This window comes from Dactylosporangium sp. NPDC049742, from assembly GCF_040674675.1.
Lineage (GTDB): Bacteria > Actinomycetota > Actinomycetes > Mycobacteriales > Micromonosporaceae > Dactylosporangium > Dactylosporangium maewongense.
Genome location: NZ_JBFANF010000005.1, coordinates 252,264 through 346,262, shown reverse-complemented (window position 1 = coordinate 346,262; position 93,999 = coordinate 252,264). Strand labels below are relative to the sequence as shown.

88 protein-coding genes and 1 pseudogene (1 of these 89 cut by a window edge) are annotated in these 93,999 nt (G+C 71.6%); 36 read left to right on the top strand and 53 right to left on the bottom strand.

The window, feature by feature from the left end; translation table 11 throughout:
* Both AB0J72_RS10215 and AB0J72_RS10210 read left to right on the top strand, forming a co-directional pair.
* Positions 1–1,436: pseudogene (locus AB0J72_RS10215) on the top strand (hypothetical protein); the annotation flags it as partial.
* Positions 1,437–1,446: 10 nt separating this feature from the next.
* Complete coding sequence (locus tag AB0J72_RS10210) at positions 1,447–1,737, top strand: hypothetical protein (RefSeq protein WP_363397098.1); 291 nt, start codon at positions 1,447–1,449, stop codon at positions 1,735–1,737.
* Positions 1,738–1,769: 32 nt separating this feature from the next.
* On the opposite strand, the gene AB0J72_RS10205 is transcribed toward AB0J72_RS10210, so the two are convergent.
* The 22 genes from AB0J72_RS10205 to AB0J72_RS10100 all read right to left on the bottom strand — a co-directional run bounded on the left by AB0J72_RS10205 (position 1,770) and on the right by AB0J72_RS10100 (position 20,276).
* Positions 1,770–2,543: a flagellar biosynthetic protein FliR gene (locus AB0J72_RS10205; RefSeq protein WP_344515744.1), complete on the bottom strand. Its 774-nt coding sequence runs from the start codon at positions 2,541–2,543 to the stop codon at positions 1,770–1,772.
* The gene (fliQ, locus tag AB0J72_RS10200) at positions 2,536–2,811 is read right to left on the bottom strand and encodes a flagellar biosynthesis protein FliQ (protein ID WP_344515742.1); all 276 of its coding nucleotides are present in this window, start codon (positions 2,809–2,811) and stop codon (positions 2,536–2,538) included. Before fliQ ends, AB0J72_RS10205 begins: the two co-directional genes overlap by 8 nt.
* 15 nt (positions 2,812–2,826) lie before the next feature.
* The gene (gene fliP / locus AB0J72_RS10195; RefSeq protein WP_344515741.1) at positions 2,827–3,591 is read right to left on the bottom strand and encodes a flagellar type III secretion system pore protein FliP; all 765 of its coding nucleotides are present in this window, start codon (positions 3,589–3,591) and stop codon (positions 2,827–2,829) included.
* Positions 3,588–3,929, bottom strand: coding sequence for a flagellar biosynthetic protein FliO (locus tag AB0J72_RS10190; RefSeq protein ID WP_363397094.1), 342 nt, complete (start codon positions 3,927–3,929; stop codon positions 3,588–3,590). The genes fliP and AB0J72_RS10190 overlap by 4 nt, the downstream gene beginning before the upstream one ends.
* Before the next feature lie 6 nt (positions 3,930–3,935).
* Positions 3,936–4,676: a flagellar motor switch protein FliN gene (gene fliN, locus AB0J72_RS10185; protein ID WP_363397091.1), complete on the bottom strand. Its 741-nt coding sequence runs from the start codon at positions 4,674–4,676 to the stop codon at positions 3,936–3,938.
* Positions 4,673–5,650, bottom strand: coding sequence for a flagellar motor switch protein FliM (locus AB0J72_RS10180; protein ID WP_363397088.1), 978 nt, complete (start codon positions 5,648–5,650; stop codon positions 4,673–4,675). Before AB0J72_RS10180 ends, fliN begins: the two co-directional genes overlap by 4 nt.
* 144 nt (positions 5,651–5,794) lie before the next feature.
* Complete coding sequence (locus tag AB0J72_RS10175; protein ID WP_363397085.1) at positions 5,795–6,256, bottom strand: flagellar basal body-associated FliL family protein; 462 nt, start codon at positions 6,254–6,256, stop codon at positions 5,795–5,797.
* A gap of 12 nt (positions 6,257–6,268) precedes the next feature.
* Positions 6,269–7,189, bottom strand: a complete 921-nt coding sequence (locus AB0J72_RS10170) for a flagellar motor protein MotB (protein WP_363397082.1) — start codon at positions 7,187–7,189, stop codon at positions 6,269–6,271.
* A gap of 85 nt (positions 7,190–7,274) precedes the next feature.
* A complete protein-coding gene (locus AB0J72_RS10165; protein WP_363397079.1) occupies positions 7,275–8,048 on the bottom strand; it encodes a flagellar motor protein in 774 nt (257 codons plus the stop codon).
* Between the two features lie 3 nt (positions 8,049–8,051).
* Positions 8,052–8,336, bottom strand: a complete 285-nt coding sequence (locus AB0J72_RS10160; RefSeq protein ID WP_363397076.1) for a flagellar FlbD family protein — start codon at positions 8,334–8,336, stop codon at positions 8,052–8,054.
* A 164-nt stretch (positions 8,337–8,500) separates the two neighbouring features.
* Entirely contained in the window at positions 8,501–9,724 is a 1,224-nt protein-coding gene (locus tag AB0J72_RS10155) for a flagellar hook protein FlgE (RefSeq protein ID WP_363397073.1), read from the bottom strand.
* A gap of 15 nt (positions 9,725–9,739) precedes the next feature.
* Positions 9,740–10,165, bottom strand: coding sequence for a flagellar hook capping FlgD N-terminal domain-containing protein (locus AB0J72_RS10150; RefSeq protein WP_363397070.1), 426 nt, complete (start codon positions 10,163–10,165; stop codon positions 9,740–9,742).
* A gap of 204 nt (positions 10,166–10,369) precedes the next feature.
* Entirely contained in the window at positions 10,370–13,051 is a 2,682-nt protein-coding gene (locus tag AB0J72_RS10145) for a flagellar hook-length control protein FliK (protein ID WP_363397067.1), read from the bottom strand.
* A complete protein-coding gene (locus tag AB0J72_RS10140; RefSeq protein ID WP_363397064.1) occupies positions 13,048–14,046 on the bottom strand; it encodes a transglycosylase SLT domain-containing protein in 999 nt (332 codons plus the stop codon). The genes AB0J72_RS10145 and AB0J72_RS10140 overlap by 4 nt, the downstream gene beginning before the upstream one ends.
* The gene (locus tag AB0J72_RS10135; protein ID WP_344515718.1) at positions 14,043–14,477 is read right to left on the bottom strand and encodes a cell envelope biogenesis protein TolA; all 435 of its coding nucleotides are present in this window, start codon (positions 14,475–14,477) and stop codon (positions 14,043–14,045) included. Before AB0J72_RS10135 ends, AB0J72_RS10140 begins: the two co-directional genes overlap by 4 nt.
* Entirely contained in the window at positions 14,477–15,793 is a 1,317-nt protein-coding gene (locus AB0J72_RS10130; RefSeq protein WP_363397059.1) for a FliI/YscN family ATPase, read from the bottom strand. The genes AB0J72_RS10135 and AB0J72_RS10130 overlap by 1 nt, the downstream gene beginning before the upstream one ends.
* Positions 15,790–16,590, bottom strand: a complete 801-nt coding sequence (locus AB0J72_RS10125; RefSeq protein WP_363397056.1) for a FliH/SctL family protein — start codon at positions 16,588–16,590, stop codon at positions 15,790–15,792. The genes AB0J72_RS10130 and AB0J72_RS10125 overlap by 4 nt, the downstream gene beginning before the upstream one ends.
* Positions 16,574–17,584: a flagellar motor switch protein FliG gene (gene fliG, locus AB0J72_RS10120; protein ID WP_344515712.1), complete on the bottom strand. Its 1,011-nt coding sequence runs from the start codon at positions 17,582–17,584 to the stop codon at positions 16,574–16,576. The genes AB0J72_RS10125 and fliG overlap by 17 nt, the downstream gene beginning before the upstream one ends.
* 16 nt (positions 17,585–17,600) lie before the next feature.
* A complete protein-coding gene (gene fliF / locus AB0J72_RS10115) occupies positions 17,601–19,217 on the bottom strand; it encodes a flagellar basal-body MS-ring/collar protein FliF (protein WP_363397053.1) in 1,617 nt (538 codons plus the stop codon).
* Complete coding sequence (gene fliE, locus AB0J72_RS10110; protein WP_360571445.1) at positions 19,217–19,525, bottom strand: flagellar hook-basal body complex protein FliE; 309 nt, start codon at positions 19,523–19,525, stop codon at positions 19,217–19,219. Before fliE ends, fliF begins: the two co-directional genes overlap by 1 nt.
* A gap of 2 nt (positions 19,526–19,527) precedes the next feature.
* Positions 19,528–19,935, bottom strand: a complete 408-nt coding sequence (locus tag AB0J72_RS10105; protein WP_363397048.1) for a flagellar basal body rod C-terminal domain-containing protein — start codon at positions 19,933–19,935, stop codon at positions 19,528–19,530.
* Positions 19,935–20,276, bottom strand: coding sequence for a flagellar basal body protein (locus tag AB0J72_RS10100; RefSeq protein ID WP_363397045.1), 342 nt, complete (start codon positions 20,274–20,276; stop codon positions 19,935–19,937). Before AB0J72_RS10100 ends, AB0J72_RS10105 begins: the two co-directional genes overlap by 1 nt.
* A 295-nt stretch (positions 20,277–20,571) precedes the next feature.
* Between AB0J72_RS10100 and AB0J72_RS10095 the strand changes: the two genes are divergently transcribed.
* The gene (locus AB0J72_RS10095; RefSeq protein ID WP_363397042.1) at positions 20,572–22,713 is read left to right on the top strand and encodes an MMPL family transporter; all 2,142 of its coding nucleotides are present in this window, start codon (positions 20,572–20,574) and stop codon (positions 22,711–22,713) included.
* Positions 22,714–23,041: 328 nt separating this feature from the next.
* On the opposite strand, the gene AB0J72_RS10090 is transcribed toward AB0J72_RS10095, so the two are convergent.
* The 9 genes from AB0J72_RS10090 to AB0J72_RS10050 form a co-directional block, all read right to left on the bottom strand.
* Positions 23,042–25,228 (bottom strand): glycosyltransferase, encoded by a 2,187-nt coding sequence (locus AB0J72_RS10090; RefSeq protein ID WP_363397039.1) that lies wholly within the window; start codon positions 25,226–25,228, stop codon positions 23,042–23,044.
* Positions 25,229–25,301: 73 nt separating this feature from the next.
* Entirely contained in the window at positions 25,302–25,646 is a 345-nt protein-coding gene (locus AB0J72_RS10085) for a hypothetical protein (protein WP_363397036.1), read from the bottom strand.
* Complete coding sequence (gene fliS, locus AB0J72_RS10080; protein WP_363397033.1) at positions 25,643–26,029, bottom strand: flagellar export chaperone FliS; 387 nt, start codon at positions 26,027–26,029, stop codon at positions 25,643–25,645. The genes AB0J72_RS10085 and fliS overlap by 4 nt, the downstream gene beginning before the upstream one ends.
* A 32-nt stretch (positions 26,030–26,061) precedes the next feature.
* Positions 26,062–27,420: a flagellar filament capping protein FliD gene (gene fliD, locus AB0J72_RS10075; protein ID WP_363397030.1), complete on the bottom strand. Its 1,359-nt coding sequence runs from the start codon at positions 27,418–27,420 to the stop codon at positions 26,062–26,064.
* An 89-nt stretch (positions 27,421–27,509) separates the two neighbouring features.
* Positions 27,510–28,364: a flagellin gene (locus tag AB0J72_RS10070; RefSeq protein ID WP_363397027.1), complete on the bottom strand. Its 855-nt coding sequence runs from the start codon at positions 28,362–28,364 to the stop codon at positions 27,510–27,512.
* A gap of 249 nt (positions 28,365–28,613) precedes the next feature.
* On the bottom strand, positions 28,614–29,468 hold the full coding sequence (locus AB0J72_RS10065; protein WP_363397024.1) for a flagellin: 855 nt from the start codon (positions 29,466–29,468) through the stop codon (positions 28,614–28,616).
* A 210-nt stretch (positions 29,469–29,678) separates the two neighbouring features.
* Positions 29,679–30,536: a flagellin gene (locus AB0J72_RS10060; protein ID WP_363397021.1), complete on the bottom strand. Its 858-nt coding sequence runs from the start codon at positions 30,534–30,536 to the stop codon at positions 29,679–29,681.
* 166 nt (positions 30,537–30,702) lie between these two features.
* A complete protein-coding gene (locus AB0J72_RS10055; RefSeq protein WP_363397018.1) occupies positions 30,703–31,572 on the bottom strand; it encodes a FliA/WhiG family RNA polymerase sigma factor in 870 nt (289 codons plus the stop codon).
* Between the two features lie 118 nt (positions 31,573–31,690).
* Positions 31,691–32,581, bottom strand: a complete 891-nt coding sequence (locus tag AB0J72_RS10050; protein ID WP_363397015.1) for a FliA/WhiG family RNA polymerase sigma factor — start codon at positions 32,579–32,581, stop codon at positions 31,691–31,693.
* A gap of 163 nt (positions 32,582–32,744) precedes the next feature.
* Between AB0J72_RS10050 and flgN the strand changes: the two genes are divergently transcribed.
* From flgN to AB0J72_RS10015, 7 genes are all read left to right on the top strand, one after another.
* Positions 32,745–33,227: a flagellar export chaperone FlgN gene (gene flgN / locus AB0J72_RS10045; protein WP_363397012.1), complete on the top strand. Its 483-nt coding sequence runs from the start codon at positions 32,745–32,747 to the stop codon at positions 33,225–33,227.
* The gene (flgK, locus tag AB0J72_RS10040) at positions 33,228–34,625 is read left to right on the top strand and encodes a flagellar hook-associated protein FlgK (RefSeq protein WP_363397009.1); all 1,398 of its coding nucleotides are present in this window, start codon (positions 33,228–33,230) and stop codon (positions 34,623–34,625) included.
* Between the two features lie 8 nt (positions 34,626–34,633).
* On the top strand, positions 34,634–35,530 hold the full coding sequence (gene flgL / locus AB0J72_RS10035; protein ID WP_363397006.1) for a flagellar hook-associated protein FlgL: 897 nt from the start codon (positions 34,634–34,636) through the stop codon (positions 35,528–35,530).
* Between the two features lie 45 nt (positions 35,531–35,575).
* Positions 35,576–35,983 (top strand): flagellar assembly protein FliW, encoded by a 408-nt coding sequence (locus AB0J72_RS10030; protein ID WP_360565960.1) that lies wholly within the window; start codon positions 35,576–35,578, stop codon positions 35,981–35,983.
* A 70-nt stretch (positions 35,984–36,053) separates the two neighbouring features.
* On the top strand, positions 36,054–36,296 hold the full coding sequence (gene csrA, locus AB0J72_RS10025) for a carbon storage regulator CsrA (RefSeq protein WP_203847552.1): 243 nt from the start codon (positions 36,054–36,056) through the stop codon (positions 36,294–36,296).
* A 78-nt stretch (positions 36,297–36,374) separates the two neighbouring features.
* Positions 36,375–37,976 carry a methyl-accepting chemotaxis protein gene (locus tag AB0J72_RS10020; protein WP_363397001.1) on the top strand — a complete coding sequence of 534 codons (1,602 nt, stop codon included), beginning with the start codon at positions 36,375–36,377 and terminating at the stop codon, positions 37,974–37,976.
* Between the two features lie 137 nt (positions 37,977–38,113).
* On the top strand, positions 38,114–40,165 hold the full coding sequence (locus AB0J72_RS10015) for an ATP-binding protein (protein WP_363396998.1): 2,052 nt from the start codon (positions 38,114–38,116) through the stop codon (positions 40,163–40,165).
* A gap of 163 nt (positions 40,166–40,328) precedes the next feature.
* On the opposite strand, the gene gsmA is transcribed toward AB0J72_RS10015, so the two are convergent.
* Entirely contained in the window at positions 40,329–41,213 is an 885-nt protein-coding gene (gene gsmA / locus AB0J72_RS10010; protein ID WP_363396995.1) for a sporangiospore maturation cell wall hydrolase GsmA, read from the bottom strand.
* 112 nt (positions 41,214–41,325) lie between these two features.
* The gene (locus tag AB0J72_RS10005; protein WP_363396992.1) at positions 41,326–42,111 is read right to left on the bottom strand and encodes a hypothetical protein; all 786 of its coding nucleotides are present in this window, start codon (positions 42,109–42,111) and stop codon (positions 41,326–41,328) included.
* A gap of 218 nt (positions 42,112–42,329) precedes the next feature.
* Between AB0J72_RS10005 and AB0J72_RS10000 the strand changes: the two genes are divergently transcribed.
* The gene (locus tag AB0J72_RS10000; protein WP_363396989.1) at positions 42,330–42,479 is read left to right on the top strand and encodes a hypothetical protein; all 150 of its coding nucleotides are present in this window, start codon (positions 42,330–42,332) and stop codon (positions 42,477–42,479) included.
* 11 nt (positions 42,480–42,490) lie between these two features.
* Here AB0J72_RS10000 and AB0J72_RS09995 read toward each other — a convergent pair whose 3' ends face one another.
* The 5 genes from AB0J72_RS09995 to AB0J72_RS09975 form a co-directional block, all read right to left on the bottom strand.
* Positions 42,491–42,796 (bottom strand): hypothetical protein, encoded by a 306-nt coding sequence (locus AB0J72_RS09995; protein WP_363396986.1) that lies wholly within the window; start codon positions 42,794–42,796, stop codon positions 42,491–42,493.
* 80 nt (positions 42,797–42,876) lie between these two features.
* On the bottom strand, positions 42,877–43,512 hold the full coding sequence (locus tag AB0J72_RS09990) for a response regulator transcription factor (RefSeq protein WP_354891182.1): 636 nt from the start codon (positions 43,510–43,512) through the stop codon (positions 42,877–42,879).
* A 208-nt stretch (positions 43,513–43,720) separates the two neighbouring features.
* Entirely contained in the window at positions 43,721–44,995 is a 1,275-nt protein-coding gene (locus AB0J72_RS09985) for an ATP-binding protein (RefSeq protein ID WP_363396983.1), read from the bottom strand.
* Between the two features lie 30 nt (positions 44,996–45,025).
* A complete protein-coding gene (locus AB0J72_RS09980; protein ID WP_363396980.1) occupies positions 45,026–45,412 on the bottom strand; it encodes a DUF3224 domain-containing protein in 387 nt (128 codons plus the stop codon).
* A 36-nt stretch (positions 45,413–45,448) separates the two neighbouring features.
* Entirely contained in the window at positions 45,449–46,168 is a 720-nt protein-coding gene (locus AB0J72_RS09975; RefSeq protein WP_363396977.1) for a histidine kinase dimerization/phospho-acceptor domain-containing protein, read from the bottom strand.
* Positions 46,169–46,328: 160 nt separating this feature from the next.
* Here AB0J72_RS09975 and AB0J72_RS09970 point away from each other — a divergent pair, with 160 nt between their 5' ends.
* From AB0J72_RS09970 to AB0J72_RS09955, 4 genes are all read left to right on the top strand, one after another.
* Entirely contained in the window at positions 46,329–48,212 is a 1,884-nt protein-coding gene (locus AB0J72_RS09970; RefSeq protein ID WP_363396974.1) for an ATP-binding protein, read from the top strand.
* Positions 48,209–48,919, top strand: coding sequence for a response regulator transcription factor (locus AB0J72_RS09965; protein ID WP_344512041.1), 711 nt, complete (start codon positions 48,209–48,211; stop codon positions 48,917–48,919). Before AB0J72_RS09970 ends, AB0J72_RS09965 begins: the two co-directional genes overlap by 4 nt.
* A 105-nt stretch (positions 48,920–49,024) precedes the next feature.
* Positions 49,025–49,753, top strand: a complete 729-nt coding sequence (locus AB0J72_RS09960; protein WP_363396971.1) for a hydrolase — start codon at positions 49,025–49,027, stop codon at positions 49,751–49,753.
* Positions 49,754–49,862: 109 nt separating this feature from the next.
* Entirely contained in the window at positions 49,863–51,548 is a 1,686-nt protein-coding gene (locus AB0J72_RS09955; RefSeq protein WP_363396968.1) for an ATP-binding protein, read from the top strand.
* On the opposite strand, the gene AB0J72_RS09950 is transcribed toward AB0J72_RS09955, so the two are convergent.
* The 6 genes from AB0J72_RS09950 to AB0J72_RS09925 all read right to left on the bottom strand — a co-directional run bounded on the left by AB0J72_RS09950 (position 51,514) and on the right by AB0J72_RS09925 (position 58,918).
* Entirely contained in the window at positions 51,514–53,037 is a 1,524-nt protein-coding gene (locus AB0J72_RS09950; RefSeq protein WP_363396965.1) for a glycosyltransferase, read from the bottom strand. The genes AB0J72_RS09955 and AB0J72_RS09950 overlap by 35 nt on opposite strands.
* An 85-nt stretch (positions 53,038–53,122) precedes the next feature.
* Positions 53,123–54,226: a HEAT repeat domain-containing protein gene (locus tag AB0J72_RS09945; RefSeq protein ID WP_363396962.1), complete on the bottom strand. Its 1,104-nt coding sequence runs from the start codon at positions 54,224–54,226 to the stop codon at positions 53,123–53,125.
* Positions 54,223–54,597 (bottom strand): response regulator, encoded by a 375-nt coding sequence (locus AB0J72_RS09940; protein ID WP_203847576.1) that lies wholly within the window; start codon positions 54,595–54,597, stop codon positions 54,223–54,225. The genes AB0J72_RS09945 and AB0J72_RS09940 overlap by 4 nt, the downstream gene beginning before the upstream one ends.
* Positions 54,598–54,725: 128 nt before the next feature.
* On the bottom strand, positions 54,726–55,343 hold the full coding sequence (locus AB0J72_RS09935) for an SRPBCC family protein (RefSeq protein WP_363396957.1): 618 nt from the start codon (positions 55,341–55,343) through the stop codon (positions 54,726–54,728).
* A 147-nt stretch (positions 55,344–55,490) separates the two neighbouring features.
* Positions 55,491–57,056, bottom strand: a complete 1,566-nt coding sequence (locus tag AB0J72_RS09930) for a S8 family serine peptidase (protein WP_363396954.1) — start codon at positions 57,054–57,056, stop codon at positions 55,491–55,493.
* A gap of 230 nt (positions 57,057–57,286) precedes the next feature.
* Positions 57,287–58,918 carry a DNRLRE domain-containing protein gene (locus AB0J72_RS09925; protein ID WP_363396951.1) on the bottom strand — a complete coding sequence of 544 codons (1,632 nt, stop codon included), beginning with the start codon at positions 58,916–58,918 and terminating at the stop codon, positions 57,287–57,289.
* A gap of 406 nt (positions 58,919–59,324) precedes the next feature.
* Between AB0J72_RS09925 and AB0J72_RS09920 the strand changes: the two genes are divergently transcribed.
* The 4 genes from AB0J72_RS09920 to AB0J72_RS09905 all read left to right on the top strand — a co-directional run bounded on the left by AB0J72_RS09920 (position 59,325) and on the right by AB0J72_RS09905 (position 63,022).
* Positions 59,325–59,543, top strand: coding sequence for a hypothetical protein (locus tag AB0J72_RS09920; protein WP_033364102.1), 219 nt, complete (start codon positions 59,325–59,327; stop codon positions 59,541–59,543).
* Between the two features lie 112 nt (positions 59,544–59,655).
* On the top strand, positions 59,656–61,137 hold the full coding sequence (locus AB0J72_RS09915) for a bifunctional diguanylate cyclase/phosphodiesterase (RefSeq protein WP_363396947.1): 1,482 nt from the start codon (positions 59,656–59,658) through the stop codon (positions 61,135–61,137).
* Between the two features lie 84 nt (positions 61,138–61,221).
* Positions 61,222–61,458 carry a hypothetical protein gene (locus AB0J72_RS09910; RefSeq protein ID WP_363396944.1) on the top strand — a complete coding sequence of 79 codons (237 nt, stop codon included), beginning with the start codon at positions 61,222–61,224 and terminating at the stop codon, positions 61,456–61,458.
* Positions 61,459–61,495: 37 nt separating this feature from the next.
* A complete protein-coding gene (locus tag AB0J72_RS09905) occupies positions 61,496–63,022 on the top strand; it encodes an ATP-dependent DNA ligase (protein WP_363396942.1) in 1,527 nt (508 codons plus the stop codon).
* Positions 63,023–64,591: 1,569 nt separating this feature from the next.
* Here AB0J72_RS09905 and AB0J72_RS09900 read toward each other — a convergent pair.
* Entirely contained in the window at positions 64,592–65,377 is a 786-nt protein-coding gene (locus tag AB0J72_RS09900; RefSeq protein ID WP_363396939.1) for an SURF1 family protein, read from the bottom strand.
* A 96-nt stretch (positions 65,378–65,473) separates the two neighbouring features.
* On the opposite strand from AB0J72_RS09900, the gene AB0J72_RS09895 reads away from it, so the two are divergent.
* Positions 65,474–68,245: a cobyrinate a,c-diamide synthase gene (locus tag AB0J72_RS09895; protein ID WP_363396936.1), complete on the top strand. Its 2,772-nt coding sequence runs from the start codon at positions 65,474–65,476 to the stop codon at positions 68,243–68,245.
* Complete coding sequence (locus AB0J72_RS09890; RefSeq protein WP_363396933.1) at positions 68,245–68,829, top strand: GNAT family N-acetyltransferase; 585 nt, start codon at positions 68,245–68,247, stop codon at positions 68,827–68,829. Before AB0J72_RS09895 ends, AB0J72_RS09890 begins: the two co-directional genes overlap by 1 nt.
* A gap of 14 nt (positions 68,830–68,843) precedes the next feature.
* Here AB0J72_RS09890 and AB0J72_RS09885 read toward each other — a convergent pair whose 3' ends face one another.
* Positions 68,844–70,931 carry a transglycosylase domain-containing protein gene (locus AB0J72_RS09885; protein WP_363397131.1) on the bottom strand — a complete coding sequence of 696 codons (2,088 nt, stop codon included), beginning with the start codon at positions 70,929–70,931 and terminating at the stop codon, positions 68,844–68,846.
* A 113-nt stretch (positions 70,932–71,044) separates the two neighbouring features.
* Between AB0J72_RS09885 and cobC the strand changes: the two genes are divergently transcribed.
* Genes cobC through cobA form a run of 3 tightly spaced genes read left to right on the top strand, consistent with a single transcriptional unit; the run spans position 71,045 to position 74,324 of the window.
* Positions 71,045–72,076, top strand: a complete 1,032-nt coding sequence (gene cobC / locus AB0J72_RS09880; RefSeq protein ID WP_363397128.1) for an Rv2231c family pyridoxal phosphate-dependent protein CobC — start codon at positions 71,045–71,047, stop codon at positions 72,074–72,076.
* 2 nt (positions 72,077–72,078) lie between these two features.
* A complete protein-coding gene (gene cobT, locus AB0J72_RS09875) occupies positions 72,079–73,122 on the top strand; it encodes a nicotinate-nucleotide--dimethylbenzimidazole phosphoribosyltransferase (RefSeq protein ID WP_363396930.1) in 1,044 nt (347 codons plus the stop codon).
* Positions 73,119–74,324 carry a uroporphyrinogen-III C-methyltransferase gene (cobA, locus tag AB0J72_RS09870; protein ID WP_363396927.1) on the top strand — a complete coding sequence of 402 codons (1,206 nt, stop codon included), beginning with the start codon at positions 73,119–73,121 and terminating at the stop codon, positions 74,322–74,324. The genes cobT and cobA overlap by 4 nt, the downstream gene beginning before the upstream one ends.
* A gap of 75 nt (positions 74,325–74,399) precedes the next feature.
* Here cobA and otsB read toward each other — a convergent pair whose 3' ends face one another.
* Entirely contained in the window at positions 74,400–76,964 is a 2,565-nt protein-coding gene (gene otsB / locus AB0J72_RS09865) for a trehalose-phosphatase (protein WP_363396924.1), read from the bottom strand.
* Positions 76,965–77,045: 81 nt separating this feature from the next.
* Positions 77,046–78,446, bottom strand: a complete 1,401-nt coding sequence (locus AB0J72_RS09860; protein ID WP_344512003.1) for a trehalose-6-phosphate synthase — start codon at positions 78,444–78,446, stop codon at positions 77,046–77,048.
* Between the two features lie 334 nt (positions 78,447–78,780).
* Here AB0J72_RS09860 and AB0J72_RS09855 point away from each other — a divergent pair, with 334 nt between their 5' ends.
* From AB0J72_RS09855 to AB0J72_RS09820, 8 genes are all read left to right on the top strand, one after another.
* Complete coding sequence (locus tag AB0J72_RS09855; protein ID WP_363396921.1) at positions 78,781–79,140, top strand: hypothetical protein; 360 nt, start codon at positions 78,781–78,783, stop codon at positions 79,138–79,140.
* Between the two features lie 81 nt (positions 79,141–79,221).
* A complete protein-coding gene (ettA, locus tag AB0J72_RS09850; protein WP_363396918.1) occupies positions 79,222–80,901 on the top strand; it encodes an energy-dependent translational throttle protein EttA in 1,680 nt (559 codons plus the stop codon).
* A gap of 1 nt (position 80,902) precedes the next feature.
* Positions 80,903–81,304: a thioesterase family protein gene (locus AB0J72_RS09845; protein WP_363396915.1), complete on the top strand. Its 402-nt coding sequence runs from the start codon at positions 80,903–80,905 to the stop codon at positions 81,302–81,304.
* Positions 81,305–81,314: 10 nt separating this feature from the next.
* Positions 81,315–81,947, top strand: a complete 633-nt coding sequence (locus AB0J72_RS09840) for a hypothetical protein (RefSeq protein ID WP_363396912.1) — start codon at positions 81,315–81,317, stop codon at positions 81,945–81,947.
* Between the two features lie 170 nt (positions 81,948–82,117).
* On the top strand, positions 82,118–82,672 hold the full coding sequence (locus AB0J72_RS09835; RefSeq protein WP_354891200.1) for a YbjN domain-containing protein: 555 nt from the start codon (positions 82,118–82,120) through the stop codon (positions 82,670–82,672).
* A 132-nt stretch (positions 82,673–82,804) separates the two neighbouring features.
* Positions 82,805–84,685, top strand: coding sequence for a translation elongation factor 4 (gene lepA / locus AB0J72_RS09830; protein ID WP_363396909.1), 1,881 nt, complete (start codon positions 82,805–82,807; stop codon positions 84,683–84,685).
* A 41-nt stretch (positions 84,686–84,726) separates the two neighbouring features.
* Positions 84,727–85,182 (top strand): NUDIX hydrolase, encoded by a 456-nt coding sequence (locus AB0J72_RS09825; protein ID WP_363396906.1) that lies wholly within the window; start codon positions 84,727–84,729, stop codon positions 85,180–85,182.
* Positions 85,183–85,249: 67 nt separating this feature from the next.
* Complete coding sequence (locus AB0J72_RS09820; RefSeq protein ID WP_344511989.1) at positions 85,250–85,531, top strand: GlsB/YeaQ/YmgE family stress response membrane protein; 282 nt, start codon at positions 85,250–85,252, stop codon at positions 85,529–85,531.
* 126 nt (positions 85,532–85,657) lie between these two features.
* On the opposite strand, the gene AB0J72_RS09815 is transcribed toward AB0J72_RS09820, so the two are convergent.
* The 3 genes from AB0J72_RS09815 to AB0J72_RS09805 all read right to left on the bottom strand — a co-directional run bounded on the left by AB0J72_RS09815 (position 85,658) and on the right by AB0J72_RS09805 (position 88,462).
* A complete protein-coding gene (locus AB0J72_RS09815; RefSeq protein ID WP_360566017.1) occupies positions 85,658–86,578 on the bottom strand; it encodes a phytanoyl-CoA dioxygenase family protein in 921 nt (306 codons plus the stop codon).
* Positions 86,579–86,702: 124 nt separating this feature from the next.
* On the bottom strand, positions 86,703–87,599 hold the full coding sequence (locus tag AB0J72_RS09810) for a hypothetical protein (protein ID WP_363397125.1): 897 nt from the start codon (positions 87,597–87,599) through the stop codon (positions 86,703–86,705).
* Positions 87,600–87,685: 86 nt separating this feature from the next.
* Positions 87,686–88,462, bottom strand: a complete 777-nt coding sequence (locus AB0J72_RS09805) for an enoyl-CoA hydratase-related protein (protein WP_363396902.1) — start codon at positions 88,460–88,462, stop codon at positions 87,686–87,688.
* A 17-nt stretch (positions 88,463–88,479) separates the two neighbouring features.
* On the opposite strand from AB0J72_RS09805, the gene hemW reads away from it, so the two are divergent.
* Positions 88,480–89,676 (top strand): radical SAM family heme chaperone HemW, encoded by a 1,197-nt coding sequence (hemW, locus tag AB0J72_RS09800; protein WP_363396899.1) that lies wholly within the window; start codon positions 88,480–88,482, stop codon positions 89,674–89,676.
* Between the two features lie 69 nt (positions 89,677–89,745).
* Here hemW and AB0J72_RS09795 read toward each other — a convergent pair whose 3' ends face one another.
* Positions 89,746–90,363: a DUF4870 domain-containing protein gene (locus AB0J72_RS09795; RefSeq protein ID WP_344511979.1), complete on the bottom strand. Its 618-nt coding sequence runs from the start codon at positions 90,361–90,363 to the stop codon at positions 89,746–89,748.
* Positions 90,364–90,547: 184 nt separating this feature from the next.
* On the opposite strand from AB0J72_RS09795, the gene hrcA reads away from it, so the two are divergent.
* The 3 genes from hrcA (at position 90,548) to AB0J72_RS09780 (ending at position 93,484) form a co-directional block, all read left to right on the top strand.
* Complete coding sequence (gene hrcA / locus AB0J72_RS09790) at positions 90,548–91,570, top strand: heat-inducible transcriptional repressor HrcA (RefSeq protein WP_344511977.1); 1,023 nt, start codon at positions 90,548–90,550, stop codon at positions 91,568–91,570.
* Between the two features lie 32 nt (positions 91,571–91,602).
* Positions 91,603–92,727 carry a molecular chaperone DnaJ gene (gene dnaJ, locus AB0J72_RS09785; RefSeq protein ID WP_344511975.1) on the top strand — a complete coding sequence of 375 codons (1,125 nt, stop codon included), beginning with the start codon at positions 91,603–91,605 and terminating at the stop codon, positions 92,725–92,727.
* A gap of 61 nt (positions 92,728–92,788) precedes the next feature.
* Positions 92,789–93,484, top strand: a complete 696-nt coding sequence (locus AB0J72_RS09780) for a 16S rRNA (uracil(1498)-N(3))-methyltransferase (RefSeq protein WP_363396894.1) — start codon at positions 92,789–92,791, stop codon at positions 93,482–93,484.
* A gap of 7 nt (positions 93,485–93,491) precedes the next feature.
* On the opposite strand, the gene AB0J72_RS09775 is transcribed toward AB0J72_RS09780, so the two are convergent.
* Positions 93,492–93,999 carry the 3' portion of an SDR family oxidoreductase gene (locus tag AB0J72_RS09775; RefSeq protein ID WP_363396891.1) on the bottom strand. Its footprint extends 230 nt past the window's final position, so the window shows 508 of its 738 coding nt (coding positions 231–738); its start codon lies off the right edge, out of view; the stop codon is at positions 93,492–93,494.

The following is a 93,999-nucleotide window of genomic DNA, read 5'->3' as shown; positions in this document are numbered from 1 at the left end:
GGCCGTTCCGGCCGGCGGCCGGCCAGCCGATCGCGAAGCTCGGCGTCCAGCAGGTCACCGTGGACCCGCGCTTCGAGCAGCGCCCCGACGCGCCGCAGGCGGCGCGGTTCCAGCCGCCGCCGATGCCGGAGCCGCCACGGGTGCAGCCGCCGGCGGACCTGGACCAGCGCCACGACGTGCCGCGGCCGCCACGGGTGCAGCCGCCGGCGGACCTGGACCAGCGCCACGACGCGCCACGGCCGCCACGAGTCCAGCCGCCGGCGGACGTCGACCCGCGCCGCGAAGCGCCGCGGGCGAAACGGTTTCAGCCGCCGCCGCCCGCCGCGCCGGACCTGGACCCGCGCTACGAGCAGCACCACGATCTGCCGCAACCACAGCGGTATCAGCCGCCCGCCGCACCGAACGGCGGCGGGATCTGGCCCGAACAGACGCGGATGGACCCGCGACGGCGCGCCCCGGCGCGACCGAACCCGCCACGCCCACTGTCCGACGACGAGATCGAATATTGGCAGGAGTCCTCAATGCCTGTTGAAGCCACCGCCACCGTGGAGAAGCCGCGGACACCGGATCAGAGCGAACGGCTCGCCGGGGCCTACAGCCCGCACACCGCCGCGCAGGCCGCGGCCGCCGCACAGGCGGCGGCGGCCCCTGCCGAGCGCACCGCCGCGGAGCGCACGTCCGCCGCCGCCGAGCGGGCCGCCGCGGCCGCCGAGCGGGCCGCCGCCGCCGAACGTGCCGCCGCCGAACGCTCCGGCGGCGACCGGGCCGCCGCGGAGAAGACCGAGCGGCAGACCGCGCTGGGCCGGCGGCTGCAGTCGCTGGGCGTGCCGTCGGACATCGCGTTCCGGGCCAACGCCGCCGACACCTACAGCGCCGTGGTCGACGCCTTCGCGGCGCTGCCCGTCGCCGAGCCCGCGCCGGACGGCCCGGGGGAGACACTCATCGTCGTCGGCGAGTCGACGCACGCGGTCGAGGTCGCCCGGTGGGTCGCGGAGACCCAGCGGCTCGACGGCGACCACATCCTCTTCGCCGGCCGCAACGCCGCCGCCGCGGGCATCGACGCCAAGCGCCGCATCACCGGCGCCCACGACGCCCGCCTCTGGGCCAAGAAGCTGCGCAAGTCCGACGCGCCCAGCGTCGTGGCCGTCGAGGCGGCCCTCGACGAGTCCGCCTGGGCCGCCGCGATCGTCGAGGCGGTCCGCCCCGTCGCGGTCTGGGTCGTCGTCGACGCCAGCCGCAAGACCTCCGACGTCGCCCACCACCTGCAGGGCCTGCGCCGCGTCGACGCCATCTGCCTGCGCGGCACGATGTCCAGCGGCGACCCGGCCAGCCCGCTGTCGCTGCGGGTGCCCGTCGCCCTCCTGGACGGCCGGCCCTCGACACCGTTCCAGTGGGCCGCGATGCTCTGTGAGCGGCTGAGCCTGGTGGGCGGCTGACGTGCTGGGGATGGCACGCTTCTCCACGCTGTTCCTCGCCGTGGTGATCGCGTCGCCCGCCCTCTACGCCACGTTCGTCACCCACCACCTCGACCTGCAGACCGGGCTGCTCCGCCTGCTCATCGCCGTGCCGGTGGCCGCGGTGATGCTCGCCGTCTTCCGGATGGTGACCCGCAACTACGGCAAGCCCGACAAGAAGCGCGAGCCGTCCGCGGACGGCGCCACCGACGACCAGCCCCTGCGCGCCGAGGCCGTGGCCGGCGAGCCCTTCCCCCAGCGCCGCGCCGAGGACAACCCCTGACCCGCCCACGCCGCTGACACCCCGCGCCGCGGTCAGGCGGCCAGGAGCTTCAGGACCAGGGTCACGGAGCGGTCGGTCAGGTTGGCGATCGCGTTCGGCAGGAGCATCATCGCGGTGCCGACGATGACCAGGGTGAGCAGGACCTTCGCCGGGAAGCCGAAGGAGAACGGGTTGAGGGCGGGGGCGGCGCGGGTCAGCAGGCCCAGGGCGACGTCCACGGCGAGCATGATCGCGACCAGGGGGGCCGCGATCTGCAGGCCCGCCAGGAACATCTCGCCGAAGCCGTCCTTGATGATGCCGGCGAAGGTCTCCAGCGAGAAGGCGTCGTTGAGCGGGATCGCGGTGTAGGAGCGGGCGAAGCCGCGCAGGATCAGCTGGTGCGAGTCGGTGGCGAACATGAGCGCCATGCCGATGAGGTTGTAGAAGCGGCCGAAGACGGCGTTGCCCTGGAGCATGAAGGGGTCCATCGAGAAGGCCAGGCTGAAGCCGCCGACGAGGTCGATCATGTTGCCGGCGATCTGGACCGCGGCGAAGAGCAGGGCGGTGATGAAGGCCAGCGCCGCGCCGATGACGGCCTGCTCGACGGCGTTGAGGATGAGCACGCCGGTGGACATGCCCGGCGGGATCTGCGGGGCCAGGCGCGGGGCGATGGGCAGGGCGATCGCCACCGACAGCAGGGCCTTCACGGCGGCCGGCGCGCCGCGGTTGTTGAAGGGCGGGCACAGGGCGAGCCACACGCCCGCCCGGATCGAGCCGAGCAGGATCGCCAGGACCGTGCTCAGCGGCACGGTGTAGGACTCAGGCACCCTTGATCAGGTCCGGAATCTGGGCGTAGAGCTGCTCGGTGTAGGTGACCATCTCGTGCAGCATCCAGTTGCCGGCGAAGAGCAGCGCCAGGCCGATGGCGGCCGCCTTCGGGACGAAGGAGAGCGTCGACTCCTGGATCTGGGTCACGGACTGGAAGAGCGAGATGGCGAAGCCGACGACGAGCGCCGTGAGCAGGATCGGCGCGCCGAGCTTCGCGGCGATCGTCATGGCCTCCAGGCTGAGTTCGAGGATCTTGGTGTCGGTCATGCGGGGTACACCTCGTCAGTGGTAGCTGGCCACGAGGGCGGTGAGGATCAGCCCCCACCCGTTGACCAGGACGAACAGCAGGAGCTTGAACGGCAGCGCGATGGTGACGGGCGGCAGCATCATCATGCCCAGCGACATGAGGGCCGCCGAGACGACCATGTCGATGACCAGGAACGGGATGTAGATGACGAAGCCGATGATGAACGCGGCCCGCAGCTCGGACAGGACGAACGCGGGGATCAGCGTCGACAGCGGCACGTCGTCCTTGTTCTTCGGCAGCGGCCGGTCGGCGATCTTCGTGAAGAGCGCGATCTCGTCCTTGCGGGTCTGCTTCAGCATGAACGCCTCGAGCGGCTGCATCCCGTCCTTGAACGCCACCGCCTGGGTCTTCTCTCCCTTCAGATAGGGCTGGAGCCCGACGTCGTTCACCTCGGAGACGACCGGCGACATGATGAAGAGGCTGACGAACAGCGCCAGGCCGGCGATGACCTGGTTGGGCGGCACGTTGCTGAGGCCGAGCGCGTTACGGGTGATCGACAGGACCACGAAGACCTTCGTGAAGCTGGTCGTCATCAGCAGCAGCGACGGCGCGATCGACAGCAGCGTCAGCAGGATGATGATGGTGATCGACTGGCTGGGCTGGACGCCGCCGACGTCGATGTTGACCGTGCCGTCGGGTGGGGTCGGCGACACCGGTGGCTTCGGCGTCGGTGCGGCGTGGGCGGCGGCGGGCAGGAGCAGCGCCGTACCGAAGGCGGCAAGAGCCAGCAGGAGCCTCATCGCCTGCCCCTCAGGAACCGCCAGGCCTCCGCCGAGAGCAGCGAGCCGGCCAGGGGGGACGGGCGCGGATCCTCCGGCGCGCCGGCGGAGAACACCGCGGCGTCCGCGTCGGCCAGCAGCGACACCCCCGCGTCGCTGACGCCGAGCACGAGGGCCCGGTCGGCGACCTTCACGACCGCGACCGACGAGCCCCGGCTGAGCTGCTGGCGGGCGAGCACGGTGACCAGCCCCGCGCCGTGGCCGCCGCCGACCCCGCGCCGGGCCAGCCGCGCCAGCGCCCACAGTAGGGCGAAAACTACGGTGAGTGAGCACAGGACGCGCAAAGCCAGCTCGAACATCAGCGACTAGGCCCGGTCCGAAGGGCCGACGATCTCGGTGATCCGGATCCCGAAGTTCTCGTCGATCACGACCACCTCGCCGCGGGCGATGAGCCGCCCGTTGACGAGCAGGTCGGCGGGGCCGCCGGCGGCCCGGTCCAGCTCGATCACCGCGCCGGGGGCGAGCGACAGCAGCTCCCGCACGCTCATCCGGGTCCGCCCGAGCTCGGCGGTGACCTCCATCTCGACGTCGTGCAGCAGGTCGAAGGCCGGTGGCCGGCCGCGGTCGTCGCGGTCGTCGCGGAAGTCGCCGGCGCCGCCGGAGGTCACCTCGACCGCCACGGCCAGCGCGACGACGGCGTGGACGGCGCCCTCGTCGGTGGTGAGCGGCACCAGGACGCCGCCCGCGGCGACGACCTGCCCCATGGCGGCGGCCGGCTGGAGCACCTCGCCCGGGTCGACGACGACCGGCCCGACGGTGGTCGCCGCGGCCTCCAGGGCGGGCCGGACGGCCTGGCTCAGGTCCAGGGCGCCCATGGGGGAGTTCGCGAGGGCCTCGACCAGGTCCTGGGTGACGACGATGGCGACCTCGCCCTGCGCGGTGCCGGCGAACCGGGCGCGGACGGCCTGGCCGTCGATCGCGAGCTCGTCGACGTTCTGCGTGGGCGCACCGACGGAGAGCGGGGAGCTGGCGGGCAGCAGCGCCACGGCGGCCTGTGCGGCCGCCTCGGCGCGGGCCAGCAGTGCCTCGTTGGTGGCGATGGTCATCGGCGGTTCTCCTCAGCGCGGTTCTGGCCGAGCTGTCCGGCCGGCTGTCCGGCGGGCCGGTGTGTCGGTCGTTGACCTGGCTGCGGGCTCGGCACCACGAGACAGGCCAGACGGTTGCCCTGCGCGCCCGGGACGGCGTAGGCGAACGTGATGTCCGCCGTGGTCACCGCCAGGGGCGTCGAGGTGGTGTGGGCGAGCGGCACGACGTCGCCCGGCCGCAGCCCGATCAGGTCGGCGGGGTGCATGCGGACCGGCTGGAAGCGCACCGCGACCTCGATCGGCGCGCCCTCCAGGCCGGCGACCACGTTGCGGTAGGCGATCTCACGGGCCGCCCGCTGCGCCTCGGTGAGCACCGCGCTGCCCTGCTCGCCCTGCAGCTTCGGGAAGATCGAGCCGAACGGCAGGCAGATGCTGGCGACGCACTCCTCGCTGCCGACCCGCATCTCGAAGGACGCCACGATCACGGCGTCGGACGTCGCCCCCGCCTGGGCGAACTGGGGGTTGTACTCGATCGTCGTCATCTCCGGCCGTAACGCCACGATGCCCTCGAAGGCGTAGCGCAGCTCGCCGAGCGTCCGCTCGATGAGGCCGTGCAGCAACGGCATCTCGATGTCGCTCAGCGGGCGCTGGGGCTGCGGGCCGCCCGGGCCGCCGAGCATGTGGTCGATGCAGGCCATGGCGGTGCTCAGGGAGAACTCCAGGATGGCAGTACCGGGTAATGGGTCGATGCTGAACATGGCGACGACGGTCGGACTGGACAGGCCGCTGATGTACTCGTCGTAGGTCAGCTGTTCGATGGAGATCAGGCTGACCTGCGACACCGCCCGGAGGCTGGTGGTCAGCAGCGTGGCGTACTGGCGGGCGAAGGTCTCGTAGGAGATCTGCAGGGTTCGGATGTGTTCGCGGGACAGCTTGGTCGGACGCCGGAAGTCATACGGCTCAGGACCGGAGCTCTTGCCCCCACGCCGGCTCATCTTGCCGGGCGTGCGGCCGCTCCCGGTCGCCGACGTTGACTGCGTCACTCTCTTACCATCGGTCTTTTTGGGTGCAGCTTGACGTAAAACGGCCGAAACGGACCTAGAGGTTTCCTTGAAACCCCCAGATCCGCCGGTTCGGGCCTACTGGATCACGAACGACGTGAAGTACACGTCCATGATCTCTTTCGTCTTGTCCACCGTGTACGCCTTCTCGATCTTCTCCCTGAGCTCCGCCTTCGAGCGCTCCCGCTCGGTGTTGGACATGAGCTCCGCCATCGGCCGGTTGCTGTACAGCTCGATCGCGATGTCCAGCGCCTTGCTGCCGTCCGGGGCCTCGGCCGCGTCCGCGGTCGCCTGCAGCGACAGCCTGAGCTTCAGGAAGTGCCCGTCGGCCAGGTTGATCGTGACCGGGTCCAGCGGCACCACCGCGCCCGGCTCGGGCTCGGCCGCCGCGGTCGCGGACGACGGCTTGAACATGAAGTAGCCGCCCGCTCCGCCGCCCAGCAGCACCACCACGATCGCGATGATCATGATGAGCTTCTTCTTGCTCTTCTTCGGCGCCTCTTCGGTCTCCTCCTGCGCCGCCTTCTCGTCCTTCGCCATCCAGGCCGCTCCTTACGAGGTGGGGGCGGCCGAGGGCAGCAGCGCCCGGGTGTCGGCCGGAAGGGAGGACAGGACGATGATCTCCACCCGCCGGTTGAGCGACGCCGCTCGCGGGTCGTCCGCCGCGTACAGCGGCTTCGTGTCGGCGTAGCCGGACGCCATCAGGCGGTTCTCCGGGATGCCGGCGTTGCTGTGCAGGAAGCGCACCACCGTTGAGGCGCGGGCCGTGGACAGCTCCCAGCCGCTGGGGTAGCTGCCGGTCGTGGCGGCGAGCTGGTTGGTGTGCCCGTCGACCTCGATCTTGTTGGGCAGGCCGGCGATCGCCGGGCCGATCCCGGCCATGATCTCCCGGCCGGCGGCCAGCAGCTGCGCCTCGCCGCCGTCGAACACGATCGCGCTGGTGACGACGGTGACGACCAGGCCGCGCTCGTCGATGGTGAACTTCACCGAGTCCTGCAGGCCCTGCTTCTCGAGGTTCTTCTCGATCTCGGCCTTGATCTTCTCGAAGTTCGCGACCTCCTGCTGCGCGGCCTTCTGCTTCGCCGACGCCGACGCCCGCTCCTTCGCCGCCACGGCCTCCTGGATCGCCGTCGCGTCGCTGCTGGTGCCGCCGATGCCCGAGGACAGGTCCATCGGGGAGTTGCTGTCGGAGGACTCCATGAGGTTGGACTCGCCGCCGTCGAACGCCACCGAGGGGGAGCCGAAGCCGACCGCGAGACCGTTCTTGAGCTCCGCGAACTTCTTCTGGTCGACCTGGCTGATCGCGAACAGCACGATGAAGAGCACCATCAGCAGCGTCATCATGTCGGCGTAGCTGACCAGCCAGCGCTCGTGGTTCTCGTGCTCCTCCTCGTGCGCGCCGTGCTTCTTGCCGTGGCCCTTCGCGTGCGCGCCCTTGGTGCCGCCCTTCGCAGCGTGCCCACCTCCGCTCATGCCGCCACCTCCGCTGCGCTCCGGCGTCGGCCTGAGCCGAACCTGTCACATGATGAGCGGACCGAGCCGCTTCGCTGTCCGCTCATCAGGCGGCCTCCTTCTTGTCAGTGACGCTGCCCGGCGGCAGCAGGCTTCGGAGCTTCTGTGCGACCAGGCGGGGGTTGGCCCCTGCCTGGATGTTGATGATGCCGGCGATCACGAGCTCCATCTGTGCGCATTCGAGCTCGGACAGCCGTTTCAACTTGGCTCCCATCGGCAGCCACATGACGTTTGCTGAGAGAACTCCCCAGAGCGTCGCCACGAAGGCGCCGGCGATGAGGTGGCCGAGCTTGTCCGGTTGGCTCAGGTTCTCCAGTACGTGGATCAGGCCGATGACCGTGCCGATGATGCCGATCGTCGGCGCGTACCCGCCCATGCCCGTGAAGATCGTCGCGGCCTGCTTGTCGGCCTTGCGCTTCGCGTCGACCTCGGCCTCGAGGATCGTCGCGAGCTCCTCCGAGTCGGTGCCGTCGATGGCGAGCTGCAGGCCCTTCTTGAGGAACGGATCCTGCACCTCCTTCATCGCGTCCTCCAGCGCGAGGAGCCCCTCGCGCCGGGCCTTCTCGGCCAGCTTGACGATGTCGTCGACCAGTGCGTCGGCCGGCTGCACGCTGCCCAGCAGCACCCGCTTGAACGAGTCGCCGAGCGCGATCGTGTCCTTCAGCATGCCGCCGGCCATGGCGGCGCCGAGCGTGCCGAGGAAGACCAGGATCAGCGGAGGCAACAGGAAGATGGAGCCGGGGCTGCCGCCTTCGAGGATCATCGAGACGAAGATCGCGATGAAGGCGAGCACGACCCCGATGATGGTTGCCGGATCCATGTGTCAGCGCTCCCGACGGTGGAGATGGACGACGTTGGTCTCCTTGGCGCGCTCCCGGGCGTCGTCGGCGCGCTCCGCCGACGTCTGCCCCACGAGCTGCTGCGCGTCCACGACCACCTGGGCCCGGTACTGGCGGATCAGCGCCACCAGCTCCGGCAGCGACTCGGCGATCAGGTACTTGGTGCCGTCGACCAGGGTCACGACGGTGTCGGGGGTGCAGTCGGCCCGCTCGACCAGGTCGGGGTTGAGGGCGAACACCGGGCCGTTGAGTCGGGTCAGCAGGATCATCGACGCGCTCCCGTCCTTGGTGGTAGTGGGCGAGGCCCCCTCCGTGGTGCCTTCGGACTTCACATCGGACCGATCGGCCGACAGGTGAGGAGTTGACGGTTGCCGTGGAGGTGCTACGGAAAAGGCCCACCCCGAAGGGTGGGCCTTTTGTCCGATGGAATCCCTTACCGCTTCAGGTTCACCAGCTCCTGCAGCACCTCGTCCGACGTGCTGATCACCTTCGAGTTCGCCTGGAAGCCGCGCTGCGCCACGATCAGGTTCGTGAACTCCTGCGCCAGGTCGACGTTGGACATCTCCGTCGCACCGCTCTGCAACGTGCCGAGACCCGCCGTCCCGGCGACGCCGACCTGCGCCATGCCCGAGTTCACCGTGAAGCGGTACAGCGAGTCGCCGACCTTCTCCAGACCGGGCGGGTTGTTGAAGTTGGCGAGCGCGAGCTGCGCCACCGTCTGCTTGTTGCCGTTGGAGAACACGCCGACGAGCTGACCGTCGGGGTTGATGCTGAAGGACTGCAGCGTCGCGGCCGGCGAACCGTTCTGGCTCAGCGGGCTCACCGTCGTGCTGCCCGTGTACTCCGTCAGGCCCGCCAGGTCCACCTCGACGCCGTTGCCGTCGCTGTCCGGGTCGTACAGCAGGCCGATCTTCGTGTCGCCGTTCGAGTCGGTGTACGTGGGCCCGCTGATCTGCCCGTTCGGCAGGAACGTCAGGCTCGCCGGTGACGACGGCGTGGTGCCGTCGCTGATGCTGACCTCCCACCCGCCGGCGGTCAGCGTGAACGTCGACGTCAGCGTCACCACGTTGCCCTGCACGTCGTACGTCTTGATCGACCGCGGGATCGTGGTGTTCAGCGGCGCGTCGGCCGGCAGGTTACCGGCGATGACCATGTTGCGGGTGGCGTTCGGTGCGATCAGCGTGCCCATCGGCAGCCGGATGTCGCCGACCGGCGCGTTCGTGTTGACCGTGCCGTTCACCGCCGGCCAGCCCTGCACCGCGGCGCCGGTCGGGGTGACCAGCTTGCCCTCGGCGTCGAAGTTGAACGCACCGGCCCGCGTGTAGAGCATCTCGTCGACGGAGTTGACGATGAAGAACCCGTCGCCGGAGATCATCACGTCGGTCGCGCGGCCCGTCGTCTGCGCCGAGCCCTGGATGAAGCTCGTGTTGATCGCGCCGAGCCGCACGCCCAGGCCGACCTGGGCGGGGTTCGTGCCGCCCTGCCCCTGCTGCGGCGCGCCCGCGGCCCGCATCATCTGGCTCAGCGTGTCCTGGAACACCACCTGCGACGACTTGAACCCCACGGTGTTGACGTTGGCGATGTTGTTGCTGGTGACATCCATCATCTGCTGGTGGGCCCGCAGACCGCTGATGCCGGAGAAGAGTGAGCGGAGCATAGGGGAGGGGTCCTTTCAGGATGCCGGGTTGCGGACTTCCTTGACCGCAGTGAGCGCGACATCCGTGTCGCCGACCCGCAGGGTGGGGCTGGTGCCCGAGAACGTCGCCGCGGTCACCACGCCGGACTGCTCCTTGCCGTCCTTGTCGGTGTACGCGACGGTCTTGCCGATCAGGTTGCTCGCGCCGAGCTGCAGCTGCGCGGTGAGCAGGCTCTGCTGCGCCGTCGCCAGATCGGTCAGCTTCTCGACCGTGGTGAACTGCGCCGTCTGCGCCAGGAACTCCGAGTTGTCCATCGGCTTCATCGGGTCCTGGTACTTCAGCTGCGCGACGAGCAGCTTCAGGAACGCGTCCTTGCCCAGGTCGCCGCCGGGCTTCGCGGGTGCGTCCTGCTTCGTGCCGTCCGTCTTCGCGACGTCGCCGGGCGCGTTCGTCTTCGGCACGTAGTCGCTGACGTTGCCGGGGACCGGCTTCGGGACGTAGTCGCCGACGTTGCCACTGACAGGGCCGCTGGCGGGGCTGCTCGCGGGGCTGCTCGCGGGGCCGCTGGCAGGGTTGCTGACAGGGGCGCGGGCAGGGCCACCGGCAGGGCCGGTGACCGGGCCGGAGACCGGCGTGATCGGGGTGGTGATGGCGAAACCCCCTACCTAGATGCGCACGTCGACCAGGGCGTCCGGGTCGAGGACCGGTTCGGTCGCCCGCGACTCGGGTGCCTGCTGATGAGATCGACCCTGCGACTGCCAACCTGAGAACTGTTGCGACTGGTTGCCGGGCCGGTCAGTGTCCTGGTGCAGATCCAGCGAGCACTGCCCGAACCCCGCGTCCCGCAGGTCCTGCCGCAGGTCCGGCAGCGCCGCCTGTAGCGCGGCCCGCGCCGCGTCACTGCCCGCCGCCAGCTGCACGGCGATCGTCCCGTCCCGCACCTCGGCGACGATGCTGACCTGCCCCAGATCCCCGGGGCTGAGCTGGATCGTCATCCGGTGCACCCCGTCGGGCCCCTTCCGCAGCGGCGTCAGCACCATCGCGACCTGCGTCGCCACCGGCGCCGGCGGCGGTGCCTGCGCGGGCGCCGGAGATGCCGCGACGGCCTGCGTCATCGGCGTTTGCGGCAGCTGTACGGCCACCGCCTGCCCTCCGCCCGCACCATCCTCGATCCGCGCTGAGTGCCGCGCGTGACCGTTGCCGCCGGGTGTCCCGCTCTGGCCGCCCCGGCCCTGCGCGTCGCCGGCGAGCGCCCCCTGTGCCGCTCCCTGTGCCGCCTGCTGCGCCGCGAGCTGCGCCGCCTGCGGGCCGCCGTCGACCGCCGCCCCGCCACGCGCCTCGGCCGGCACCGCATCGGTGGCGGCGATGGCGGCCGTGGGCACGGACTGGGGGAGCCCCTGCGGGCTCGCTGCGCCACCGGCCTCGGCGGCGGACCGGACCGCCGACTGAGCGGCGGCTGACTGTGCCGCGAACTGAGCAGCTGACCGGGCGGCGGCTGACTGGGCGGCGGCTGACTGGGCGGCGGCTGACTGGGCCGCGGACTGGGCGGCGGTGGCGGGCTGGGTCGTGGTGGTCTGGGCCTGGTGCTGCGGGTCGAGCGGTGTGGTGGCCGGCGTCGCCGTGGGCTGCGGTGCCTGCGCCGTCAGGGCGGCATCGCCGGTGACCTGGGTGGTCGCCGGGGCGGTGGTCCGTGGCGCCTGAGGGAGCTGGGACGGGTCGGTCGCCGGTGCCGCCTCCTGCGCCGTCAGCAGCGCCGCCGCCTGGGCGAGCAGGCCGGCGGCAGGGACGGCGGCGGGTGCCGTCCCGGTGGGAAGCGCCTGCGGGGCGCCGGCCGCGGCCACGACGGGCGCTGTCCCCGGTGCGGTCGCGGTCAGGCCGGCACCGGGAAGCGGGTTGCCGGTCCAGGCGGCCAGGTCCTGCCCCTCGCCGGCCGGCCGAGCGGCTCGGGGATCGGCCGGCACCTGCGGCGGTGTCGCGAGCCGCGCCGCCGGGTCGGACAGCGCCTGCGCGGCGGCCTGCGCCCCGATCCGCGCCGCGTCCTGCCCGGCGGCCTGCGCTGCGAGCTGCGCTTCGGCCTGCGCCGCGAGCTGCGCTCCAGTCTGAGCTGAGAGCTGTGACCCGGCCTGCGCTGCGGTCTGCGCTCCGGCCTGAGGGGCGAGCTGTGCCCCGGCCTGAGCTGAGAGCTGTGCCCCAGCCTGTGCCTCAGCCTGCGCCGCGGTCTGTGCTCCGGCCTGAGCTGAGAGCTGTGCCTCAGCCTGCGCCGCGGTCTGCGCTCCGGCCTGAGCCGCGAGCTGTGCCCCAGCCTGCGCCGCGGTCTGCGCTCCGGCCTGAGCCGCGAGCTGTGCCCCAGCCTGCGCAGCGGCCTGGGCACCGGCCTGCGCCGAAAGCTGTGCCGCGAGCTGTGACCCGGCCTGCGCCGCGGTCAGTGCGCCGGCCTGCGCCGCGAGCTGTGCCCCGAAGTGGGACCCGGTCTGTGTTCCGGCCTGGCCCTCAGACTGCGCCCCGGTCGCAGCACCGATCTCGGTCCCGAGCGCGGTCCCGGTCGGGGCGCCCGGCCGCGGACCGAGCTGGGCCTGGGCCGCGGCCTGTTCCTGCGGCGCCGTCCCGGCCTGGGGCACGGACTGGTGCCCGGCCGGCTGGAGGGTGGCGGGAAGCGCCGGCTGGGGTCCTGGCTCGGCGGCGACGATCGGGACGGTCACCACCGTCGGGCCGGTCTCGGCGGCGGCGGCCCTCAGCATGGCCTCCAGGGGGCGCCGCAGGCCCGGCTCGCCGACCGAGCCGCCGGTGACCGAGCCGCCGGGACGGTGCCCGGTGGCCGGGGTGCCGTGGCGGGCTTCGGTGACCGGGTCGCCGGGGGCGTGGGCGAGGGGCCGCGAAGCGCTGGGCGTGGGGTCCGCCGGGCGGGGCGCTTGCCGTACCGGAGCGGCGGCGGCATCGCGAGACTCCTGGGGCCGCTCGGAGGAGGGGCGCCGCATCACGGGCTCGCGGTGCTGCTGGGCGGCCGCGGTGGAGGCGAGGGTGTCCGCCTCGGGGGCGCGGCGGCGGTCGTCGGCCCGGCGGTCCCGCACCGGGAAGCGCCGGTCCTGCGTCCTGTCCGTCCTGTCCCGGTCGCGGTCCTGCTCCGGGCGCCGCACCGGGCGTTGCTCGGGGCGTTGCTCGGGGCGCTGCTCGAAGCGCTGATCGAGCCGGCGGTCGCGGGCGCCCTGGGTCGGTGCGCCCTGGGAGGCGCGGCCGTGGGTGGCGGCCGCCAGGGCCGCCGCGAACGCGTCCGAGGGGCCGGCGGCGGCAGGCTGGTCGGCGGCGCGGGTGGCGGCGGCCAGCCGGGTGACGTCCAGTGGTGCGGTCATGCGAAACCCCTTCCCGCGAGCTGCTCCATCGCCGCCTTGACCTTGGGGACGTAGGCCTGGGTCTGCGCGAACGGCGGGATGCCCCCGTAGCGGCTGACCGCGCCGCCGCCCGCGTTGTAGGCGGCGAGGGCGAGGTCGATCGAGCCGAAGCGTTCGAGGTTCGACGACAGCATCCGGGCGGCGCCGTCGACCGCCTGCGCCGGGTCGAGGGCGTCGACGCCGAGGCCGCGGGCGGTGGCCGGCATCAGCTGCATGAGGCCCTGCGCGCCGGCGCCGCTGACGGCGGCCGGGTCGTAGCCGGACTCGACCTTCGCGACGGCGGCCAGGAGGGCGGGCTCGAGGCCGTACTTCGCGCCGGCCTGCTGGAAGAGCTCCGCATAGGGCACCTCCGCGGGCGTCGCCACCGTCGCCCCGGTGAGGGCGGCGGGCCGCAGTGCCATGGCCGACGCGGAGCGCTGCACGGCGCCCGTCGCGCCGGACAGCGCGGAGGACCACGCCGGGTCCAGCGAGGTGTTCACGATCCGGCGGATGGCGGTGGGTGTCTCGTAAACGTCCTGGACCTTCACCACGTCACCGGCGTGCGGGGCGGCGATCATGCGGTTGTTCCCGAGGTAGATGGCGATGTGGTCGACGGGGCTGCCGAAGGCGAGCAGGTCGCCGGGGCGGGCGTGGGCCAGGTCGGGCACCGCGGTGCCCTGGCGCGCCTGGTCCTTCGCCACCCGGGGGAGCGTGACGCCGAGGTCGGCGTAGACCCGCTGGACGAGACCCGAGCAGTCCAGGCCGCTCTCGGGCCTGGTGCCGCCGAAGACGTACGGCGTGCCGAGGTACCGCTTCGCCGCGTCCACGACGTCCCCGCCGGTGACCGCGGAGGTGCTGTCCAATGTGGACTTCAGGGTCGCCGCGAAGGCTTCCCCGCCGCCGGTCCCGGCCGGCGCGCCGAGCCCGATCCGGGTCCGGATCTCCGCCACGCGCGCCTGCGCCTCGAACACTGTCATGCGTCACCCCTGCGGTTGAAGGCGGCGGAGGTGGTGAGGTCGTCGACCGCCTTGGCCTCGATCGCGGCCGCCGTCCGCTTGCGGGTCAGGTCGTGCCGCTCCTGGAGCTTCTCGATCGTGCGGCGCTGCACGGCCGCGTCGGTGAGGTCGTCGAGCCGGTCCTGGACGGTCTGGTCGGCGAGCTCGGCCGCGCCGATCGCCGCCGCGAGGGCCGTCGCCGTCGCCTGCCGGGCCATGAGGGTCGCGGCGAACGCCGCCGACGTCGCCCCGTCCGGGACCCGCCGGCCGTCGAGGTCGCGCTCCCGGGCGTGCACCGCCCCGTGCGCCGCGGCGGCCTCGCCACGGGCCCGGACGACGGCCGCCTTCGCCGCGTCCTCCTGGGCCTTGCGGGCGCGCAGGACCGCACCGAGCCGGAAACCGTTCTTCGCCATCAGGAGCTCACCAGCGCATCCAGCATCGACCACGCCCGCGGAGCCGGGGTGGTGTCGTCCATGTCCTGCCGCAGGAAGTCGTTGATCTGCGGCCACAGCGCCCGGGCGCGGTCGGCGTCGGGGTTGGTGCCGCTCACGTACGCGCCGATCTCGACCAGCTCCCGCACGTCGCGGTGGGCGGCGAGCATCCGCCGCATCGCGGTGGCGTCGGCGCGCTGCTCGCGGGTGGTGACCGCGTTGGCGACCCGGGACACCGACTCCAGCACGTCGATGCTGGGGAAGTGCCCGGACGTGGCGAGCCGCCGGTCCAGGGTGATGTGCCCGTCGAGGATCGACCGGGCGGTGTCCGCGATCGGCTCGTTGTGGTCGTCGCCCTCGACGAGGACCGTGTACAGGCCGGTGATCGAGCCGACCGGCGCCGGCCCGGCCCGCTCCAGCAGGCGCGGCAGCAGCGCGAACACGCTCGGCGGGTAGCCGCGGGTCGCCGGCGGCTCGCCCGCCGACAGGCCGACCTCGCGCTGCGCCATCGCGGTGCGGGTGAGGCTGTCCATCAGCAGCAGCACGTCCTGGCCGCCGTCGCGGAAGTACTCGGCGATCCGCGTCGCGACGAAGCCGGCCCGCAGCCGCACCAGCGGCGGCTGGTCGGAGGTCGCGATCACCACGACGGACCGGGCGAGGCCCTCGGGGCCGAGGTCGTTCTCGATGAACTCGCGGACCTCGCGGCCCCGCTCGCCGACGAGGCCGATCACGGAGATCTCGGCGTCCGTACCGCGGGTGATCATGGACATGAGGCTGCTCTTGCCGACGCCGGAGCCGGCGAAGATGCCGATGCGCTGCCCGCGCCCGCACGGCACGAGCGTGTCCAGAGCGCGCACGCCGAGCGACAGCGGCTCCTGGACCCGGCCGCGGGCGAGTGCGTCGGGCGCGTCGTGCTCGACCGTGACCCGCTCCAGGCCGGTGAGCGCCGGCCCGCCGTCCATCGGGCGGCCGAGCCCGTCGAGGATGCGGCCGCGCAGCTGCGGGCCGACGGCGATCTGCAGCGGCGAGCCGGTGCTGCGCACGGGGCTGCCGGTGCCGACGCCGGTGAGCGCGCCGAGCGGCAGGCACGCGAGCCGGTCGCCGTCGATGGAGACGACCTCGGCGGGGACCGCCGGGCCGGGGCCGCCCGGGTCGCCGATCTCCACGAGGTCGCCCACGCGGCCGTCGACGCCGGCGACCGTGACCGACAGGCCCACGATCGAGGTGACCCGGCCGCTGACCCGCGGGTTGGCGGCCTGGCGGGCGGCGGCGATGCGCTGCTGGAGCGACGACGTCACTGTTCGAGCACCTCCCGGACCCGGTCGAGCGCCGGCGCGAGCCGGGCGTCGACCGACGTGGCGTCGCACAGTGCGAGGGCGTCGCCCGGTCCGAGCGCCGGGTCGTCCACGAGGGACACCGTGCGGCCGTCCATGACCAGTTCCGTCTGTCCTATCGTCAGCCGGTCCGCCGGGTTGAGCCTGACCGTCACCGGACGTGTCCCGGGCACCAGCGCGAGCGCCCGGGCGAGGGCCTCCCGGCCGGGCTCGGTCGCGGTCCGCAGCTCCCGGCCGAGGACCGCCTCGGCGAGCGCGAACGCCGTCGCCACGATCTGGTCCTCGATGTCCTGCGCCGCCGGCACCGCCCGGCGCTCCAGCGTGCCGGCGGCGGCGCCGATCGCCCGCAGGGCCGACTCGACGCCGCGGCGGTGCTCCTCGGCGGTCGCCGCGGCCTCGGCGGCGACCCGCGCGGCCTGCGCCTCGGCGCCGGTCTTCGCCTCCCGCATGCCCTGCGCCCACCCGGCGGCGTACCCGGCGGCCTCCGCCTCCTCGCGGACCCGCTCGACGAGCTCCGGCGGGAACGTCTCGCGCTCGCGGAGGTCGACGTCGAACCGGGCCTGCGGCGCGGCGCCGGCGCGGTCGTCGGTGAGGACGCTCTCGCCGTACCGGACGGTCGAGGGGGTCTCCGGCGGCGGGTACGCGCGGGTCGCGGGCGTCGGTGGCGGCGGGGGCGGCGGCGGGAACGCCGGGCGTGGCGTGCCCGCGCGCTTCTTCGCCGGCGGCGGGAAGGCGAGCGGATACTCAGCCGACGAACTCATCGTCGTCCCCTCGGCGGATCGTGATCTGGCCGGACTCCTCCAGGGTGCGGATCGCCTGGACGATCTTCGCCTGGGACTCCTCGACGGTGCGCAGGCGGACCGGGCCGAGCATCTCGATCTCGTCGGCGAGGTTCTCCGCGGCGCGCTCGGAGAGGTTCTTCATGACCTTCTGGCGGACCTCCTCGCGGACGCCCTTGAGCGCGGTCGCGAGGTCGTTGGTCTCCACCTGGCGCAGCACGAGCTGGATGGAGCGGTCGTCGAGGGACACGATGTCCTCGAACATGAACATCTTCGAGCGGATCTCCTCCGCCAGCTCCGGGTTGCGCCCGGCGAGCCCTTCGAGGATCAGCCGCTCGGTGGCCCGGTCGGTCCGGTTGATGATCTCGACGAGCGGTTCGAGGCCGCCGACCGCGGACAGGTCGCTCGGCTGGAGCACCGAGGACATCTTGCGCTCCAGGGTCGCCTCCACCTTGCGGATGATCTCGGGGGAGGTGCGGTCCATGACGGCGATGCGGTGCGCGACGTCGGCCTGCAGCTCGGGGGCGAGCCCGCCGAGGATCTGCGACGCCTGCGTGGCGGTCATGTGGGCGAGGACCAGCGCGATCGTCTGCGGGTGCTCGTCCTGCAGGAACGACAGCAGCTGGCGCGGGTCGGCCTGGCCGAGGAAGCCGAACGGCACGTCCATGAAGACGGTGTTGAGCCGGCCGACGATCTCGCCGGCGCGCTCGCGGCCGAGCGACGCCTCCAGCAGGTCCCGGGCGAAGTCGAGGCCGCCCTGCCCCACGTACCGGTGGCCGGTCGCCATGTCGTGGAACTCCTCGAGCACCACGTCGGCGATGTCGCCCTCGACCTGCCCGAGCCGCATGATCTCGGCGGTGAGCTCCTCGACCTCGGCCTCGCGAAGATGCGCCATGATCTTCGCGGCGTCCTCCTTGCCCATCTGGACAAGGAGGATGGCTGCTTTCCGCAGCCCGGTCATCTCCCCGGTCGTCATCGGTCAACCGGCCCGCTCAGCCGCGCCGGTCGGCGAGCCAGCCGCGCAGCAGCTGCGCGACCTCGTCGGGTTGCTTCTCGACCATCTGGGTGATGTCCCGGAAGCGCCCGTCGCGGTCGAACTCCTCGCCGGGCCCGCCGGCACCCTCGAGCTCGTGGGCGCCGCCGATGCCGCCGTGCCCCTCCAGGGCGAGCTTGGCGCGGGCCGCCTCGATCGCCGCCTGCATCTCCTCCAGAGCCGCGTTCTGCTGCTCGGTCAGCTGCACCTTCTCCCGCTTGCGCCGGCGGCGGTTGGAGATCGCCGCGACGATCAGCAGGACCAGCAGGGCCAGGATGATCAGGCCCATCTGGATGTACTTCTGCTGCAGCTCGCTCTTCTCGGCCTTCGCGGCCTCCGCCTGCTCGTTCTGCTCGGCGGTGGCCTTGGTCGTGTCGAACGCCATCGAGCTGACCGCGATCTGGTCGCCGCGGGTCGCGTCGAGGCCGACGGCGGAGGAGACGAGCTGTTGCAGCTGCGCCTCGTCGACCTTCGCCACGGAGCTGTCGACGATGACGGCGACGGCGAGCTTGCGCACCGCGCCGGGCGCGGTCTTCTTCGTCTCGGTGACCATGCCGACCGCGTTGTTGCGGGTCTCGGTGGACTGCTGGTAGGTCCCGTCGCCGCCGGCGCCGGTGCCGTTGGGGACCTGGATGTTGTCCGGGCCGAGGACGCCGCCGACCGGGGTGCCGTTGCCGCCCGTGTACTGCTCGGACGACTTGGACTCCGACAGCGGCGGCACGGCCGGGTCCGCGACGTACTTCTGCGTCTTGGTCTCGGTCGCGTCGAAGTCGAGGTCGGCCGTCACCTGCACGACGGAGTGCCCCGGCCCGACGACGGTGTCGAGCATGTTCTGCAGCGCGCCGTTGAGCCGCTGCTCGAAGGCGGTCGTCTGGCCGGACTGCCCGTCCGGGGCGGACCCCGGACCGTCGCCGGTGCCGGACAGGACCTTGCCGTTGGCGCCGACGACCGTGACCGCGTCCGGTTCGAGCCCCTCGACGCTGGAGGACACCAGGTGCACGATCGACGTGACGGCGCCGCCCGGCAACGGTTTCGTGCCGGTGTCGACGAGCACCGACGCGGTCGGCGCGACCTGGTCGTCGGTGAAGACGTCCTTCTGCGGGATCGCGAGGTGCACGGTGGCCTTGTTGACGCCGTTGATCGCCTCGATCGTCTTGCCGAGCTCGCCTTCCAGGGCCCGGCGGTACGTGACCTGCTGCATGAACTCGCTGGTCATGATGCCCTGCTTGTCCAGCAGTGAGTAGCCGGCGTCGCCCGCGGCGGGCAGGCCGGCCCCGCTCATCGAGATCCGCAGGCTGTACACCTGGTCGCTGGGCACGTTGATGGTGCTGCCGCCGTCGGACAGCGTGTAGGTGACGCCGTCGGCGTTGAGCTTGTCGACGATCGCGCTCGCGTCGGCGGCGGCCAGGTTCGAGAACAGCGGCGCCATGGTCGGTTTGCCGGCCCAGGTCGCGAAGAAGTACCCGCCGATCGCCAGGGCGAGCACGGCGACGATCGTGACCGCCCGCTGCCCGGGGGTGAAGGCCTTCCAGCCGTCGGTCCCCCGCCGCATGAGGGCGGTGAGCCGGTCACGCATCAGGCCTGCATCCTCATGATCTCGTTGAAGGACTCAAGGGCCCGGTTGCGCACGGCGACGGTGAGGCTGGTCGCGAGGTTCGCCTCGGTCGCGGCGATCATGTAGTCGTGCACGTCGGTCAGGCTGCCGGTGGCGGCCTGCACGGCGAGGTGGTCGGCGTTGTCCTGCACCTGCTGCAGCCGCTGGAGGCCCTGCGCGACCATGGCGCCGAAGTCGGTGCCGGAGGACGACGGGGCGCTCGAGTCGGACGCGGAGATCGGCGGGAGCGCGGGAAGGGCACTGACGGCCCCGACGGCGTCGATGGTCATGATCAGCCCTTCCCGATCTGGATCGCGGCCTGGTAGGCGTCCTTCGCCCGGTCGACCACCGTGAGGTTCGCCTGGTAGGCGCGCTGCGCCATGATCATCTGTGTCATCTGCGAGCCGAGGTCGATGTCGGGGTACTTGACGTAGCCCTCCCGGTCGGCGAGCGGGTTCTCCGGCTCGTACACCAGGCGCCCCTTCGGATCTCCCAGCGCGGTGCCGGCCACGACCGCGCCGCCTTCCCCGGTGCCGTAGTCGACGGCTCGGGCCTGCACGTAGCGGGCGCGGAACACCTGGCCCGACGTCGACTGCGCGTCGTTCATGTTGGCGACGTTGTCGGCGACCGCGTCCAGCCACTTGCGGTAGACGGTGACGCCCGTGCCGGCGATGCCGATGGCGCTGAAGATGGTCATCATCAGCCCCTGATCGCGGTCCGCAGGAGGCCGAACTTGTCGTCCACGCCGCGCAGCATCGTCTGGTACCGCAGACCGGTGTCGATGTTGGAGAGGACCTCGTGGTCGAGGTTGACGTTGTTGCCGTCCTCGCGGGTCGGCTCCAGCGACCGGGCCACGCCGATCGTCGTGTCCTGCGGCCGGCCGGCCTCGACGGCGGTGCGCAGGGAGTCCTCGAAGGACACCCGCCCGGCGAGGAAGCCGGGCGTCTCGATGTTGGCGATGTTGTCGGCGATCACCCGCTGCCGTTTCGCCAGCCCCGTCAGGGCGCTGTGCAGGGTGACCGACGTGACGTCTTCGAACACGGCTGGGACGCTCCCGTCCACCGAAAAACGGCTTGTTGCGGTGTGTCGCCGGTCCCTGGCCCCTGGAGTGAGCGATCCTTGCTCATTGGAGCCATCGGCGTATGTCGGCCCGGGTTGAGGAAATCGGCCTCGGGGAAAACCCCCAATGCCCGAATCCGGGTGCGGGTCGGGTGCAGCCCGGATGTTCGCGGGGCGCGGAATCCATAGCGTCTCTTGCGTGGAGAAGAGACCAGTTACCGTACGGGTGGCGCGCTGGAGCGCGGAGCACCCTTGGCGCGCAATCGCTCTGTGGGTCGTGTTCGTCGCTGTCTGCTTCATCGGCGGGAACATGGCGGGCACCGTCGAGGCGAGCAACTCCGACCAGGCCATCGGCGAGTCCGGCCGGGCCGACGTCATCGTCAACGAGGGCCACTTCGACAACCCGGCGACGGAGAGCATCCTCATCACCCCGCTGTCCGGCGCCCTGGACAGGACGGCCGCGGACAAGGCCGCCGCCGACGTGGCGACCGCGATGAAGGCGCTGCCCGAGGTCGCCTCGGTGAGCGACCCGCTGCCCTCCCACGACGGCAGCGCGCTGCTGGTCCGGGTCACCATGAGCGGCGACCCCGAGACCGCCCAGGACCGCGTCGGCAAGCTGCGCGACGCCACCTCCGGCGTGCAGCGCGCCCACCCCGGGCTGCGGGTCGAGGAGACCGGCGGCGAGTCCATCGGCCAGGCCATGGACGACACGCTCGGCAAGGACTTCCAGCGGGCCGAGTTCCTCAGCCTGCCGGTGACGTTCGCGATCCTCATCGTCGCGTTCGGCGCGCTCATCGCCGCCGGCGTGCCGGTGCTGCTGGCGCTGTCGTCGGTCGCGGCCGCGCTCGGCCTCTCGACGCTCGCCTCGCACCTGGTGCCGTCGACCGACACCACCGCCAGCGTCATCCTGCTCATCGGCATGGCCGTCGGCGTCGACTACTCCCTGTTCTACCTGCGCCGGGAGCGAGAGGAACGGGCGAAGGGCCGCAAGCACCTCGACGCCGTCGAGATCGCGGCCGAGACGTCCGGGCACGCGGTCGTCGTCTCCGGCGTCGCCGTCACGATCGCGATGGCGGGCCTGTTCCTCGCCGGTGACGTGGTCTTCTCGTCCCTCGCCGTCGGCTCGATCCTGGTCGTGCTTGTCTCCGTGATCGGCTCGCTGACCGTCCTGCCGGCGCTGCTGTCGAAGCTGGGCCGCTGGATCGACCGGCCCCGCGTCCCGGTGCTGTGGCGCCTCACCCGGCCCCGCGCCGAGGGTGAGGGCCAGTCGAAGGTCTGGAGCTTCATCCTCCGGCCCGCCCTGCGCCGCCCGGTGGCCACGCTGGCGATCTCGGTCCTGGCGCTGCTGGCGCTCGCCGCGCCGGCGCTGAGCATGCGGCTGAGCTTCCCCGGCATGGAGGACCTGCCGCGCACCACGCCCGCGATGCAGGCCTACGACCGGCTCGTGAAGGCGTACCCCAGCAACGGCACCGTGCACACCGTCGCCGTCCGCGTCCCGGCCGGCCAGCTCGACGCCACGAAGGCCGCGCTGACCGAGCTGGCGAAGGCGGCCGCGGCCGACCCGCTGTTCGCGCCGCTGGACGAGGCGCCCGACGTCGAGGTGTCCGCGGACGGCAAGGTCGCCGTGCTCGACGTCGCCACCCCGTTCGCCGGCCGCTCCGAGCAGGCGAAGGAGTCCCTCGACAAGCTGCGGGAGGTCATGGTCCCACAGACCGTCGGCAAGGTGCCGGGCGTGAAGGCGGGCTCGGACGCCGCCGTCGGCGGGTTCGTCGGCGCCGACGTCGACTACGCCGACCACGTCAAGCACAAGCTGCCGCTGGTCGTCGGGTTCGTGCTGGTGCTGACCTTCCTGGTGATGGCCTTCACGTTCCGCTCGGTGGTCGTCGCGGTCACCTCGATCGCGCTCAACCTGCTCTCCGCCGGCGCGTCCTACGGCCTGGTCGTCCTGATCTTCCAGGGCACCTGGGCGGAGGGCATCCTGGGCTTCACGTCCATGGACGCGGTCGTGTCGTGGCTGCCGCTGTTCCTCTTCGTGGTGCTGTTCGGCCTGTCGATGGACTACCACGTCTTCGTCGTCAGCCGCATCCGCGAGGCGGTCAAGCAGGGCATGCCGACCCGCGACGCGGTGGCGCACGGCATCACGGGCTCCGCCGGCGTGGTCACCAGCGCGGCGATCGTGATGGTGGCGGTGTTCTCCATCTTCGCGACCCTGAGCACCATCGACATGAAGCAGCTCGGCGTCGGCCTCGCCGCCGCGATCCTGCTCGACGCGACGATCATCCGCGCGGTCGTCCTGCCCTCGCTGATGACCCTGCTCGGCAACGCCAACTGGTGGGCGCCGCGCTTCATGCGCCCCCGCGAGGTGCCGCGGCCGCCCGCCCCGGTGATCGAGGGCGAGCTGGTCGGCGCGGGCCGCTGACCCCGCAGCCACGCAAAGGCCGGCACCGTCCCACAAGGGGCGGTGCCGGCCGCTGTTCCGCGGCGCTGCTTCGGTTCCGCGGCGCTGCTTCGGTTCCGCGGACGCTGCTTCGGTTCCGCGGACGCTGCTTCGGTTCCGCGGCGCTGCTTCGGTTATGTCGACTCGCTCCGCTCACCGACATAACCGAAATGTCGGACATGTTCGCGCAGCGGACATGTCCGGGGAGGTTGACCGTCGGCGGAGGTTGACCGTCCGGCCGTTCGACGTGCCGCCAGGTCGGCCTTGCTGCGCGTTGGTGTCTGCGTGCCGGTGCTCAGTCAGCGGTGTCTCAGGCGTCGGCGAGCTCGATGGAGTCGGACACCTTCGGGGCGAGGATGCGCATCTCCTCCAGGACCGGGGCGCTCTGGTCGTCGGGCACCGCGGCGAGGGCCTCGTTCAGCAGCGGCAGCGCGGCCTCGTCGTGGAACATCTCCAGGGCGATCGCCGCCGCCAGGGTCCGCTCCCGTGGCGTGCGCCGCGAGTTGCCGGACAGGGCGAGCAGCGTGCAGCGCTCCGCGAACCCGTGCTGCCGCAGCCGTGCCGACCACTCCATCGCCCGGATCAGCGGGACCAGCCGACCGACCCGGGCCGCGACGGTCAGCACCGTCGGCTCGCCGGGGTACCGGCGCCACAACGCCTCCAGCAGCTCGTCGGCGGCCTCCGGCGGCGCCTCCGCGATGCCGAAGAGCAGCCCGCGCACCCCTTCGCGGGGCAGCAGCTCGGCGACCTCCGCGAGACTGCCGTCGGCGGCGCCCAGCACCTGCGCCATCCGGGCGACCGGCACCGGCACCCGCCCCTCCCGCAGGGACCGCCGCAGCTGCTCCGCCGCCTCCTGGTTGCGGTCCAGCCGGCTGAGCGCGTCGATGTGCAGCCCGGCGAAGCGGCCCTTGCCGACGCCGTACAGCAGGTCGTTCATGCCCGACTCCGGCAGCGCCGCGACGATCTCCAGGGCCCGCTCGTAGTCGCCCTCGGCGAAGCGCAGTTTGACCTCGTGCTCGTCGACGGTGAACGCGGTGCTGGCGATCCTGCGCAGTTCCTCGATGGTCTCGTTCGCCTCGGTCAGGCGCTTCAGCGCGAGGTACGCGTCGGCGAGGATCTTGAGGAACAGGACCCGGTGGCTGTTCTCCTTCGCCTGCTCCAGGCCGCGGCGGGACGTCTCGATGGCCTCGTCGATGTGCCCGGAGCCGATCTGGGCGCGGGCGAGGTTGCCGATGGCGGTGATCCCGCTGACGTCCTCCGCGGCGAGCTCCGCCAGCCGCAGGTTGCGCTCCGCCTTGCTCTTCACCGTCCTGCGCAGCGCGGTGTAGCCGACGTGGGTGAGCACCGCCGTGGTCAGCTGCGGGCCGACCATGGCGGTCCCGGTGACCCGGTCGACGACCTGTTCGTGCAGCCGCCCGTACAGGCGCGACGGCGACCTGCGGAAGAGCCGGGGGAAGTAGATGGTGCTGTGCCCGGAGCCGCCCTCGTGGCCCTCCTGGTTGTCGATGGTGACGAAGAAGGCCCGGGCGTCGCCGCCGGCGGCGACGGCCGCCCGCACCGCCTTCGCGTCGCCGGTGAAGATCTCGTCGGCGTCGACCCACAGCGCCCAGGTGCCGCGGCAGTGCTCCAGGCAGCGGTTGCGGGCGTCGCCGAAGTGCTCGTTCCAGTACCCCTCGACGACCCGGGCGCCGTGGGCGCGGGCGATCGCGACCGTGTCGTCGGTCGAGCCGGTGTCGTAGACGACGATCTCGTCGACCAGGTCGTGCAGCGCGTCCAGGGAACGGGCCAGCACGTCGGCCTCGTCCTTCACGATGAGCGCCGCGCTGATCAGCGGCGCGCCGGGCGCGTCGGTGAACTCGCCGCGCAGCCCGCAGTCCGTCGAGGCCACATGCGCCACCAGCGCCGCGTGCGCCACGGTGACCCGCCCCTGCACCGCGAGCCCGTCCCAGGGCAGGTCGGCGGTCGGCCCGCCGGCGATCGCGAGCGCGTCGCGGCGGATAGCCACGCACACGGGCCCGAGCCGGTCCACGTCGCTGAACTCGCCGCGATGGTCCTGCCGCCACTGCCTGGCGAACGACTTGAACGCCGCCGCGCTGGCCATCGCCTCCTTCGGCAGCTCGGCCTGCTGGGGGCCGAAGCTGTTGTGGCAGCGCGGGCCGGTGGCGACCACGGACGGGTCGCCGAAGGGCTCCAGGACGGGGTCGAGCCAGTGCGCGGACAGCACGACGTCACCGTCGACGAGCACGATGATCGGGTGGCGGGTCGCGTCGACGCCGGCGGCCCACCGCGCGGCGGCCCCTGCCCCGGCGGGCGACTCGATCACCTTCAGCCACTGCTCGCCGCGCAGGTCGGCGCGCAGGTCGGCGCGGTCCGACGGCAGCACGCAGACCACCTCGTCGCGCAGGCCGAGGGAGGCGCGCAGCGACAGCAGGCAGGCGTGGAAGTCGTCAGCGCTGCCCCCAGCGGCGACGATCACGGACACCGGGATGTGGGTCATGCCGATGTCATCGGCAGTTTCGGGCGCATTCGCAGTGCTTTTCGGTTGCGGGCGCTGTTCCGCCCCGGATCCTTCAGGTGCGGTTGTCCACGTAGACGGGCACGGTCTCGGCCGCCTCGCGGTGCAGCCGGTTGACCAGCCGCGCCTGCTGGCGGTTGCCGGCGATCGCGATCGTCAGCTCCCTGGAGAGGTCGAGCTGCCGTTGTACGAGCCGCCGCGCCCGGTCCGCGAGCGCGATCGGCAGCGGGCCGAGCCCTTCCGGCGGGCTGAACGTCACCGCCGTCACCGGTGCGGCCTCCAGCACGTCGCGGTGCCGCAGCATCTGCTCGACCTCGTCGGCCTCGAGCTCCATCGCGTCGAGCGCCGCGACCCACGCCTCGTCCCACTCGCCGCCGGCCTCGCCGGGGGCGGTGGTCACGGCCCGGACCCGATCACCTGCGCGGCCGCCTCCCGCCACGCGTCGCGCAACTGCTCGGCGAAGCTCTGCACGGCCTCGACCTTGCTCCGGTCACCGGTGACGTTGGCCTGGACCAGTTCGGTGATCAGGTAGCTGTACAGCGAGGCGAGGCCCGGCCCGCCGCTCCACGCGGTGGGGTCCAGCGTCGCCCGGAGCTCCATGATGATCTCCTGGGCGTGCTGGATCCGCGCCGACGCCGTCGGCCTGTCGCCCGCCTCCAGCGACTGGCCGGCGATCATCAGGTCGAGCACCAGCCGGTCGTACAGCATGACGAGCAGCCGGGACGGGGGAGCCGTCGCGACGCTGTCGCTGACGTAGCGGTTGCGCAGGGCTTGTGTGGTCATTCGATCTCCAGTGGCCTGAGGGGGAGCAGGACCTAACCGAGCGAGGCGAGCTGGCCGGACAGCCAGCTGCCCTGGTTCTTCAGCTTGCCGAGCGCGGTCTCCATGGCGCCGAACTGCTTCTGCAGCGTCGCCTGCCGCGCCTGCAGCCGGACGTCCCAGTCGTCGACGCGGTGGTTGAGGTCCGTGATCGCGTCGTTGCCACTGGTGATCAGCCGGGACAGCGTGCCGGTGTTGGTCTGGGTGGCGGTGTCCGCCACGCCGGACAGCTTGTCGGCGAGGCCCGTCTTCAGGGTGACGTCCGTCTGGGCGGTGTCGATGAAGAGCGCCTGCGTCTTCTCCGGGTCGGCGTCGAGCGCCGCGATGAACTTGGCCTTGTCGAACGTGAGCTGGCCGTCGCGGGTCAGCTCGATGCCGACGTCCTTGTAGCTGCCGTTGCTGGCGGTGCCGCCGGAGACGGTGTTGAGCACGTTGCTGGCGACCTGCGACATGATGCTGTTGCCGGCGAGGGGGCCGCCGGGGACCGAGCCGCTCTTGTTCTTGGTCTGGCTGGAGATCTCCGACAGCGCCTGGTTCGCCGCGTCGATCATGGCCTGGACCTTGCCGGCGATGCCCTCGTTGTCGCGGGAGACGGTGACGGTCACCGGCGGGTCGGTCGGCTGCTGCACCTTCGTGGCGGTGACGGTCAGGCCGTCCATCAGGTCCTTGAACGTGTTCGTCGACGACGTCACCTTCAGCGGGGTGGCCGGGTCGCCGACGAGCAGCTCGGCGTCCGCGCCCGTGGAGACGATCTGCTCGGCGCCGAGGGTGAAGGGGTTGCCGCCGCTGGTGAAGTCGAAGGTCGAGGCGGAGCCGGTCGTGGTCGACGTGAGCTGCATCGTGTACTGGCCGGGGGAGACCTGGAACGCGGTGGCCTTCACGCCGAGGTCGGCGGTCTTGTTGATGGCGTCGACGACGCCCTTGAGCGACGTGTCGGTGACGTTGACCGTCTTCGGCGTGCCGTTGACGTCGATCTGGAACGACGAGCCGCTCATGATCGTGTCGGTGGTCGCGGCGACCGTGCTGTTGAAGACGACCGCGTGGGCGGCGGCCAGCTTGTTCACGCGGAAGGACAGCGCACCGCTCTGCGCGCCGGTCGACGTCGTGGTCGCGGTGGCGGCGTCCGAGCTCGACGTGGCGACGCCGCCCTTCCAGGCGGTGGGGTCCACCAGCGCCTTGGACGCGGTGAGCAGGGCCTTCATCTTGGTGTTGATGCCCTGGTACGCGGTGACGACCTTCTGCTGCGTGGCCACCTTGGCCTTGAGGGCGGTCTGTGGGGCGGCCTCGACCTGCATCAGCCCGCTGATGACCGACGAGGTGCTCATGCCCGAGATCAGGCCGTCGACGCTACCCATGGTGGAACCCCCTAGAAGAACTGCAGAAGAACTGCGAAACACGCGTGCGGGGAGGAAACCTCGGTCCCCTCCCCGCCTTACGAGCGCTGTCAGCGCAACAGCGACAGCACGTTCTGCGGCGCCTGGTTGGCCTGGGCCAGCATGCTGGTGCCGGCCTGGGTCAGGATCTGCGATCTCGTGAACGAGACCATCTCCTGGGCCATGTCCGTGTCCCGGATCCGGGACTCGGACGCGGACAGGTTCTCCACGGCGACGTTCAGGTTGTTGATGGTGTGTTCGAACCGGTTCTGGTACGCACCGAGCGTCGCCCGGGCGGTCGACACGCCCTTGATGGCCGTGTCGATCGCGGTGATCGCCGCGGAGGCGTTGGTCACCAGGTCCAGCGCGTCGGTCCCCAGGCCGGTCGAGTCGAAGCCGGTCACGGCGACCCCGCCGAAGGCGGCGGTGCCGAGACTGACCGTGATCTGGTCCGCGGACGCCGTGTTGGCGCCGACCTGGAAAGTACCCGTGTAGCTTGCCGTCGGGTCGAGCAGCTTCTGCCCGCCGAAGGCGGTGGTGGTCGCGATCCGGTTCAGCTCCTCGTTCAGCTGCGTGAACTCGGTCTGCGCGGCGGTCCGCGCGTCGGAGTCCTGCGAACCGGTCGAGGACGCCTGCACGGACAGGTCGCGCATGCGCTGCAGGATGGAGTGCGTCTCGGTGAGCGCGCCTTCAGCGGTCTGCACGACCGAGATGCCGTCCTGCGCGTTGCGGACCGCGACCTTCAGGCCGCCGATCTGCGAGCGCAGGCCTTCGCTGATGGAGAGGCCGGCCGCGTCGTCCGCGGCCCGGTTGATCCGGAAGCCGGACGACAGCTTCTCCAGCGACTTGCTCATCTGGTTGTCGGTCACCGACAGGTTCCGGTAGGAGTTCTGCGCGGCGATGTTGTTGTTGATCCTGAGCCCCATGACAGTTCCTCCTTGAGCTCGGTCCGGCCCTCCGTGGCCTGTTCACGGGGCAGATCGGCCGAGTTTGAAAGGAGTTGAGGAGAAAGGCTTGAGTGCGCCGCGCAGCGGCGCATGGGGGGCCGCGGGGTGGGAACCCCCCGCGCGGGACCCGCCGCTCGCGGTGGGGCGGCTGGAGACTGGCAGGGCACGGCGCCCTGGGTGGGTGCCGTGCCCTGTCATGCCCTCGTCAGGCCATCGACTCCAGCTCCTCTAGCGCAGCAGGGAGAGGACGTTCTGCGGCGCCTGGTTGGCCTGGGCCAGCATGCTCGTGCCGGCCTGGGTCAGGATCTGCGAGCGGGTGAACGACACCATCTCGGAGGCCATGTCCGTGTCCCGGATGCGCGACTCCGAGGCGGACAGGTTCTCCACGGCTGTGTTCAGGTTGTTGATGGTGTGCTCGAACCGGTTCTGGTATGCACCGAGCGTGGCCCGAGCGGTCGAAATACCCTTGATCGCCGTGTCGATCGCGGTGATGGCCGCCGACGCTCCCGTCACGAGGTCGAGCGAGTCGACCCCGAGGCCGGTCGAGTCGAAGCCGGTAACGGCGACCCCACCGAAGGCGGCGGTGCCGAGGTCGACCGCGATCTGATCGGCGGACGCCGTGTTGGCGCCGACCTGGAAAGTACCCGTGTAGCTTGCCGTCGGGTCGAGCAGCTTCTGCCCGCCGAACGACGTGGTGGTCGCGATCCGGTCCAGCTCAGCGTTCAGCTGAGTGAACTCGGTCTGCGCGGCCGTGCGCGCATCGGTGTCCTGCGAACCCGTGGACGACGCCTGAACGGAGAGGTCACGCATACGCTGCAGGATCGAGTGCGTCTCGGTGAGAGCACCTTCAGCGGTCTGCACGACCGAGATGCCGTCCTGCGCGTTGCGCACCGCGACCTTCAGGCCGCCGATCTGGGACCGAAGACCCTCGCTGATCGAGAGACCTGCCGCGTCGTCGGCGGCACGGTTGATCCGGTAACCCGACGACAGCCTCTCCAGCGACTTGCTCATCTGGCCGTCCGTGACCGACAGGTTACGGTAGGCGTTCTGAGCAGCGATGTTGTTGTTGATGCGAAGACCCATGAAGTTCCTCCTTGAATCGGGTCACTGGCCGGGCCATCCGTGGCCCGGTCGTTCTCAACATCGGCACACGGTCGTGCCGCATAAGGCTTCTGGGCAGGAATTTCCCGGCAAAAACAGTGGCGGCGCCCCCGTGGGTGGGGGCGCCGCCGTGTGTCATCGACTGAGGAGGATGGTGCGTGTGTGTGTTGTCCGTGTGGTTGGGGGGATCTGTCAGCGCAGCAGGGACAGGACGTTCTGCGGCGCCTGGTTGGCCTGGGCGAGCATGCTGGTGCCGGCCTGGGTCAGGATCTGCGAGCGGGTGAAGGACACCATCTCCTGGGCCATGTCCGTGTCGCGGATGCGGGACTCGGACGCGGACAGGTTCTCCACCGTGGTGTTGAGGTTGTTGATCGTGTGCTCGAACCGGTTCTGGTACGCACCGAGCGTCGCCCGGGCGGTCGACACGCCCTTGATGGCGGTGTCGATCGCGGTGATGGCGGCCGAGGCGCCGGTCACCAGGCTGAGCCCGGCGGTGCCGAGCCCGGTCGAGTCGAAGCCCGTCACGCCGGTGACGCTGCCGAAGGCGGCGGTGCCGAGGTCCACGGCGATGGAGTCCGCCGTCGACGTGTTGGCGCCGACCTGGAAGGTGCCCGTGTAGGCGCCCGCCGGGTCGAGCAGCTTCTGGCCGCCGAAGGACGTGGTGGTGGAGATGCGGTCGAGCTCGGCGTTCAGCTGAGTGAACTCGGTCTGCGCGGCCGTGCGCGCATCGGTGTCCTGCGAACCCGTGGACGACGCCTGAACGGAGAGGTCGCGCATGCGCTGCAGGATGGAGTGCGTCTCGGTGAGCGCGCCTTCAGCGGTCTGCACGACCGAGATGCCGTCCTGCGCGTTGCGCACCGCGACCTTCAGGCCGCCGATCTGGGAACGCAGGCCCTCACTGATCGACAGGCCCGCCGCGTCGTCGGCCGCGCGGTTGATCCGGTAACCGGACGACAGGCGCTCCAGCGACTTGCTCATCTGGCTGTCGGTCGTCGACAGGTTCCGGTACGCGTTCTGCGCGGCGATGTTGTTGTTGATACGAAGACCCATGGTGATTCCTCCTTGATCCGGGCCGTGGTGCGCGAGCCGTCCTTGGCTCGCTCGCCGGTGACATCGGCGTCAGCGTCCGGGGCATGAGGAATCTGCGGAGGAAATATTCCGCAACTCAACTATAACTGCGAAAGCCCCGGTTCCGCAGCGGAACCGGGGCTTTCGGTCAGAGGTTGAACGGGATGCCGAGGGCCGTCGTGTGCGCCAGCCGGGCGCTCAGGTCGCCCTGGCCGGCGATCTGGCTGTAGTAGGCCTCCCGCCGGCGCGCGACGCAGCCGCCGGCGCGCTCCTGCGCGTCCAGCAGGTGCGGGTCGAGATGGTTGTTGAGCCCGTCGCGGAGCAGCATGAGCGCCTCCGCCCGCAGCTGGCTGACCCGGCTCTCCGTCACGCCCAGCTCGCGGGCGATGTCGTTCATCGGGCGCTCCTCGAAGAAGTACGCCGTGACGACCGCGCGCAGCCGCTCGGGCAGTGCGCCGATCGCGTGGTGCAGGTAGCCGATCCGCTCGCGGTGCAGGATCAGGTCCTCGGGCCCGGGGGTCCGCTCGGGGACGAGGTCCTCGGCGGTGCCGGCGGTGAAGCCCTGCAGCGACAGCACCACGGCCCGCTGGACGTCGTCGTCGATCGTCTTGAGCTCTTCCGGCGCGATCCCGAGGGCCTCGGCGAGCTCCGTCTGGGTCGGCGTCCGGCCGAGGGCGGCGGTCAGCTCCTGGGTGGTCGTCTCGACCTTGCGGGCGCGGGTGCGCACGGAGCGGCTGGCCCAGTCGAGGCCGCGCAGCTCGTCGAGGAGGGCGCCGCGGATGCGGGTGGTGGCGAAGCTGCCGAAGGGGATACCCCGGGCGGGGTCGAAGCCCTTCGCGGCGTGGGCGAGGGCGGCCATGCCGGCGGACACGAGGTCCTCGCGGGACACGTGGGCGGGCAGCCGGCCGAGCATCTCGCGCACCAGGTGCCCGACGAGGGGCAGGTGCGCGCGGACGAGGTCGTCCCGCTCGCGGGCGGTCGTGGTGCTGGTGCTGCGTTCCTGGATGGTGACAGTCACGGCAACCTCTTCGTGGCAGGAGTGGGTCTTCGTGGGCCGGGGAAACCCCGGCAAGATCCAGCCTCTGTCACTTTGGGTACACAAGAGGTCGCACTGGGTTGCTAACAGGTTGTTGTCCTCAGGCGGCCTCTCCCAGGCCGGAGGTGGGCATACCGAGCGCCGTCGTGTGCGCCAGCCGGGCGCTCAGGTCGCCCTGTCGCGCGATCTGGCTGTAGTACGCCTCCCGCCGGCGGGCGACGCAGCCGTTGCCCCGCTCCGGGGCGGTCAGCAGCTGCGGGTCCAGGTGGTTGTTGAGCCCGTCGCGCAGCAGCACGAGCGCCTCGGAGCGCAGCTGGCTGATCCGCGACTCGGTGACGCCCAGCTCCGCGGCGATGTCGGTCATCGGCCGCTCCTGGAAGAAGTACGCGGTGACCACGTACCGCAGCCGCTCCGGCAGAGCGTTGACGGCGTGGTGCAGGTAGCCGATCTTCTCCCGGTGCAGGATCAGGTCCTCCGGGCCCGGGGTCCGCTCCGGCACGAGGTCCTCGGCGGTGCCGGCGGTGAAGCCCTGCAGCGACAGCACGACCGCGCGCTGCACGTCGTCGCCGATCGACTTCAGCTCCTCGGGCGCCACGCCGAGCGACTCGGCCAGCTCCGCCTGCGTCGGCGTGCGCCCCAGTGCGGCGGTCAGCTCCTGCTGGGCGAGCTCCACCTTGCGGGCGCGGGTGCGCACGGAGCGGCTGGCCCAGTCGAGGCCGCGCAGCTCGTCGAGGAGGGCGCCGCGGATGCGGGTGGTGGCGAAGCTGCCGAAGGGGATGCCCCGGCTGGGGTCGAAGCCCTTCGCGGCGTGCGCGAGCGCCGCCATCCCGGCCGAGATCAGGTCCTCGCGGGACACGTGCGTAGGCAGCCGGCCGAGCATCTCGCGCACCAGGTGCCCGACGAGGGGCAGGTGGCTGCGCACGGCGGCGTCCAGTTCCGCGGCGTTCAGGGAGGTCCGGGTCTCGGTCTGGGCTTCGCTGGTGACAGTCACGGCAACCTCTTCGTGGCAGGAGTTGGTCGAGAACCAGCCTCGGTAGCCACGGGTGCAGGTCGCGGTGACGCAAAGTTGCGGGGAGGTTGTACTCAAGCCCCTCATCGACCTGCCGACCTCTATGGGTGAAGCGATCGATGACACGGTGAAGGGCGGAGCGGGCATGGGGCTGGCGGATCTCGCGAGCATCCTGTGGCGGGAACGCGAGATGCTGGAGCTGCTGCTGTTCAAGCTCGAGGAGGAGCAGCTGGTGCTGGCCGGTGGGCGCACCCGATGGCTCGCGCACGCCACCCGCGAGGTCGAGGTCGTGCTGGAGGAGATCCGGCGCACGGAGGTCGTCCGGGCCGCCGAGGTCGAGGCGATCGGCGCCTCCCTCGGGCTCGGCCCGAACCCGAGCCTCAGCCAGCTCGCCGAGGCGTCCCCGGCGCCCTGGTCGGACCTGCTCAACCAGCACCGCATGGCGTTCCTGACGCTGACCGCCGAGGTCAGCGCGCTCGCCGAGGCCAACCGCGACATCCTCACCACCGGCGCGCGGGCCGCCCGCGAGACGATGCTGGCGGTCGCGGGTTCCGTCGAGACCTACGGGCGGAAGGGTCAGACCGTCGGTTCGACCCCCCGCAACCGGCTGATTGACGAGGCGATGTAGATGAGTACCTTCTCCGGCCTGAACACCGCGCTGTCCGCGCTCTACGCGCAGCGCCGGGCGCTGGACATCACCGGCCAGAACATCGCCAACGTCAACACCGAGGGCTATTCGCGGCAGCGGGTGGAGCTCACGCCGGTCGAGAACGTGACCGAGCCGGCCCGCTACTCGCAGTCCTCCGGCGTCGGCGACGGCGTCAGGATCACCGGCGTCACCCGGCTGCACGACGAGTTCATGACCAACCGGACCCGCTCCGAGCGCGGCCTCAACGAGTACCTCCAGGCGCAGAAGACCGTCTACGCCAACGTGGAGCAGGCGCTCGGCGAGCCCAGCGACACCGGGCTGCAGGCGCAGCTGTCGGACTACTGGTCGGCCTGGTCCGACGTGGCGAACCGCCCCGGCGACACCTCGGCCCGCACCCAGCTGCTCTCCCGCGCCAACACGGTCGCCGGGTCGATGCGCACCACCCGGGCCAACCTGGAGCAGCTGTACTCCGCCACCCGCGAGCAGCTCACCGCCGACGTCGACGTGGTCAACCAGACCACCGCCTCGGTCGCCGACCTCAACGCCCGGATCGCCCTGGCGAAGGTCGCCGACATGCCGACGAACGAGCTGACCGACAAGCGCGACCAGCTGGTGCTGCGGCTGTCGGAGCTGACCGGCGCGACCGCCCGGCCCAAGGAGGACGGCACCACCGACGTGCTGCTCGCCGGCGCCGTGCTGGTGCAGGGCGACACGACCCGCGAGCTGGTCGCGTCCGGCTCTCCCGCCGTCGACGGCCGGCTCGTCGCGCCGTCGACGGTGACCTTCAGCGACGGCACGGCCGTGTCCATCTCCACCGGCCGGATCGCCTCGCGGCTGGAGTCGCTCACCACGACCATCCCGAACGCGGTGACGGGCCTCGACACGGTCGCCGGCCTGCTCATCCAGACCGTCAACGACCAGCACGCCCAGGGCTGGGACATCACCGTGGTGCCGCCCGCCACGGTCCCGACGCCGCAGCAGGGCGGTGACTTCTTCTCCGGCACGAACGCCCGGGACATCGGCGTGGCGATCACCGACCCGACGAAGGTCGCCGCGTCCAGCACGTCGAGCAACCCGTTCCAGGGCGACAACGCGACCGCGCTGGCGGACCTCGCGAAGGACCAGACGGGCGCCGACGTCACGTACCGCAACTACGTGGTCGACATCGGCATCGCGGCGCAGACGGTCAACCGGCGCGCCGACGCCCAGCAGGTCATCTCCGACGACGTGACCGCCGCCGAGCAGGCGGGGTCCGGCGTCAGCCTCGACGAGGAGATGACCAACATGCTGCAGTTCCAGCGCGCGTACGAGGCGGCGGCGAAGGTCATCTCGGTGGTCGACAGCACGCTCGACTCGCTGATCAACATGAAACGGTAGGGGAACGGATGCCCGGCTTCCGCGTCACGGAACGCTCCATGGCCAGCAACACGCTGGCGAACCTTCAGGTCAATCTGTCGCGCAACCAGCAGCTGCAGAACCAGCTGTCCAGCGGCAAGCTCATCACCAAGGCGTCGGACTCGCCCGGCGGCGCGGTGATCGCGATGCAGCACCGTGCCGACGTGGCGACGCTCAACCAGTACTCGCGCAACGCCGACGACGGAATGGGATGGCTGAACATGGCCGACACGGCCCTGAAGAGCGCCTCGACGCAGATGAACCGCGCGCGCGAGCTGGTGCTCTCCGGTCTGTCGAGCGGCTCGGCCGGCAGCCCGGAGGCGCGCGAGGCGATCGCGCTGGAGGTCGACAACCTGCGCGACTCGATGATCAACCTCTCGAACACCACGTACCTCGACCGGCCGATCTTCGGCGGCAGCACCCCCGGCGCGATCGCTTACGACAAGAACGGCGACTACAAGGGCGACGACGGTAAGATCAACCGTACGATCAGCGGTAACGCCACCGTCCGCGTCGACACCGGCGCCGAGGACGTCTTCGGCCCGGAGGCCGGCAACGGCAACGTGTTCAAGCTTCTCGGCTCGATCGCCGACCACCTGCGCAACAATCCCGCGGGCCTGCAGTCGGACCTCGCCGAGGTCGACACGGCGCAGAAACGCATCCAGGCGGGCCTCTCCGGAGTCGGCTCCAGATACAATCAAGTGTCCGAAATGCAACAAACCGCCCAGAACCGGGTGCTCGATCTCAAGGCGCAGCTGTCCGATGTCGAGGACATCGACCTGCCGAAGACGATCACCGAACTCGCCCTGCAGCAGACCGCCTACCAGGCCGCTCTCGCCGCCACCGCGAAGGTGATCCAGCCTTCGCTGGTCGACTTCCTGCGGTAGGCCCGCCGCCAGCACACACGTGAGGAATCCATGAGCGTCGCGACCGTGGGACAGCCAGAGACCACCACGCTGCCGGTGATCGACTTCGTTGCGCCGATGCCGGGCTTCCCGGACGACCGCCGGTTCGTGCTCGTCCGCCTGGAGGACACGGGCACGCTGTACGCCCTGACCTCCGTCGACTCCGCCGGCCTGCGGTTCCTGGTGGTGCCGCCGGCGCAGTTCTTCCCCGACTACGCGCCGGAGGTCGACGACGACGCCCTCGCCGCCCTCGGCGTCAGCGACGCCGAGGGGCTGCTGGTCCTGCTCGTCGTCACCGCCGGCGACGGGGTCCAGGACGCCACGGTCAACCTGATGGCGCCCATAGTGCTCGACCAGCAGAGTCGCCGCGCGGTGCAGCTGGTGCTGACCCGCAGCGGCCTGTCCGTGCGGCAGAAGCTCGTCGCCGTCGCCTGATCGGGTCTTTCACCCCGGACAACCGGCATATCGGGTACTGTTCGCGTATCGCCCAGCGAAGGAGCGGCTTGTGCTCGTCCTGACCCGACGTCCCGGGGAAAGCGTGATGGTCGGTGACGACGTCGTCGTCACCGTGCTCGACGTGCGCGGCGACGTCGTGCGGCTGGGCATCAAGGCGCCGCGCAGCATCCAGGTCCATCGCGAAGAGGTCTACCGCGAGCTCCAGAAGGTCAACCGCGAGGCCGCGTCGCCCAGCGACGTCGCCGTGCGGGCCCTGAGCCGCATGCTCCGCGCCGACGTCGAACAGCAGTAGCGGGTTCAAACCCGACTTCTCAGGACGTCCCCGCCGATGCCGATAGGCAGGTGGGTAACGCCTCGAGAAGGGCACGTCATGGGCGCTCTGCGCAACTGGCTCCGAAACCGGCCGATCGCCGTCAAACTCGGCGTCGTCCTCGCGGTCGCCCTGGTCACCGTCGGCGCGCTGCTCTTCGTCGGGGTGCGTGCCCTGACCGACGGCGAGGAGCGGGCCCGCGAGCTCGAGCACATGGGCAAGCTGACCCGCGAGACCCTCGAGGCCGACATGGCCCACGACGCGATCCGCGGCGACGTGCTGCGCATGCTCCTGGCCGTCTCCCGCGGCGGCGACACCGGCACCGAGGCCGCCGAGGTGTGGGCCGACCTCGCCAACCACAGCGACATCCTCGGCGGTGTCCAGGCCACCTTCACCGCCCCGGGCATGGACGCCTCCGTCCGCACGGCCGCGCAGGCCGTCGCCCCGGCGATCGCGAACTACATCGACCTCGCCGGCCAGACGGTCACCGCCGCGGCCGGCGGCGACCGCAACCCGGCGGCGTACGCGAAGTTCCAGACCGCCTTCTCCGAGGTGGAGGCGAAGCTCCCCGGCGTCAGCGACGCCCTCGAACGGCTCGCCTCGGCCGCGTCGAAGTCCGTCGGCGACGAGCGCGACCGGGCCGTCCTCCTCCTCTCCACCGCGGGCGTCATCGGCCTGCTGCTCACCGTCGCGATCAGCTGGCTCGTCATGCGCGGCATCGTCGTGCCGCTGCGCGACGTGTCCTCCGTGCTCAACGGCATGGCCGAGGGCAACCTCTCGCGCACCTCGGCGGTCAGCTCCACCGACGAGGTCGGACTGATGGCCCGCGACCTCAACCGGGCCATCGACAGTGTCCGCAGCACCGTGCAGGCGCTGTCCACGTCGGCGCGCACCGTCGCCACGTCCGCCGACGAGCTGTCCGGCGCGTCACAGCGGATCGTGTCGGCGGCCGCGCTCGCCAGCGACCGGGCCGGCGCGGCCAACCACGCCGCCGGCGAGGTCTCGCAGAACGTCGACACGCTGGCGTCGGCGAGCGAGGAGATGGGCGGCTCCATCGCGGAGATCTCCCGCAACGCCAACGACGCCCTGCGGGTCGCCGGCGACGCCGTCAGCATGGCCGACCAGACCAACGCGATGATGTCGCGCCTCGGTACCTCGTCCGTCGAGATCGGCAACGTCGTCAAGGTGATCACGTCGATCGCCGAGCAGACCAACCTGCTCGCCCTCAACGCCACCATCGAGGCCGCCCGCGCCGGCGACGCGGGCAAGGGCTTCGCGGTCGTCGCCGGGGAGGTCAAGGACCTCGCCCAGGAGACCGCCCGCGCCACCGACGGCATCAGCCGGCGGGTCGAGCAGATCCAGGCCGACGCCGAGCACGCCATCGAGGCGATCAGCGAGATCGGCTCGATCATCGCCCGCATCAACGACTTCCAGGTCACCATCGCCAGCGCCGTCGAGGAGCAGACGGCCTCGACCCAGGAGAGCAGCCGGACGGTCAGCGACGTCGCCGTCCGTACCGGCGAGATCGCCGCCACCATCGCGGACATCGCCGAGGTGGCCGGGCGCAACACCGCGGAGGCGGACACGTCGCTCGCGGCGGCCCGCCAGCTCGCCGGCATGGCCGAGGACATGAACGCCCTGGTCGCCCGCTTCCGTATCTGACGCTGCCGGCCTTCCGTTCCGGCGCTGCTCGCAGCCTCCGTTCCGCGCTGCTCGCAGCCTCCGTTCCGCGCTGCTCGCGGCCTTCGTTCTGGCGCAATCGGCAGACGTTAGGGCCTTCACCGCCGAAAATTGAAGGCATGCTCTACAGCGACGCTGACCTGCGGACGCTGAGCGCCCCGGACCGTTGGCGGCGCATCGCGCCGTTCCTCACCGTGGCGGTCCTCGCCTGTGGCACGGCCCTCTTCCGGCCCGTGGTCGACCGCATGGCCCTCGTGTCCGCCGTGGTCGTGCTCGCCCTGCTGCTCGGCCTGACCGTCACCGTGCCGTGGCACCGCCTGCCGGCCATCTACGAGGCCGCGCCGCCGCTGGGCTTCTTCGGCGTCGTCGCGCTGCTCAACATCCCCGAGACCGGCGACGACCCGGCCGGCTACGGCGCGCTCGCGCTGCTGCCCGTCTTCTGGCTGGCGCTGTACCACGGCCGCGCGGCCACCGCGATCGGCGTCGTCGCGATGGCGGTCGTCTTCTCCCTGCCGATGCTGCGCAGCGCCGCCGTCTTCGAGCACGAGTGGCGCCGCGGGCTGCTGGTGTTCGCGATCGGCGCCCTCATGGCGTCCGCGGCGCAGAGCTGGGTCCGCCGCAGCCGCGCCGGCGCCGCGGAGCTCGCCGCCCGGACCCGCGAGGTCAGCCGCGAACGCGACTTCAACCGCGCGATCCTCGACAGCGCCGGGTTCCTCGTCATGGTGCTGGACACCGACGGCCGGATCACCGCCTTCAACCGCCGCTGCGAGGAGGTCACCGGCTTCACCGCCGCCGACGTCATCGGCCGCCCCTTCTGGAGCGCCGGCATGTCCGCCGACGACACCGGCCGCGGCGACGACGCCTTCGCCCACCTCACCGCCGACGCGTTCCCCAACACGTTCGAGAACGACTGGCTCGCCGCCGACGGCAGCCGCCACCGCATCGTCTGGAGCAACACCGCCCTCACCGACGAGCACGGCAATCTGACCCACGTGATCGGCACCGGCCTCGACGTCACCACGCAACGGCACACCGAGCGCCTCTTCGCCGACGTCCTCGCCGCCGCCACCGAGCAGGCCATCATCGGCACCGACCGGCGCGGCACCGTCACCGTCTTCAACGCCGGCGCCGAACGCCTCCTCGGCCACCGCGCCGCCGACGTCGTCGGCGCCGTCACCCTCGACCGCTTCCACCTGCCCGCCGAGGTGCCCGGCCTGGCCACCCTCTTCGAGCCCGCCCAGGCCGGCGACTCCGAGCCCCGCGAGTGGACCTACGTGCGCCGCGACGGCGCCATGCTGCCCGTCTCCCTCACCGTCAGCGTCATCCGCGGCGAGTCCGGCGAGGTCACCGGGTACCTCTCCGTCGCCCGCGACATCACCCGGGAGCGCCGCACCGTCGAGGCGATGCGCCACGCCCTGGACCGCGAGCGGGCCGCCGCCGCCCGCCTGCGCGAGCTCGACAAGGTCCGCGCCGACCTGGTCGCCACCGTCTCGCACGAGCTGCGGACCCCGCTCACCAGCATCCTCGGCAACGTCGAGGTCATCGTCGACGGCGACGCCGGCCCCGTGCAGCGCCCCCAGGCCCGCCTCCTCGCCGCCGTCGAACGCAACGCCCGCCGCCTGCTCGCCCTCATTGAGGACCTCCTCATGCTGTCGCGCATCGAGGCCGGCCAGGTGAAGATCAACGCCGGCCCGGTCCACCTCCGCGCCGTCGTCTCCGGCGCCCTGGAGGCCCTGCAGGCCGTCCGCGGCCAGCGCGACGTCCACCTCGACATCGACCTGCCCGACCCCCCAGTCGTCGTGCACGGCGACCGCGACCAGCTCGAACGCGTCGTCATCAACCTCCTCGACAACGCCCTGAAGTTCACCCCGCCCGGCGGCAGCGCCCGCCTCACCGCCGACCTCGACGGCGCCCAGGTCCGCCTCACCATCGCCGACACCGGCATCGGCATCCCGCCGGCCGAGCTCGACCAGATCTTCGACCGGTTCTTCCGCTCGAGCCGCTCGCAGGAGCTCCAGAGCCAGGGCACCGGCCTGGGCCTGGCCATCACGAAGTCCATCGTCGAACGCCACGGCGGCCACATCTGGGCCGCCCCCGCCCTCGACCAGGGCACCATCGTCACCTGTCTCCTGCCCCTCCACGACGCCCCGGTCCCCGCCCGCACCGCCTGACGCCGTGATCACCCCCGCCGCTCCGCGGCAGGGCCCCGGCGGGGGTTCCCACCGCGCCGTCGGCCTCTGACCGCCCTCACCGCACCAGGCACACGACAGTGGCGGTCACGGCCGGGGTGAGCCGGGCGTGACCGCCGCCGTTGTGTGTATGGGCCGTGCGGGCTTACAGGGCCAGGTCGTACTGGTAGAGGTTGTACTTCTGCATGAGGGATACCAGTTTCGTGGTGTACAGCGGGTCGGTGGCGTAGCCGGCCTTGTGGACCTCGGCGACGAACTGGTTCGGGTCGTTGAGGTAGTTGAAGGCGGCCGCGTAGCGGGACAGGTTCTTCAGGGCCATGCCGTGGTCGGTGAAGGAGGCGGCGGCGGTGGCGTACGTGCGGAACGTGGCGACCGTCGTGCTGCAGACGCCGGCGGCGTTGCATTCCTGGGTGCTGTAGGACTTGCAGCCGGCGGCGTAGGCGCCCGGGGAATTGTTGAAGCACTTCATGCCGAAGAAGTTGCGGTCGTTGGCCGACAGGGAGCTGCGGCCCCAGCCCGACTCGAGGATGGCCTGGGCGAGGGTGACGGAGGTCGGCACGCGGGTGTCGCGCTGGCTCTGCTGGGCGGCGGGGATCGACGCGGCCAGGAACTGCGCGTTGGTCATCGTGCCGGTCGGGCCCATCGGGACCGCGGCGACCGGGGTCGCGACGGGCGCGGCGGTCGTGGGTGCGGGGGCGGTGACACAGGTCGGCAGCTTGGGGTTGCCGGAGACGTACGCGTGGGAGATGAAGTCACCGATCGCGGTGCGGTCCCACTGGGCGGTGCGCCGGACGTTGCCGCGCAGGTACTGGCCGCTGACCTTGCAGGTGACCGTCACCTTCTGCTTGTTCTTGATCTTCCGGGTCTGCGTGAACCAGTTGGCGGCGCCGTTGCGGGCGGCAAGGGTGCCGTTGACACGGACGGAGATGACGGCCGCGTCGGCCGGGGCGGTGGTCACGACGAGCGTCGTCGCCGTCGCGGCGAGCGCCAGGGCGGGCACGAGGACGTACTGCTTGAGACTGCGCAACATGAACTGATCTCCCATGAGGGGTGGGTGGTCCCCTCAAAGGTCGCCAGCTCAGGTAGCGCGGCCAGGTACGCACCGGGTTGCCGCAACGTTGCTCGCGGCATGGCCCGGTGTGTCAGTTCGTGCCGTACTGCTGCTTCAGCGTCAGGTAGTCGCCGAGGCCGAGCCCGCGGTAGGCGGTGGAGCAGTCCGGGAGCCCGTCGGTCATCGTCTGCGTCCCGTGCTCGGCGAACGGCACGTGCCCCAGGCCGAACGCGTGGCCGAACTCGTGCGTGACCGTGCCTTCGAGGTCCCAGCGCGACGAGCAGTCCGCGGGCGTCGTGGTGAAGAACAGGCCCTCGGTGTCGTCGATGAGGATGTCGGTCTCGACGCTGCGGCCGTTCTCCTTGCCGCCGAACCACCAGATGCAGGTCACCGCGAGCAGCCCCTGCTCCAGCCGCCCGAACGAGACGGTGTTCTGGCCGTCCCGCTCGCCGCAGCCACCCGAGGGGGTCACGCCCGCCTTGTGGTCGGTGCGTCCGGCGTACGACTCCTGGATGCCGAGATTCGCCGGCAGCCCGCAGTCGTTGCGTCCGGTGTCCACGGTGGTCGCCGCGCTGCGCAGCGAGTTCACGACGGTGGTGCGGTCGCCGAGGTACGCGGGGATCGTCTGCTCGTTGACCCGCCAGCGCAACTCGTTGCGCCAGTGCATGCCCAGCCACGTGCCGGCAGGATCCGCGCAGCGGCCGCCGCTGTCGGCCGCCCCGGCGGGCTCGGCGGTGGGTGGACCCGGAATCACCGGCAACCAGCCGCGCGCGACCGCGGCGCGTGACACGTTCACCGACGCCGTTGGTGCGGTCAGCGAACCGGCCACGAGGACCAGCGCGAGCAGCTTTGCCAGACCAGTGTCGATCTTTGGCACAGAATCATTCTGGTCCGCACGCCACCCCGAAGGGGTGACTTTCCGCAAACAGGGTGCCGACATGGCCCGCTGGATTCCCTTCTGCCGCCCGCCGACACCTCCCCGGCAACCCCGTGTCAGACGTTCATCCCACCCTCACCGCACCCGCATCGGACAGCGCCGCACGGTCACGTTCCGTCATGCTTGCATCACCGAAAGCCCCCCCGAGGGAGTTGAAGATGACGAACCTGATCGCCAGGCTGCACGCCCGTCTCGTGCGCGACGACCGCGGCGCCGCCACCCTCGACGTCGGCCTCGTCGCCGTCCTGGTCGGCATCACCTCGGTGGCCGCCGTGACCCTGATCGGCGGCGACATCTCCACCTGGTAGCTGAAGCGGGGTCAGGTGGAGACGGGGCGGGTGGCTGGGCCGGTGTACTCGGCCATCGTGAAGTGGCCCGGTTCGGCCGCGGGGTAAACGGTGACCTCGATGATGGCGTCGTCGGGGAAGCGGAGCGTGAAGACGGGGTCGAGGTCGCAGAGGAAGGCGAAGCCCTCCAGGGCCTCGGGGTCGGGGTCGAGCAGATGGCCGTGGGCCGACCAGGCGTCGCCGTCCGAGGTGATGACGACGGAGACCTCGCCGGTGCCGAACGCGGTGGAGGAGTTCGCCCGCCAGTCGAGGTGGCAGATGCCTTCGTAGCGGTCCATCGCAGCAGCATGGCGTACAGACGGCAAAACGCGGACCGGCGAGGGGGTGCCGGTCCGCGTTTCGTCTGTGGGGCAAATTTTTAGGCGGCGTCCACCGAGACGAGGAGGCCCTGGTTGACGGCCGCCATGAGGGCCTGGGAGCGGTTGTTGACGCGGAGTTTGCTGTACAGGCGGGACACGTACGTCTTGACCGTGGCCTCGGAGACGGCGAGGCGCTGGGCGATGGTCGGCAGGCTCAGGCCGTCGCGCATGAGGGAGAGAACCTCCTGCTCGCGCTGGCTGAGCAGGCCGGTCTGGCCGCGGCGGCGGGAGAGGGCGGAGGAGAGGCCCGGGGCGGTGAAGGAGTGCGGGGCGACCGCGGCGTGGCGGATGGCGGCGAGGACCGACGGGATCGGGGCGGCCTTGGTGACGTAGGCGGAGAGGCCGGCGTCGAGGGCGCGGTAGAGGAGGTTGTCGTCGCTGACGGCGCTGAGCAGCACGACGCCGAGGTCGGGGCTGGCGGCGCGGAGCCGGCGGGCGAGGCTGATGCCGTCGCTGTCGGCGAGGGAGGCGTCGATGGTGACGACGTTGGCGCGGGTCTCGGCGACGACGCGCTCGGCTTCGGCGGCGCTGCCGGCCTCGCCGACCAGGGTGATGTCCGGGACGGTCGCCACGACACGGTTGAGACCGAGTCGGAGAAGGACGTGTTCATCGACGGCGACCAATCGGATCGTCATCTGGGCTCCTCGGGAAAGTGTGTCGTGGCCTGCACGTTTACGGCGTGGATCATTGCCAGGTAAGCGTCGCAGGCCGCACCGGCCGGGGGCCAGACGCTGCAATTGACCTGCGCTCGTCGGCAACCGTGCTGCACCGCAGGACAATCGGACACCGGTGGACACCGTCGGCTCTCCGGCCGGAATCACACCTCCGAGGAAGCCCGGCGGCTCAGGAGAGGAGCACCGGGAAGGGCAGGGCGTTGCGGGGCAGCGTGATGCGGACGGTGGTGCCGCCGCCGGGGGTCCCGTCGATCACCAGCTTGGCGTCGTGCGCCTCCACGATGCGCTGGCAGGTGGCGAGGCCGATGCCGGAGCCCTCCACGTCGGTGCGCAGCCTGGTGAACATCTCCAGCACGCGCGGGCGGTCCTCCTCGGCGATGCCGACGCCGTTGTCGGCGACGGCGAAGATCCAGCCGTCGGGGTCCTCGCTGCCGGTGATCGAGAGGTGGCAGGCGCGGCCGCGGTCGCGGAACTTCAGCGAGTTGCTGACCAGGTTCTGGACGAGGACGCGCAGTTGGGTGGCGTCGCCGTACACCATGGGCAGCGGACCGGTGTCGACCGTCGCCTGCGCGGCCGAGATCGCGGCGGCGACGTCGTCGAGGACCTGCTGCACGACGGCGCCGAGGTCGACCTGGGCGAAGGACGGGCGTCCACCGAGCGACGCGTGCGACAGGACGTCCTCGATCATGCGCCACATCCGGGTCGCGGAGGACAGGGCCTTGTCGACGCAGCGCTTCGCGGTGGCGTCCTCGAGCACGGCGTCGGTCTCGGCCAGCATCGCCACGAAGCCGAGGACGCCGGTGAGCGGGTTCTTGAGGTCGTGGCTGACCTGGCCGGCGAAGTGCTGCAGGGAGGCGTTGGAGCGCTGCAGCTCGCGGGTGGTGCGCTGGACCGTGTTGAGGGCCTGTTCGAGCATCTGGCCGTGCCGGTGCAGGTCCATCACGTCCATGACCATGCGGGCCAGCTTCTCCAGGCCCTCGCGCTGCTGCGGGGTGAGCTCGTGCGGCTGCTGGTCGAAGACGCAGAGGCTGCCCAGGACGTGGCCGTCCCGGTCGCGCAGGTGGGCGGAGGCGTAGAAGCGCACGTCGTCGATCTCGCCGGTGACGAACGGGTTGCGGTTGAAGCGGGGGTCGAGGGTCGCGTCGCGGACGACGACGGTCTCCGGCTCGACGATGCTGATCGCGCACATCGAGTCCTCGCGGTCGCAGACACCGGGCTCGAAGCCGTAGGCGGCCATCTGGTGCTGCTGGGTCGCGGAGATGATGTTGACGACCGCGTTCGGCACGCCGCAGATGTAGGCGGCCAGCTCGACGACCGACGGCAGGTCCGGCAGCGGGGGCACCCCGAGGATGCCGTAGTCCGCGAGGGACCGCAGCCGTTCCTGCTCGTCGGCCGGCACCGGGAAGGCGCGCGTCTTCGTGCTCGAGTGCGATGTGCTGGTCATGGTGCGACCATAGGCGCCGAAAGTTGCTGGTCAGCCCAGTTCGTACCGCAGGGTCAGGGTGTGCGCGCCGCCCTCGGCGATCGAGATGTCGGCGACGCCGCGGATGCCGGTCAGCTCGCCGGTGCCGGTGTCCGGCACGACGGTCCAGGAGGCGCCGGCGCCCGACGCGGTGTGGTGCAGCACGAACGTCCCGGCCCGGCCGTGGAGGCTGCCCAGGAAGCGTTCGAAGCCGACGTACGCGGAGGACTCCTGGACCGCCGCCTGGCACATGACCGTGAAGGCCTCGCTGGTGCCGGCGAAGTCGCCGGTGAACGTCTTGGTGATCCTGGTGCGCGACAGGCGGGCGCCGGCGCGCTCGTCGCACAGGTCGTCTTCCCAGGTCTCGATCGTGAACGGCGCGACGGCCTTGGTTTCCATGGGTGGCAGCCTCCCGTACGAACCTGACAACAACCGTCAGGAATGGGGCAGCGTGATCCGGACGGTGACGCCGCGCTGCTCCACGCAGGTCACCATGCCGCCGCCGTGACGGGCGGCGATCTCGCGGCCGAGCATGAGCGCGAGCGCCGCGGTACGGTGCTCGCCCGGATGGTCGGGGTGCGGGATCCGCATCGACAGCAGGCGTTCGGCGCTCAGCGGGCCCGCGACCGTGGCGACCACCAGCACCGTCCAGGTGCCGCCGGCGCGGGATGCGGTCACGGCGATCGGCCGGTCCGCGTCGTTGACCAGGCCGGCGACGTCCACGGCGGTGCGCAGCAGCTGCCGCAGCAGCGGCCCGTCGCCGAAGAGGTGCGCGGCGTCCGGCACGTCCAGGGCGACGGCGAGCCCGCCGGTGACCTCATGGAGCAGCGGCCGCAGGTCGACCCGGACCGCGTCGAGCGGCGCCGCGGCGGACTCCAGCTCGGCCAGCAGCATGAGGTCGGCGACGGTGAGCTGCATGCGCTCCGCGTTGCGCCGGATGGCGGCGAGCGCGGTGTGCCGGTCGGCCGGGTCGAGCTCGAGGATGTCCTCGGCGGCGTCGAGCATGTTGGCGAACGTGATGATCGACGTCAATGGCGTCCGCAGCTCGTGCGCGGCCACCCGGATGAACTCGGTCCCCAGCTGGGACATGCCGGAGCCGGTGGCCGCGTCGGGCGATCCGGTGGCTTCTGTGGCGGTGTCGTCAGCGATGAGCACCCCCTCGGTCCTTCGGAAACGTTACAGGACATGTCATTACATTGCGTAGGATATGTGTGTACCGACAGTAAGCGGCAAATGTCGCAAAGGCTGCCGGCCGAGGAGAGCTTTGCGTGGAGAGACCGACCGTCTGGTTGACACGGGCCTGATCGAAGGCGCTGTGGTCGACCTGGTGGTCCGTGCCGCGAACGCGACCACCGTGGTGGACGCGCAGCGCCTCGTCGCGCAGCTGCGGGGCTTCTCCGGTGTCCGCTCCGCGGAGATCGTCGCCGCGCTGACCCCGGTCGTCGGCGAGCTCGACCTGCTGGAGCGGCTCCCGGTCGGCCCGGCCCAGTGGGGGCAGGAGCTGCGGGTCGAGTTCAGCGCCGCGCCCGCCCGCACCGAGCTGCTCGCCGCCGCCGCGGAGATCGCCGCCGCCGCCGACCGCGCCCTCGCCCAGCCGTGCCGCGCCGTGCCGCCGCCGCCGATGCTCGGCTCGCCCCTCGCATGGGCGATCACCACCGGCGCGCGGGCCATGATCCTGACCGTCGACCCCGCCCGGGGATGGAGCGCGCTGTCCGACTCGTTCGGCACGGTCCTCGGGCACGACCGGCACAGACCCCCGGACTACCGCCTCGTCGACCTGATCCACCCCGACGACCGGCCCGCGGCCGTCGCCATGTTCCTGGCCTGCTGCGCCGGCCACCACCCGTCCGGGACCACCGACCTGCGGCTGTGCACCGCCGCCGGCCGGTGGCGCGTCATCGAGGTCGCCGCCCGCACCTTCGTCGACGACGCCCAGGTCGGTGTCGTCGTCTTCTTCGGCATCGACGTCACCCGCCAGCGCGAGACCGAGCGCACCGCCGCCGTCGAGTGGCAGCGCCTCGCGCGGCTCGTCGAGACGATGGACGACGGGCTGCTGCTGCTCGACGAGCAGGGCCGGGTCCGGCTGGCGAACCTCGCCGCGCACCGGCTCCTGGACACCGGCATGGTCGGCCCCGGCACGTCGCGCAGCCACCTGACCGAGGACGACCCGCTCGACTGGGCCGCGGTCATCGGCCGCGCGGTCGAGCGGGTCGGCCGGGACTCGACGCGGATCCAGCGGCTGCGCGAGGCGTTCATCCTGCGGCGCGCGCTCGTCGGCGAGGAGATCCCGTTCGACGACGGGCGGGTCCTGGAGATCGATCTGGTGCCGGTCGCCGGCCCCGGCGAGACGGACTCGGGCACGCTCGTGCACCTCCGGGACGTCACCACCAGGGTCGCGGTCCACCGCGGGCTGGAGGAGCGCAGCCGCGGGCTGGAGGAACGCAGCCGGGGCCTGGAGGAGCGCAACCAGGCGCTGATCGAGGCGACCGCGCTCAACAACGAGTTCGTCGCCACCGTCTCGCACGAGCTGCGCGGCCCGCTGTCGTCGGTCGTCGCGTTCGCGCACCTGCTCGGCGACGTCACCACCGGCGACCTCAGCGAGGACCAGCGCACCTACCTCGACGTGATCGACCGCAACGCCAACCGGCTGCTGCGCCTCATCGAGGACCTGCTGCTGCTGTCCCGGCTCGAGGCGCGCACCCTCCAGCTGCGGCCGATGCCGACCCGGCTGCCGGAGCTCCTCGCCGTCGCCGTCGCCGAGCGGACCCCGGCGGCGCTCGCGGCCGGGCTGGAGCTGGTGCTGGAGTGCGAGGACGGACCCGAGGTGATCTGCGACGACACCCGGGTGCACCAGGTGGTGGACAACCTGGTCAGCAACGCCGTGAAGTTCACCCCGAGCGGCGGCAGGGTCACCGTCCGGGCCGGGCCCGACGGCGACGGCTGGACGGTCGCCGTGGCGGACTCGGGCGTCGGCATACCCGCCGCCGACCTGCCCCGGCTCTTCAGCGCATTCTTCCGCGGCTCCAACGTCGCCGCGGTGGTCGGGCGGCAGGTCATGCCCGGCACGGGGCTCGGGCTCGTGGTGAGCCGGGCCATCGTCGAACTGCACGGCGGCGGCATCAGCGTCGCCAGCACCGAAGGGGTCGGCACGACGGTCACGCTGTCGTTGCCTTCGCGACCAGCACGAAATGGGGGATGATCGTGAGCCGGCTTCTCGTGGTCGAGGACGATCCAGATATCGCCATGGCTCTGCGCCTGCTGCTGACGCGGGCCGGACACCAGGTCGCACACGCCAAGGACGGCAGGACCGGGCTCAGGGACGCCTACACGGAGCGACCCGAGCTCGTCATCCTCGACATCGGGCTGCCCGGCATGGACGGCTGGCAGGTCCTGGAGCGGCTGCGCGACGTCAGTGACGTCCCGGTGCTGCTGCTGACCGCGCACGGGCAGGAGTCCGACAAGGTGCGCGGCCTGCGCGGCGGCGCGGACGACTACCTCACCAAGCCGTTCACCAACGCGGAGCTCGTGGCCCGGGTCGAGGCGTTGCTGCGGCGCAGTGCCGGACCCGCGTCCTGGGCCGACGAGGTGTACGACGACGGCGTCCTGCGCATCGACCCGGCCGCCCGCCGCACCTTCGTGGCCGGCGACGAGGTGCGCCTGACGCCCACCGAGTTCCGCCTGCTCAACGTGCTGGTCCGGCACGCCGGCGCGGTGCTGTCGCCCAACCAGCTGCTCGCCCAGGCCTGGGACGACCCGACCGGCATCGGCCCGGAGCGGGTCAAGTTCGCGGTCCTGCGGCTGCGGCGCAAGCTCGGCTGGACCGACCCGGACGCGTCGCCGATCGAGTCCGTGCGGGGGTTCGGCTACCGGTACCGGCGGCCGGTCCTGGACCGCGCCGGCGAGTGAGGGCCCCGTCAACCCAAGCGCAACTGGCCGGGACCGGGGGAGGGGCCCCGGGCCCGGCAGCCTGATACCTGGAAAGAGCAGCCAGCCCCAGGGAAGAGAGCCCACATGATCGACCAGCTCGTTGACGGCCACGTCCACACCGCCTTCTCGTCCGGCCGGGACAGCGTCAGCGTCCTCGTGGCCAGCGCCGAGCAGGCGGGGCTGACCGAGGTGACGTTCGCCGACCGCGTGGGTCCCGACACGAGCTGGCTGTCGCCGTACCTCGCCTCGATCCAGCGCGCCCAGCAGCGCACCGACCTCGTCCTGCGCCGCGGCGTCGAGGTCGAGGCGATCGGCATCGACGGCTGGCTGGCGTTCCCGTCCGACCTCAACGGCCTCGAGGTCATCTCCGTCGGGCTCAACCGGCTGCCGCTGCCCGCCGGGCTGCTCAGCCCCGACGCCGTGCGCGGGCTCATCGACAACGGCACCATGCGCGCCCTGGACGTCATCGACCAGGTCGTCACCGTGACGGGGCTGGCCGTGGAGCGGGTCTCCCGCTACGCGCCGACCCGCCTCGCCCGCCCGCTGGACTTCCTCGCCCGGGCCGGCATCGACGAGTCCGCGGTGCCGGACGCGGCGATCGCCGACCTGGTCGAGGCGTGCCGCACCAACGGCACGGTCGTCGAGGTCAGCGAGCGGCACCGGCTGCCCGGGCTGCGCTTCGCCCAGGCGTGCGCCGACGGCGGCGTGCGGCTGGTCGCGGTCAGCGACGGCGTCCGCGCCAGCGAGGTCGGCTTCTACCGCTACGTCCGCGAGGTCGCGGCGGCGCTGCAGTGCTCGCCGGCCACGGCCTGAACGGTTTCACCCACGGGCACGCGGCCCGCAGCCCGCGATCCAGTCAGGACCCGCCGTTATCCGCTCGAAAAGGGCAGATCACGGCGGGTCCGACTTTAGGATCGAAGATGTGTCGAAGGATCGCGAACTCGTCCTCGTCTCCCTGTTGCAGGAGGCGACCCGGATCGCGAACGAGGCGGACAGCATCGCCGACGCCGGGCTGCCGGTGATCAAGGCGGTCTGCGCCGCCACCGGCTGGGACGCCGGCCACCTGTGCCTGCCCGACGAGCGCGACCGGCGCGTCTTCGTGTCCACGGACATCTGGTACGAGGAGGTCCCCGACTCCTTCGGCGGGCTGCGCAGCGCGAGCGAAGGGCTCCGGTTCACGTACGGCGGCGGCATCGTCGGCAGCGCCGCCCGCACCGGCCGCCCCGTCTGGACGGCGGACGTCTCCACGGACGTCAACTTCATGCGCGCCCGCATCCCGGGCGCGACCGCGGGCGTCGGCGCCGCCATCGCCTTCCCGATCACCGCCCGCGGGGTCGTCGCGGCCGTGCTGGAGTTCTTCACGCTCGAGCCGGCGGAGCCCGACCCGCGGCTGCTGGAGATCATGGCCGACGTCGGCATCCAGCTCGGCCGGGTCGCCGACCGGATGGCCGCCACCCAGGCGCTGCGCTTCGGCACCGAGCGCATGGAGCGCATCCTCGACAGCTGCATCGAGGCCTTCGTCGCGATGGACGAGGGCGGCATGATCACCGGCTGGAACGCCGCCGCCGAGAAGGTCTTCGGCCTGTCGAAGGAGGAGGCGATCGGCCGCCGGCTGGCCGACACGATCGTGCCGCCGCGCTTCCGCGAGGCCCACCACCTCGGCGTCGGCCGCTTCCTGACCACGGGCGAGCGGCACGTGCTCGACAACCGGATCGAGATCGCCGCCTGGCACGCCAACGGCTACGAGTTCCCGATCGAGCTCGCCATCTGGGCCGTGCGGGACGCCATGCAGGGCTGGAGCTTCAACGCCTTCGTGCACGACATCACCGACCGCAAGCGCACCGAGGACGCGCTGCGCGCCGCCTACGAGCACGAGCGCGAGGCGGTGTCCCGGCTCCGCGAGCTCGACCTGGTCAAGAGCGACTTCGTGGCGACCGTGTCGCACGAGTTCCGCACGCCGCTGACCAACGTCATCGGCCACCTGGAGGTCCTCACCTCCGGCGAGGCCGGCGAGCTCAACCCGGCGCAGGCCCGGATGCTGCAGGTCATCGGCCGCAACTCCGACCGGCTGCGGGCGCTCATCGAGGACCTTCTCACCATCTCCAAGGTCGAGGCCGGGGTCTTCGACCTCGAGCTGGTCCGCACCGACCTCACCGACGTGCTCGTCGCCGCGCGCAAGGCCGTCGAGCCGCGGGCCAAGCGCCGCGGCCACCGCCTGGAGCTGCGCACCGCCCCGCACCTCGGCACCGTCGACGCCGACCCCGAGCAGCTCGAGCGCGCCCTGGTCAACCTGCTGGTCAACGGGATCAACTTCACCCCCGACGGCGGGCTCATCGAGATGACCGCGCAGCATGACGGCGACCACGTGGTGATCGTGGTCCGCGACACGGGGGTGGGCATCGACGAGGCGGAGCAGGGGAAGCTCTTCACACGGTTCTTCCGCGGCACGTTCGCCGTCCGCGAGGCCGTGCAGGGTGCCGGGCTCGGCCTGGCGATCACGAAGACGATCGTGGAGGGTCACGGCGGCGAGATCGCCGTCGACAGCGTCGTCGGCGCCGGCACCACCTTCACGATCAGGATTCCACGTGAACGTCCTCTTTGGCTGTGACCGGCTTCGCCGCCTTCTCAACCGGTGACTTCTCGGCTGTCGTCTCTGGTGCCTTCTCCGGTGTCAGGACCGTCTGGAAGCCGGTGCGGGTCATCTGGCCCCACTCGTGCTTGCCGCCCTTGATCGCGGCCCACATGCCCAGCGTCCGCCACATCGCGGTCAGCTGCCGGTAGCCGAAGTTCTCCAGCACCGACGCGAGGACCGAGGCGATGAGGTCCGTCCAGCGGTGGTACCGGTGGAACGAGTACTCCTCGACCGTCAGCGCGATCAGGTTGAGCAGCAGCGCGTAGCCGTACGCGACGGCGACGAACACGAGCGCGAACCGGGCGTCGATCGCGCCGACGTACAGCCCGAGCGGGACGAGGACCACCCCGGCCAGCTCGACGATCGGCGCCAGCAGCTCGAACAGCACGTAGTAGGGCATCGCGACGAGCCCGATCCGCCCGTACCTCGGGTTCAGGATCATCGAGCGGTGCTTGCCGAGGATCTCGGTGATGCCCCGGTGCCACCGGCGGCGCTGCTTGCCGAGCACCTTCAGCGAGCTGGGCGCCTCGCTCCAGGACACCGGCTCGGCGACGAACACGATCCGGTAGTCGCGGCGCTGCTGGCGCAGGTGCCGGTGCAGCCGGACGACCAGCTCCGCGTCCTCGCCGATGCAGTCGTGGTCGAGCCCGCCGACCTCGACGAGCAGGTCCCGGCGGAAGATGCCGAACGCGCCGGAGATGATGAGCAGCCCGCCGATTCTCGACCAGCCGGTCCGGCCCAGCAGGAACGCCCGCAGGTACTCCACCACCTGCACCCTGGGCAGCCAGTTGCGCGGCATCCTGACGTCGACGATGCGGCCGGCGACGACCGTGCAGCCGTTCGCGACGCGGATGACGCCGCCGGACGCGACGGTGCGGATCGGGTCGTCGGTGAAGGGCTTCGCCACCGACAGCAGCGCCTGCGGGTCGAGCACCGAGTCGGCGTCGACCATGCAGACGAGCGGGTACTGGGCGACGTTGATGCCCGTGTTGACCGCGTCGGTCTTGCCGCCGTTCTGCTTGCGCACCACGACGAGCGGGTCCGGCCGCTCCCTCGGCACGTGCACCGACTGGATGCGTCCCCGGGTGGGGGTCGCGTCGGGCACCACGCGGGGCACCTCGACCAGGCCGAACTCCTCCCGCAGCCGCTCGAACGTGTCGTCGGTGGACCCGTCGTCGATGACGATGACCTCGAACACCGGGTAGCGCAGGGCGAGCATCGCCTGGACCGACTGCACGATGCCGACCGACTCGTTGTACGCCGGGACCAGCACCGACACCGGCTGGGTGAGCGGGCTGCGGTACGTCTCCTCGTGCCCGGCGAACGGCACCCGCCGCATGTGGTGCACGAACTCGGCCGACGCGAGCACGATCAGCACCAGGTAGCTGGAGTTGATCAGCAGGAAGTACGTCAGGATGAACACGTCCGTGACGGTCAGCACCTGCCGCACCCAGTCGGCGGTCATGCCGCCACCTCCGCTGCGCTCCGGCGTCGGCCTGACCGTGGGACTGTGCCCCTGATGACCGGCTCCTCGCTCCGCTGCGGGCCGGTCATGGCACGAGCTGCCTGCGGTGGTCGTCGAGCTCGGCCGCGGCCAGCGCCTCGCGGGCGTGCGCGGCCCCGAGCAGGACCCGCTCGTCGTCTGGCTCGGTCTCGGCCCGGTGCTCCGCCGCGGTGAGCGCCGCCCGGCCGGCGCCGCCGAGCCGCAGCAGCGAGCGGGCCGCGTTGTGGGCCACCACGTACTCGATGTCGGACAGCAGCACGGTCAGCGCCGACGCGGCGGTGACGGCGCCCAGCTCGCCGAGGGCCTTCGCGGCCTCCGCCCGCAGGGCGACGGGGCGGTCCGGCTCGAGGGCGTCGAGCAGCGGCGCCAGGGCGGTGCGGGTGCCGAGGCGGCCGAGGGTCCGGGCGGCGCTGATCCGCACGTCGAGCGACGGGTCCGCGCGCAGCGCGCTCTCCACCCGTACGGTGGCACCGACGGCACCGATGAGGCCGAGGACCTCCGCGGCGGTCGCGCGGATCGGTGCCCGCGGGTCGTCGAGGCTGGCGAGCAGCGCACCCTGCGCGGCGGTGCCGAGCCTGGTCAGCGCGGTCGCGACGACCTGCTGCGGCACCATGCGCCGGCTGGCCAGGGTGGCGAGCAGCGGCTGGGTCGCGCCGGCGTCGCCGATGCGGCCGAGCGAGCGGGCGGCGACCACCCGGACGTCGGGGTCGGGGTCGCCGAGCAGGTCGCACAGCGGCAGCAGCGCGTCCTTGCGGCCCAGGTTGCCCAGCACCTCGGCGGCCTGCGCGCGGGCCACCGGGTCGCGGCGGCGCAGCCGGCTGCGGGCCCGCCAGGCGGCGCCGCGGCGCTCGAACACGTCGACGAGCGTGGTGTGCGCCTCGCCGCGGACCTTGCCCAGCAGGGCGATCGCGTTGGGCTCCACCGCCTGCCAGACCTCGTCGGACAGGCGCACGAGCGCCTCGACCTGCTCGGGGTCGTCGTCGCCGGCGGCGATGGCGAGCAGCAGCCGGCGGGCGGGCGTGGCGAGCTTGGCGCGGCGGGCCTCGCGGGCGCGGCGCACGGCCCTGCCGCCGACGATGAGGCCGCCGAAGACCAGCGCCGCGACGAGCAGGACGGCCAGCGCCACGAGGGCGGCGCCGGCGAGCGTCACGTGCGCATCCGCGCCAGCACGGCCTCGACGCGGCTCACCAGCTCCCGGGGGCTGAAGGGCTTGACGATGTAGTCGTCGGCGCCGGCGCCGAAGCCGACCTCCACGTCGCCCTCCTGGGCGCGGGCCGTGAGCAGGATGATCGGCAGCGCCTTCGTGCCGGCGTCCTGCCGCAGCTGGCGGCACACGTCGATGCCGGACATGCCGGGCATCATGACGTCGAGCACGACGAGGTCCGGCGGGTTCTGGGTCGCCTCGGTGAGCGCGGCGAGCCCGTTGTCGACCGCGACGACGTCGTAACCGGCCTGCTCGAGCTTGAAGGCGACGAGGTCCCTGATGTCCATGTCATCGTCGGCGACCAGGATGGCGGTCATGAGCAGTCCTCGCCCCTCTCACCCTTCATGAGATTTCATCATATGTGGCTTTTCGGGTGATTGTTCGCTGATCGACGAAGGACGCCGGCCTGCGGCCGGCGCCCCTTCTGTCCTGCTGTCCGGAGTGCTCAGATCCGGGTCTGCCGGCCGCGGGCCTGCATGTGCTGCATGGGGCCGAGGTTGCCGGCGGCGGGCGGGCCCTGCGGGGGGCGCTCGTTGGAGGCGTGCGTCATGCCGGACGCGGACGCGATGCCGCGCGCGATGGTCGCCGGCGTCGCCGTCACGGGGCGGTTGGCGGCCGTCGCCGCCGGGCGGTTGACCGTGGTCTTCGTGGCGGCCTCCTCGCAGAAGCGCTTGAAGCCCTTGAGGTCCGCCTTGAGCCGCCGGTTGAGGACCTCGACGGCGTGCTGCTCGGTCGGCATCAGCTCGCGGGCGTCGATCTGCAGCTCCGCGATGACCCTGGTCATGCCGTCGGCCATCGGCTCGAGCCGCAGCGCCTCGCTGACCTGCGGGCCGTCGAGGGCCTCCCAGCACAGGAACTCGCCGGGGCGCGTCTCGGTGATCCGGGCGTCGAACTCCGCGCGGTTGCCGCCGATGTCCAGCACCATGTGGGCCGTCGAGGCGTCGATCGGCGCCATGCTCATCACCCCGGACATGAACTGTGGGTAGTTCTCGAAGTGGGTGAGCTGCTCGTACGCGACCCCGGCCGGGACGGCCACCTCAATGGACTCTCGCGCTGTGCTCATGGCGACCCCCTAGTCTCGGATGCCCAAACACCGTACCGACGGGTTAGACCTAGTTGAGACCGATTCGCGGTTTCTGCAACGGTTGACCACGCCGATGGCCCCCGCGCCATCGCGCGGGGGCCATCAGTCACCGGGGGAGGTGAGCAATCAGACGGTCAGGGTCCAGGTGTCCAGCGTGCCGGTGTCACCGGCGAAGACGTCCTGCACGCGGAGGGTCCACACGCCGTTGCGGGTCTCCGAGGAGAGGTTCACGGTGTAGGTCGCGGTCAGGTTGGCCACGTCGTCACCGGAGATCGAGGACTTCAGCTTGTACGCGGTGCCGTCCGGGGCGATCAGGTCGACGCGCAGGTCGCCACGGTCCGCGTGCTTCACGGCCACCTTGACGGTCGAGGTCTTGGCGGCGGTCCCGGCGCAGCCGGCGATGGTGACCTTGCTGTTGACGGTGGCCCGGTCGGCGATGAAGTAGTCGGCGTTGTTGGAGGCGGCGGCGCAGGTGGCCGGGGTGGTCGGCGTCGTCGGGGTGGTCGGGGTGGTCGGGGTGGTGGTCGGCGGGTTGGTCGGCGCGGTCGTGGAGATCAGCGCGGTGGTGTTGAGCAGCTTGTTGGGCGAGCCGGAGCCGGCGCCCGTGACCTTGCCGCTGACGGCGCCGTTGACGATCGCGTCGCGGACCTGCGCCGGGGTGGCGGTCGGGTGACCGGCCAGGTAGAGGGCGGCCGCGCCGGCGACGTGCGGGCTGGCCATCGAGGTGCCGCTCATCTTGGTCGTGCCGGTGTTGCCGCTGTTGGCGCTGGACAGGATGCTCACGCCGGGCGCGAACAGGTCCAGGCAGCTGCCGAAGTTGGAGAAGCTGGCGCGGGCGTCCTTGCTGTCGGTGGCGCCGACGGTGATCGCCTCGGGCAGGCGGGCCGGGGACTTCGTGCAGGCGTTGGCGGAGTCGTTGCCGCCGGCGACGACGTACGTGACGCCCGACGCGATCGACTTCTTCACCGCGTCGTCGAGCGTGGAGCCGGCCGAGCCGCCGAGGCTCATGTTGGCGACGGCGGGCTTGACGGCGTTCTTCGTCACCCAGTCGACGCCGGCGATGATCTGCGAGTAGGAGCCGCTGCCCTGGCAGTCCAGCACCCGGACGCCGACGAGCTTGACGTCCTTCGCGACGCCGTAGGTGGCGCCGCCGACGGTGCCGGCGACGTGCGTGCCGTGGCCCTGGCAGTCCGTCGCGTCCGAGTCCTTGTCGACGAAGTCGTAGCCGGACTTGGCGCGGCCGCCGAACTCGCTGTGGGTGAGCCGGATGCCGGTGTCGATGATGTACGCGGTGACGTTGCCGGCCGGTCCGTAGGTGTAGCTGCCGTTCAGCGGCAGGGCCGCCTGGTCGATGCGGTCCAGGCCCCACGTCGCGCCGGACTGGGTGGCCTCGACCTGCACGACGCGGTCCTGCTCGACGTACTTGACGGCCGGGTCGGCGGCGAGGCGGCGCGCGGAGGTCGCGCTCATCTTGCCGGAGAAGCCCTTGACGGTGCTGTCGAACCGCGTGCTCACCGAGCCGCCGACCTTGCCCGCGAGGGCGTCGGAGGACGTCGTCGAGCCGTCCTTCAGGACCACGATGTAGCGGTCCTTGAGCGCCCCGGCCTCGCCGGCACCGCGGACGGTGCCTTCGGCGGGGGCGGCCGCGGCGGCGGATGCGAAGGAGAAGGAGCCGGCAGCGGCGGCGGTCATGGCCAGAACAGTGAGGACGCGGCGGTTGATCATATGTCTACATCCCTTGCTTTTCACATTTGCTGTCATTGCCTTGCAGAAACAAGATTGCGGGCCGTCGGTGGTGCTCCCGGGACCCGCCGGGTAGCAGCGGAGTTGCCCCGTCCCCCGGTTCGGGCCGCCGGCCGGCGACCGGTGGACACCGAAAAAAGGGCCGCCCGGGACGGGCGGCCCTTTCTTCGGAAACGGGGTCAGATCTTGACGTTGAAACGCGGGTCGGCGGCGATCTTCTGGAATGCCGCGAGGGCCTCCGGGGTGTCGTCCATGCGGATGTCGTGACCGTTCTGGTCCTTGGCGGTCTCGAAGTACACGAGGCCCTTGATCTGCGGCATCTTCGCCAGCTGCGGCAGGACGGTGGCGAACACGTTCGCCTTGTTCTTGCCGTCGACGACCGCCGACGAGTCGTAGACGCCCCACTCGGCGACCATGATGGGCTTGCCGGGGTGCTTGGTGGTGGCCCAGGTGTACCAGCCGGGGAACTTCGCCGCGTCGGTGGTGCGGTTCATCATGTAGTTGAAGTCACCGGTGTGGAAGCCGCCGGGCTGCGCGTTGTTGTAGGTGTCGACGCCGACCCAGTCCACGACGTCGTCGCCGGGGTAGAGGTCGCCCCACCAGGACGTGTTGTTCCACTTCTCGTAGTTCATGTAGGCGACGACGAAGACGGCGTTGGTGACCCCGTTGGCCTTCATGCGCAGGACGGTGTGGCGGAACATCGCGGCGTAGTCCTTGGCGGTCATGCCCGAGCCCGCGGTGGCGACGACGTCGTTCTCCGGCTCGTGGTGCAGGACCATGAAGAACTTCTTCGTGCCGTAGTTGGTCTTGATGTAGGTCGACAGGCGGTCGATGCGGGCGTCCTGGTCACCGTTGGCGACGTTGGCCCACTTCGTGCCGTAGCCGACCTTCCAGTTCAGCATCAGCGTCCGCGGGTTGGCCGGGTCGCTGGTCATCGCGATCTCGTTCTTGGTGGGGAAGAGCTCGTCGCCCTTGTGGTACGTGTGATAGATCGTCGACGTCCGGCGGCTCTTCTGCTCGAAGGTCTTCAGCGCCTCGTCGCGCGGCACGTCGGAGAAGCCGCCGGCGGCCGCGCCCCACAGCACGCCGCAGGAGGGGACGAGCTTCGCGTCGACGGCGCAGCCACCGGCCGGCGTCGTCGGTGCCGGCGTCGTCGGGGCGGGCGTCGTCGGCGTGGCCACGGGCTTGCTGGGGGTGGCGGCCGGCCGGGCGACGGTGAGGTTCAGGCTGGGCTTGCCGGTCGCCGCCTCGGAGGACCTGAAGCGGGCCGGGGTGTTGGCGACCCGGGAGGTCACCGCGAACGTGTACGTCCCGGCGCCCTTGACGACCGTGCTGACGTCGAAGGTGACGGTGGCCGCATCGCTCTTCGGCTTGGCGTTGGTGACGACCGCGCCGATCGCCGGGTCGTTCTTCGCCGTCAGGGACTTCTCGGTCCAGGTCGTGTCGGCGACCCGGCTCAGCGACAGGGCGCTCGGCAGCGCCTTGCTCTCCCGGGTCAGCACGACCTGGGCGTTCTTGACGGTCGCGCCGGCGCCGGGGTTCGCGACCGTGAACTTCAGGTACGTGACCATCGTGTCGGCGCCGGAGCGGCCGGCGACGAGGGTGTCCGAGGCGCCGAAGTTGAACGACGGGCGGCTGCTGGAGCTGTAGCCGTCCTCACCCGCACCGGTGCGGACGATGCCCGTGGTCGCGGCACCGGCGGTGCCCGTGGTCTCCGCGCCGGCCATGCCGGTGAGGGAAACGGTGCCGGCGGTGGCACCAATGGTGAGCGCGGCGAGCGGCATCAATGCGCGGGTGTGGCGGCGAATCATGTATGTAGGCCCTTCCGTGGATACAAATCCTGTGGAGCGGTGTTGCCGTCCGGCCGGTGTCATCCGGACCTCCACAAGATTCGGCACCTCGGGGTACACCCCTGGTTCGCCGTGCGTTGCCGTTCGGGTGCCCGGTCCTTGTGCGAGCTGTCCACAATGGACCTGGCAGGCGTGCACGGTGTGGAAATGCCAGGTGGTGTCGAGAAGTTGCCGGGCGGGTATGTGACGTTCACCCGTGATGCATCAGACGAACGGACGGAGTCGGCAACCTGCCTGTGACCAAAAGCCAACGCTTACGAACTAGTCGCTTAATTCAGGCGAACGTACTGTTAGGTAGGTAAGGCTCAACACTCAGAAAAGCCACATTTCAAGCAGCAGCTGACCGCTTCGACTCGAGGAGACTGAGATGACCCCGATGCTGATCTCGCGCCCGGCCGTTCACGTCGTCCCCGAGCTGACGGGGGAGCGCTGCGACAGCTGCGGTGCCGCCGCCAAGGCTCGCGTGACCTTCGGCGCCGCCGGTGACCTGGCCTTCTGCGGGCACCACACCAACAAGTTCGCCGACCGGATCGCCGCCACCGCCGACAAGATCGTGGTCGAGGCGGGCTTCGACTGGCGCGGCTGACACGCCGACCCGCGAAGGCGGGCTTCCCCACCGGGGAGGCCCGCCTTTTGCTTGCGCGCGTGTTGTCCGTTAGGTAGCGAAAAATCGTATTTGTGATAGATAGCATCGGAGCGTGCGACGCAAGCCGAGCCCTCACCCGCGACCCGCCCCGATGGCGGGCCGGCCCGCCCCCCTGCTCGCCGTCGCCGGCGTGTTCCTCGTCGCGTTTTCGCTGGCTGTACCGGCGATGCTCCAGCAAGCGCTGTCCGGCCTCGCCATGCTCGTGGCGCTCGCCGCGGCCGGCGCGGCGGTGCTGCTGGTGCGGCAGCGGTCCGATCGGCTCAGGCGGTCGCTCGCCAGCTCGTCGGCGCGCAGCAAAGGGCTGGAGCGGGAGCTGCGGCAGCGCGCCACCCGTGACCCGGTGACCGGGCTGGCCAACCGGCGGCAGCTCACCGAACGGCTCGACAGGGTGCTCACCGGGGCGTCGCCGCCCGGTTTCACGGTCGCGCTCCTCGACCTCGACGGCTTCAAGGACGTCAACGACACGCTCGGCCACGAGGCCGGCGACGAGCTGCTCAAGCAGGTGTCGCACCGGCTGCGGGCGGCGCTGCCCGACGCCGACGTCCTGGCCCGCCTCGGCGACGACGAGTTCGCGGTCGTCTGGCGCGGCGCTTCGGACGCGTTCGAGGCGGCGTTCGCGCAGCTGCGGCCGTCGTACCCAGTGGCCGGCCGCCAGGTGCACCTCACCGGCAGCGCCGGGCTCGTCGCGGTCGGCGACCAGCGCAGCTCCGCCGACGTGCTGCGCGACGCCGACCTGGCCCTGGACGCGGCGAAGACGGCCGGCAAGGACCGGGTCGTCCGCTTCGAGCCCGACCTGCGCACCGCCGCGGCCCGCCATCGCGAGCTGGCCGCAGGGCTGCGCCGGGCCCTCGCCGCGGGCGAGTTCGAGCTGCACTACCAGCCGGTCGTCCGCCTGCTCGACGAGCGGGTCACCGCGGTCGAGGCGCTGCTGCGCTGGCCCGCCGGCGGGGTGCCGCCGCTGACCTTCATCCCGGTCGCCGAGGCCATCGGGATGATCGTGCCGCTGGGCTGGTGGGTGCTGCGGCAGGCGTGCACCGACGCGCGGGCGTGGTTCGAGCGCGACGGGGTCGCCGTGACCGTCAACGTGTCCGGGCACCAGCTGCGCGAGGAGGACTTCGCCGAGCGGGTCCTCGCGGTGCTCGACGAGACCGGGCTGCCGCCCGCCGCGCTGGTCCTGGAGCTCACCGAGTCGGTGCTCGTCGACGACGCGGAGCGCACGGCGCGGCTCGGGCTGCTGCGTGAGCGGGGCGTGCGGATCGCCGTCGACGACTTCGGCACCGGGTATTCGTCGCTGGCGTACCTCGTACACCTCCCGGTCGACATCCTCAAGATCGACCGGACCTTCACGGCCTCGGGTGTCGACTCGACCCTGATGAAGGTGATCCTGCAGCTGGCGGAGGGGCTGTCGCTGCACACGGTCGCGGAGGGGGTCGAGACCGCCGCGCAGGCCCTGGCGTTGAAGGCGCTGGGCTGCCAGTATGCGCAGGGCTACCTGTACTCCCGGCCGGTGCCGGCGGCGCGACTGTCGTTTTGACGGTGTCACCCTGTCCGCAACCCGGCGGACACGGCGGTACACCTGCGGGAGCGTGTGATTGGAGGGAGCCGAAGGGGGTACAAGATGACGCCGCAGCTTCTGGAACACGTCCGGGCCGAAGCGCTGTTCGTCTCCGACGTGCAGTCCTCCGATCCGATGAGTCCCGAGCACATCCGCACCGCGGTGATGCGCAGCGTCCGGCGGCACGGGCCGCGCGGCTGCGCCGCACTGGTCGCGCACGAGTTCGGGGAGCACCCCGACACCGCCGTCAGCCGGATGGGCTGGGTCCTGGGCGCGGTACGGCTGGCGTACGCCGCCTGAGGTGTTCTTGTCGTACCCCTGGGTGAGAATCCGGGGTATGAGATTCGTCGAGCTGGCCTCCGTCTCCGCCGACGTCGCGCGGACCCCGGGGCGCAACGCCAAGATCGACCTACTCGCCGACGCGCTGCGGAAGCTGGAGCCTTCCGAGCTCTCGCCGGGCGCCTCCTACCTGTCCGGTGAGCTGCGCCAGCGCCAGACCGGCGTCGGCTATGCCTCACTGCGGGAGCTGCCACCGCCCGCCGACACCGCCTCCCTGTCCGTCACCGACGTCGACGAGGCATTCGCCGCCATGTCGCGGCTGTCCGGCAAGGGCTCGCAGGCGGCCCGCCGGCAGGCCGTCGCCGAGCTCTTCGGCGCCGCCACCGAGCCCGAGCGCCGCTTCCTGATCGGCCTGCTCAGCGGCGAGCTGCGGCAGGGCGCCCAGGCCGGCCTCCTCGTCGACGCCGTCGCCCGCGCCTCCGGCGTCCCCGTCGCCCAGGTCCGCCGCGCACTGCTGCTCGCCGGCGACCTGAAGCTCGTGGCCGTCGACGCCCTCACCGCCGGCGTCGACGCCCTCGCCGGTTATGCGCTCACCGTCGGCCGCCCGCTCTCCCCGATGCTCGCCCAGAGCGCCGCCACCCCCACCGACGCCCTCGCCGACACGGGCGTCCCCGCCGCCGCCGACACGAAGATCGACGGCGTCCGCATCCAGGTCCACCGCGCCGGCGACGAGATCTCGGTCTTCAGCCGCAGCCTCGACGACCTCACCGCCCGCGTCCCCGTGGTCGTCGAGGCCGTCCGCGCCCTCGACGTCACCTCGATCGTCCTCGACGGCGAGGCCGTCGGCGTCGACGACGCCGGCCGCGCCATCCCCTTCCAGGAGACCTCCAGCCGCGCCGCCCGCCGCGACGGCACCGCCGTGCTCCAGCCGTTCTTCTTCGACATCCTGCACCTGGACGGCGCCGACCTGCTCGACGAGCCGGCCTCCGTGCGCTGGGCGGCCCTGGAGCGCGCCGTCCCCGCCGGCCTGCGCGTCGAGCGCACCATGCTCACCTCACCCGACGACGCCGAGCGCGTCTTCGCCGCCGCCGTCGCCGCCGGCCACGAGGGCCTCGTCATCAAGTCCGCCGCCGCCCCCTATGACGTCGGCCGGCGCGGCTCCGCCTGGGTCAAGGTCAAGCCCCGCCACACCCTCGACCTGGTGGTCCTCGCCGTCGAGTGGGGCCACGGCCGCCGCAAGGGCCTGCTGTCCAACCTCCACCTCGGCGCCCGCGACCCCGGCACCGGCGGCTTCGTCATGCTCGGCAAGACCTTCAAGGGTATGACCGACGAGATGCTCCGCTGGCAGACCGACCGCCTGAAGTCCCTCGCCGTCGAAGAGTCCGACTGGGTCGTCAAGGTCCGCCCCGAGCTGGTCGTGGAGATCGCCTTCGACGGCGTCCAGAAGTCTCCCCGCTACCCCGGCGGCGTGGCCCTGCGCTTCGCCCGCGTCCTGCGCTACCGCGAGGACAAACGCCCCGAAGACGCCGACACCATCGACGCCGTCCGCGCCATCCACACCTCCACCCACCCCACCGACTCCTGACCCGATCCCCACTCTCACTGACATCACCACCTACTCCACAGGCGGGCGGCCTGGCTCGCGTGCCCTGCCCCCAACGACGGGCGTCCTGCCTCTGCGGGCGGTCTCCTCCCTCTGCGGGCGGCGTCCTGCCCCCGCAGGCGGGCCGTGTCGCTGGCCTCCAGGGGCGGGTTGGAGCCGTGACGTTGGCGCCGCTCGCGCAGGTAGACCGATGTGCCGTCGGCCTCCGCGGGCAGCCCGGTTGTGGCGCTGGCCTCTGCCGGGAGACCGTTGCGTCGCCGGCCTCCACAGGCGGTGTCCTGCCTTCGCGGGCGGGTTGTGGCGCTGGTTTCCGCTGGCGGGTTGTGTCGCTGGGCTCCGGGGTTGGGGTTGGGCGTGACGTTGGTGCCATTCGCGCGGGTGGACCGTTGTGCGGTCGGCCGTCGCGGGGCGGCCCGGTGGTGGCGCTGGTTTCTGTCGGTGGACCGTTGCGTCGCCGGCCTCCGCGGGCAGCCCGGTGCAATGCCGGTCTCTGCCGGGAGACCGCTGCGCCGCCGGCCTCTGCGGCGGCGTCCTGCCTTCGCGGGCGGGTCGTGTCGTGTCGCTGGCCTCCGCGGGCGGGTTGGGTTGCTGGGCTCCGAGTCGGGTTGGGCCGCGACGGTGGTGCCATTCGCGCGGGTGGGCCGTTGTGCTTTCAGCTGTCGCGGGCAGACCGGGTGCGGTGCTGGCCTCCGTCGGTGGACCGTTGTGCCGTCGGCCTCCGCTGGCGGTGTCCTGCCTCCCGCGGGCGGGTCGTGTCGCTGGGCTCCGCGGGCAGGCCGATTGTGGTGCAGATCTCCGTCGGCGGGGCGGTTGTGGTGCAGATCTCCGTCGGCGGGGCGGTTGTGGGGCCGGTCTCTGTGGGCGGGGCGGGTTGTGACGAGCGGGTCTTGGTCTCCGTGACGGGTTGCCCGAGAGCGAGCCTGGGTGTGCTGTGGGCGCCTGGTCGGTGGGTGCCTTGCTCGCCCGGGTGCGGGGTGGCGTCTTCCGGCGTTGTCCGCGGGTGGCTTCGGTTGTGTCGTCGGCCTCCGTGGGCAGGCCGGTTGTGTCGCGGTGTCCGTGTGTGGTCGTCATCCGAGCTGGCAGGGTCGTGACGAGCGGGTCTTGGTCTCCGTGACGGGTTGCCCGGTCGGTGGGTGTGTTGCTCGTCCGGGTGTGGGTGGGCTTCCGGCTTCCCTGCGAGCGGGTTCGGATTGTGGCGGTCTCCGCGGGCAGGCCGATTGTGGCGCCGGCCTCCGGGCGGGCAGGTTTGTGGTGTGGTGTCCTGAATGAGTCGTGATGCGATCGCTGTCCGTGTTGGCTGTGGGTGAGCCGAACGCCATCTGAGTGGACGCGACCCGGCAGAGGGATCTGCGGCAGTCGACCCAAGGACAGGCGTCGTTGTGCGTGCGCGGTGGCGTGGGCCTCGCAGGGTTCACCGTCGGGTGAGGGCAGGGGCCGGTGCGGCCGCGCTGTCGGCTTCTGGACACGGCGGGCAACAGGTCGGCTGCTCATGATCCCGGGCCGTTCTGGTGGTCCTGGCTACCGGGACCGCACGGGATCATGGTCCCGGGGTTATGCGGGGGAGTCCTCGAGGGCGTCGAGGAGGTCTTCGGGTTCGGGGCCTCGGGCTTCCTTGCGGGCGAGGTAGGCGAAACCGAACAGCGTGAGGATGGCCAGGAGCCACCATTGCAGGACGTAGCCGGCGTTCTGCAGGGCGTTCTGCTTCTCGGGAGCTACCGCGGTCAGGCCGGGGGCCGGTTGGTCGGTGCTGATGTAGGCGTTGTACACCGGGTACGGCATCGACGGGGCGAGCGCCGACGGGGTGATGCGGCGGATCTCCAGGCGGCCGTTGACCTCCTTGGGCGGGCCGCCGCGGCTCTCCGATGGGCGGAGGCGGCCGAGGACGGTCTGCTCGCCGGGCGGGGCGGGGGGCACCGACGGCATGGCGAGGGCGCCCGACTCGGCGGGGGGCACCCAGCCGCGGTCGACGAGCACGGCGGTGCCGTCGGGCAGGAGCAGTGGGGTCAGCACCTCGAAACCTACCCGGCCTTCGACGGTGCGGCCGCGGACGAGGATCTCGCGGGACGGGTCGAACTGGCCGGTGACCTGGACGCGGAGCCACTCCGTGTCGGGGTGGGGGGCGGGGCCGGTGGTGCCGGGGGTGCCGGCGGGGCGGGGGACGGCGTCGGTGAGCGGGACCGGGGTGGCCGACGTGCCCGCCGTGATGCGGGCGTTGATCGACGCGCGCTGGTGATAGCGGTCGAGCTGCCAGAAGCCCAGAAGCACCATGACCGTCGCGGCGGCGACGGTCAGCGCGGCGTAGCCGAGCCACCGGGGCGACGCGAGAAACCGGTACACAAGCAAGAACGGTATCCGGTGCGTTCCGGACAGTTGCTGTGGCGCCCACCCGGTATCGTCCGGGACACACGTTTGCCCCAGCGCCAGAGGAGCATCATGAGCACGATCCCGAGGCTGGTGATCAGCGCGCCATCCTCCGGTCACGGCAAGACTGCCGTTTCCGTAGGCCTGCTGTCCGCGCTGTCGGCCCGGGGTTACCGGGCCGCCGGGTTCAAGATCGGTCCGGATCACGTCGACGCCGCGTATCTCGGGTTGGCCGCGGGGCGGCCCGGGCGGAACCTCGATCCGCGGATGATCGGGGCGAAGCGGGTGGGGCCGCTGTTCGCGCACGGGGCCCAGTCGCTGGACATCGCGGTCGTCGAGGGCACGATGGGGCTGTTCGACGGGCTCGCGGGCCGCACCGACAGCGAGTCCACGGCGCAGATCTCCGGCCTGCTGCGGGCGCCCGTGGTCCTGGTCGTGGACGTCGGCGCCATGGGGCAGTCGGTCGCCGCCCTGGTGCACGGTTTCCGGGCGTACGACGAGCTCCTGTGGCTCGGCGGCGTCATCCTCAACCGGGTCGCCTCCTCGCGGCACGAGCAGCTGCTGCGCGAGGCGCTCGACGACATCGGGGTGCCGGTGCTCGGCGCGCTGCGCCGCCACGCGCTCACGGACATCGGCGACGCCGGCGCGCCGCTGCCGTCGCGGCACCACGGGGTCGCGCCCGTCGTCCACCACAACCTCGACGCGGTCCGCGCGGTGCGGCGCCTCGGCGAGGTGATCGCGGGCGCCGTCGACATCGACCGGGTGATGGCCCTGGCCCGCTCCGCGCCCCGGCTCACCACCGACCCGTGGAACGCCGCGGAGGAGGTCGCCGCCGCGCGGGTCGCCGAGCCGGCCGTCCCGCGCATCGGCCGCCGCCCGATCATCGGGGTCGCGTTCGCCTACCCGGAGACCGCCGAGCTGCTCACCGCCGCCGGTGCCGAGGTCGTGCCGTTCGACCCGCTGCGCGACGAGGCGCTCCCCGCCGGCGTCGACGGTCTCGTCGTGGGTGGCGCGCTCCCCGAGTCGTACGCCGAGGAGCTCGGCTTCAACACCCGCCTCCGCGCCGCCGTCGCCGCGCACGCCGCCGCCGGCAAGCCGATCGCCGCGGAGGGCACCGGCCTGGTGTGGCTCTGCCGCGACTTCAACGGCCGGCCCATGTGCGGGGTCGTCGACGCCTCGGCCCGCGAGACCGACCTGGTCGTCCTGGGTTACCGGGAGGCGACCGCCCGCAGCTCGTCGGTTCTGCTCCCGGTGGGTACCCAGGTCGTCGGGCACAAGATGCACCGGACCACGATCAGCCCCCGGGCCGGCCTGCAGGCCGCCTGGACCTGGGCCGGCGGCCCCGCGGAGGGCTTCGTGCACCGCGGCGTCCACGCGTCGTACCTCGGCCTGCACTGGGCCGGCACGCCGTCCATCGCGTCCCGCTTCGTGGCCTCCGCCGGCGCCACCGCGACGCCGGTGCACGGGCAGTGGACGACACCGAGCGCCCATCCGTACGGCCGTCCGTCCGTGGTACCGGCGGCGCAATCCCCGTCGAGCGGCACGACCGTGCAGTTCCCGGCCGCCCCGGTGAGCGGCACCGCCGGCGTGCCGGCAGCGGCGGACACCGGCGACGCCCGGATCGGCCTGACCAAGCCCGACCCGGCGCGCACCCCGGCCCCGCCCGGCGCGAGCCCCGTCTCCGCACCCGCCGGCTTCGCCCCGGCCGGCCTGAGCACGCCCGGCCTGAGCACGCCCGGCCTGAGCACGCCCGGCCTGAGCACGCCCGGCCTGAGCACGCCCGGCCTGGGTACGCCACCGGCCGCCAGCCCCGTGTCGGTCCCCGGGCCGGTCTCGGCACCGGCCGGGTACGCCGCCCCGCCGACGACGTACTCGCCGCCCGCTCCGGTGGTCGGACCGGGCGCGCTCCCGGTGGCGGGCGCCGAGGAGCCGCCGACCGCGGCCATCGCGACCCAGGAGCCCCAGCGGCCCCAGCCGCCGGCCGTGGCCGGCGGCGCTCAGGACGAGCGGCACGAGGACGGGGACGGCATCGCGTCGAGCCCGTTCGGCCCCACCAGCCGGGTGGCGGTCGCCCTGGCGTCCGCGAGCCAGACCGCCGGCGCCGAAACTGCGGTGGCGGGCGGCGCCGGAGCGGACACCGCGGCTGCTGAGGCGAGCGTTGGGGTGTCTTCCCCCGCGAACGCGCCCGCGACGGCCTCCGGGCTGCCATCGTCTGGGGTTGTGCCGACGACTGTCTCCGCCCCGCCCATGTCCGTCTCGACCTTGTCCACAGGCACGGCCCCCGGCGACGCCGCCGAGGGGGCCGGGACCGTCGCCGCGTCCAGCCCCGTGTCCGGGCCCGGCGTGGCCGGCGCGGGTGCCGTCGCGGTGGACGCCGTGATCGCGACCGGCCCGGCCGGCGCCGCCGAGGCCGCCGGATCCGTCGGCGCGTCCGGGCCGGTGTCGACCCCGCCGTCGAGCGCCGGGAGCGGCCACCAGTGGCCGGCCGATCCGGCGACGTCGGCGGCCGTGCCGGTCTCGCCCGCCCCGATGCCGACCGTCGCCGCGCCCGTGTCGGCGGCGCCGGGTGGGATGACGGCGATCCCCGCCGGCGAGCGCCTGGAGGAGGCGCCGACGGCGTACCTGCAGCTGCCGGTCCAGGAGAGCGACCCGGTCTCCGCACCCCCGGCCACGACGCAAGCACCCCCGGCCACGCCGCAGGCGCCGCAGGTCACGACGCAAGCGCCGCAGGCCACGACGCAGGTGCCGCAGGCAGTGGCGCAGCGGCCGGCGACCGAGGTGGGAGAGGGGGACGGGCCGCCGACGTCCGGTCCGCCCGCCGGCGGTGCGACGGAGGCCGCCTAGTGTCGACCTGGTCGGTGGCGCTGCGCCGCTTCCCGTCGCTGTCGGTCCAGACGCCCAGGCTCTCGGTGCGCCCGCTGTGCGCCGACGACGACAAGCGGGTCGGTGAGATCTTCGCCGACAAGCTCGTCCGGCGGTGGCTGCCGATCGCGCAGGACGACAACAGCGAGTTCGACGGCTACGCCTGGTGCACGGAGCTGGCCGTCGAGCGCCGGGACAGCGGCGCCGGCGACCACTACGGGATCGTGCGGCGCGAGGACGAGCGGCTCGTCGGCTGCCTGTGGACGAAGAACACGGACTGGCTGACCAGGTCGACGGAGATCGCGTACGCGGTGGCCGCCGACGCCCGCGGCTACGGCGTCGCGCCTGAGGCGGTCGACGTACTGGCGCTGTCGCTGCTGCTGGAGCACCGGTTCCAGCGTATCGAGCTGCGGGTCGCCCCCGGCAACGTCGCGTCGCGGCGGGTCGCGGAGAAGGCCGGCTTCACGTACGAGGGGCTCATGCGCAACGCGGGGTCGCTGCACACCGGCCGGGTGGACCTCGAGAGCTGGTCACTGGTCCCGGCCGACATCAGCGGCGGTGCCTGAAAAACAAAAGGCCGTCAGCGGCGGTTCTTGAGCACGCGGGGCTTGGCGTTCGTGCCGTGGGCGACGAGATTGCTGGGCGGCGTGAACTGGCGCACGGCGGTGCCGGCGAGCGCGTCGCGCAGCGTCTCGGCGACCGTTTCGCGGGGCTTGCCGGCGTTCGCGGAGCCGACCCGGTGCAGCGGGTTGTCGGGGTCGGCGATGAACCCGGCGATCGTCAGCCCCGGCGTCATGCCGACGAACCACGCGGCCCGGTTGTCGTCCGTCGTGCCTGACTTGCCCGCGACGGGCCGGCGGACCGTCGAGTAGACGCGCGCCGCCGTGCCCGCGCCGCCGCAGTCGCCGGTCGCCGCCTTGTACCCGGTGACGCAGCGGGCCGCGTCGAGCGCGCCGCGGGCGACGTCCGGCGAGATCACCTGGGCGCAGCGGGGGCGGACCACCGGTACACCCTGCGCATCCAGGGCCTCGGAGCCGTCCTGCTGCCGGATGGACACGACGGGGATCGGCTCGCAGTGGGTGCCGTCGGCGGCGACCGTGGCGAACGCGCCGGCCATCTCCAGCGGGGTGGTGTCGGCGACGCCCAGGGTGAACGCGCCCCAGGTCTTCGCCTTCGCGGGGGAGGCCTGCAGCTTGTCGATGCCGGTGCGCCAGCGCAGCCCGAGGCGCTCGGCCATGCGGACCGCGGCCTCGGCGCCGACGCGCTGCTCCAGCTGCACGAAGAACGTGTTGACGGACCTGCCGAAGCCCGACCACATGGTGTGCCGGCCGGTCATGGAGGCCGAGGCGTTGGAGGGGCACCAGCTGTCGACGCCGCAGCGCGCCGGGCTGTCGCGGCCCGTCTTGTACTTGGAGACGAACGTCTTCGGCGAGTTGATCTCGGTGTCCAGTGGCATGCCCTGTTCGAGCGCGGCGAGCATCGTGAACATCTTGAACGTCGACCCGGCCTGGTAGCCGGCCATGTCGCCGCCGCCGAGCAGCGGGTTGACGGTGTTCGGGTAGTTGCCGCGGAGGCGTTTGCGCTGGCGCGGGTCGGAGTGCGGGCCGTTGCTGGCGCGGTCGAGGGAGTACGTGCGGTTCACCGCCACGGCCCGCACGAGCCCGGTGCCGGGCTCGACCGCGACCTGCCCGAGGGCGTAGGCGCTGCGCGTCTTCTCCCGCTTCAGCACCTGCGCCTGCGCGATGTCCTGGATCCGCGGGTCGAGGGAGGTCGTCACGGTGTACCCGCCGCGCCGCAGCCGGTCGAGGCGCTCCTGCGGGCTGGCGCCGAGCCCGGGCTGCGCGGCCCACCAGGACCGGAACATCGCGCAGAAGAAGCCCCAGCCGGCCCGGGTCTCCAGGCAGTCGTTCGGCGGCTCGCTGAGCTTCAGCGTGATCGGGGTGGCGCGCGCGGCGGCGGCGTCGGTGGCGTTGACGTACCCGAGCTCGGCCATCCGGTCGATGACGTAGTCGCGCCGGGCGGTGGCGGCCGTCGCGTCGGTGGCCGCCGGGTCGTACGAGGACGGCGCCTGCACCAGGCCCGCCAGCAGCGCCGCCTCGGAGACGGTGAGGTCGGCGGGGCGTTTCGAGAAGTACACCTCGGCGGCGGCGAGGACGCCGTAGGCGCGGTGACCGAAGTAGGCGACGTTGAGGTAGCGCTCCAGGATCTCGGTCTTGCCCATGTGCTTCTCGAGCTCGATGGCGAGCTTCATCTCGCGCAGCTTCCGGGCGCCGGTCTGCTCGGTCGCCTCCGACACCTCGGCCGGGGTGTCGGCGCTGTCGCGCAGCACGTTGCGCACGTACTGCATGGTGAGCGTCGACGCGCCCTGCGACACCGAGCCCGCCTTCTGGTTCGCGACGAACGCCCGCGCGACGCCCTTGAAGTCGACGCCGTGGTGCTCCCAGAAGCGGGCGTCCTCGGCGGCGACGATCGCCCGCTGCATCGTGGGCGAGATCGTGTCGATGGTGGTGTACGTGCGGTACTCCTCGTAGAACTGGGCGAGGAGGGTCGTGCCGTCGGCCGCGTAGACGTGGCTGGTCTGCGCCGGCAGGGAGGACCGCAGCGCGCCGACCGGCATCGACAGGGCGTCGGTGCCGCGCTTCACGCCCACGCCGGTGAGCGCGACCATGGGATAGACCAGGGCGGCGATCGCGAGCCCGACGATGAGGCCGGTCCGGACGAGGGCCAGGAATCCGCCGGCCACTCGCAGCGTGCGCGCGATCACACCTCCAAGCTAGGACAATTCGCCGTGCCGTACGCGACGATCGCCTGATGCTGCGGTTCCACGGCGATGCCGAGGTCGCGCCCGGTCTGGTCGACCTGGCGGTCAACGTGCGACAGGAGACACCCCCGTCGTGGCTCACGGAGCCGGTCGCGGCGTCCCTGGCGCACCTCGCGCGGTACCCGGACCGGACGGAGGCGACCGCGGCGATCGCGGCGCGGCACGGCCGTCCGGTGGACGAGGTGCTGCTGACGGCCGGCGCGGCGCAGGCGTTCACGCTGCTCGCTCAGGTGCTGCGCCCCCGGCACGCGGTGGTGGTGCATCCGCAGTTCACCGAGCCGGAGAGCGCGCTGCTGACCGTGGGGCACGCCGTGGACCGGCTCCTGCTGTCGGCCGACGACGGATTCGCACTGAAAGATCCGCCGGAGTCGGCAGACCTCGTCATAGTCGGCAACCCCACCAATCCAACCTCATGTCTGCATAAATCCGAACAAATCGTGGGATGGGTTCGGCCCGGCCGGACGGTCGTCGTCGACGAGGCGTTCGCCGACACCGTCCCGGGCGAGCCCGAGTCGCTCAGCGGCAACCGCGACGTCGTCGTCATCCGCAGCCTGACCAAGACCTGGGGCCTCGCCGGCCTGCGCATCGGCTACGTCCTCGGCCCCCGCGACCTGATCGCCGAGCTCGACCGGCACGCGCCGCTGTGGAGCGTGTCCACCCCCGCCCTCGCCGCCGCCACCGCCTGCGCGTCGCCCCTCGCGGTCCAGACCGAGCGGGCCATCGCCGAGCGGCTCACGGCGGACCGCGACCACCTCGTCGCCGCGCTGCGAGCCGCGGGCGTGGCGATCGCCGGTGTACCGCGCAGCTCGTTCGTCCTGGTCAGGGTCGTCGATGGCGAGCGGGTCCGGCACGCCCTGCGCGGGCACGGCTTCGCGGTGCGACGTGGCGAAACGTTCCCGGGACTGGGCCCGGACTGGTTACGTATTGCGGTGCGGGACACTGCCACGAGTGACGCGTTCGTCGCGGTGTTGTCCAAGGTACTGGGAGGGTGAGGATGCTTACGGAAACACTCGCGGCGATCCGGCCGCTCGACGACGAGGCGATCGCGGCGGCCAGGGCGCTGCAGGCCAGGCTGACCAAGCCGCCGGGGTCCCTCGGCGCACTGGAGATGCTGGCGGTGCGCTTGGCGGGACTCGCCGGCGCCTGCCCGCCCCCCATCCCGCAGCCCGCCGCGCTGGCGATCTTCGCCGGCGACCACGGCGTGCACGCGCAGGGGGTGACGCCGTGGCCGCAGGAGGTCACCGCGCAGATGGTCGCCAACTTCCTGGCCGGCGGCGCGGTCGTCAACGCGTTCGCCCGGCAGTGCGGCGCGAGCGTGACCGTCGTCGACGTCGGCGTGAAGGCGACCCTCGACCCCGCCGACGGCCTGGAGCTGCGCAAGGTCCGCCCGGGCACCCGCGACCTGAGCGCCGGGCCGGCGATGACCCGCGAGGAGGCGCTCCAGGCGATCGAGGTCGGCATCGACATCGCCCAGAAGCTCGTCGACGGCGGCGCCAAGGTGCTGCTGACCGGCGACATGGGCATCGCCAACACCACCCCGTCGGCGGCGCTGATCGCGGCGTTCACGCACGCCGACCCCGCGTCGGTGACCGGGCTGGGCACCGGCATCGACAGCGAGACCCACGCCCGGAAGGTGGCGGTCGTCACGTCCGCGGTCGTCGCGCTGCACGCCGAGGACCCGGTCGACGTCATCGCCGCGGTGGGCGGCCTGGAGCACGCCGCCCTCGTCGGCTACATCCTGCGGGCCGCGGCGCTGCGCGTACCCGTGATCATCGATGGGGTCATCGCCGCGTCCGCGGCCCTCGCCGCCGCCGCGATCGCCCCGGCCAGCACCTCGGCGATGATCGCCGGGCACCGGTCGGCCGAGCCCGGAGCCGGCGTGGCGCTCGGCTATCTTGAGCTGGAACCGCTCGTCGACCTGGGCCTGCGCCTGGGCGAGGGCACCGGCGCCGTCCTGGCGCTGCCGATCGTGGCCAGTGCTGTCCGCGTGTTGCACGAGGTAGCCACTTTCGACTCAGCTGGAGTAGCCCACAAGTGAACCCATACCCCCTCGGTCTGGTGCTCGACGGCTTGCGTGTCCTGGTGGTCGGCGGCGGCGCCGTGGCCACCAGGCGCGTCCCCGCACTGCTCGACGCCGCCGCGGACGTCGTGCTGGTGTCCCCCCACATCACCCCCGCCCTGCAGGCCCACGTCGACGCGGGCCGGGTCACCTGGCGCGCGCGGCGCTTCGAGCCGGGCGACATCGAGGACGCGTGGCTGGTCCACGTGGCGGTCAGCGACCCCGCCGCGGCCGCCGAGATCAGCGAGCTGGCCGCCGCCCGGCGGGTCTTCTGCGTCCGCGCCGACGACCGGCACGCCGCCACCGCCTGGACCCCCGCGGTGACCCGCCAGGGCCCGGTGACCGTCGCCGTGCTCGGCGGCGGCGACCCGGCCCGCGCCGTCGCCGTCCGTGACGCGATCGGCGAGCACCTCGCGACCGGCTCCATCCTCGCGACCACCCCGCCGGAGGCCGGTCCGGGCCGGGTCGCGCTGGTGGGCTCCGGCCCCGGCGACCCGGAGCTGCTCACGGTCCGGGGCCGGCGGCTCCTCGCCGCCGCCGACGTGGTCGTCATCGACCGGCTCGCCGCCGGCCTGCTGCTCGACGAGCTGCGCCACGACGTCGAGCTGTTCGACGCCTCCAAGATCCCCTACGGCCCGTCCGCCGCGCAGGAGGAGATCAACCGGGTCCTGGTCGACCGTGCCCGGCAGGGCAAGTTCGTCGTCCGGCTCAAGGGCGGCGACCCGTATGTCTTCGGACGCGGCGGTGAAGAGCTTCTGGCCTGTGTCGCGGCCGGTGTACCGGTGAGCGTCGTCCCCGGGATCAGCAGCTCCATCGCGGTGCCCGCCGCGGCCGGCATCCCGATCACCCACCGGGGGCTGGCGCACGAGTTCACCGTCGTCTCCGGCCACCTGGCGCCGGCGCACCCCGAGTCACTGGTGGACTGGGCGGCCCTCGCGCGGCTGCGCGGCACGCTGAGCATCCTGATGGGCCTGAAGAACCTGCCGGCGATCGCCGCCGTCCTCCAGGAGCACGGCCGCGCGCCCGACACCCCCGTCGCGGTGATCCAGGAGGGCACCACCCGCGACCAGAAGGTCGTGCGCGCGCGGCTCTCCACGGTCGCCGACGCGGTGAAGGAGGCGGCGCTGCGCCCGCCGGCCGTGATCGTCGTCGGCCCGGTCGTCGACGCCCTCACCGCCTGAGCCGAACCCCCATGATCCGGAAGACCTTGTGCACCTATAGCTGCACGAAGTCTTCCGGATCATGGGAACGGTGGGTCAGGAGCGGTCGAGCTCCAGGGCGCAGCGGATCAGGCCCAGGTGCGAGTAGGCCTGCGGGTGGTTGCCCAGGGCCCGCTCGGTCAGCGGGTCGTACTCCTCCGGCAGCAGGCCCGTCGGGCCGGCACACTCGATGAACTGGGCGAAGAGCTCCTCCGCGTCCGCCCGGCGGCCGGTGCGCAGGTACGCCTCGATCATCCAGGTCGTGCACAGGTGGAAGCCGCCCTCGACGCCCGGCAGCCCGTCGTCCCAGCGGTACCGGTACACCGTGGGACCCTCCCGCAGGTCGGCCTCGACCGCCAGGACGGTGGCGAGGAACCGCGGGTCGTCGTCGGTGAGCAGCCCCGACAGGCCGATCCACAGCACCGACGCGTCCATCTCGTCGTAGCCGTACGCGACGGTGTAGGCGCCGAGCTTCTCGTCCCAGCCCTTGTCGAGCACGTTCTCGGCGATCGTGGAGCGCAGCGGCGGCCACGACTCCGGCACGGGACGGCCGGCCCGCTCGAAGAGCTGGATGCCGCGGTCCACGGTCATCCAGCACATGACCTTCGAGTAGACGTAGTGCCGGGGCCGCCGGCGCGCCTCCCAGATGCCGTGGTCGGGCTCGTGCCAGCGCCGCTCGACGGCCTCGACCATCTGCTCCATGAGGGCGAAGTCGCCGTCCTCCGGCGGGCGCAGCTCGGCGAGCGTGGTGACCAGGTCGGCGACCGGGCCGAACACGTCGAGCTGCACCTGGCCGTTGGCCGCGTTGCCGACCCGCACCGGGCGGGAGCCCGCGTAGCCGGGCAGCGCCTCGATGACCGCCTCGGGCCCGAGCTCCGTGCCGTCGAGGTTGTACAGCGGGTGCAGCCGCTCCGGGTGCCCGTCGGTGTTGTCGGCGACCTTCAGCGTCCACTTCAGCAGCGACTCGGCCTCCTCGGTCGAGCCGAGGTCGACGAGCGCCTTGGCGGTCAGCGAGGCGTCGCGCAGCCAGCAGTACCGGTAGTCCCAGTTGCGCGACCCGCCGACCTCCTCCGGCAGCGACGACGTCGCCGCGGCCAGGATCGCGCCGGTCGGCTTGTGCCACAGCCCGCGCAGCGTCAGCGCGCTGCGCCGGACCAGGTCGCGGGCGACCGACGGCAGCTTCAGCGCGTCGGACCAGTCCCGCCACGCGGCCTCCGCGGCGATCTGCCGCTCGTCGAGCTGCACCCGCGGCGGCTCGATCGAGTCGGTGCCCAGCCGCAGCTCCAGCATGGCGCTGCCGCCTGCGGCGGCGAGGTCGACGGTGGCCCGGGCCAGGTCGCTGTGGCCGTCGGAGCTGATCTCCCACTCGATGCCGGGGGAGTAGAGCACCATCGGCTCGTTGGAGCCGAGCACCAGCAGGCCGTCGTCGCCGAGCGGCTGCAGGCGGATGTGCACCTGGCCGAAGTCGGGCCGGGGCACGAAGTCGACCCGGGCCCGGGAGCTGCCCGACAGCACCCGCATCAGCGAGTTGCCCGTGCGGTGGTGGTCGAGCCAGTCGGTGACGGTGAGCCCCGACCAGCGGGTCTCCACGGTCATCGTGCCCGGGCGGTACCGCTGACCCAGCGGGATCCCGCCCTTCTCCGGCTGGACCGTGAAGTGCCCGGCGGCGGTGTCGCCGAGCAGGTCGGCGAAGACCGCGCCGGAGTCCGGCTTCGGGTGGCACAGCCAGGTGACCCGGGCGGCCGGCGTGAGCAGCGCGACGGTGTGCGTGTTGGAGAGCATCGAGTGCCGCTCGATCGGCACCGCCTGCTCGCCGAAGAGCCAGCGCCGCCGGGTGTGCAGCAGCAGCTCCAGCACGCCCACGGCCGCCTCGGCGTCGGGGATGCTGAAGCGGGCCAGCGTCTCGGTGCCGCCGTCGACGGAGCCGACCCTGATGCCCAGGTCGGGGCCGTGCAGGTGGGCGAACGCCTTCTCGTCGGTCGCGTCGTCACCGAGGTACACGATGGCGCTCGCCGACACCTGCATCCGCAGGGCGTCGACCGCGAGGCCCTTGTCGGTCGGCACCACCGACAGCTCGATGACCTCCTTGCCGGTGGTCACCTCGATGTCGGGCCACAGCGCCGCACCGCTGCGGACTGCGTCGAAGACCCGCCCGGCGACGTCGCGCGGCGCCGCGCGGGTGTGCACCGCGACGCTGGCCGGCTTGGCCTCCAGGCGTACGCCCGGCTGGTCGCGGCAGATCGCGGTGAGCGCCGCGTGCAGCTCCGCGCGGCGCTGCTGGCGCTCCGGCGGCAGCTCGTCGACGTAGCCGACGTCGAACTCGGAGCCGTGGCTGCCGACCAGCCGCACCTCGGCCGGCAGGCGCGAGAGTGCGGCGAGGTCGCGCAGCGCGCGGCCCGAGATCACGCCGACGGTCGTCTGTGGCAACGAAGACAACGCGCGGACGGCCGCTACGGATTCTGGGCTGGGGGTCGCCTTCGTAGGGTCGGCGACGATGGGGGCGAGTGTGCCGTCGTAGTCACATGCCACCAGGAGGTTCGGCACGCGGGCGACGCGCAGCACCGCCGCGCGGAGGTCCGGGTCGAGCGAGAGGACGCTGCCTGTCGCCGAGTTTTGGTTCATGTCCGGCCTGTTCGTGGGAGCGATGGAGGTCGTTTGGGCAATTGACGTGCACACGGCGGTGCAAGGGCGGTCGTGTGGTCGTCATGATGCTGCGCCGAGAGCGTCGAGAAACGCGTCCGCCCAGGCGCGGACATCGTGTGAGCGCAGGTGGGAATGCATAGCATGCATCCGTTTGCGCCCTTCGACCGGGTCGACGTGGATCGCACGCATGAGTGCGTCTTTCACCCCGTCGAGGTCGTGCGGATTGCACAGGAAGGCCTGCCGCAGCTCGGCCGCCGCGCCGGCGAACTCCGACAGCACGAGCGCGCCGCCACCGTCGGCGCGGGCGCCGACATACTCCTTGGCAACGAGATTCATGCCGTCCCTCAGGGGAGTCACCATCATGACGTCGGCCGCGACGTACAACGCGGCCAGCTCAGCCCGACTGTACGACTGATGCAGGTAGTGCACGGCCGGTTGGCCAACTCGTCCGTACTCCCCATTGATCCGCCCGACCTCACGCTCAACGTTCACCCGCAGCGTCTGGTAGTGCTCCACTCGCTCCCGGCTCGGCGTAGCCACTTGTACCATCACCGTATCCGGCGCCGTGAGTCGTCCATCCGACAACAATTCACGGAAGGCCTTCAGCCTTCTTTCTATCCCCTTGGTGTAGTCGAGACGATCCACTCCCAGGATGATCGTCTTCGGCTCACCCAGCTCGGTCCTGATCGCCTTGGCTCTGGCCTGCACTTCGGGCGAGGCGGCGAGCCGCTCCATCTCCTCGACGTCGATCGAGATCGGGAACGCCTCGGCGCGCACCGTGCGGCCCTCCCACTCCACGACGCCGCGCCGCACCCGGGTGCCCAGCAGATGTCGGGACAGTTGGACGAAGTTCTGCGCGCCGAGTGGCCGTTGGAAACCAACCAGATCGGCACCGAGCAGACCCTTGAGAAGTTCCGCCCGGCGAGGTAGTTGCATGAACAGTTCGACCGGGGGAAATGGAATGTGCAGAAAAAACCCGATCTTGAGATCGGGTCGGGTCTCGCGCAGCAGAGCCGGCACGAGCTGCAGCTGGTAGTCCTGGATCCATACGGTGGCGCCGGGTGCCGCGTCGTCGGCGACGGCCTTCGTGAACCGCTCGTTGACCAGCCGGTACGACTCCCACCATCGTCGTTTGAAGATCGGTGTCTCCACGGCGTCGTGATAGAGCGGCCACAGGCTGGAGTTGGAGAACCCCTCGTAATACCGCTCGACCTCGCCCGCGCTCAGCGCGACCGGGTGCAGCTGCACCCCGCCCGCCTCGAAGGTCTCCTCGGGCAGCTGCGCGTCCCCCGTGCCGCCCGACCAGCCCACCCACGTCCCGTTGCGCTGCTGCAGGACCGGCTCCAGTGCCGTGACCAGCCCTCCCGGGCTCCTGCGGAAGCTGACCTCGCCGTCCGGTCCGACGACCTTGTCGACCGGCAGTCGATTGGCGACCACCACGAATGCACTGTTTCCAGCCACGTGTCGTGTCCTCCCCCTGGGTGATCCACCCTCGTACTTTCAGCCTACTGATCCGCGAAGTGCCCGGCAGCATGCAGCGTCCTGGCTCACAGGTGCGATCCTGCTGGGCATGTCCTCGCACGATGCCTACGCCGAGCCCGAACGGGGCCGGACGCTCACCGTCGTCCTGCTCGCTTTGCTGATCCTGACCGTCATCGGTGCATTGTTCGGATTCGTGCTGGGGCGTCGAGACATTGATGACCCTAAGTCAAACGCCGGCAACGGACAGTCTCCCCGGCCTGTCGATTCCGTCACCAGCCAGGCCGCCCCGAAAGGCATGCCGTGCCCGGCCTTCATGGAGGACGGGGTCAAGAGCCGCGACGGCGCGGCGGCCCTGCCGCTGGTCCTGCAGCTCTACGTCCGCACCGACAAGCACGAGGTCTGGATCTGCCTGGAGGCCGACGGCAAGGGGCTGTGGTACCAGGGGCACGACAAGCGCAACCGCTTCTCCGGCGTCGACGGCTCCGGCGAGACGCCGCTCGAGGGGGACAACGGCCTGCTGGTGAGCACCGTGACGTTCTCCGGCAGTGCCGGCAACGACAAGTACATCGCGACCAACGAGGGCACCACGTACACCGTCTCCCGGGACAAGCTCGTGATCGCCGGCAAGCAGACCACGTCGGAGGACGTGCGGGAGTCCCAGCCGAAGAAGTGACGCCCGATTTGGGGCCGGGGCCGGGGGCCTGGAAAGATTGACCCGACGCGAACACAGACTTACCGGAGGTAGGGGCGCACCGTGGCGCAGTACATCTACGTGCTCGAGAAGGCGCGCAAGGCGCACGGCGACAAGGTCGTGCTCGACAACGTCACGCTGTCGTTCCTGCCCGGCGCGAAGATCGGCGTGGTCGGCCCCAACGGCGCCGGCAAGTCGAGCCTGCTCAAGATCATGGCAGGGCTCGACAAGCCGAGCAACGGCGAGGCCCGGCTCATGCCCGGCTACACCGTCGGCATGCTCCTGCAGGAGCCGCCGCTCAACGAGAGCAAGACCGTCCTCGGCAACATCGAGGAGGCCGTCGCCGAGACCAAGGCGAAGCTCGCCCGGTTCAACGAGGTCGCCGAGCTCATGGCGACCGACTACACCGACGAGCTGATGGAGGAGATGGGCCGCCTCCAGGAGGAGCTCGACCACGCCGACGCGTGGGACATCGACTCCGCGCTCGCCCTCGCCATGGACGCGCTGCGCTGCCCGCCGCCGGACGCCGACGTCACCACGCTCTCCGGTGGTGAGCGCCGCCGCGTGGCGCTGTGCAAGCTGCTGCTCGAGGCGCCCGACCTGCTGCTGCTCGACGAGCCCACCAACCACCTCGACGCCGAGAGTGTCAACTGGCTGGAGCAGCACCTGCAGAAGTACGCGGGCGCCGTGCTCGCAGTCACCCACGACCGGTACTTCCTCGACCACGTCGCCCAGTGGATCGCCGAGGTCGACCGCGGCCAGGTCCACGGCTACCAGGGCAACTACTCCACCTACCTGGAGAAGAAGGCGCAGCGGCTCGCGGTCGCCGGCCGCAAGGACCAGAAGCTGCAGAAGCGCCTCACCGAGGAGCTGGAGTGGGTCCGCTCCAACGCCAAGGCCCGCCAGACCAAGTCGAAGGCCCGCCTCGAGCGCTACGAGGAGATGGCCAACGAGGCCGAGAAGACCCGCAAGCTCGACTTCGAGGAGATCCAGATCCCGCCGGGCCCGCGCCTGGGCAACATGGTCATCGAGGCCAAGGAGCTGGTCAAGGGCTTCGACGAGCGCGGTGTGCTGATCGACGGGCTGTCCTTCTCGCTGCCGCGCAACGGCATCGTCGGCATCATCGGCCCCAACGGCGTCGGCAAGACCACGCTCTTCAAGACCATCGTGGGCCTGGAGGACCCCGACGCCGGCCAGGTCCGCGTCGGTGAGACGGTCAAGCTGTCCTATGTCGACCAGAGCCGCTCCGGCCTCGACGGCGACAAGACGGTGTGGGAGGTCGTCTCCGACGGCCTGGACCACCTGATGGTCGGCAAGGTCGAGATGCCGTCCCGGGCGTATGTCGCGGCGTTCGGCTTCAAGGGCCCCGACCAGCAGAAGCCGACCAAGGTCCTGTCCGGCGGCGAGCGCAACCGGCTCAACCTGGCGCTGACGCTGAAGATCGGCGGCAACGTGCTGCTGCTCGACGAGCCGACCAACGACCTCGACGTCGAGACGCTGTCGTCGCTGGAGAACGCGTTGCTGGAGTTCCCGGGCTGCGCCGTGGTCATCTCCCACGACCGGATGTTCCTCGACCGGGTCGCGACCCACATCCTCGCCTGGGAGGGCGACGAGAAGGACCCGGCCAAGTGGTTCTGGTTCGAGGGCAACTTCGAGTCGTACGAGAAGAACAAGGTCGAACGGCTCGGCCAGGAGGCGGCGCGCCCGCACAGCGTCACCTACCGCAAGCTCACCCGCGACTGAGGTGGCCCGCTTCGTCTACCACTGCGCCCTGCGCTGGTCCGACCTGGACGCGTACGGGCACGTCAACAACGCGCGCTTCCTCACCCTGTACGAGGAAGCGCGCGTGGCATTGATGTTCACCGCGGCGAAGGCGGCCGGGCTGGAGACGTTCGAGGACGGCATCGTCATCTCACGTCATGAGATCGACTACCTGCGGCCCATCGACTACGGCGATCCCGTGCGCATCGAGCTGTGGCTCGAGGAGATCAAGGCGAGTCGATTGACGGTCGCCTACGAGCTCTTCGACGGCGACGTGGTCGCGTCCCGCGCGCGGACCGTCTGCGTGCCCTTCGACCTCGCCGCCGGCCGGCCGCGCCGGGTCAAGGACGTCGAGCGCGAGTTCCTGTCCCCGTGGCTCGGTTAGCGGGCGCTCCGTGGCTTGGTTAGAGGGCCTCGGGGCCGCGGACGCCCGGGCCTTCCTGGCTCGGGCGGTCCGGCTCGACGCCGGCGCGGTGGTCCGGCTGCGGCCGGCCGGTGACGACCGTGTCACCCTCTGGTCGCGCCTGCCGTGGGGCGTCCTGGTGAGTCGCGGCGTCCCCGGACACGTCGACGGCGATCACACCGTCCTGGCCCGCGAGCTGCTGGTGATGCTCGATGACCGGCTTCCCGAATTCCGGGACAGCGAGTGGCGGTGGTCCATCCCCGGCGACGCGGGTGTGGTCGTGGAGCGCATCCCGGGTGCCGACATCCGGCGGGTCGGAGCGGCCGCGGCGGAGACGCTGCGGACCGCCGCCGCGGAGGGTGTGGGTGGCCGCGCGGTCGGCTCCCGGGTGCTCCGCGACGCGCTGCTCGATCATGTGCCGATCGTCGTGACGACCGACGGCGGGGAGCGGGTCGAGATACCCCAACGGCTCGTGCAGGCGGTCGTGCGAATGGGGTTCATGACGAGCGAACGTGCACCTGCACGAGACTTCGTCGATGTTCGGAAATCGGGTCCATGGACGGCTCTGGCCTGCGCATATGGCTCAGCCTGGCATCGTGCTGCCAAGACTCTCTTCATCGGATAGACGGTGGTAAGACCCTCACCCGAACGGGTGGGGCGAGGGTGAAATTGGGGGCTGCTGAAACTCGTCCGAACGGGTACCGTCCTCATTCGGGTCCACCGCCGAGCGAAATCACTCGGCGACGGACCGCAATTGCGGGTGGAGGCCACGGGGGAGCTAGGGAGCGCGGGACGATGCCAAAGTGGCCATGGCGTGCCGAGCAGACGGACGGGTCGCAGACCGACACGACCGTCGCGCAGCTGGCACGGGAAGAGCCGATTCCGGTGACCGACGCGGTGTGCGACGGAGCCCCGGACGTGGGTGCGGGCGTGATCGCACCGGTGACGTTGCTGCGGGTCGCTGAGGCCCTCGAGCAGCTGGAGATTCGATACCTGACAGATGGGGATGGCAGCCTTCTCGCGCTGTGGGAGCGCCACGCTGTGCTGTTCGCCCTCGAGGGGCCGTCGGACGAGATCCTCGTCGTGCGCGCCAGGCCGCATGCCACGGTGCCCCCGGACTGGGCCGACCGGTCCTACCGGGTGGTCAACGAGTGGAACCACACACGCCGCTTCTACAAGGCCTACGTCGGCGACCCCACCGACCGCGGCCAGCTCCCGATCTACGCCGAGATGCAGGTGCCCCTGCTGTCCGGTGCCCACCCCGAGCTCATCGCCGAGCTCGTCGACTGCGCGGCCGTCGTCGCGATGGGGTTCGTCGACTGGCTGCACGACGAGGGCGCACTGCTCTGACGCTGCTGTGTGCCCCGCCTTTTCCGGACATTTCCGGTAACGGCGGGGCCTCGTACCGGCGCCGCTTCGACGTGATCCGTGGGCATGGGACGATAGGGGTCTGATCCCCGCCAACTCGGAGAACGGACGCCTGTGCCACCGACGAACGACCCCGGCGTGAACCGTCCCGGTGCCACCGTGCCGGACCGGATCCGCAACTTCTGCATCATCGCGCACATCGACCACGGCAAGTCGACGCTGGCCGACAGGATGCTGCAGCTGACCGAGGTGGTCGACGCTCGGCAGATGCGGGCCCAGTATCTCGACCGCATGGACATCGAGCGCGAGCGCGGCATCACCATCAAGAGCCAGGCCGTCCGCATGCCGTGGCGGGTCCGCGAGGGGGACCTGACCGGCGAGCAGTTCGTGCTCAACATGATCGACACCCCGGGCCACGTCGACTTCACCTATGAGGTGTCCCGCAGCCTGGCCGCCTGCGAGGGCGCGGTGCTGCTGGTCGACGCGGCGCAGGGCATCGAGGCGCAGACGCTCGCCAACCTGTACCTCGCGCTCGAGAACGACATGACGATCATCCCGGTGCTCAACAAGATCGACCTGCCGGCCGCGCAGCCCGAGAAGTACGCCGAGGAGCTCGCCCACCTGATCGGCTGCGAGCCCGACGACTGCCTGCGCGTGTCAGGCAAGACCGGCGTCGGCGTGGCGCACCTGCTCGACGAGATCGTGCGCCAGCTGCCCACCCCTGGCGTCGGCAGCGACGACGGCACGGCCCGCGCGATGATCTTCGACTCGGTGTACGACGTGTACCGCGGCGTCGTCACGTACGTCAGGGTCGTCGACGGCCGGCTCGGCGCCCGCGACCGGATCAGGATGATGTCGACCGGCGCGGTCCACGAGCTGCTGGAGATCGGCGTCATCTCGCCCGAGCCGATCAAGAGCGACGGCCTCGGCGCCGGCGAGGTGGGCTACCTCATCACCGGCGTGAAGGACGTGCGCCAGTCCCGGGTCGGTGACACGGTCACCATCAACGCCAAGCCGGCCACCGAGCCGCTCGGCGGCTACAAGGACCCGAAGCCGATGGTCTACTCGGGGCTCTACCCGATCGACGGCTCGGACTATCCGCTGCTGCGCGACGCGCTGGACAAGCTCAAGCTCAACGACGCCGCCCTCGTGTACGAGCCGGAGACCAGTGCCGCGCTCGGCTTCGGCTTCCGGTGCGGCTTCCTCGGCCTGCTGCACCTGGAGATCATCCAGGAGCGCCTCGAACGCGAGTTCAACCTCGACCTGATCTCCACCGCGCCCAACGTGGTCTACCGGGTGATCATGGAGGACGGCAGGGAGCACGCCGTCACCAACCCGAGCGAGTTCCCCGACGGCAAGAGCAGCAACATCTTCGAGCCGACCGTCCGGGCCACCGTCCTGACCCCCAACGACTTCGTCGGCGCCGTCATGGAGCTGTGCCAGAGCCGCCGCGGGTCCCTGCAGGGCATGGACTACCTGTCGGCCGACCGCGTCGAGCTGCGCTACACGCTGCCGCTGGGTGAGATCATCTACGACTTCTTCGACCAGCTGAAGAGCCGCACCAAGGGCTACGCCAGCCTCGACTACGAGCCCAGCGGGGAGCAGCAGGCCGACCTGGTGAAGGTCGACATCCTCCTGCACGGCGAGCCCGTGGACGCCTTCAGCTCGATCGTGCACAAGGACAAGGCGTACAACTACGGCGTCACCATCGCCTCCAAGCTGCAGAAGCTCATTCCGCGCCAGCAGTTCGAGGTGCCGATCCAGGCCGCGATCGGCAGCCGGATCATCGCCCGCGAGACGATCCGCGCCATCCGCAAGGACGTGCTCGCCAAGTGCTACGGCGGTGACATCAGCCGGAAGCGCAAGCTGCTGGAGAAGCAGAAGGAAGGCAAGAAGCGGATGAAGATGGTCGGCCGCGTGGAGGTGCCGCAGGAGGCGTTCATCGCCGCACTGTCCACGTCCGACGCCCCCACCGCGGACAAGCCGAAGAAGTGAAGCACTGCCCCCGTTGCGGAGCGTCCACGGACGCTCCGCCGGTGGAGTGCGCCACCTGCGGCTACGAGGTCTTCCTCAACCCCCGCCCGACCGGCACCGCCATCATCTTCGACGACGCCGACCGCTTCGTCGTCATCCGCCGCGCCCGCCCGCCGCAGGTCGGCTGGTGGGACCTGCCCGGCGGCTTCTGCGACGGCTGGGAGCACCCCCGCGACGCGGCGGTCCGCGAGGCCCGCGAGGAGCTCGGCGTCGAGGTCCGGCTCGGCGCCTTCGTCGGCATGTGGATCGGCACCTACGAGTACCAGAACGAACAGCTGTCCGTCCTGGACTGCTTCTGGCTGGCCCGGCTGGCCCCCGGTGCCACCATCACCCTCGACACGTCCGAAGGCACCGAGTACGCCTGGGTGCCTTTGTCCGATCCGCCCCCGCTCGCGTTCATCACGATGGAGTCGGCCATACGCGAGGTTCGTCGATTGCCGGGGCGTTTGGTCCCCTGAGGTCACGGGCAATAAGAGCGCAACCGCAACTGCAATCCCCCAGGTTGAGGCTCTGAAGGAGGACACCGTGACTGTCACCGGAATCATCACGGCACTGATCGTCGGCCTGATCGTCGGTGCGCTCGGACGCCTGGTCGTCCCCGGCCGCCAGAACATCCCGATCTGGCTGACCATGGTGATCGGCGTGGTCGCCGCCCTGCTCGGCACCGTCATCGCGAACGCCATCGGCATCTCCACCGACACCCCCGGTGTCGACTGGGGCGAGCTGCTGATCCAGGTGCTGGTCGCCGCCGTCGGCGTGGCCCTGGTGGTCGGCGTGGCCGGTCGCGGACGCCGCAGCACCCTGTAACACCCCATCGCGTCAGGCCCCCAGCCTCCCCGGACTGGGGGCCTTCGCGTGGGCTGGACGCGGAGCGGCCGTGCGCCTCGGGGATTGAGGGGCACGGCCGCTTCGGTCAGGCGGGGGGGGGTAAAGCTAGCGGAGCCAGGGGATGGAGCGGTCGAGGAGGCCGCGGGTCTTGAGCTCCTTGCGGAGGGGGATCTCCTCGTCGATGTAGCCGTTCCAGTTGATGCCCCAGTAGTTGGCCGTGTGCGTGGCCTCGCCCAGGAGCTGGCGCTGGACGGGGGTGCGGTTGGCCCACCACTCGCCGTCGTAGTCGATCGGCATGTCGTCGAGGTTGCGGATCCACCGGTACGTGTAACCGATGAACAGCATCTTGCGGGTGACCTCGGAGTAGTTCGGCGACCGGGAGTGCCAGAGGCGCCGGTCGAAGATGAAGCAGTCGCCCGGGTTGGCCGTGATCTCCACGGTGCCCTCGGGGTCGGGGTTCTCGACCGTGGTGTCGGCGGGGCGGGGCAGCGAGTTCCAGAGGTGGCTGCCCGGGATGACCTTGGTGGCGCCGCGGCCCTTCTCCGAGAGGTCGGAGATGACGTAGGCGATCTTCAGCGAGAACATGGGCCGCGGGAGGTTCGGGTCCATGGTCTCGGGGTCGGAGTTCTGCCGGTACCCGTCCTGGTGCCAGCCCCACGAGGGGGCCTCCGTCATCGCCGCCGGCGGCGTGATGTCGAGGTGGTTGTGGTGCGTGTAGATGTTCCAGCCGGCCAGGCCCCACATGTACGGGAAGAGGGTCGGCTGGGTCAGCAGGTGCCCGAACAGCTCGTCACGGTTCAGGAAGCCCAGCAGGTGCAGCGTGCCGTCCTTCTTCATGCTGCTGGAGCCGGCCGCCTGCTCCTCGGCGTAGACCCGGTCCATGGCGGCTTCGAGCTGCGCGCGGTGGTCTTCCTTCAACACGTTGCGGACCAGCAGGAAGCCCTGGTCCAGGAATTCCTTGCGGTCGGCCTCGCTGATCGGCTCATAGCCGGTCAGACCGCCGTAGTCGGGTGCAGCGGACGTCATGTCCTCCCCTTACTTTCGTCAACCAGGGAACGACCGATGGTAACGCGAGGTGTACAACGGACCGAGTCGGGAGTTCTCCACCGGACAGTGCGAAATCCCGTCCGAACGGCGTGCAACCTGCGCGTCAGTAGACCTCGGCGACGACGCGGTCGCCGCCGGCGCCGCCACGCTGCGTGATCCGGGCCCAGCTGCCGCTCTTCGCGGTCCACTCCATGTCGTTGAACGCGACCCGCTTGACGCCGTTGTCCTGGGCGTGGGCAACCAGCCAGTGCGCGTACTGCCAGCCGGTCTTCTGCTCGCGGACCTTGAGCACGACCCCGACGAGGTCGGCGACGTCGGCGGTGCTGACGTTGCCCCAGTCGAGCTTGACGCCGGCGGCGAGGGTCTGCGCGGCCTCGACGCCGTGGCTGGAGGACTCGGTGACGGTGCAGGAGACGGCGCCGGTGGCCTCGCCGCTCAGGGCGCGGGCCATGATCTCCGACTCGTCGACCCACTTCTCGTACGCCTCGGGATGGGCGCTGCGCTGCACCTCCTGCGCGGCGTCGGTGACGCGCATCTTCTCCCAGCCCTTGACCTTCAGCAGGGCGGTGTAGAAGGCGTTCGCCGCGTAGCGCGGGTCGGCGATCTGCTCGGGCTTGCCCCAGCCCTGGCTGGGCCGCTGCTGGAAGAGGCCGATCGAGTCGCGGTCGCCGCCGGCGAGGTTCTCCAGCTTCGACTCCTGCCACGCGGTGGCGAGGGCCACGACCAGCGCCCGCCGGGGCACACCGCGGCGCAGGCCGACGGCGGTGATGGTGGCGGCGTTGGCGACCTGCTCCGAGTCCAGCGCCACGGAGGTGACGGTCGAGGAGGAGCCGGACGACGCGACGGGCGCGCTGCCGGCGTCGATGACGCAGGCGCGGCCCGGCGGCAGCAGCGCCGGCAGGTGGTCGCCGAGCTTCTGCAGCACCGCGTAGATGCCGGCGGTCGCGACGATGCCGAGCACCACGATCGCGATCAGCACGTGTCGTGTACGCATCGTCACCTCCTGACCTGAGAACTCGACCAGCGTACGTCCCATCCGCCACCTCACTCCCGCGTCACACACCGGGACGGGGCGGGTCCGGCCGTTCAGGCGACGCCGTCAGGGATCCAGTTTGGGTCTCGTTTGTCCCGGAATGCCATGATTCCCTCGATTCCTTCGGCGGAACCGAAATACGACACGGAAAGTTCCGTCATGGCCGCCAGCTCGTCACGGAACGTGTCGGCTTTCCGTCGCCGGAGCAGTTCCTTCGTCCCACGCAGAGCACCCGGCGCTCCCCGTACCAGCGCCGCGACGAACGCCGAGACGGCCTCGTCGACCTGGTCGGCGGCGACGGCGGCGGTGACCAGGCCGATCTCGCGGGCCCGGGCGCCGTCGAACGTCGCCCCCGTCAGGAACAGCTCCGCGGCGGCGCGCGGGGACAGCCGCGGCAGCACCGTGGCGGAGATCACGGCCGGGATGACGCCGATGCGCACCTCGGAGAACGCGAACGTCGCCTCGAGCGAGCAGACCGCGATGTCGGCGGCGGCGATGAGGCCCAGGCCACCCGCGCGGGCGGGCCCGGTGAGCCGCGCGACGACGGGCTTCGGGCACTCCCAGATCGCGGTCAGCACCTCGCCGAGCCGGTTGATCGGCGGCTTGCCCGAGCCGAACGCGGCCGCGGTCTCCTTCAGGTCCGCGCCCGAGCAGAAGACCGGCCCGGTGTGGGTGAGCACGACGACCCGCACGGTGTCGTCCGCGGTGGCGGCGGCGAGCGCGGCGAGAAGCTCCTCGATCAGGGCCGTCGACAGCGCGTTGCGGTTGGCGGGGCTGTCGAGCGTGACCGTCGCCACGCCATGCGCCGTCTGTGACCGTACGAGTGGCATGCGGGCACACTAGTGAAATGCCCGGAACACTGCCAGAAGGTGAGCCGATCCCGCGGGACGGCGCGCTGCCCGACGGGGTCGCCGACGCGGCGGGGGAGGCCGGGTTCGGGGTCTACGTCCACGTCCCGTTCTGCGCCTCCCGCTGCGGGTACTGCGACTTCAACACGTACACCGCCGACGAGGGCGTCCTGAGCGCCGGCTATGCCGAGCAGGTCCTCGACGAGCTGGCCCTGGCCGCCAAGGTGGTCGCGCCGCCGCGGGTCGACACCGTCTTCTTCGGTGGCGGCACGCCGACGCTGCTGCCGCCGGCGGAGCTGGCCCGCATCCTCGACGGCATCGACCGCACCTGGGGCCTCGCCGGCGACGCCGAGGTCACCACGGAGGCCAACCCGGAGTCCGTCGACGCGGCGGGGCTGCGGCAGCTGCGCGCGGCCGGGTTCAACCGGATCTCCCTGGGCATGCAGTCCGTCGCGCCGGGCGTCCTGGCGGTCCTCGACCGCCGGCACACCCCCGGGCGGCCGGCGGCGGCGGTCGCGGAGGCGCACGCGGCCGGGTTCGAGCGGGTCAACCTGGACCTGATCTATGGCACGCCCGGCGAGCGCCCCGAGGACTTCGCGGCGTCCCTGCGCACGGTGATCGGCTCGGGCGTGGACCACGTGAGCGCGTACGCGCTGATCGTCGAGGACGGGACCCGGCTGGCGGCCCGCATGCGCCGCGGTGAGCTGCCGTTCCCGGACGACGACGTGGCCGCCGACCGCTACCTCGCCGCCGAGCAGGCCCTGACGGAGGCCGGGATGACGTGGTACGAGGTGTCGAACTGGTCCCGCGACTCGCCCTGCCGGCACAACGAGCTCTACTGGCGCGGCGGCGACTGGTGGGGGCTCGGGCCCGGCGCGCACAGCCACGTGCGGGGGGTGCGGTGGTGGAACGTGAAGCACCCGCACACGTACGCCGCGCGCCTCGCCGACGGTGCGTCGCCGGGGCACGCGCGGGAGGTGCTGACCGAGGAGGAGCGGCGCTTCGAGGACGTGCTGCTGCGGATCCGGCTCGCCTCGGGCCTGCCCCTGGCCGTCCTGGAGCCGCCGGCGCTGGAGGGCGCCCGCCGCTGCCTCGGCGACGGGCTGCTGGAGGCCGGGCCGTACGCCGAGGGCCGGGCCGTGCTCACGCTGCGTGGCCGCCTGCTCGCGGACGCCGTGGCCCGCGATCTGACCTGACCTGACCTCAGAGGGGGCCGGACATGGCGAGGGGCGGCTCGATGGCCGCCCCCCGAACGATCGGATGCCTTACTTGATGAAGCGGTACGTCATCGGGTAGCGGTACAGCTCGCCGCCGTTGGCCTTCATGCCCGCGATGATCGCGAACACGACGATGACGATCCACGGCACGATGAGCGTGAGACCGAACGTGCACACCGACAGCAGGGCGCCCACGAACAGGATGATGCCCCACGTGATGTGGAAGTTCAGCGCCTCGTTGGCGTGCGCCTTGACCGTGGGCGACTCGTTGCCCTTGGCCAGCAGCGCGATGAGCGGGGCGATGAAGCCGATGAAGATGCCACCGAAGTGCGCGATCAGGGCCCAGGTCTTCTCGTCGCTGTTCGCGTAGCCGACCGGGCCGGCGCCGGGGTATCCACCGGGCTGCTGGTATCCGTACTGACCCGGCTGCTGGTAACCGCCGGGCTGCTGGTAGCCGCCGGGCTGCTGGTAACCGCCCTGCTGGTAGGCGTTCGGGTCCTGGTAGCCCGCGCCGCTGGTCGGCGGCGGGTAACCTCCACCGGAGACCGGCGGCTGCTGGCCGTAGTCCGGGCCCGGCGGCGGATACTGTGCCCCGCCCGGCATCGAATAGGGGTTGTTGGGGTCCTGCGGCACGCCGTACTCCCCGGGGCGAGGTGGTTCACTCATGGGGGCCACGGTAGGGGTACCGATCAACTATCGCCAGCGACGTGGCATGACTTCTTTTGGACAAACTTGGCGCAGACCAGTCCAATAGCGGCGGTTCGCACACATGACGATCATTCCGTGGGCGGCACGGGCGACGTAGACTGGCACTCACAAAGTGGGAGTGCCAGTTCTCGAGGAGGTGCGCATGGCTCTCGACGAGCGCAAGCTCGAGGTCCTGCGTGCCATCGTCGAGGACTACGTCGCCACCCAGGAGCCCGTCGGGAGCAAGGCTCTCGTCGAGCGGCACAACCTGCGCGTCTCGCCGGCGACCGTCCGCAACGACATGGCCGTCCTCGAGGAGGAGGGCTACATCCGGCAGCCGCACACGAGCGCCGGTCGCGTGCCCACCGACGCCGGTTACCGGCTCTTCGTCGACAAACTGTCCCGCGTCAAGCCGCTGAGCCCCGCCGAGCGCCGGGCGATCGAGCGGTTCCTGATCGGCGCCGTGGACCTCGACGACGTCGTGCACCGCACCGTGCGACTGCTCGCGCAGCTGACCCGGCAGGTCGCCGTCGTGCAGTATCCGAGCCTGTCGCGGGCCAGCGTGCGCCACTTCGAGCTGGTGCCGCTGTCCACCACCCGGCTGATGGTGGTCATGATCGCCGAGACCGGCCGGGTCGAGCAGCGGATGGTCGACCTGCCCGGCCCGATCCTCGCCGACGACGTCACCGAGCTGCGCCGCAGAATTAACGAGAAGCTCGTCGGCAAGCGCCTCGTGGACACCCCGCCACTCGTCCAGGCGCTCGTCGAGGAGTCCGGGCCGAGCCTGCGCCCGCCGATGACCGTCCTGTCGACCGTCCTGCTGGAGACCCTGGTCGAGCGCACCGAGGAGCGGATCGCGCTCGCCGGCACCGCCAACCTGGCCCGCGGCGGCCTGCTGGACTTCCAGGGCTCGCTGCGGCCGATCCTCGAGGCGCTCGAGGAAGAGGTCATCCTGCTCAAGCTCTTCGGCGAGGTCGAGCCGAGCATGACCCGGGTCCGCATCGGCGACGAGAACGAGATCGAGGACCTGCGCAGCGCATCGATCGTGGCGACCGGCTATGGGCCGGGCTCCATCGTGGTGGGCGGCATGGGGGTGCTCGGGCCGACGCGGATGGACTACCCCGGAAACATCGCCACGGTGCGTGCCGTGGCACGCTACGTCGGCGATCTGCTGGGACAAGGTTGAACCTCATGGACGAGTCAGGGGCATAGGACTCAGTGGCGAAGGACTACTACGGAATTCTCGGTGTCAAACGGGACTCCACGGCCGACGAGATCAAGCGCGCCTACCGGCGGCTGGCGCGCGAGTTCCACCCGGACGTCAATCCCGATCCTGTGGCACAGGAGAAGTTCAAGGAGATCAACGCGGCCTACGAGGTGCTGTCCGACCCGCGCAAGCGGGAGATGGTCGACCTCGGCGGCGACCCTCTCGCGCCCGGCGGCGGCGGGGCCGGCCCGCAGGGCGGGGCGTTCGTAGGGTTCCAGGACATCATGGACGCGTTCTTCGGCACGACCGCCAGCCGCGGGCCTCGCCCGCGGATCCGGCCAGGCGCCGACGCGATCCTGCGGCTGGACCTCGACCTGCACGAGACCGCGTTCGGTGTCGAGGCGCCGATCACCGTCGACACCGCCGTCGTGTGCAGCACCTGCACCGGCGCCGGCACCGCGCCCAACACCCACCCGACCACCTGCGAGATCTGCGGCGGTCGCGGCGAGGTGCAGTCGGTGCAGCGCACGTTCCTCGGCCAGGTCGTCTCGGCCCGGCCGTGCTCGGCCTGCCAGGGCTTCGGCACCGTCATCCCGCACCCGTGCGCGACGTGCGGCGGCGACGGTCGGGTCCGCACCCGCCGCACGCTGACCGTGAAGATCCCGTCCGGCGTCGAGGACGGCATGCGCATCCGCCTCGCCCAGCAGGGCGAGGTCGGTCCCGGCGGCGGCCCGCCCGGGGACCTCTACGTCGAGATCCACGAGCGCCCGCACGACGTGTATTCCCGCAAGGACGACGACCTGCACTGCCGGGTCACCGTCCCGATGACGGCGGCGGCCCTCGGCACCCGGCTGACGATCAAGACCCTCGACGGCGAGGAGACGGTCGACGTCAAGGCCGGCACCCAGCCCAACCAGACGCTGCGCATCCGCGGCAAGGGCGTCCCGCACCTGCGCGGCACCGGCCGCGGTGACCTGCACGTCCACCTCGACGTGCGCACCCCGACGCGCCTGGAGCCGGAGCAGGAGAAGCTGCTGCGCGACTTCGCCCGCACCCGCGGCGAGGAGGTCGCCGAGCTGTCCAAGCAGGGCGGCTTCTTCTCCCGCGTGCGCGACGCCTTCAACGGACACGCGTGAGCGGCCGGAGCGCAGCGGAGGGCGTTCACGCGTGTGGGCTGTTCGGTCCGGGTGTCGTGGCGTGAGCCTTCCGCTCTTCCTGGTCCCCGACCTTCCTGTCGGGGACCACTGGCGGCTCGACGGGCCCGAAGGGCATCACGCCGCCAATGTGCAGCGGCTCTCCGTGGGGGAGTCGCTGCTGTTGTCCGACGGCCGCGGCGGCCTGCGGCAGGCGGTGGTCGCGGCCGCGCACAAGGGCGCGCTCGATCTCGACCTCGGCGACCTGAAGCAGGTCCCCGCGCCCGACCCGCGGATCACCGTCGTGCAGGGGATCGCCAAGGGGGAGCGGGGCGAGCTGGCCGTGCAGCTGATGACGGAGCTCGGCGTCGACCGGATCGTGCCGTGGCAGGCCGCCCGCAGCATCGCGCGGTGGAAGGACGCCAAGCCCCTCGAACGGTGGCGGTCCACGGTCCGCGAGGCGGTCAAGCAGTCCCGCCGCGCCTGGCTGCCCGAGGTCACCGACGCGCGGACCACGAAGCAGCTCGCCCTCGACGGCACCGTCCTGCTGTTGCACGAGGAGGCGTCGGTACCGCTGTCGACCGCCCCCCTCGACGGCGACATCACCCTGGTCGTCGGCCCCGAGGGCGGCATCGCCCCGGAGGAGCTGGCCGCGTTCCCCGGCGCCGTCCCGGTCCGGCTGGGCCCCGAGGTCCTGCGCACGTCGACGGCGGGCGCCGCCGCCCTGGCCGCCCTGTCGGTCCGCCTCGGCCGCTGGTGAGGACCGCTCAGCGGAAGTAGGACGCGCCGTTCAGGTCGAGGACGGCGCCCGAGGACCATTCCGAGCCCGCGAGGAACAGCACCGCCTCGGCGACCTCCTCGGGCCGGGCGACCCGGTTGAACGGGCTCTGCGCCCGGATCGCGTCGCCGTCGCCGGTGGCCATGACGGCGTTGCCCATGTCGGTGGCGACGAACCCCGGGGCGACCGCGTTGACGGCGATGCCGCGAGGGGCCAGGGCCAGGGCGAGGGACTGGGTCAGCGAGTTCAGGCCGGCCTTGGCGGCGCCGTACGCCGGGTAGCGGGGCTCGCCGCGGTACGCGCCGCGCGAGGAGACGTTGACGATCCGGCCGCCCTCGCCGAGGTGGCGGGCGGCGCACCAGCAGACGTTGGCGGGGCCGGCCAGGTTGGCGGCCAGGGTCAGCCGCCAGGCGGCCTGCCAGGTGGCGTAGTCGTCGGTGAGGATCGGGTGCTCGACGGCGACGGCCGCGTTGTTGACGACCACGTCGAGGCCGCCG

Excerpts from the sequence above, each read along its gene's own strand:
- AB0J72_RS10210 (WP_363397098.1), top strand. The coding sequence starts at position 1,447 with ATGGCACGCTTCTCCACGCTGTTCCTCGCCGTGGTGATCGCGTCGCCC.
- fliQ (WP_344515742.1), bottom strand. The coding sequence starts at position 2,811 with ATGACCGACACCAAGATCCTCGAACTCAGCCTGGAGGCCATGACGATC.
- fliP (WP_344515741.1), bottom strand. The coding sequence starts at position 3,591 with ATGAGGCTCCTGCTGGCTCTTGCCGCCTTCGGTACGGCGCTGCTCCTG.
- AB0J72_RS10190 (WP_363397094.1), bottom strand. The coding sequence starts at position 3,929 with ATGTTCGAGCTGGCTTTGCGCGTCCTGTGCTCACTCACCGTAGTTTTC.
- fliN (WP_363397091.1), bottom strand. The coding sequence starts at position 4,676 with ATGACCATCGCCACCAACGAGGCACTGCTGGCCCGCGCCGAGGCGGCC.
- AB0J72_RS10180 (WP_363397088.1), bottom strand. The coding sequence starts at position 5,650 with ATGAGCCGGCGTGGGGGCAAGAGCTCCGGTCCTGAGCCGTATGACTTC.
- AB0J72_RS10175 (WP_363397085.1), bottom strand. The coding sequence starts at position 6,256 with ATGGCGAAGGACGAGAAGGCGGCGCAGGAGGAGACCGAAGAGGCGCCG.
- AB0J72_RS10170 (WP_363397082.1), bottom strand. The coding sequence starts at position 7,189 with ATGAGCGGAGGTGGGCACGCTGCGAAGGGCGGCACCAAGGGCGCGCAC.
- AB0J72_RS10165 (WP_363397079.1), bottom strand. The coding sequence starts at position 8,048 with ATGGATCCGGCAACCATCATCGGGGTCGTGCTCGCCTTCATCGCGATC.
- AB0J72_RS10160 (WP_363397076.1), bottom strand. The coding sequence starts at position 8,336 with ATGATCCTGCTGACCCGACTCAACGGCCCGGTGTTCGCCCTCAACCCC.
- AB0J72_RS10155 (WP_363397073.1), bottom strand. The coding sequence starts at position 9,724 with ATGCTCCGCTCACTCTTCTCCGGCATCAGCGGTCTGCGGGCCCACCAG.
- AB0J72_RS10145 (WP_363397067.1), bottom strand. The coding sequence starts at position 13,051 with ATGACCGCACCACTGGACGTCACCCGGCTGGCCGCCGCCACCCGCGCC.
- AB0J72_RS10140 (WP_363397064.1), bottom strand. The coding sequence starts at position 14,046 with ATGACAGTGTTCGAGGCGCAGGCGCGCGTGGCGGAGATCCGGACCCGG.
- AB0J72_RS10135 (WP_344515718.1), bottom strand. The coding sequence starts at position 14,477 with ATGGCGAAGAACGGTTTCCGGCTCGGTGCGGTCCTGCGCGCCCGCAAG.
- AB0J72_RS10125 (WP_363397056.1), bottom strand. The coding sequence starts at position 16,590 with ATGAGTTCGTCGGCTGAGTATCCGCTCGCCTTCCCGCCGCCGGCGAAG.
- fliG (WP_344515712.1), bottom strand. The coding sequence starts at position 17,584 with ATGACGACCGGGGAGATGACCGGGCTGCGGAAAGCAGCCATCCTCCTT.
- fliF (WP_363397053.1), bottom strand. The coding sequence starts at position 19,217 with ATGCGTGACCGGCTCACCGCCCTCATGCGGCGGGGGACCGACGGCTGG.
- fliE (WP_360571445.1), bottom strand. The coding sequence starts at position 19,525 with ATGACCATCGACGCCGTCGGGGCCGTCAGTGCCCTTCCCGCGCTCCCG.
- AB0J72_RS10105 (WP_363397048.1), bottom strand. The coding sequence starts at position 19,935 with ATGATGACCATCTTCAGCGCCATCGGCATCGCCGGCACGGGCGTCACC.
- AB0J72_RS10090 (WP_363397039.1), bottom strand. The coding sequence starts at position 25,228 with ATGACCCACATCCCGGTGTCCGTGATCGTCGCCGCTGGGGGCAGCGCT.
- fliS (WP_363397033.1), bottom strand. The coding sequence starts at position 26,029 with ATGACCACACAAGCCCTGCGCAACCGCTACGTCAGCGACAGCGTCGCG.
- fliD (WP_363397030.1), bottom strand. The coding sequence starts at position 27,420 with ATGGGTAGCGTCGACGGCCTGATCTCGGGCATGAGCACCTCGTCGGTC.
- AB0J72_RS10070 (WP_363397027.1), bottom strand. The coding sequence starts at position 28,364 with ATGGGGCTCAGGATCAACAACAACATCGCCGCGCAGAACTCCTACCGG.
- AB0J72_RS10065 (WP_363397024.1), bottom strand. The coding sequence starts at position 29,468 with ATGGGTCTTCGCATCAACAACAACATCGCTGCTCAGAACGCCTACCGT.
- AB0J72_RS10060 (WP_363397021.1), bottom strand. The coding sequence starts at position 30,536 with ATGGGTCTTCGTATCAACAACAACATCGCCGCGCAGAACGCGTACCGG.
- flgN (WP_363397012.1), top strand. The coding sequence starts at position 32,745 with ATGGGGCTGGCGGATCTCGCGAGCATCCTGTGGCGGGAACGCGAGATG.
- flgK (WP_363397009.1), top strand. The coding sequence starts at position 33,228 with ATGAGTACCTTCTCCGGCCTGAACACCGCGCTGTCCGCGCTCTACGCG.
- flgL (WP_363397006.1), top strand. The coding sequence starts at position 34,634 with ATGCCCGGCTTCCGCGTCACGGAACGCTCCATGGCCAGCAACACGCTG.
- AB0J72_RS10020 (WP_363397001.1), top strand. The coding sequence starts at position 36,375 with ATGGGCGCTCTGCGCAACTGGCTCCGAAACCGGCCGATCGCCGTCAAA.
- AB0J72_RS10015 (WP_363396998.1), top strand. The coding sequence starts at position 38,114 with ATGCTCTACAGCGACGCTGACCTGCGGACGCTGAGCGCCCCGGACCGT.
- gsmA (WP_363396995.1), bottom strand. The coding sequence starts at position 41,213 with ATGTTGCGCAGTCTCAAGCAGTACGTCCTCGTGCCCGCCCTGGCGCTC.
- AB0J72_RS10000 (WP_363396989.1), top strand. The coding sequence starts at position 42,330 with ATGACGAACCTGATCGCCAGGCTGCACGCCCGTCTCGTGCGCGACGAC.
- AB0J72_RS09995 (WP_363396986.1), bottom strand. The coding sequence starts at position 42,796 with ATGGACCGCTACGAAGGCATCTGCCACCTCGACTGGCGGGCGAACTCC.
- AB0J72_RS09990 (WP_354891182.1), bottom strand. The coding sequence starts at position 43,512 with ATGACGATCCGATTGGTCGCCGTCGATGAACACGTCCTTCTCCGACTC.
- AB0J72_RS09985 (WP_363396983.1), bottom strand. The coding sequence starts at position 44,995 with ATGACCAGCACATCGCACTCGAGCACGAAGACGCGCGCCTTCCCGGTG.
- AB0J72_RS09980 (WP_363396980.1), bottom strand. The coding sequence starts at position 45,412 with ATGGAAACCAAGGCCGTCGCGCCGTTCACGATCGAGACCTGGGAAGAC.
- AB0J72_RS09965 (WP_344512041.1), top strand. The coding sequence starts at position 48,209 with ATGATCGTGAGCCGGCTTCTCGTGGTCGAGGACGATCCAGATATCGCC.
- AB0J72_RS09960 (WP_363396971.1), top strand. The coding sequence starts at position 49,025 with ATGATCGACCAGCTCGTTGACGGCCACGTCCACACCGCCTTCTCGTCC.
- AB0J72_RS09950 (WP_363396965.1), bottom strand. The coding sequence starts at position 53,037 with ATGACCGCCGACTGGGTGCGGCAGGTGCTGACCGTCACGGACGTGTTC.
- AB0J72_RS09940 (WP_203847576.1), bottom strand. The coding sequence starts at position 54,597 with ATGACCGCCATCCTGGTCGCCGACGATGACATGGACATCAGGGACCTC.
- AB0J72_RS09935 (WP_363396957.1), bottom strand. The coding sequence starts at position 55,343 with ATGAGCACAGCGCGAGAGTCCATTGAGGTGGCCGTCCCGGCCGGGGTC.
- AB0J72_RS09930 (WP_363396954.1), bottom strand. The coding sequence starts at position 57,056 with ATGACCGCCGCCGCTGCCGGCTCCTTCTCCTTCGCATCCGCCGCCGCG.
- AB0J72_RS09925 (WP_363396951.1), bottom strand. The coding sequence starts at position 58,918 with ATGATTCGCCGCCACACCCGCGCATTGATGCCGCTCGCCGCGCTCACC.
- AB0J72_RS09920 (WP_033364102.1), top strand. The coding sequence starts at position 59,325 with ATGACCCCGATGCTGATCTCGCGCCCGGCCGTTCACGTCGTCCCCGAG.
- AB0J72_RS09910 (WP_363396944.1), top strand. The coding sequence starts at position 61,222 with ATGACGCCGCAGCTTCTGGAACACGTCCGGGCCGAAGCGCTGTTCGTC.
- AB0J72_RS09905 (WP_363396942.1), top strand. The coding sequence starts at position 61,496 with ATGAGATTCGTCGAGCTGGCCTCCGTCTCCGCCGACGTCGCGCGGACC.
- AB0J72_RS09895 (WP_363396936.1), top strand. The coding sequence starts at position 65,474 with ATGAGCACGATCCCGAGGCTGGTGATCAGCGCGCCATCCTCCGGTCAC.
- AB0J72_RS09885 (WP_363397131.1), bottom strand. The coding sequence starts at position 70,931 with ATGGTCGCGCTCACCGGCGTGGGCGTGAAGCGCGGCACCGACGCCCTG.
- cobT (WP_363396930.1), top strand. The coding sequence starts at position 72,079 with ATGCTTACGGAAACACTCGCGGCGATCCGGCCGCTCGACGACGAGGCG.
- otsB (WP_363396924.1), bottom strand. The coding sequence starts at position 76,964 with ATGAACCAAAACTCGGCGACAGGCAGCGTCCTCTCGCTCGACCCGGAC.
- AB0J72_RS09855 (WP_363396921.1), top strand. The coding sequence starts at position 78,781 with ATGGAGGACGGGGTCAAGAGCCGCGACGGCGCGGCGGCCCTGCCGCTG.
- AB0J72_RS09835 (WP_354891200.1), top strand. The coding sequence starts at position 82,118 with ATGCCAAAGTGGCCATGGCGTGCCGAGCAGACGGACGGGTCGCAGACC.
- AB0J72_RS09815 (WP_360566017.1), bottom strand. The coding sequence starts at position 86,578 with ATGACGTCCGCTGCACCCGACTACGGCGGTCTGACCGGCTATGAGCCG.
- AB0J72_RS09805 (WP_363396902.1), bottom strand. The coding sequence starts at position 88,462 with ATGCCACTCGTACGGTCACAGACGGCGCATGGCGTGGCGACGGTCACG.
- hemW (WP_363396899.1), top strand. The coding sequence starts at position 88,480 with ATGCCCGGAACACTGCCAGAAGGTGAGCCGATCCCGCGGGACGGCGCG.
- AB0J72_RS09795 (WP_344511979.1), bottom strand. The coding sequence starts at position 90,363 with ATGAGTGAACCACCTCGCCCCGGGGAGTACGGCGTGCCGCAGGACCCC.
- hrcA (WP_344511977.1), top strand. The coding sequence starts at position 90,548 with ATGGCTCTCGACGAGCGCAAGCTCGAGGTCCTGCGTGCCATCGTCGAG.